This window comes from Ruegeria atlantica (assembly GCF_013033965.1).
Lineage (GTDB): Bacteria > Pseudomonadota > Alphaproteobacteria > Rhodobacterales > Rhodobacteraceae > Ruegeria > Ruegeria atlantica_D.
In genome coordinates this window covers 56,952-170,423 of sequence record NZ_WQFE01000010.1, presented here as the reverse complement: position 1 = coordinate 170,423, position 113,472 = coordinate 56,952, and the positions used below count along the sequence as shown (strand labels likewise).

General features: G+C 56.0%; 115 protein-coding genes and 1 pseudogene (2 of these 116 running past the window's edge). 56 read left to right on the top strand and 60 right to left on the bottom strand.

Annotation, left to right across the window (positions count from 1 at the left end):
• Positions 1-742, top strand: partial view of a ribonuclease R gene (gene rnr, locus GOW16_RS17365; protein WP_170417331.1) — the end only. It extends 1,517 nt beyond the left edge of the window; 742 of the gene's 2,259 nt are visible here — the last part of the coding sequence; the start codon falls outside the window, past its left edge; its stop codon occupies positions 740-742.
• Here rnr and GOW16_RS17360 read toward each other — a convergent pair.
• Together GOW16_RS17360 and GOW16_RS17355 are read right to left on the bottom strand one after the other, a co-directional pair.
• Positions 733-1,119: a DUF1801 domain-containing protein gene (locus GOW16_RS17360; RefSeq protein WP_170417329.1), complete on the bottom strand. Its 387-nt coding sequence runs from the start codon at positions 1,117-1,119 to the stop codon at positions 733-735. The two genes, rnr and GOW16_RS17360, sit on opposite strands and share 10 nt — an antisense overlap.
• The gene (locus GOW16_RS17355; protein WP_170417326.1) at positions 1,116-1,814 is read right to left on the bottom strand and encodes a glutathione S-transferase family protein; all 699 of its coding nucleotides are present in this window, start codon (positions 1,812-1,814) and stop codon (positions 1,116-1,118) included. Before GOW16_RS17355 ends, GOW16_RS17360 begins: the two co-directional genes overlap by 4 nt.
• An 83-nt stretch (positions 1,815-1,897) precedes the next feature.
• Between GOW16_RS17355 and GOW16_RS17350 the strand changes: the two genes are divergently transcribed.
• From GOW16_RS17350 to pyrE, 3 genes are all read left to right on the top strand, one after another.
• Complete coding sequence (locus GOW16_RS17350) at positions 1,898-2,611, top strand: helix-turn-helix transcriptional regulator (protein ID WP_170417323.1); 714 nt, start codon at positions 1,898-1,900, stop codon at positions 2,609-2,611.
• 63 nt (positions 2,612-2,674) lie between these two features.
• Positions 2,675-3,973 carry a lytic murein transglycosylase gene (locus tag GOW16_RS17345; RefSeq protein WP_254429829.1) on the top strand — a complete coding sequence of 433 codons (1,299 nt, stop codon included), beginning with the start codon at positions 2,675-2,677 and terminating at the stop codon, positions 3,971-3,973.
• A 125-nt stretch (positions 3,974-4,098) separates the two neighbouring features.
• A complete protein-coding gene (pyrE, locus tag GOW16_RS17340) occupies positions 4,099-4,635 on the top strand; it encodes an orotate phosphoribosyltransferase (RefSeq protein ID WP_170417321.1) in 537 nt (178 codons plus the stop codon).
• 128 nt (positions 4,636-4,763) lie between these two features.
• Here the strand turns inward: pyrE and GOW16_RS17335 are convergent, their stop codons facing one another.
• Both GOW16_RS17335 and GOW16_RS17330 read right to left on the bottom strand, forming a co-directional pair.
• A complete protein-coding gene (locus tag GOW16_RS17335; protein ID WP_170417318.1) occupies positions 4,764-6,161 on the bottom strand; it encodes an aspartate aminotransferase family protein in 1,398 nt (465 codons plus the stop codon).
• A gap of 75 nt (positions 6,162-6,236) precedes the next feature.
• Positions 6,237-6,920: a GntR family transcriptional regulator gene (locus tag GOW16_RS17330; RefSeq protein WP_170417315.1), complete on the bottom strand. Its 684-nt coding sequence runs from the start codon at positions 6,918-6,920 to the stop codon at positions 6,237-6,239.
• A gap of 140 nt (positions 6,921-7,060) precedes the next feature.
• Between GOW16_RS17330 and GOW16_RS17325 the strand changes: the two genes are divergently transcribed.
• The 5 genes from GOW16_RS17325 to GOW16_RS17305 all read left to right on the top strand — a co-directional run bounded on the left by GOW16_RS17325 (position 7,061) and on the right by GOW16_RS17305 (position 12,355).
• The gene (locus GOW16_RS17325; protein WP_170417311.1) at positions 7,061-8,146 is read left to right on the top strand and encodes a polyamine ABC transporter substrate-binding protein; all 1,086 of its coding nucleotides are present in this window, start codon (positions 7,061-7,063) and stop codon (positions 8,144-8,146) included.
• Between the two features lie 69 nt (positions 8,147-8,215).
• Positions 8,216-9,343, top strand: coding sequence for an ABC transporter ATP-binding protein (locus tag GOW16_RS17320; protein WP_170417309.1), 1,128 nt, complete (start codon positions 8,216-8,218; stop codon positions 9,341-9,343).
• Entirely contained in the window at positions 9,343-10,233 is an 891-nt protein-coding gene (locus tag GOW16_RS17315; protein ID WP_170417306.1) for an ABC transporter permease subunit, read from the top strand. Before GOW16_RS17320 ends, GOW16_RS17315 begins: the two co-directional genes overlap by 1 nt.
• Positions 10,230-11,048, top strand: a complete 819-nt coding sequence (locus GOW16_RS17310; protein WP_170417303.1) for an ABC transporter permease — start codon at positions 10,230-10,232, stop codon at positions 11,046-11,048. Before GOW16_RS17315 ends, GOW16_RS17310 begins: the two co-directional genes overlap by 4 nt.
• Positions 11,045-12,355 (top strand): NAD(P)/FAD-dependent oxidoreductase, encoded by a 1,311-nt coding sequence (locus tag GOW16_RS17305; protein WP_170417301.1) that lies wholly within the window; start codon positions 11,045-11,047, stop codon positions 12,353-12,355. The genes GOW16_RS17310 and GOW16_RS17305 overlap by 4 nt, the downstream gene beginning before the upstream one ends.
• Here the strand turns inward: GOW16_RS17305 and GOW16_RS17300 are convergent.
• From GOW16_RS17300 to fliK, 3 genes are all read right to left on the bottom strand, one after another.
• Positions 12,352-13,122, bottom strand: a complete 771-nt coding sequence (locus tag GOW16_RS17300) for a phosphotransferase family protein (RefSeq protein ID WP_170417298.1) — start codon at positions 13,120-13,122, stop codon at positions 12,352-12,354. The two genes, GOW16_RS17305 and GOW16_RS17300, sit on opposite strands and share 4 nt — an antisense overlap.
• A gap of 150 nt (positions 13,123-13,272) precedes the next feature.
• Complete coding sequence (locus tag GOW16_RS17295; protein WP_438826274.1) at positions 13,273-13,881, bottom strand: flagellar hook capping FlgD N-terminal domain-containing protein; 609 nt, start codon at positions 13,879-13,881, stop codon at positions 13,273-13,275.
• A 59-nt stretch (positions 13,882-13,940) separates the two neighbouring features.
• Entirely contained in the window at positions 13,941-15,152 is a 1,212-nt protein-coding gene (fliK, locus tag GOW16_RS17290) for a flagellar hook-length control protein FliK (protein ID WP_170417295.1), read from the bottom strand.
• Between the two features lie 112 nt (positions 15,153-15,264).
• Between fliK and GOW16_RS17285 the strand changes: the two genes are divergently transcribed.
• The 6 genes from GOW16_RS17285 to GOW16_RS17260 all read left to right on the top strand — a co-directional run bounded on the left by GOW16_RS17285 (position 15,265) and on the right by GOW16_RS17260 (position 18,953).
• Entirely contained in the window at positions 15,265-15,546 is a 282-nt protein-coding gene (locus tag GOW16_RS17285; RefSeq protein ID WP_170417292.1) for a rod-binding protein, read from the top strand.
• Positions 15,530-15,889, top strand: coding sequence for a flagellar biosynthesis protein FlgN (locus GOW16_RS17280; RefSeq protein ID WP_170417289.1), 360 nt, complete (start codon positions 15,530-15,532; stop codon positions 15,887-15,889). The genes GOW16_RS17285 and GOW16_RS17280 overlap by 17 nt, the downstream gene beginning before the upstream one ends.
• A 211-nt stretch (positions 15,890-16,100) precedes the next feature.
• Positions 16,101-17,312, top strand: a complete 1,212-nt coding sequence (locus GOW16_RS17275) for a flagellin (RefSeq protein ID WP_170417286.1) — start codon at positions 16,101-16,103, stop codon at positions 17,310-17,312.
• A gap of 77 nt (positions 17,313-17,389) precedes the next feature.
• Positions 17,390-17,764, top strand: a complete 375-nt coding sequence (flaF, locus tag GOW16_RS17270) for a flagellar biosynthesis regulator FlaF (protein ID WP_170417283.1) — start codon at positions 17,390-17,392, stop codon at positions 17,762-17,764.
• Positions 17,764-18,162, top strand: coding sequence for a flagellar biosynthesis repressor FlbT (flbT, locus tag GOW16_RS17265; protein WP_109310643.1), 399 nt, complete (start codon positions 17,764-17,766; stop codon positions 18,160-18,162). Before flaF ends, flbT begins: the two co-directional genes overlap by 1 nt.
• Positions 18,162-18,953 (top strand): DUF1217 domain-containing protein, encoded by a 792-nt coding sequence (locus GOW16_RS17260; protein WP_170417280.1) that lies wholly within the window; start codon positions 18,162-18,164, stop codon positions 18,951-18,953. Before flbT ends, GOW16_RS17260 begins: the two co-directional genes overlap by 1 nt.
• 87 nt (positions 18,954-19,040) lie before the next feature.
• Here the strand turns inward: GOW16_RS17260 and GOW16_RS17255 are convergent, their stop codons facing one another.
• From GOW16_RS17255 to GOW16_RS17245, 3 genes are all read right to left on the bottom strand, one after another.
• A complete protein-coding gene (locus tag GOW16_RS17255) occupies positions 19,041-20,612 on the bottom strand; it encodes a DUF427 domain-containing protein (RefSeq protein WP_170417277.1) in 1,572 nt (523 codons plus the stop codon).
• 106 nt (positions 20,613-20,718) lie between these two features.
• Complete coding sequence (locus tag GOW16_RS17250) at positions 20,719-21,420, bottom strand: winged helix-turn-helix domain-containing protein (RefSeq protein WP_170417274.1); 702 nt, start codon at positions 21,418-21,420, stop codon at positions 20,719-20,721.
• Positions 21,392-21,676: a hypothetical protein gene (locus GOW16_RS17245; RefSeq protein ID WP_170417271.1), complete on the bottom strand. Its 285-nt coding sequence runs from the start codon at positions 21,674-21,676 to the stop codon at positions 21,392-21,394. The genes GOW16_RS17250 and GOW16_RS17245 overlap by 29 nt, the downstream gene beginning before the upstream one ends.
• A gap of 177 nt (positions 21,677-21,853) precedes the next feature.
• Between GOW16_RS17245 and GOW16_RS17240 the strand changes: the two genes are divergently transcribed.
• The 4 genes from GOW16_RS17240 to GOW16_RS17225 all read left to right on the top strand — a co-directional run bounded on the left by GOW16_RS17240 (position 21,854) and on the right by GOW16_RS17225 (position 25,786).
• Positions 21,854-22,321, top strand: a complete 468-nt coding sequence (locus tag GOW16_RS17240) for a hypothetical protein (protein ID WP_170417268.1) — start codon at positions 21,854-21,856, stop codon at positions 22,319-22,321.
• Positions 22,322-22,432: 111 nt separating this feature from the next.
• Positions 22,433-23,050 (top strand): ribonuclease HII, encoded by a 618-nt coding sequence (locus GOW16_RS17235; protein ID WP_170417266.1) that lies wholly within the window; start codon positions 22,433-22,435, stop codon positions 23,048-23,050.
• A gap of 106 nt (positions 23,051-23,156) precedes the next feature.
• Positions 23,157-24,260, top strand: coding sequence for a site-specific DNA-methyltransferase (locus GOW16_RS17230; protein WP_170417263.1), 1,104 nt, complete (start codon positions 23,157-23,159; stop codon positions 24,258-24,260).
• A gap of 143 nt (positions 24,261-24,403) precedes the next feature.
• A complete protein-coding gene (locus GOW16_RS17225) occupies positions 24,404-25,786 on the top strand; it encodes an adenylate/guanylate cyclase domain-containing protein (RefSeq protein WP_170417260.1) in 1,383 nt (460 codons plus the stop codon).
• A gap of 84 nt (positions 25,787-25,870) precedes the next feature.
• Here GOW16_RS17225 and GOW16_RS17220 read toward each other — a convergent pair whose 3' ends face one another.
• Together GOW16_RS17220 and mutY are read right to left on the bottom strand one after the other, a co-directional pair.
• Positions 25,871-27,007: an alkane 1-monooxygenase gene (locus GOW16_RS17220; protein ID WP_170417257.1), complete on the bottom strand. Its 1,137-nt coding sequence runs from the start codon at positions 27,005-27,007 to the stop codon at positions 25,871-25,873.
• A 59-nt stretch (positions 27,008-27,066) separates the two neighbouring features.
• Positions 27,067-28,122: an A/G-specific adenine glycosylase gene (mutY, locus tag GOW16_RS17215; RefSeq protein ID WP_170417254.1), complete on the bottom strand. Its 1,056-nt coding sequence runs from the start codon at positions 28,120-28,122 to the stop codon at positions 27,067-27,069.
• 81 nt (positions 28,123-28,203) lie between these two features.
• On the opposite strand from mutY, the gene GOW16_RS17210 reads away from it, so the two are divergent.
• On the top strand, positions 28,204-28,710 hold the full coding sequence (locus tag GOW16_RS17210) for a DUF721 domain-containing protein (RefSeq protein ID WP_170417251.1): 507 nt from the start codon (positions 28,204-28,206) through the stop codon (positions 28,708-28,710).
• Positions 28,711-28,724: 14 nt separating this feature from the next.
• Positions 28,725-29,387, top strand: coding sequence for a DsbA family protein (locus tag GOW16_RS17205; RefSeq protein ID WP_170417248.1), 663 nt, complete (start codon positions 28,725-28,727; stop codon positions 29,385-29,387).
• Between the two features lie 34 nt (positions 29,388-29,421).
• On the opposite strand, the gene lpxK is transcribed toward GOW16_RS17205, so the two are convergent.
• The 5 genes from lpxK to GOW16_RS17180 all read right to left on the bottom strand — a co-directional run bounded on the left by lpxK (position 29,422) and on the right by GOW16_RS17180 (position 35,474).
• On the bottom strand, positions 29,422-30,423 hold the full coding sequence (gene lpxK / locus GOW16_RS17200) for a tetraacyldisaccharide 4'-kinase (RefSeq protein ID WP_170417245.1): 1,002 nt from the start codon (positions 30,421-30,423) through the stop codon (positions 29,422-29,424).
• A complete protein-coding gene (locus GOW16_RS17195; RefSeq protein WP_170417243.1) occupies positions 30,410-31,645 on the bottom strand; it encodes a 3-deoxy-D-manno-octulosonic acid transferase in 1,236 nt (411 codons plus the stop codon). Before GOW16_RS17195 ends, lpxK begins: the two co-directional genes overlap by 14 nt.
• Positions 31,642-32,442, bottom strand: coding sequence for a 3'(2'),5'-bisphosphate nucleotidase CysQ (locus GOW16_RS17190; RefSeq protein ID WP_170417241.1), 801 nt, complete (start codon positions 32,440-32,442; stop codon positions 31,642-31,644). The genes GOW16_RS17195 and GOW16_RS17190 overlap by 4 nt, the downstream gene beginning before the upstream one ends.
• Positions 32,429-33,775: a TldD/PmbA family protein gene (locus tag GOW16_RS17185; RefSeq protein WP_170417239.1), complete on the bottom strand. Its 1,347-nt coding sequence runs from the start codon at positions 33,773-33,775 to the stop codon at positions 32,429-32,431. Before GOW16_RS17185 ends, GOW16_RS17190 begins: the two co-directional genes overlap by 14 nt.
• 175 nt (positions 33,776-33,950) lie before the next feature.
• On the bottom strand, positions 33,951-35,474 hold the full coding sequence (locus GOW16_RS17180) for a DUF2125 domain-containing protein (RefSeq protein WP_170417237.1): 1,524 nt from the start codon (positions 35,472-35,474) through the stop codon (positions 33,951-33,953).
• 138 nt (positions 35,475-35,612) lie between these two features.
• On the opposite strand from GOW16_RS17180, the gene GOW16_RS17175 reads away from it, so the two are divergent.
• From GOW16_RS17175 to GOW16_RS17165, 3 genes are read left to right on the top strand one after another with little or no spacing between them, the layout of a single operon-like run.
• On the top strand, positions 35,613-36,356 hold the full coding sequence (locus GOW16_RS17175; RefSeq protein WP_170417235.1) for an SDR family oxidoreductase: 744 nt from the start codon (positions 35,613-35,615) through the stop codon (positions 36,354-36,356).
• Positions 36,353-36,961: an enoyl-CoA hydratase/isomerase family protein gene (locus GOW16_RS17170; protein WP_170417233.1), complete on the top strand. Its 609-nt coding sequence runs from the start codon at positions 36,353-36,355 to the stop codon at positions 36,959-36,961. The genes GOW16_RS17175 and GOW16_RS17170 overlap by 4 nt, the downstream gene beginning before the upstream one ends.
• Positions 36,958-37,695: a VOC family protein gene (locus GOW16_RS17165; protein ID WP_170417232.1), complete on the top strand. Its 738-nt coding sequence runs from the start codon at positions 36,958-36,960 to the stop codon at positions 37,693-37,695. Before GOW16_RS17170 ends, GOW16_RS17165 begins: the two co-directional genes overlap by 4 nt.
• Here the strand turns inward: GOW16_RS17165 and GOW16_RS17160 are convergent, their stop codons facing one another.
• A complete protein-coding gene (locus GOW16_RS17160) occupies positions 37,696-37,992 on the bottom strand; it encodes an HNH endonuclease (RefSeq protein WP_170417230.1) in 297 nt (98 codons plus the stop codon).
• 48 nt (positions 37,993-38,040) lie between these two features.
• On the opposite strand from GOW16_RS17160, the gene GOW16_RS17155 reads away from it, so the two are divergent.
• The gene (locus GOW16_RS17155; protein ID WP_170417228.1) at positions 38,041-39,225 is read left to right on the top strand and encodes a TIGR03862 family flavoprotein; all 1,185 of its coding nucleotides are present in this window, start codon (positions 38,041-38,043) and stop codon (positions 39,223-39,225) included.
• Here GOW16_RS17155 and holA read toward each other — a convergent pair.
• From holA to GOW16_RS17135, 4 genes are all read right to left on the bottom strand, one after another.
• Positions 39,222-40,250, bottom strand: a complete 1,029-nt coding sequence (holA, locus tag GOW16_RS17150; RefSeq protein WP_170417226.1) for a DNA polymerase III subunit delta — start codon at positions 40,248-40,250, stop codon at positions 39,222-39,224. The genes GOW16_RS17155 and holA overlap by 4 nt on opposite strands.
• The gene (gene lptE / locus GOW16_RS17145; RefSeq protein ID WP_170417223.1) at positions 40,247-40,738 is read right to left on the bottom strand and encodes an LPS assembly lipoprotein LptE; all 492 of its coding nucleotides are present in this window, start codon (positions 40,736-40,738) and stop codon (positions 40,247-40,249) included. The genes holA and lptE overlap by 4 nt, the downstream gene beginning before the upstream one ends.
• On the bottom strand, positions 40,725-43,259 hold the full coding sequence (leuS, locus tag GOW16_RS17140; RefSeq protein ID WP_170417221.1) for a leucine--tRNA ligase: 2,535 nt from the start codon (positions 43,257-43,259) through the stop codon (positions 40,725-40,727). The genes lptE and leuS overlap by 14 nt, the downstream gene beginning before the upstream one ends.
• 72 nt (positions 43,260-43,331) lie before the next feature.
• Positions 43,332-43,820, bottom strand: coding sequence for a DUF3576 domain-containing protein (locus GOW16_RS17135; protein WP_170417219.1), 489 nt, complete (start codon positions 43,818-43,820; stop codon positions 43,332-43,334).
• 283 nt (positions 43,821-44,103) lie between these two features.
• Between GOW16_RS17135 and GOW16_RS17130 the strand changes: the two genes are divergently transcribed.
• On the top strand, positions 44,104-45,066 hold the full coding sequence (locus GOW16_RS17130) for a porin (RefSeq protein WP_170417218.1): 963 nt from the start codon (positions 44,104-44,106) through the stop codon (positions 45,064-45,066).
• Positions 45,067-45,168: 102 nt separating this feature from the next.
• On the top strand, positions 45,169-45,828 hold the full coding sequence (locus tag GOW16_RS17125) for a YggS family pyridoxal phosphate-dependent enzyme (RefSeq protein WP_170417215.1): 660 nt from the start codon (positions 45,169-45,171) through the stop codon (positions 45,826-45,828).
• On the opposite strand, the gene GOW16_RS17120 is transcribed toward GOW16_RS17125, so the two are convergent.
• Positions 45,812-46,312, bottom strand: a complete 501-nt coding sequence (locus GOW16_RS17120; RefSeq protein ID WP_170417213.1) for a L,D-transpeptidase family protein — start codon at positions 46,310-46,312, stop codon at positions 45,812-45,814. The genes GOW16_RS17125 and GOW16_RS17120 overlap by 17 nt on opposite strands.
• The gene (gene ribA, locus GOW16_RS17115) at positions 46,309-47,403 is read right to left on the bottom strand and encodes a GTP cyclohydrolase II (RefSeq protein WP_170417211.1); all 1,095 of its coding nucleotides are present in this window, start codon (positions 47,401-47,403) and stop codon (positions 46,309-46,311) included. The genes GOW16_RS17120 and ribA overlap by 4 nt, the downstream gene beginning before the upstream one ends.
• Positions 47,404-47,564: 161 nt before the next feature.
• Here ribA and GOW16_RS17110 point away from each other — a divergent pair, with 161 nt between their 5' ends.
• A complete protein-coding gene (locus GOW16_RS17110; protein WP_058272567.1) occupies positions 47,565-48,251 on the top strand; it encodes a response regulator transcription factor in 687 nt (228 codons plus the stop codon).
• A gap of 466 nt (positions 48,252-48,717) precedes the next feature.
• Here the strand turns inward: GOW16_RS17110 and GOW16_RS17105 are convergent, their stop codons facing one another.
• The 7 genes from GOW16_RS17105 to GOW16_RS17075 all read right to left on the bottom strand — a co-directional run bounded on the left by GOW16_RS17105 (position 48,718) and on the right by GOW16_RS17075 (position 55,561).
• Complete coding sequence (locus GOW16_RS17105) at positions 48,718-49,116, bottom strand: RidA family protein (protein WP_170417209.1); 399 nt, start codon at positions 49,114-49,116, stop codon at positions 48,718-48,720.
• Positions 49,109-50,023: a sugar kinase gene (locus GOW16_RS17100; RefSeq protein ID WP_170417207.1), complete on the bottom strand. Its 915-nt coding sequence runs from the start codon at positions 50,021-50,023 to the stop codon at positions 49,109-49,111. Before GOW16_RS17100 ends, GOW16_RS17105 begins: the two co-directional genes overlap by 8 nt.
• A 55-nt stretch (positions 50,024-50,078) precedes the next feature.
• Positions 50,079-51,134, bottom strand: a complete 1,056-nt coding sequence (locus tag GOW16_RS17095; protein ID WP_170417205.1) for a D-TA family PLP-dependent enzyme — start codon at positions 51,132-51,134, stop codon at positions 50,079-50,081.
• The gene (locus tag GOW16_RS17090; RefSeq protein ID WP_170417203.1) at positions 51,131-52,597 is read right to left on the bottom strand and encodes a M81 family metallopeptidase; all 1,467 of its coding nucleotides are present in this window, start codon (positions 52,595-52,597) and stop codon (positions 51,131-51,133) included. Before GOW16_RS17090 ends, GOW16_RS17095 begins: the two co-directional genes overlap by 4 nt.
• Positions 52,598-52,685: 88 nt before the next feature.
• Positions 52,686-53,726, bottom strand: coding sequence for a TRAP transporter substrate-binding protein (locus GOW16_RS17085; protein WP_170417201.1), 1,041 nt, complete (start codon positions 53,724-53,726; stop codon positions 52,686-52,688).
• A gap of 36 nt (positions 53,727-53,762) precedes the next feature.
• Positions 53,763-55,046 (bottom strand): TRAP transporter large permease, encoded by a 1,284-nt coding sequence (locus tag GOW16_RS17080; protein ID WP_170417199.1) that lies wholly within the window; start codon positions 55,044-55,046, stop codon positions 53,763-53,765.
• Complete coding sequence (locus tag GOW16_RS17075; protein WP_170417197.1) at positions 55,043-55,561, bottom strand: TRAP transporter small permease; 519 nt, start codon at positions 55,559-55,561, stop codon at positions 55,043-55,045. Before GOW16_RS17075 ends, GOW16_RS17080 begins: the two co-directional genes overlap by 4 nt.
• 174 nt (positions 55,562-55,735) lie before the next feature.
• Here GOW16_RS17075 and GOW16_RS17070 point away from each other — a divergent pair, with 174 nt between their 5' ends.
• On the top strand, positions 55,736-56,698 hold the full coding sequence (locus GOW16_RS17070; protein WP_170417195.1) for a MurR/RpiR family transcriptional regulator: 963 nt from the start codon (positions 55,736-55,738) through the stop codon (positions 56,696-56,698).
• Between the two features lie 339 nt (positions 56,699-57,037).
• Here the strand turns inward: GOW16_RS17070 and GOW16_RS17065 are convergent, their stop codons facing one another.
• The 7 genes from GOW16_RS17065 to GOW16_RS17035 all read right to left on the bottom strand — a co-directional run bounded on the left by GOW16_RS17065 (position 57,038) and on the right by GOW16_RS17035 (position 64,542).
• A complete protein-coding gene (locus GOW16_RS17065) occupies positions 57,038-57,382 on the bottom strand; it encodes a RidA family protein (protein ID WP_170417488.1) in 345 nt (114 codons plus the stop codon).
• A gap of 47 nt (positions 57,383-57,429) precedes the next feature.
• On the bottom strand, positions 57,430-58,401 hold the full coding sequence (locus GOW16_RS17060) for a D-cysteine desulfhydrase family protein (protein WP_254429828.1): 972 nt from the start codon (positions 58,399-58,401) through the stop codon (positions 57,430-57,432).
• 61 nt (positions 58,402-58,462) lie between these two features.
• Positions 58,463-59,191, bottom strand: a complete 729-nt coding sequence (locus GOW16_RS17055) for a TSUP family transporter (RefSeq protein WP_170417191.1) — start codon at positions 59,189-59,191, stop codon at positions 58,463-58,465.
• Between the two features lie 37 nt (positions 59,192-59,228).
• On the bottom strand, positions 59,229-59,969 hold the full coding sequence (locus tag GOW16_RS17050; RefSeq protein WP_170417189.1) for an aspartate/glutamate racemase family protein: 741 nt from the start codon (positions 59,967-59,969) through the stop codon (positions 59,229-59,231).
• A gap of 28 nt (positions 59,970-59,997) precedes the next feature.
• Entirely contained in the window at positions 59,998-61,224 is a 1,227-nt protein-coding gene (locus GOW16_RS17045; protein ID WP_368039926.1) for an NAD(P)/FAD-dependent oxidoreductase, read from the bottom strand.
• A gap of 16 nt (positions 61,225-61,240) precedes the next feature.
• On the bottom strand, positions 61,241-63,454 hold the full coding sequence (locus tag GOW16_RS17040; RefSeq protein WP_170417185.1) for a TRAP transporter permease: 2,214 nt from the start codon (positions 63,452-63,454) through the stop codon (positions 61,241-61,243).
• A gap of 80 nt (positions 63,455-63,534) precedes the next feature.
• Positions 63,535-64,542 (bottom strand): TAXI family TRAP transporter solute-binding subunit, encoded by a 1,008-nt coding sequence (locus GOW16_RS17035; protein ID WP_170417183.1) that lies wholly within the window; start codon positions 64,540-64,542, stop codon positions 63,535-63,537.
• Between the two features lie 137 nt (positions 64,543-64,679).
• Here GOW16_RS17035 and GOW16_RS17030 point away from each other — a divergent pair, with 137 nt between their 5' ends.
• Entirely contained in the window at positions 64,680-65,639 is a 960-nt protein-coding gene (locus tag GOW16_RS17030; RefSeq protein ID WP_254429827.1) for a LysR family transcriptional regulator, read from the top strand.
• Between the two features lie 366 nt (positions 65,640-66,005).
• On the opposite strand, the gene GOW16_RS17025 is transcribed toward GOW16_RS17030, so the two are convergent.
• The gene (locus tag GOW16_RS17025; protein ID WP_170417181.1) at positions 66,006-67,025 is read right to left on the bottom strand and encodes an IS110 family transposase; all 1,020 of its coding nucleotides are present in this window, start codon (positions 67,023-67,025) and stop codon (positions 66,006-66,008) included.
• Between the two features lie 337 nt (positions 67,026-67,362).
• Between GOW16_RS17025 and GOW16_RS17020 the strand changes: the two genes are divergently transcribed.
• Complete coding sequence (locus GOW16_RS17020; RefSeq protein ID WP_170417179.1) at positions 67,363-67,872, top strand: hypothetical protein; 510 nt, start codon at positions 67,363-67,365, stop codon at positions 67,870-67,872.
• Positions 67,873-67,898: 26 nt separating this feature from the next.
• Here the strand turns inward: GOW16_RS17020 and GOW16_RS17015 are convergent, their stop codons facing one another.
• The 9 genes from GOW16_RS17015 to GOW16_RS16975 all read right to left on the bottom strand — a co-directional run bounded on the left by GOW16_RS17015 (position 67,899) and on the right by GOW16_RS16975 (position 77,421).
• Positions 67,899-68,843 carry a toll/interleukin-1 receptor domain-containing protein gene (locus GOW16_RS17015; protein WP_170417177.1) on the bottom strand — a complete coding sequence of 315 codons (945 nt, stop codon included), beginning with the start codon at positions 68,841-68,843 and terminating at the stop codon, positions 67,899-67,901.
• A gap of 315 nt (positions 68,844-69,158) precedes the next feature.
• A complete protein-coding gene (locus GOW16_RS17010; protein ID WP_170417481.1) occupies positions 69,159-69,692 on the bottom strand; it encodes a tyrosine-type recombinase/integrase in 534 nt (177 codons plus the stop codon).
• Positions 69,693-69,797: 105 nt separating this feature from the next.
• Complete coding sequence (locus GOW16_RS17005) at positions 69,798-70,208, bottom strand: universal stress protein (protein WP_170417176.1); 411 nt, start codon at positions 70,206-70,208, stop codon at positions 69,798-69,800.
• A 140-nt stretch (positions 70,209-70,348) separates the two neighbouring features.
• Complete coding sequence (locus tag GOW16_RS17000; protein WP_170417174.1) at positions 70,349-71,641, bottom strand: TRAP transporter large permease; 1,293 nt, start codon at positions 71,639-71,641, stop codon at positions 70,349-70,351.
• A complete protein-coding gene (locus GOW16_RS16995; RefSeq protein ID WP_254429826.1) occupies positions 71,638-72,252 on the bottom strand; it encodes a TRAP transporter small permease in 615 nt (204 codons plus the stop codon). The genes GOW16_RS17000 and GOW16_RS16995 overlap by 4 nt, the downstream gene beginning before the upstream one ends.
• Before the next feature lie 71 nt (positions 72,253-72,323).
• The gene (gene dctP / locus GOW16_RS16990) at positions 72,324-73,313 is read right to left on the bottom strand and encodes a TRAP transporter substrate-binding protein DctP (RefSeq protein ID WP_170417475.1); all 990 of its coding nucleotides are present in this window, start codon (positions 73,311-73,313) and stop codon (positions 72,324-72,326) included.
• A gap of 104 nt (positions 73,314-73,417) precedes the next feature.
• A complete protein-coding gene (ald, locus tag GOW16_RS16985) occupies positions 73,418-74,527 on the bottom strand; it encodes an alanine dehydrogenase (protein WP_170417172.1) in 1,110 nt (369 codons plus the stop codon).
• Between the two features lie 25 nt (positions 74,528-74,552).
• The gene (locus GOW16_RS16980) at positions 74,553-76,064 is read right to left on the bottom strand and encodes a CoA-acylating methylmalonate-semialdehyde dehydrogenase (RefSeq protein WP_217354657.1); all 1,512 of its coding nucleotides are present in this window, start codon (positions 76,062-76,064) and stop codon (positions 74,553-74,555) included.
• 34 nt (positions 76,065-76,098) lie between these two features.
• Positions 76,099-77,421 (bottom strand): aspartate aminotransferase family protein, encoded by a 1,323-nt coding sequence (locus GOW16_RS16975; RefSeq protein WP_170417170.1) that lies wholly within the window; start codon positions 77,419-77,421, stop codon positions 76,099-76,101.
• A 155-nt stretch (positions 77,422-77,576) separates the two neighbouring features.
• Here GOW16_RS16975 and GOW16_RS16970 point away from each other — a divergent pair, with 155 nt between their 5' ends.
• Together GOW16_RS16970 and GOW16_RS16965 are read left to right on the top strand one after the other, a co-directional pair.
• Complete coding sequence (locus GOW16_RS16970; RefSeq protein WP_170417168.1) at positions 77,577-78,131, top strand: cupin domain-containing protein; 555 nt, start codon at positions 77,577-77,579, stop codon at positions 78,129-78,131.
• A gap of 1,150 nt (positions 78,132-79,281) precedes the next feature.
• Positions 79,282-79,710, top strand: a complete 429-nt coding sequence (locus GOW16_RS16965; RefSeq protein WP_170417166.1) for a hypothetical protein — start codon at positions 79,282-79,284, stop codon at positions 79,708-79,710.
• A gap of 303 nt (positions 79,711-80,013) precedes the next feature.
• Here GOW16_RS16965 and GOW16_RS16960 read toward each other — a convergent pair whose 3' ends face one another.
• The gene (locus tag GOW16_RS16960) at positions 80,014-80,667 is read right to left on the bottom strand and encodes a GntR family transcriptional regulator (protein ID WP_170417164.1); all 654 of its coding nucleotides are present in this window, start codon (positions 80,665-80,667) and stop codon (positions 80,014-80,016) included.
• A gap of 207 nt (positions 80,668-80,874) precedes the next feature.
• Between GOW16_RS16960 and GOW16_RS16955 the strand changes: the two genes are divergently transcribed.
• The 12 genes from GOW16_RS16955 (at position 80,875) to GOW16_RS16900 (ending at position 94,955) form a co-directional block, all read left to right on the top strand.
• The gene (locus tag GOW16_RS16955) at positions 80,875-81,966 is read left to right on the top strand and encodes a Gfo/Idh/MocA family protein (protein ID WP_170417471.1); all 1,092 of its coding nucleotides are present in this window, start codon (positions 80,875-80,877) and stop codon (positions 81,964-81,966) included.
• A gap of 91 nt (positions 81,967-82,057) precedes the next feature.
• Positions 82,058-83,068, top strand: coding sequence for a TRAP transporter substrate-binding protein DctP (gene dctP, locus GOW16_RS16950; RefSeq protein WP_170417163.1), 1,011 nt, complete (start codon positions 82,058-82,060; stop codon positions 83,066-83,068).
• Positions 83,069-83,098: 30 nt separating this feature from the next.
• The gene (locus GOW16_RS16945; protein ID WP_170417161.1) at positions 83,099-83,674 is read left to right on the top strand and encodes a TRAP transporter small permease; all 576 of its coding nucleotides are present in this window, start codon (positions 83,099-83,101) and stop codon (positions 83,672-83,674) included.
• Positions 83,671-84,966: a TRAP transporter large permease gene (locus GOW16_RS16940; protein ID WP_058282995.1), complete on the top strand. Its 1,296-nt coding sequence runs from the start codon at positions 83,671-83,673 to the stop codon at positions 84,964-84,966. The genes GOW16_RS16945 and GOW16_RS16940 overlap by 4 nt, the downstream gene beginning before the upstream one ends.
• The gene (locus GOW16_RS16935; protein WP_170417159.1) at positions 84,966-86,858 is read left to right on the top strand and encodes a bifunctional sugar phosphate isomerase/epimerase/4-hydroxyphenylpyruvate dioxygenase family protein; all 1,893 of its coding nucleotides are present in this window, start codon (positions 84,966-84,968) and stop codon (positions 86,856-86,858) included. Before GOW16_RS16940 ends, GOW16_RS16935 begins: the two co-directional genes overlap by 1 nt.
• A complete protein-coding gene (locus tag GOW16_RS16930) occupies positions 86,855-87,691 on the top strand; it encodes a citryl-CoA lyase (protein WP_254429825.1) in 837 nt (278 codons plus the stop codon). Before GOW16_RS16935 ends, GOW16_RS16930 begins: the two co-directional genes overlap by 4 nt.
• The gene (locus GOW16_RS16925; RefSeq protein ID WP_254429824.1) at positions 87,681-88,868 is read left to right on the top strand and encodes a Gfo/Idh/MocA family protein; all 1,188 of its coding nucleotides are present in this window, start codon (positions 87,681-87,683) and stop codon (positions 88,866-88,868) included. Before GOW16_RS16930 ends, GOW16_RS16925 begins: the two co-directional genes overlap by 11 nt.
• Positions 88,858-89,532, top strand: coding sequence for a hypothetical protein (locus GOW16_RS16920; RefSeq protein ID WP_170417154.1), 675 nt, complete (start codon positions 88,858-88,860; stop codon positions 89,530-89,532). Before GOW16_RS16925 ends, GOW16_RS16920 begins: the two co-directional genes overlap by 11 nt.
• Positions 89,525-90,715 (top strand): Gfo/Idh/MocA family protein, encoded by a 1,191-nt coding sequence (locus GOW16_RS16915; protein ID WP_170417152.1) that lies wholly within the window; start codon positions 89,525-89,527, stop codon positions 90,713-90,715. The genes GOW16_RS16920 and GOW16_RS16915 overlap by 8 nt, the downstream gene beginning before the upstream one ends.
• Before the next feature lie 154 nt (positions 90,716-90,869).
• Positions 90,870-91,784, top strand: a complete 915-nt coding sequence (locus GOW16_RS16910; RefSeq protein WP_170417150.1) for a sugar phosphate isomerase/epimerase family protein — start codon at positions 90,870-90,872, stop codon at positions 91,782-91,784.
• A complete protein-coding gene (locus GOW16_RS16905; RefSeq protein WP_170417148.1) occupies positions 91,765-93,174 on the top strand; it encodes an aldehyde dehydrogenase family protein in 1,410 nt (469 codons plus the stop codon). The genes GOW16_RS16910 and GOW16_RS16905 overlap by 20 nt, the downstream gene beginning before the upstream one ends.
• On the top strand, positions 93,174-94,955 hold the full coding sequence (locus GOW16_RS16900) for a thiamine pyrophosphate-binding protein (protein ID WP_170417146.1): 1,782 nt from the start codon (positions 93,174-93,176) through the stop codon (positions 94,953-94,955). The genes GOW16_RS16905 and GOW16_RS16900 overlap by 1 nt, the downstream gene beginning before the upstream one ends.
• 304 nt (positions 94,956-95,259) lie before the next feature.
• Here the strand turns inward: GOW16_RS16900 and GOW16_RS16895 are convergent.
• The 3 genes and pseudogenes from GOW16_RS16895 to GOW16_RS16885 all read right to left on the bottom strand — a co-directional run bounded on the left by GOW16_RS16895 (position 95,260) and on the right by GOW16_RS16885 (position 97,773).
• A pseudogene (locus GOW16_RS16895) lies at positions 95,260-95,892 on the bottom strand (tyrosine-type recombinase/integrase).
• A gap of 503 nt (positions 95,893-96,395) precedes the next feature.
• The gene (locus tag GOW16_RS16890) at positions 96,396-97,019 is read right to left on the bottom strand and encodes a LysE family translocator (protein WP_170417144.1); all 624 of its coding nucleotides are present in this window, start codon (positions 97,017-97,019) and stop codon (positions 96,396-96,398) included.
• 106 nt (positions 97,020-97,125) lie between these two features.
• On the bottom strand, positions 97,126-97,773 hold the full coding sequence (locus GOW16_RS16885; RefSeq protein WP_170417142.1) for a TetR/AcrR family transcriptional regulator: 648 nt from the start codon (positions 97,771-97,773) through the stop codon (positions 97,126-97,128).
• Positions 97,774-98,076: 303 nt separating this feature from the next.
• Between GOW16_RS16885 and GOW16_RS16880 the strand changes: the two genes are divergently transcribed.
• Positions 98,077-98,409 carry a hypothetical protein gene (locus GOW16_RS16880; RefSeq protein ID WP_254429823.1) on the top strand — a complete coding sequence of 111 codons (333 nt, stop codon included), beginning with the start codon at positions 98,077-98,079 and terminating at the stop codon, positions 98,407-98,409.
• Between the two features lie 170 nt (positions 98,410-98,579).
• On the top strand, positions 98,580-99,374 hold the full coding sequence (locus GOW16_RS16875; RefSeq protein ID WP_170417140.1) for an SDR family oxidoreductase: 795 nt from the start codon (positions 98,580-98,582) through the stop codon (positions 99,372-99,374).
• Between the two features lie 215 nt (positions 99,375-99,589).
• Here GOW16_RS16875 and GOW16_RS16870 read toward each other — a convergent pair whose 3' ends face one another.
• Positions 99,590-100,204 (bottom strand): LysE family translocator, encoded by a 615-nt coding sequence (locus tag GOW16_RS16870; RefSeq protein WP_170417138.1) that lies wholly within the window; start codon positions 100,202-100,204, stop codon positions 99,590-99,592.
• Between the two features lie 302 nt (positions 100,205-100,506).
• Here GOW16_RS16870 and GOW16_RS16865 point away from each other — a divergent pair, with 302 nt between their 5' ends.
• The gene (locus GOW16_RS16865) at positions 100,507-101,286 is read left to right on the top strand and encodes a VOC family protein (protein WP_174864301.1); all 780 of its coding nucleotides are present in this window, start codon (positions 100,507-100,509) and stop codon (positions 101,284-101,286) included.
• Positions 101,287-102,180: 894 nt separating this feature from the next.
• On the opposite strand, the gene GOW16_RS16860 is transcribed toward GOW16_RS16865, so the two are convergent.
• From GOW16_RS16860 to GOW16_RS16850, 3 genes are read right to left on the bottom strand one after another with little or no spacing between them, the layout of a single operon-like run.
• On the bottom strand, positions 102,181-102,657 hold the full coding sequence (locus GOW16_RS16860; RefSeq protein WP_170417134.1) for a RidA family protein: 477 nt from the start codon (positions 102,655-102,657) through the stop codon (positions 102,181-102,183).
• Between the two features lie 23 nt (positions 102,658-102,680).
• Complete coding sequence (gene sigJ / locus GOW16_RS16855; RefSeq protein WP_170417132.1) at positions 102,681-103,583, bottom strand: RNA polymerase sigma factor SigJ; 903 nt, start codon at positions 103,581-103,583, stop codon at positions 102,681-102,683.
• Positions 103,567-103,998, bottom strand: a complete 432-nt coding sequence (locus tag GOW16_RS16850; protein WP_170417130.1) for a carboxymuconolactone decarboxylase family protein — start codon at positions 103,996-103,998, stop codon at positions 103,567-103,569. Before GOW16_RS16850 ends, sigJ begins: the two co-directional genes overlap by 17 nt.
• 274 nt (positions 103,999-104,272) lie before the next feature.
• Here GOW16_RS16850 and GOW16_RS16845 point away from each other — a divergent pair, with 274 nt between their 5' ends.
• The gene (locus tag GOW16_RS16845) at positions 104,273-105,025 is read left to right on the top strand and encodes an SDR family oxidoreductase (RefSeq protein WP_170417128.1); all 753 of its coding nucleotides are present in this window, start codon (positions 104,273-104,275) and stop codon (positions 105,023-105,025) included.
• 467 nt (positions 105,026-105,492) lie between these two features.
• Here GOW16_RS16845 and GOW16_RS16840 read toward each other — a convergent pair whose 3' ends face one another.
• On the bottom strand, positions 105,493-106,395 hold the full coding sequence (locus GOW16_RS16840; protein WP_170417125.1) for a LysR family transcriptional regulator: 903 nt from the start codon (positions 106,393-106,395) through the stop codon (positions 105,493-105,495).
• A 95-nt stretch (positions 106,396-106,490) separates the two neighbouring features.
• Here GOW16_RS16840 and GOW16_RS16835 point away from each other — a divergent pair, with 95 nt between their 5' ends.
• The 6 genes from GOW16_RS16835 (at position 106,491) to GOW16_RS16810 (ending at position 110,611) form a co-directional block, all read left to right on the top strand.
• Positions 106,491-107,096, top strand: coding sequence for a DsbA family protein (locus tag GOW16_RS16835; RefSeq protein WP_170417123.1), 606 nt, complete (start codon positions 106,491-106,493; stop codon positions 107,094-107,096).
• 17 nt (positions 107,097-107,113) lie between these two features.
• Positions 107,114-107,977 (top strand): MBL fold metallo-hydrolase, encoded by an 864-nt coding sequence (locus GOW16_RS16830; protein WP_170417121.1) that lies wholly within the window; start codon positions 107,114-107,116, stop codon positions 107,975-107,977.
• A 261-nt stretch (positions 107,978-108,238) separates the two neighbouring features.
• Positions 108,239-108,628 (top strand): nuclear transport factor 2 family protein, encoded by a 390-nt coding sequence (locus tag GOW16_RS16825; RefSeq protein WP_170417119.1) that lies wholly within the window; start codon positions 108,239-108,241, stop codon positions 108,626-108,628.
• Positions 108,629-108,719: 91 nt separating this feature from the next.
• A complete protein-coding gene (locus tag GOW16_RS16820; RefSeq protein WP_254429822.1) occupies positions 108,720-109,112 on the top strand; it encodes a DoxX family protein in 393 nt (130 codons plus the stop codon).
• A gap of 15 nt (positions 109,113-109,127) precedes the next feature.
• Positions 109,128-109,751 (top strand): protocatechuate 3,4-dioxygenase, encoded by a 624-nt coding sequence (locus GOW16_RS16815; RefSeq protein WP_170417114.1) that lies wholly within the window; start codon positions 109,128-109,130, stop codon positions 109,749-109,751.
• Positions 109,752-109,783: 32 nt separating this feature from the next.
• Entirely contained in the window at positions 109,784-110,611 is an 828-nt protein-coding gene (locus GOW16_RS16810) for an MBL fold metallo-hydrolase (RefSeq protein WP_170417112.1), read from the top strand.
• A gap of 465 nt (positions 110,612-111,076) precedes the next feature.
• Here the strand turns inward: GOW16_RS16810 and GOW16_RS16805 are convergent, their stop codons facing one another.
• Together GOW16_RS16805 and GOW16_RS16800 are read right to left on the bottom strand one after the other, a co-directional pair.
• On the bottom strand, positions 111,077-111,466 hold the full coding sequence (locus tag GOW16_RS16805) for a hypothetical protein (RefSeq protein WP_170417110.1): 390 nt from the start codon (positions 111,464-111,466) through the stop codon (positions 111,077-111,079).
• A 52-nt stretch (positions 111,467-111,518) separates the two neighbouring features.
• Complete coding sequence (locus GOW16_RS16800) at positions 111,519-112,280, bottom strand: DUF1013 domain-containing protein (RefSeq protein ID WP_170417108.1); 762 nt, start codon at positions 112,278-112,280, stop codon at positions 111,519-111,521.
• Between the two features lie 130 nt (positions 112,281-112,410).
• Here GOW16_RS16800 and GOW16_RS16795 point away from each other — a divergent pair, with 130 nt between their 5' ends.
• Positions 112,411-113,040: a ribonuclease T2 family protein gene (locus tag GOW16_RS16795; protein WP_170417106.1), complete on the top strand. Its 630-nt coding sequence runs from the start codon at positions 112,411-112,413 to the stop codon at positions 113,038-113,040.
• On the opposite strand, the gene GOW16_RS16790 is transcribed toward GOW16_RS16795, so the two are convergent.
• Positions 113,037-113,472 carry the 3' portion of a hypothetical protein gene (locus GOW16_RS16790; protein ID WP_170417104.1) on the bottom strand. The gene runs 53 nt beyond the window's last position, so 436 of the gene's 489 nt are visible here — the last part of the coding sequence; its start codon lies off the right edge, out of view — the gene reads right to left on this strand; it ends in the stop codon at positions 113,037-113,039. The genes GOW16_RS16795 and GOW16_RS16790 overlap by 4 nt on opposite strands.

Here is a 113,472-nt window from a genome sequence, read left to right as displayed (position 1 = left end):
TCAGACCCGACACCTGAATGCGCTATTGAACGCGGCTGCAGGAACCGAGGATGCAGAGCTGATCAATCTGACGACCCTGCGCTCGATGGCGCAGGCCTATTACAATCCGGAAAACTTTGGCCATTTCGGGCTGGCGTTGCGCAACTATGCGCATTTTACCTCTCCTATCCGACGCTATGCCGACCTGATCGTGCACCGGGCGCTGATCACGGCGCATGGCTGGGGTGACGACGGGTTGACCGAGGATGAAATCGCGCGCCTTGATGAAACGGCAACCCATATCTCGGACACCGAGCGTCGCTCGATGATGGCGGAACGGGATACAACGGATCGTTACCTCGCCGCTTATCTGAGCGAGCGTGTGGGCAACGAATTCTCTGGCCGCATCAGTGGTATCGCTCGGTTTGGCGCGTTTGTGAAGATGGACGAAACCGGTGCCGATGGCTTGGTGCCCGTCCGGTCGCTGGGGCGGGAATTTTTCCATTTTGACCGCGAAGCCGGAACGTTGATGGGCTCGGACACCGGGTTGATCATTGCGATAGGTCAGCGTGTCACCGTGCGCCTGACCGAGGCCACACCCGTCACCGGTGGGCTGGAACTGGAATTGCTGTCCATCGACGATCAGGCGCTGCCGCGCGGGCGCGGTCCTGCCAAGCGGGGTACACGGCGCAAGGCGGTCAGCACCAAGCGCAAGAAGGACAAGATCAAGCGCAAAGTCGAACGCAAACGCCGTCAAAGGTGATAGGTTAGCGCTCGAGCGATAAGCCAGCCGTGGCGGGCCTCGCCGATCTGATCCGGGTCATCAAACAAGATGGCCCGGTTGCCATCGATCCGATCTTCGCCTGGAAAGGCGGTGGTGAAATCACCCATCAATCGGCTCTGACAGTGAACGAAAAGTGCAAAAGACGCCGCTTTGTGTCCGCCCAGTCGGATCGTCGAGCCCTTTGGGGCCAGATAGGCGGGTTGACCCCACCGCAGCGCCTCATTCAATGGCTGTGCTTTGGGCAATGTCCCGGCTGTTGAAAACACCAACTCACGCAGGGCGAGCACGCCCGACCGGGTATCTTCGGGGTACGCATCAAAGGCGGCCTGCACGGCAGGGTCGTTAAAAGGTGTCATGGTAGCGGTATCGCCTGTTCCATTCGGTCGACATAGTCGCTCAGCAGCCTATCCTGTTTGATCCGCCGGGTCAGCGGTGTTTCCGCCGGTGTCGCGCGCATTGCGGCCAGCATGGGGCCAACGCTCATATCAGCAGAGGTCGGTTTGTCACCCAGAAGGAAGGGCGATTGCCACAGAAAAGCGGATATCGCTTCAAGGTCCCGCTCCAATCGATGCTGACGCTCAGCAAGTGAGAAACGACCGACACCTTGGAACACCAAGCCCCGAACAACCTTTTTCCGGATGGAGTTCGAAACAGGTGTGCGGATCAAAGCGGGAATGACCGAAAAGAAGGTGTCGCGCAGAATTGGCCAGACCTCGTCATTGGCCCATCTGTCCATCACGACCTGAAAATAGATATGTTCCTCTGCCATGCGGATCAGTGCCCGCGCCTGCGCCTTTTGTATGTCGCTGAGCCCATGGTCAAAGTCCGCGCCCTGCGCCTCAAGCCAATCGCGAATTAGGTCGCTGTCCGGGACAAGACGCTCTGGCGTACGCAGAACTGGAAGCTTTTGATGGGGCATTTTGCGGGGGTCCAGCATATCGGACCGCTGCCAGCGCTGGCCCGCGTGCTCCAGCATATATGCGGCTTTGACGCAGAAGGGGCTGGCGCTGAACAGGCCGAAGGCAGAAGGGTAGATCAAAAGGGTCAGCATCGGGGGCTCCAGTATCAGGGATGCCCGAGGGATACCTTTGCCTGATGACAGTTTCTGTCATCAGGTTTAGATTAACCTGCATTATGTCCCGAACCGCCCGTCTGTTCCAATTGATGCAAGCACTGCGCTCTGGCCCTTCGCCCAAGACGTCCCAACAACTGGCGCAGGATCTGGGCGTCTCGCCACGCACGGTTCATCGCGATATCGAGTCGTTGCGTGGGCTTGGAGCAGTGATTGATGGCGAGGCCGGTTTTGGCTTTACCCTGATCGAAGACGCAACACTGCCACCGCTTGGCTTCACTGATGATGAGCTTGAAGCGCTTGTTTTGGGGCTGCGAGAGGTTCAGGCCATTGGCGATCCCGGTTTGGCGGACGCGGCGGGCAATGCGTTGCGAAAATTGCAGGGGCGGTTGCCGCAGCGCCAATCGCATCGCCTGTCCCATGCAGTACTGACGGCCACGCGTTTTGACCGCCCGGCCAAGCCCACCATCACGGTAGCCGACTTGCGGCAGGCCACGTGGGACGAACGCACAATCGAGTTCGCTTACACTGATGCCAAAGGCGACGATACACGCCGCAAGGTGAACCCGCTGAGTATCGTCTACATGGATCGATCCAGCGTTCTGATTTCCTGGTGCCATCTGAGGCAAGATTTTCGTGTCTTCCGCCTGGACCGGATACGCGAAATGTCCGTGACAGGTGAAAGCTTTAGGCCAAACCGTATCCCTTTGCTGCGTGAGGCTCTTGCCCGGATTCGTGCACAGCACAAAGCAAAAGATCGCGAGGGGGCAAGCTGAACGCTTTGGAAAACGCCAATTCTGCGGTACTCTGAAGTCGAGCAGTAACCAGGAAAATTCGGAATGCGTAAATGCATAGGTGGCGTTATGACCGCCGCATTATGGGCATCCATTGTGCAGGCGGAATCTATCAATACACTGGGCGGATCGCAGGCCATTCAGTTGGCATCAGCAGGCGTGGCGATATCCATCCGGCCAGTATTACGACCCTCAGCTAAGGAGTACCGGGTGTCGACGGAAGGAAACGCGCGGTTTCAGGCATGGCTTGGAGCATTTCGAGAACGGGCTGTAGGGCAGGGCATATCAACCTCAACTCTGGATCGGTCGCTGGCGGGCGTGACCTACGACAAGGACGTAATCCGGCGCGACCGCAGTCAGGCGGAGTTTTCAAAACCCATTTGGGAGTATCTGGATTCTGCCGTCTCGGAGGCGCGCATCAGAAACGGCCGCGCCGGGTTAGGGCGTTACCGCGATGCGTTGTCCCGCATCGAAGCCAGGTATGGCGTTGAAAAAGAGGTCGTGACGGCGATCTGGGGCCTGGAAACTTCATTCGGGACGTTTCGGGGCAATGACCAGACCATCCGATCTTTGGCGACTTTGGCCTTTGACGCACGGCGCGCTCAGTTTTTCGAAGCCCAGCTGATCGCCGCATTGCAGATCATTCAGGCAGGCGATGTCAGCCCGCGCAACATGATGGGCAGTTGGGCCGGGGCGATGGGGCATACGCAGTTCATGCCGACTTCATATCTTGACCATGCGGTTGACTTCGACGGGGACGGACGGCGCGATATCTGGTCGGACGATCCGACCGACGCGCTGGCCTCAGCCGCCGCCTATCTGGAGCGGCATGGGTGGACCAAAGGGCAGCCTTGGGGTGTCGAAGTGACATTGCCCAAAGGGTTCGACTATTCCACGGCGAGGCGGGATCACACGCTGATGCCGTCGGAATGGGCCGCACGCGGTGTGGCATCGACGAATGGCACTCCAATCTCGGATCATGGCCAAGCCGCAATCCTGTTACCGGCCGGAGGGCAGGGCGTTGCCCTGATGATTTTCGACAATTTCAAAGTCATAGAGAAATACAACGGTGCCGACGCCTATGTAATCGGAATCGGCCACCTATCTGACCGTCTGGCCGGACGCGCGCCGTTTCAGGCCGAATGGCCGCGCAGTGATCGGGTGCTGAGCTTTACCGAGAAAAAGGAGTTGCAAACGCGGTTGACCGACGCTGGATTCGACACGCAAGGCATCGACGGGCGCACTGGGCCGAACACGGTCAATGCGGTTCGGGCGTATCAGTTGGCGCAGGGGTTGTTGCCGGATGGGTACGCGAGTTTGAAACTTTTGGAGCGGCTGCGTTAGCCAAGAGTGTCCGGTTGCGCCCGGGGGCTCACACATTGTGTCACGAGCGAATGTGCCAATTGATTGCTGACAAGAAGACGCCATTCCTTTACCACCCAAGCGTTTGATTTTCTTTGGAGTAGGCGATGACGAGTCCTGACATCCGATCACTTTCTTCTCTCGCTCGGCGCGTGGCCGAAGTCGCGATACTTGAGGGTGAGTTCTTGCTTCGGTCTGGGCAGACTGCAGACCGGTATTTCGACAAGTACCGATTTGAAAGTGATCCGCTTCTTTTGAAGCCGCTGGCATACGAGATGAGTGCTCTTTTGCCCTCCGAAACCGAAGTTATCGCCGGGCTGGAGCTGGGGGGAATTCCCCTGGTGACCGCGATTTCGCTTGAAACCGGTCTACCGGCAGCATTCGTTCGAAAGCAGGCGAAGGCCTATGGCACGTGCCGTGCTATCGAAGGACAAGAGATTACCGGAAAGAAGGTGACGTTTATCGAAGATGTAATCACCACCGGTGGGGCCGTGGCCGACGCTCACCGCCTCGCCACGGCTGAAGGGGCCGAAATTTTGGCGGTAGTGTGTGCCATCTGGCGAGGTGAAGGAAATCCGAAGATACAGAAGGTGCCAGGGCTACCCGTGAATCCCGTGTTTGAACGGGCAGATCTGGAGCGTTGAATAGGCAAAAAGTCAACAGGTCGGGGATTGGTCAATTAATATAGCCCAATTGATGCCAAGGCCACTCGTAAATAAAGTGGCAGCCACAACGGGCCGCCACGTTACTTTTTCGAGTTCTGTGTCTGCTCTTACGCGGCCGCCTTCATCAGCCCCTGTTCGATAATCTCGGCCTGCGCCTCGTCCAATGACTTGTAAATCCGCACGAACATCTCGTCGATCTCCGCCGGGGTCAGAACCAGCGGCGGTGAGATGATCATGCGGTCGCCCACATGGCGCATGATCAGGTTGTTGGCAAAGCAGCGGTCGCGGCAGATGTAGCCAATTGTTCCTGGCTCGGACGCAAATTTGGCGCGACTGTTCTTATCGGGCGTCAGGGCGATCGAGGCCATCATGCCAACGATCTTGGCCTCACCAACAAGCGGATGGTCGGCCAGAGCCTCCCATTTTTCTTTCAGATAGGGCGCCGCCACGTCGCGCACATGGTCGACGATCTTCTCTTCTTCGAGAATCCGCAGATTTTCCAGCGCGACCGCCGCAGCAACCGGGTGACCGGAGTAGGTGTAGCCGTGATTGAACTCGGTTCCGCCAATCACCTCGGCAATCTCATCGGTGACAATCGACCCGCCGATGGGCGCGTAGCCAGAGCTGAGGCCCTTGGCGATGGTCATGATATCGGGTTTGATCCCGACCGTTTCGGAGCCAAACCAGTTGCCGGTGCGGCCGAAACCGCAAATCACTTCATCAGCAATCAACAGAATTTCGTACTTGTCGCAAATACGCTGAATCTCGGGCCAATATGTATCCGGCGCGACGATCACGCCGCCCGCACCCTGCACAGGTTCGGCGATAAAGGCGGCGACGCGATCCTCGCCAAGTTCCTGAATAGCGTCTTCCAGTTCTCGTGCCCGGGCCAGACCGAATTCTTCGGGCGACATGCCGCCGCCTTCGGCCCACCAGTTCGGCTGGTTGATGTGATGAATGTTGGGGATCGGAATGCCGCCTTGCGCGTGCATGCCGGCCATACCGCCCAGTGACGCCGAGCCGACGGATGAGCCGTGATAGGCGTTATGGCGGCTGATAATGATGTTCTTGTCAGGCTGGCCTTTCTCGGCCCAGTAGGTGCGGACCAGACGGATGTTGGTGTCGTTCGCCTCGGACCCTCCGGCGGCAAAGAAGACGTGGTTCAGATCGCCCGGAGCCAGTTCGGCGATTTTTGCTGCCAGCGCGATCACCGGAACATGGGTCGTTTTGAAGAACGTATTGTAATAGGGCAGTTCGCGCATCTGGCGGGCTGCGACCTCGGCCAGTTCGTCGCGACCATAGCCGATATTGACGCACCAAAGACCGGCCATCGCGTCCAAGATCTCTTCGCCCTCACTATCGGTCAGGTACACACCTTTTGCCCGAGTAATGACCCGTGCGCCTTCCTGCGCCAGCGATCCGTTAGCGGAAAACGGGTGCATGTGATGCGCCGCGTCCAGCGCCTGCAATTCGGCGGTCGGCATATGATTGGTGATTGTCGACATCAGAGAATCTCCTGAAAGAGCGGTTGCCAATCACAATATGATCAAATTTTTTGCTGTCAATCGAATCGGCATGATTCAGGCTCGAATCAGAGCATCCGACATCAGTTCCATGCCTTGTTCGATGTCCTGCGCGGTCGCTTTTGCCACCTTTTCCGCATCTTGTGCCCTCAGGGCCGCAATGATGTCCTTGTGCCGGTCCGGCAGGCTGTGGGTTCCGAATCTACCGCACACGACACGTAGGGACGGACCGAAACGCAGCCACAGCCGCTCTGCCAGATCGTTGAGAATGGGAGCATGCGCATAGGCATAAAGCGTTTCGTGAAACTGATGGTTCAAACGCAGATATCCACTGACGTCGCCATCCGTTATCGTTTGATCCAATCGCTGATCGATACGCTCCAGCCGGTCAATATCTGCGGGTTTCATCGCAGAGGTGGCGCGGCGGGAAAGTTCTGATTCTATTGATATTCTGGCGAAGATCATCTGTTCTACGTCGGCGTTGGACAACAGCGGTACGCTGACACGGCGATTGCCCTGAAACACCAAAGCACCATCTGAAATCAGCCGCCTGATCGCCTCGCGCACCGGCGTCATTCCAACACCCAGCGAATCAGTCAATCCTTGGATCGTGACAGGTTGCCCCGGGACCAGCTCGCCGTACATGATTTGCGATCTGAGGGTCTGGTACACCTGTTCATGCGCCGGCTGTTTTCCTTCATCCACTTTGGTACCGGATGCTTTATTTTTGATCAAATCCAAGTGGTTTACCCTGTTTCCCGTAGTGTTGTCTTGCCAGAAACCTGACCTCGTGAAACCATACGATGGATCGGGGGAAAACGCAAAACTTGATCAAATCCAAAAAAACGGGAAAATACCCGTACACTTGCAGGGAGAGAAATATGTCAATCAAAACGCTGACGATGACAGCAATCGTCGCGCTGGGGACTTCGGCGGCCTTTGCCGAGGAAGTGCGCGTCTATAACTGGTCCGACTACATCGACGAGGATCTGCTGAAGAAATTTGAAGAAGAGACAGGCCTGACGCTGATCTACGACGTGTTCGACAGCAACGAGGTTCTGGAAACCAAGATGCTGGCCGGTGGCTCGGGCTATGACGTGGTTGTGCCGTCAGGCACGTTTCTACAGCGCCAGATTCAGGCCGGTGCATTTCAGGAACTGGACGCAGCAAAGCTTTCGAATTCAGGAAACCTATGGGATGTGATTCAGGAACGTACCGCCGGCTACGATCCGGACAACGCCTATTCAATTAACTACATGTGGGGAACGACCGGCATCGGTGTGAATGTGGCCAAGGTCAAAGAAGCGCTGGGCGACGATGTTGCGTTGAATAGCATGGATCTGGTGCTGAAACCTGAGAACATGGAAAAGCTGGCCTCGTGTGGGGTTCATTTCCTGGATGCGCCATCCGAGATCATTCCAATGGTACTTCAGTACATAGGTGAAGACCCGGACAGCCATGACAAGGATGTCATCGGCAAGACCGAAGAAGTTCTTCTAGGTGTTCGCCCGCATATCCAGAAATTCCACAGCTCGGAATACATCAATGCGCTGGCAAACGGGGATATCTGTGTGGCAGTTGGATGGTCTGGTGACATTTTGCAGGCGCGGGACCGTGCGGCAGAGGCCGACAATGGCGTGGAAATCGAATACCACCCCTTCGCGGAAGGGTCGCTGATGTGGTTCGACCAGATGGCGATACCGGCGGATGCTCCGAACCCCGAAGGTGCACATCAGTTCCTGAACTTCATTCTGGACGCCAACAACATGGCCGCCGCATCGAACTATGTGTACTACGCCAATGGCAATAAGGCTTCGCAGGAGTTCCTAGAGGAAGACGTGATTGGTGATCCGGCAATCTATCCGAATGATGCCACGATGCAGAATCTCTACATCACAACGCCCTATCCGGCAAAAACCCAGCGGACCGTGACCCGTCTGTGGACCAAGATCAAATCAGGCACCTGATCCGTAGTGTCTGGGTAAGGCGGACTGACCGCCTTACCCATCCAGTCAGCTTGTCGAACGGGGGCCGTTTTGAACACTACCGTCTTTGCGCCGTGGGAAGATCCACAGGCGAAACCACTGATCCAATTTCAGAATGTGACAAAGCGTTTCGGTGGGTTTACGGCCATCGACAACCTGTCGCTGGATATCTTTGAAAAAGAGTTCTTTGCGTTGCTGGGTCCATCGGGCTGCGGCAAAACCACGATGATGCGTATGCTTGCGGGGTTTGAGAAACCGTCCGATGGCCACATCATGCTGGGCGGGCAGGACATTGATCCGATTCCGCCAAACAAACGGGCGGTGAACATGATGTTCCAGTCCTATGCCCTGTTTCCTCATCTAAGCATCTGGGAAAACATCGCCTTCGGTCTGCGCCGGGACAACATGCCCAAGCGGGACCTTGAAGACCGCGTTGAAGAGATGTTGCGCCTGACACGGCTGGAACAATTCGCCCGCCGCAAACCGCATCAGATTTCAGGTGGACAACGGCAGCGTGTGGCATTGGCACGGTCACTGGCCAAGGCGCCAAAACTTCTGTTGCTGGATGAACCCCTGGGCGCGCTGGACAAAAAGCTTCGTCAGGACACCCAGTTCGAGCTGATGGACATTCAGGAAAAGACCGGCACCACATTTGTGATTGTGACCCACGACCAGGAAGAGGCAATGACTGTTGCCAGCCGTGTCGCCGTGATGGATCAGGGCAAGCTGATGCAGGTGGCGACCCCCGATCGGATTTATGAGAACCCGAACTCAGTCTACGTTGCGGATTTTATCGGTGACGTGAACATTATCGAAGGCCGTGCAACCGCGAATGGGGATGAAACCTATCAGGTCGACTGGGCCGAAGGGCAATCGCCGCTTACTGCGACCTCCTCGACAGGCTTTACGAATGGGCAAAGCTGCCATCTGGCGATCCGGCCCGAGAAGGTGACAATCTCGGCCGACCGCCCAGCAGACGCGATCAATGCGGTTCAGGGCAAGGTGCATGACATTGCCTACCTGGGCAATCTGTCCACCTATCACGTCGAACTGGCAAATGGCACGATCATCAAGGCGCAATCGGCCAACACGCGCCGAATCTCGCGCCGATCGTTCACATGGGAAGACCCGGTCTGGCTGTCATGGACGGCCACGGCTGCGGTTTTGCTGGCGAACTGATGCGCCGCGCCCTTCTGATAGCCATCCCTTATGTCTGGCTGCTGGCCCTGTTTCTGGTGCCGTTCTTCATAGTACTGAAGATTTCGCTGTCCGACGTCGAACTGGCCATCCCGCCGTATACTCCGACACTGGACCTGTCGCAGGGCTGGGCCGGGATAACCGACTTTTTCAGCCAACTGGATTTCGAAAACTTCGTCTGGCTGACCGAGGATGACCTTTACTGGAAAGCCTACCTGTCCAGCGTCAAGATCGCGTTGATTTCAACTGTTCTGACTTTGCTGGTGGGATACCCGATTGCTTACGGCATGGCCCGCGCGCCAACGGAATGGCGTCCGACGCTGATGATGCTGGTAATCCTGCCATTCTGGACCTCTTTCCTGATCCGCGTTTATGCGTGGATGGGTATCCTCAGTAACGAAGGCTATCTGAACCAGATTCTGCTGTGGCTGGGCATCATCTCGACCCCGCTGACCATTCTGAATACCAATACGGCGGTCTATATCGGGATCGTCTACACCTATTTGCCCTTCATGATCCTGCCGATCTATTCGTCGTTAGAGCGCATGGATGAATCGCTAATCGAAGCAGCCGAAGATTTGGGATGTTCGCGTCTAAAGGCCTTCTGGTTGGTGACCATACCATTGTCACGCCCCGGCATCATTGCGGGGTGTTTTCTGGTGATGATCCCGGTGATTGGTGAGTTCGTGATCCCATCGCTGCTGGGTGGATCCGGCACACTGATGATCGGCAAGGTGTTGTGGGAGGAGTTCTTCTCGAACCGCGATTGGCCGGTTGCCAGCGCTGTTGCGGTGGTGCTGTTGCTGATCCTCGTGATCCCGATTGTGTTGTTCCAGCGCAACCAGCAGAAACAGACGGAGGCCGGGCAATGAACAGGCTAAGCTGGTTCAACACGGTGTCTTTGACACTGGGATTTGCCTTCCTCTACATCCCGATGGTCATCTTGATCATCTACAGCTTCAACGAAAGCAAGCTTGTCACAGTTTGGGCCGGGTTCTCGACCAAATGGTATGGAGAACTTGCCCAGAACGAGGCCTTTTTGAATGCGGCCTGGGTGACGATCCGGGTGGCTGTGTTCTCATCCACTTTGGCGACGATCCTAGGCACGGCAGCGGCTTATGTACTGGTTCGTGGCGGGCGGTTTTTCGGCAGGACATTGTTTTCCGGAATGATATATGCGCCGCTGGTGATGCCCGAAGTGATCACGGGCCTGTCGTTGCTGCTGCTATTTATTGGCATTGGCCTGGACCGGGGCATTCTGACAATTGTTCTTGCCCACACGACCTTTTCGATGTGCTTTGTATCGGTCGTCGTCTCCTCGCGCCTTGTGACCTTTGATAAATCGCTGGAGGAGGCTGCACTGGATCTGGGATGTTCGCCCGCGCAGGCATTTCGCCTTGTGACACTGCCGATCATTGCCCCGGCGGTCATCTCGGGATGGCTGTTGGCCTTTACCCTGTCGCTGGACGACCTGGTCATTGCGTCCTTTACCTCGGGCCCGTCGGCCACAACGCTGCCGATCAAGATATTCTCAGCTGTGCGTCTGGGCGTCAGCCCCGAGATCAACGCCTTGTCCACCATCATGATTGCGGTCGTTACAGTTGGCGTCATAGCTGCCTCATTGGTGACGAAACGCGCAATGGTGCGGCAAAAGCAGGATGAGCTTGCCGCTGCACGTACCGAATGAAACGCCTGTTTCCGGACTATACCTATGGCCCAGGTCCGCGTCAGAATTGTTGGTGGGACGAGACGATTTCAGCCCCGGATTGGTCGAGCCTGCAAGGTGACCTGACTGTCGATGTCGCCATTGTCGGTGGCGGCTTCACAGGGCTTTCGGCAGCACTGCATCTGGCTGAGGCGGGTGCGACCGTCGCGGTGCTCGAAGCCGTAACTCCGGGGTGGGGGGCTTCGGGTCGCAACGGCGGGTTTTGCTGTCTCGGAGGATCCAAATTAAGCCACAACGCTCTGGTCCGGAAGTTTGGGGCCGAGGCCGCGCAGTCCTACGAACAGGCGGAACAAGACGCCGTTCAGCTTGTGGCAGATTTGCTGGAGCAGCATGGGATCGACGCCGACACCCATTCGAAGGGGGAAACCCAACTTGCGCATTCGGCACGGGCGATGGACAAACTGCGGCGTAAGGCAGAGGGATCAGGCACTCTGCACGAACCCCACGACTTGCGGGGTTTAGGTTTGGGCGGTGCTTTTTTTGGTGGCTATACAAATCCGGTTGGGTTCGGACTTAACCCACGAAAGTACTTGTTTGGCTTGGCCAGCGCAGCCCAAGAGCGCGGCGTTCGGTTATTCCAGAGATCGCCGGTTGAGAACATCAGGAAAACAAGGGCTGGGTTTGATGTTCAGGCTGGATCAGGTCATGTCAGTGCCACGAATGTGCTGATATGCACGAACGGGTACTCTAGTGAGGATATGCCGCCGTGGCTATCGGGGCGATACTTACCCACTCAATCGACGGTCTTGGTGACCCGCCCTTTGACCGATGCTGAGTTGCAGGCGCAGGGATGGACTTCGAAGCAGATTTGTTATGACACCCGAAACCTGCTGCACTATTTCCGCCTGATGCCTGATCGGCGGTTCCTGTTCGGGATGCGCGGCGGATTGCGATCGTCCCCCCGGGCCGAAACTAGCATTCGTCGGACAATGCACTGGGACTTTCAGAGCATGTTTCCGCAATGGAAAGATGTGGATGTGACTCATACGTGGTCCGGAATGGTGTGCCTGTCGCGTAGTCTGACGCCTTATGTCGGGCCGGTTCCAGACCAGCCAGGAATGTTTGCCGCCTTTGCCTATCACGGAAACGGCGTCGCCATGGGGACGTATTGTGGCCGTGCCCTTGGTAGCGTGGTTTTGGACCGACAGACCGAGCTGCCTGCACCGATTGCTCAGCCGCCGGGTCGGTTTCCCCTTGGTTTCTGGCGACGCGCTTTGATGCCGCCCGCCTACGCGGCAATGGCAATCGCGGATCGGTTGTCACTCTAAAGAGCAGCGATTTCCATTTCGAGCGTTTGGGCATAATCTGCAGCGCCGTTTTCAATGCGCCACAAACAGTATGCGGTCATGCGCCATGCATACCACGGGCGTAACTCACGGTATCGAGCGACTGTTTCGGTGTTATCGTACGCGGCCAGAAACTGCTCTTCTTCTTTCCTACTCAATGGTGCACCCCGGTAAAGCCGCTGCATGGCGGGGGACAGGAACATCGCGATGTCCTCACACGGGTCGCCCAGGGCCGGGCACTGCCAGTCGATCAGCGTTAACCCGGTCGGTGCGACAAGGATGTTTCCGGCCACGGTATCGCCGTGGATCAGGCATGTCTTTTTAGTCGCGGGCACATAGCCCGCCGGGCGAAGTTGCGCGAGCCGTGCACGTGTATCAGAGGTGCAGGCGCTGAGAATTCGTTCGGCATGTTCCGCCAGATCCCGGCTGCCGTTGCAGCCGTTCGGCGCCTGAACCGAAACATCAAGCCTGTGCAGGTCGCGCAGCAACCGAGCGACACCCTCAGGTCCCTCTTGCCACGGTGCTCCCGGAGCGTGATCATAAAACACCCAATGGCCGGTATCATGCGTTCCTGTCGCGCGCAGCCGAGGCACAAATCCGGTCGACTCAAGGGCGCGCAAGCATTGCGCTTCGAGTTCGGGATCGTTGCGAAACAGCGGATTGCGCGGTGTTGCGCGGTACAGCTTCAGCACTTTGTCGCCGCTGCCGCCCAGCACTTTCCAGACCTGATTTGTGCGTCCCCCATACAAAGTCTGAAACTCTGCGCCGGGCTGAACAAGGCCTCGGGCGCACAGATCGTCAACCAGATCAGAAGGAGGGCGGGTCAGGGCGGGCAGGAGCTTTACCAGTGCAGTTAGCGAGTCGAATCTGCCAAGGTTTGAACTGTCCTGCCAAACATATCAAGTTCCGGATCTGACCCCGGTCACCGTGGCAGCGGCAACAATATGCCCACCTTCGAGCGTAAGTAGGATCTGATTGTCCGCAACCTGAGCTTCGACGACCTGGCCATAGACCTCTGCCTGCTGTGTCGACAGCAACGTGTCGCCGTCATAGCTTTCCAGCGTGGCAGAGTAACTTCCCGCCGCGACCGGCTGTCCATCGCTTCCTTGACCAGCCCATTCTGTTTTCTGGTCGGTTGTAGACACTGTTATGCGATCGACAACAGCACCTTCATTGTCGCGGATGACCATGATCGCCTTATCAGCCTCTGGTGCGGGCGTTGCAAACAGTGTCACAGGCGCGCCCTCATACTGAAAAGCCGATGGTGCGCGCACGTCCATCCCGATCCACTTGCCAAGCTTGTCCAGATTTGCACCGCCCAGAGCCTGACCAAGTGTCGCCAAAAGATCATTCGTCTGAACCTGTTGTTCAACCATCGAAAACTGCGCCAGCTGTGAGGCGTACTCCGAAGCGTCCAAGGGTTTTAAGGGGTCCTGATTCTGGGCCTGCACGGTCAGCATTTTCAGAAATGTCTCGAAGTCTGACGCCAGGCCTGTATTCTTTGGCACATCTGCATTTTGTGTTGGGACAGATGGTTGGGCGTTTGGTTGGGTCGGGGTAATCAAAGTCACAACCTCATGTCGATGCGGCCAATGGGGCCGGTTTTGGGATTGGGTGACGCGTTTACAGCAGGTTCGGCGCGCTGCGTTGTCTCAGCTGGTGCCTCCTTCTGATGCTCGGAGTGGTTTTGCTCGGTGTTCGCGGAGGTCCCAAGGTCAAAAGAAAGATCCCCCAGACCAAAATTTCTGAATTCTTCCTCCAAAACCGCCAAATGACGCCGCATCATGTCCAGGGTTTCCGGACGTTCAGCGGAAATTGTCAGATGCAGCCCGTCGTCACGACCGTTCAACGTGATGGACACACGCCCCAGCTCTTCGGGACTCAACGCGATTTCAATAGCACCGGATTTCGGCTGAGCGGTGATGACGGTGGCCATTTGCCCGGCAATCGCGCGTGCCGTCTCGGCCCGCGCTGTCTGTGCCATGATTTGCGTAGAAGTTACCGGATCCCGGCCCGTCGAAACGGGCGAATCTGCCCTGAGGGGGTGAACGTCTTCCACCTCGTGAAATGCTGGCGCATCAGCCTGAGCACCGGTTTTTTCCGGCGAGAACAACTGCAATTGGGCGATGCTTGGCGCGCGATCCGGGTTGGTCGTTTGCTGAGGCGCAAGATAGCTTATCGGCGGATGTTGCGTTTCACGCTGGCGCCGCGCTGGATGAACGGTCCGGTCTGCGGTCTCTTTTCGGGATACGCCCACAGGTTGCAACGCAAAAGTCGCAAGGTCCGCCTTTACCCGCGCAGCTATTGGTTGTGACGCAGGGCTCAAATCCGCGCTGTGCCGGAAATCCGGGGTGACTTTGCGCGAATCATAGGCGCCTGCATCCAGTCTATCGACCGTGTTGGCCTGGCCGGTTTGCTCGGTTTCAGGCACTTTCGGACTGCGCGCGTCGGGTAACGCAGCTGACATGGGTGTTTCGGCGGGATCGCGTTTTATGCCCATTTCAAGACGCGTGTCCAGAAGTTGTGCCCGCTCACTCTGTTTGGGATCGGCGGGCACTTCTGAATCTTCAAGCAAGACAGCCTCATCCGTTTCAACGTCGATATCCGGTTCTGGTTCAGCACCTGTAAGAGCGGCTGCCTCTTCCTTGTTCTCACCTTTGTGTTGATTGAGCACGGCCTCAAACGTTGTGCCGCTTTCATCCCCCTGCTCGGGATTGATCCCATTGGGTTTGGCGGCTGCGGTCGGCGAGGATGTCATCACTGAAAGAGGGTTGGGCATTTTGCTCCGGCTCCGTTTGTGTGACCGGAAACCTGCCTGCAGGAAGTTACGTTTTTTTTAACTGCTTTCGCTTTTGATCGAAAAAGTTCGATGCAATTTTTTGGAGAAAGCAATGAAGGTTTCCCCGCCTCTCTCGCCATCTCACCCCCCCGCCTATTCCCAGAAATTGCGGGAGGCGGCGATAGAACTAGAGGCCGCGTTTCTGAGTGAGATGCTGAAATCGGCCGGGCTGGGCAAAGCGCGCCAATCCTTTGGTGGCGGTGCGGGCGAAGATCAGTTTGCCTCGTTTCTGGTTCAGCATCAGGCCCGTGCGCTGGCCAGATCCGGTGGCGTTGGCCTTTCTGAAATCCTGTTCCAATCCATGATGGAGAAAACCGATGCCAAAGACGCCTGAAACCGACCTTATAAAAACACTCGAAGACGTTCTTGAGCTTGAGCGAAACGCGCTGGTGCAGGGCGATCTGGATCGTCTGCATCATACGGCTCCGGAAAAGGAAAAGCTGATCGGAGCGATCAATGATCTTGGTGTTTTTGACAGTGATGAACTGATCCGCCTGCAGAAAAAGGTCGAGCGAAATCAAGAGTTGCTGAACAGCGCCGCCGAGGGGATTCGCGCTGTTGCCAACCGCATGGCCGAGTTGCGGCGCGTGCGGCAGGAATTCAGCACCTATGGTGCGGACGGGCAGCGCAGCGAATTCGCCGTCCGCCATCAGGCCAAGCTGGAAAAACGGGCATAGGTACAGGTTTGATTCAAATCCGAGGTTTCTGACCTTCGCGCTTTAGCACTCCGTTAGGGGATCGACGTCAAAGGTGTTCGGGCACCTGGACAAATCAGGTGGCGCGAACAGCCCGACGGCGGATCGCACCGATCAGAAAGACGTCAAAGCCCGCACCAGTGGCGGGGTGAGCATGGGCGCAAAGGGCCCGAACGGAAAAGGAAGAAAGCTAATGTCCAGCATTCTGACAAACAATGGCGCCATGGTTGCGCTGCAAACCCTCAAGTCGGTCAACAAGGATCTTGGGGCAACGCGGAACGCGATTTCGACCGGTAAAGACGTTGCGACTGCGAAAGACAACTCGGCCGTCTGGGCGATTTCCAAGGTCATGGAATCGGATGTCAAAGGCTTTAACGCGATCAAGGACAGCCTGGCCCTGGGTGAATCCACCGTAGCGGTTGCACGCAACGCGTCCGAAACGGTCACCGATTTGCTGTCTCAGATGAAAAGCAAGATCGTTGCAGCACAGGAAGACAACGTAGATCGCGACAAGATCAACGACGATGTGACCGCGTTAAAGGGCCAGATCAACTCGGTTGTGAACGCCGCACAATTCAACGGCCTCAACCTGGTTAACGGCTCGGCGGGGTCCGCTTCGATCCTGGCGTCTCTTGACCGGGACAACTCTGGCAACGTGACCGCGTCGTCTATCACTGTTGCTGGACAGGACCTTTCTACCGGCGGGTACACGGCGGCTCAGGTCTTTGACGGGTCGACCGGGTCTTCCACCGGCAACGACCGCGTTGGTGCGACGATTGACAACGGCACAACCTCGGCAACTGCGCTGGTAACGGATGAATCCAGTGGTGCGTTTGCTGCAGGTGACAAGGTTGTGCTGGCGATCGATGATCAGGTCGTATCCTACACGGTTTCCGCAACGGATGCTGCGGCCTCCACGACCGGTGATATCGTTGCAGTTGGGTTGAAGGCGAAAATTGATGAACTTGGTATCACGGGTCTGACTGTTGATTATGACTCGGGCACTGCGGGCACCTTGTCCGTTGCCAATGCCACCGGCACGGACATTTCGTTCTCGGCTCAGTATGTGAACGCGGGTTCAGGTGGTCTTGGCGCATTGACCGGCATTGATGTTTCAACCGGTGCAGGTGCTACGGCCGCGTTGGCCACAATCGAGACTCTGATCGACACATCGATCGATGCATCGGCGGCCTTTGGTTCTTCGCAAGGTCGGATCGAAACGCAGAAGGAGTTCATTTCGAACCTGGCGGACTCGTTCAAATCCGGTATCGGGTCGTTGGTCGATGCGGATATGGAAGAAACCTCGGCACGTCTGCAGGCGCTTCAGGTTCAGCAACAGCTGGCAACCCAGTCGCTGTCGATCGCAAATCAGGCACCGCAGTCGATTCTGTCACTGTTCCGCTAAGTTCAGGAACATGGTTGGGGCGCGGCAACGCGCCCCGATACTGACCGCCAAGTGGCAGATTACTGGAAGGATTTTACGTGACCCCGCAAGCCCTCGCACAACGAGCATATGCACAGACCGCCGCGCCAACGCGCACCCCGCGCGATACGGAGTACGAAGCGATTTCGAAAATCACGCGCAGGCTCAAGGCCGCCGCGGCCCGCCAAAAATCAGATTTTGGTGCGTTTGTGCAGGCTTTGCATGAAAACAGGCGACTGTGGACCGTTCTGGCCAGTGGCGTCACGGACTCTGACAATGCGCTGCCAAATGATTTGCGTGCGCGGATATTCTATCTGGCGGAATTCACCGAACAACACAGTAGCCAGGTATTGGGGAACAAAGCCTCGGTTGAGCCATTGTTGGAGATCAACATGGCGGTTCTGCGCGGTCTTCGCCAAATGGGGGCTTCCTGATGGCCGGGTTGGTTTTGAAATTGGCGCCGAAAGAACGGGTTTTGATCAACGGTGTAGTCGTAGAAAATGGAGACCGCCGTAGTCGGTTTTCGATCATGACACCTGAGGCGAATGTACTGCGCCTGCGGGATGCGATCCACCCGGACCAGGTGAACACTCCGGTTCGACGTGTCTGCTATGCTGCTCAGCTGGTGCTGTCTGGAGATATGGAACCCGATCAGGCACGCCAACAGTTGTTGCGGCGCGTCGAAGAGCTGAGTCAGGTCTTTACCGACGCCGACAGTCGTCGGGTTCTGTCCGAGGCAACGCAAGCGCTTCTGGATCAGCAGTTTTACAAATGCCTTAAAGCCTTGCGCGCGTTGCTGCCCCGCGAAGAGCGCCTGATGGCCTACCAGTAATGACGTTCCAGCCGGTCATACCTTCGGGCGGCATTGTCGGCTGGCGATTCGTCCAGCGTACATATGACGCGCAGATCGACAGTTTTTCATCTTCTTCTGTCAACAAAAGGGACAGTGACTATTTTTTAGAGAACATCAAAAAGGTCAAAACTGCAGAGGATCTGGTGTCCGACCGCCGACTTTTGCAAGTAGCGCTGGGCGCTTTTGGGTTGGAGGCCGACCTGGATAACCGTTATTTCATCCAGAAAATCCTGTCTGACGGGACCAAGGCCCAGGATGCTTTATCCAACCGTCTGTCCGACAAAAGATATCGTCAGTTTTCCGAGGCGTTTGGACTGGGGCCGGGTGAGGTGCGCAAAACCGGGCTGATCACCAATATGGAAGAGATCGCCCGCGATAACGTCGTGTCGCGTTTTGAGATCGCTGTGGGCGAATCCGATGAGACGATGCGTATCGCCTTGTACGCACAGCATGCGCTGGGTGATCTGGCGGAAAAACCGGGCAGCATAGATACCAAGTGGTTCGATTTGATGAGCCTGCCACCGTTGCGGCGCATGATGGAAACGGCTCTTGGCTTACCGTCCAGTTTTGGCCAGTTGAATATCGACAAACAATTGGAAGTGTTCAAAGACAGATTGTCAGGCGTGACCGGGTCCGATGACCTGGCCCAGTTCAAGGATGAGGCCGCAGTAGAACGGCTGACGGATCAGTTCCTTGCCCGCAGCCAGATCGCCCAGCTTGAAAGCGTGATTTCCCCGGCGCAGACCGCGCTGATCTTGCTTGGCGCATGAAGCGCAGATCGTCCTTGAACCGCGGCCAACATTCAATCGGAAACACCGATTGCGGGCGCGATGGATCATCCGCATTGATGGCTGAAATCAAGCGTTCAGAACGGCATCCGCAGCAGTTCTAAGAGCATATGACTCGACCGGTTTGGACACGTTGTGGAGTTTGACGTCGCCCAATGGCAAAGCGTTGGCGCAGGCCGGAACAATATCGGAGGACACGACGATCCTGTGGTTTCTGGTTTTTCCGTATTCACCCAGACGCGCGGCGATATTTGCGGCTTGTCCGATCACGGTAAAGTCCAGCCGCTCGCGCGAGCCGACATTGCCGTAGGTTACACGCCCATAGGCAACGCCGATGGAGCAATCGCAATGCGCATCAGAGCCTGATTGACGCAGTTCTCCCAGCTTTTCGACGATATTGATGGCGCTGCGCTGGGCATTTTCGCGGGCGGCTTTGGAATCCTCGCCTGCCGGAAACACGGCAAGAACAGCGTCGCCGATGAATTTCAGAACCTCGCCGCCGTTTTCATGTACGATGCCTGAAACGGTTTCGAAAAAGTCATTCAGAAGATTGATATAGGCGGTGCGACCCAGTTGCTCTTCCAGACTGGTCGAATTGCGCAGGTCGCAGAACATGATGGCCGCATCAATTTCATCCCCGTCACCACGCCGAATCTCACCGCCAAGTACGCGCGCGCCCGAGCGTTTGCCGACATAGGTTTCCAGCAGGACCTGAGCATTCTCACGCTGCATGAAAACTTCATAATAGCGTGCTATGACCAGCGAGCATTCGAACACCAGCCCAAGGTTTTCCGTCGTGAAACCATCCGGGTGATCGCAGGTCAGGGTCAGAACATTGGTGCGGCCATCCGAGAACGGCAACGGCATGGCGACATAGTCGGTCGCCCCTTTTTCCCGAAGGTCCTGCATGATCGGAAAGCTGTTTTCCGGGTTTTCCACGTTCAGCCGCTGACGCACACCGCCGAGACCGTTCGACACATGGCGCAGCGGGCTGTTGATATAGGCCGGATGGTCGTGGATCTCGTAAGTGGGAACATTGGTCGAGATTTCGGCCTCACCCTTTTCCCAGATATAGTGCTTGCCCGCGATCAGCGGATGCAGGGACCAGGTCAGGATGCTGAGGCGTTGAATCGCGATGCCGTGTTCCAGCATTTTCTCGGCTAACGCCTTGGTAAAGGCTTCGGGCGTTTCGTTTGCAGAGGCTCCGCGCATAAGCCAATCGATCAATGGACCGCTGATATTGCCGTCATCGGGTTCCCGCAGGTGGTTGTCACCCAAATCGATCCGGGAATAAGCACTGGGCAAAAATCCGATATGCCCCTGAATGGCCGCGCTTTCGGGAAGGGCTTCTTCATAGGCCCAAACTGAATTGGCGAGGCGTTCGCCGCCAAGGATGACGTCGTGATACGTCGCGGTGCCCTTGAAGGGGCAAAAGGTCTGCAACTCAGTCTCGTCGCTGAGATCAACCAACACATCTTCGCGCGGGATATAGATCGTCGGCGGCAGGCGCGTTTCGTACATGACTTTTGCGTTGCTGCTTTGGGCTAACAAAGTCTGGTCCCGATAGATCGCGATTTTGCCGTTCAACCGTTCGACCGAGATCCCATAGCCTTTTTGTCTTGCTGTGGCGTGGACGTTCATCATCATCCTCCCTGGCACGGGTCCTTATAGGATGGGCCTTGGACGACGATTTTCCAAGAGGGGGTCTCGGCATTTTTACCGCGCGATAGCTGTGGACCGGTCTTGTTTAGACCATCTGGATCACGTCTTTCTCGATCGACAGCATATAGCCTTTTTTGGCGATGTTCTTGACCAGCAACTCGCTGACCATCTGATTCCCCAATGCATCACGCAACCGTTTGATCCGCGTCGCACCGGCCGCCTCATCGCAATCGGCGGTGCTTTTGCCCGAGATCATCGCCTCGATCTGAACACCGGACAGAACCTCATCATCTAGTCGAGACTCAGCCAAGACGGACAATGTCTCCATCGCTGCGGGGGTCAGTTTGAAATCCATATTGTTCAAATAAACAGTGTTTTCCTCGCGACTGATCAGCAAGGATGTCACTTGAATACCAGTTCGTTCAATTTGCGCCATCCGGCGATTCAGCATCACCAGCATCACCAGAAACACCAGGGCCGTCACAAGCATGGCGCTGGCAAAGACAAGCAATACAAATATCACCATACGATAGCTGGACAGCGTATCGGCAAAGGCTGTGCCAGACTGGGCCAAAATCTCCAGCAGTCGGATTTCTGTCTGTGAGGTCAGGTCGCTTTCGACAAACAGTCGTTCAACACGCGCGTTAAAGGCGTTGGCGTCTGGCAGCGTCCAGAACAAAAAGACAGCGGCCGTGACAAGGATCAGCACGATCGCCGCGATGCCCGCACCGACCAGTCTTGTTCCTGACCGTCTGGCTTCAGTAACGGAGATAGAATTGTCCGGCATTGGCCTTCCTTTTATCCAATCCTTCAGGCCCAAAGACGGACATGACATTCAACAAGGTCCAGCCCGACGCACTGAGGCGTTGCGAGACTTCTTGTTGGGCCTGGCCCTTATCGCAGGCCGAAACCTGCATCACGCCATAATGCAGCCGCAGGGGGTTGTCCTGCTTGGCCTTGTAGTCCGCATAGCACTCTGCCGACGCGGCGGTACCAAGCGATATCAGGGCCGCAACGGCCAGAGAAGAGAGGATCGGTTTCATAGGCTGCATCCTGCGCATGGGTTTGCACGATATTCAATAACCTAAGGGGTTTGAGGGGCGTGATATCGGATAACAACCGCCCGTTATTGCTTGTCTGAAGGGGGCGGACCCAGTGTTGGGGCATCACGTTTGCGGTCTGTGCCGGATCGCCCCGAAACACCAAGAAGGACACGCATCATGCACCGGAAATTCATCGCTTTTATTGTCGCTACTGCCATTACCATCACCGGCGTTTCAGCCTCGCAGGCGCGGGCTGCGGATGCCAAAGACATCCTTGGCGGGCTTGCTGCCATCGCGATTATCGGCGCCGGGGTTCATTACTATAACAAGGAAAAGCGTAAGAACCGGTCCACGCGTCATCAGACCTACACGCCCCAGCCGTACGTCGCGCAGCCCAGCTACCCGGTGCGCCCGCTGCCGCAACATGTTGCGCGGTATGACCTGCCGCAGCAATGTTTGCGCACGTACAACGCCTATTCGAACAATCACCCGCTTCTGGCGCCAAAATGCCTCAAGAAGCACTACAAACATGCCAATAGCCTGCCGCAAGAGTGCAAGGTCGGTTTCTGGAATGGCAATAAGGTGAAGCGGGCATATGAACCCGCATGCCTGCGCCAGAAGGGATACCGCGTCGTTTACAAGTAACTACTTTCGAGCAGGAGCGGTGCCACAGAAGCACCGCGCAGGAGAGGGTGGCGCAGGCCACCCTCTCTTTTTTGTCTTGCGGCGAGGCGCGAAACGCGGTTTTCGGTTGTTATGACAACGCCAGATTATTCGATTGAACAGGCGGCAGTGGCGCAAGGATATGTACGCATTGCCGGTGTAGATGAGGTGGGCCGTGGACCGTTGGCCGGGCCTGTGGTGGCCGCCGCGGTCATCCTGAACCCCGAAGATATTCCCGAAGGGCTGAATGACTCAAAAAAGCTGACGGCCAAACGGCGCGTTGCAATGGACGCTGCCGTTCGCGACCGGGCCGAATTCGCCATAGCCGAGGCTTCGGTTGCCGAGATAGACGAACACAACATCTTGCGTGCCTCGCATCTGGCGATGGAACGCGCGGTTGCTGCCCTTGATCCTCCGCCGGACTATCTGTTGATTGACGGAAACATGATCCCTCGCGGTTTGACGATCCCGGCCCAAGCGGTTGTTAAAGGCGATGCGCATTCGGTGTCGATTGCGGCGGCTTCGATCATTGCCAAAAACTGGCGCGATCAACTGATGGTGGATTTGGCGCAACAGCATCCCGGTTATGGATGGGAGAAGAACGCAGGCTATCCGTCGAAACAACACAGAGAAGCACTGCAAAATCTCGGTGTGACCCCACATCATAGGCGTTCGTTCAAGCCGGTACACAATATCTTGTATCAAGAGTAAATCGTAAGCCGCTGATTCAAAAAAGAAATTGACGGCGAATCGTCTTTGACTCATCCTTGTCTCAACCAAATGAGCGCAAAAGCGCCGTGGAACTTGAGGCAGAGATATGACAACGACCAAGACAAAGGGCGCAACCGCGCTCCCTTTAAACACGATTCTATCCGGGGACTGCATCGATGTGATGAACAGTCTGCCTGCGGAATCGGTTGACCTGATTTTCGCGGATCCCCCGTACAATCTGCAACTCAAAGGCCAGTTGCATCGCCCCGATAACAGCCAGGTGGATGCGGTCGATGATCACTGGGACCAATTCTCAAGCTTTGGCGTTTATGACCAGTTTACCCGCGATTGGCTGAAGGCGGCGCATCGTCTGCTCAAACCGAATGGCGCGATTTGGGTGATTGGGTCTTACCACAACATCTTCCGTGTCGGCACCGCCCTGCAGGACGCGGGTTATTGGATCCTGAACGACGTCGTTTGGCGCAAATCGAACCCGATGCCGAATTTCCGCGGCAAGCGATTCACCAATGCGCATGAGACGATGATCTGGGCATCCAAACGCGAAGGTGCCAAATACACATTCAACTACGAAGCACTGAAGGCGCTGAACGAAGGCGTGCAGATGCGCAGCGACTGGGTGCTGCCGATCTGCACCGGGCATGAACGTCTGAAGGACGAAAACGGCGACAAGGCTCATCCGACGCAAAAACCGGAATCGTTGTTGCATCGCGTGCTGATTGGATCGACCAATCCGGGCGACGTCGTGCTGGATCCGTTTTTTGGCACAGGCACAACCGGTGCTGTCGCCAAGATGCTGGGCCGTGAATTCATCGGCATCGAACGTGAGGAAAGCTATCGCAAAGTCGCCGAAAAGCGCATCTCGAAGGTGCGCAAGTTCGACCGCGAAGCGCTGGAAGTCAGCGCCAGCAAACGTGCTGAACCGCGTGTGCCCTTTGGCCAGTTGGTGGAACGCGGCATGCTGCGCCCGGGTGAAGAGCTGTATTCCATGAACCAGCGCCACAAAGCCAAGGTGCGGGCAGATGGCACGCTTGTGGGTGATAATGTCAAAGGCTCGATCCATCAGGTCGGCGCGCATCTGGAAAACGCCCCTTCATGCAACGGCTGGACCTACTGGTGCTTCAAACGCGATGGCAAGACCGTGCCGATTGATATCCTGCGTCAGCAGATCCGGGCCGAGATGCACAACTGATTTAAGAACACCGCCGGTGCCTGTGGCCTGACACAAGGCACTAAGCCTTGCCCCGCCGATTTCGGCGGGGTCTTTTGTTTAATTCTCCATTCAGTTCCGGTATCAGATTCCGTGTCCTGCTGCGCACGGAAGGAGCCTCGGCCATGTCGGATACCACAGCCAGCGAATCCCGATTTGAGCGGTTCTTTGTGACCAGACCGGATGAATACGATCTGGACAACAAATACACCGAGGCCGCGCTGGAACGGCACAAGCGCGAAGGGCTGGAGTTGGCCGTGCGCGCGCGTTGGGTCGCGATGGGGCTGACCGGCATTTTGCTGATCTACCTGAACCCCAATTGGGACGTTCTTTGGTACCATTTCATCCTGTTGTTGATCTGCGCCAATGGCTGGCTGATCCGGCGCGCTGGTCGCGTGGGCCAGTCGAGGGTTGAGCTTCTTTTGATCTTTGTCGATTTGCTGATCATGACTTTGGGGATGATCGTGCCCAACCCGTTCAGCGATGATGTGCGGCCACTGGCCATGCAGTATCGGTTCGACAACTTCCAGTATTTCTTCATCATTCTGGCCGCAGGAACATTGGCCTATTCTTGGCGGACAGTCGTGGCCATCGGGTCGTGGACGGTGATGATGTGGACCGTGGGCTGGGTGATCGCATGGTGGGTAGCGACGCCGATCCCCGGTATCAGCGAGCGTGTCGCAGAGGCCTTGGCGGGCTACCCGGATATCGTCGAAATGTTGAACCCGAACAGCTTTATGCCCGAACTGCGTATTCAGCAGGTCATTGTTTTCATGATGGTTGCCGTCACGCTTGGTATTTCAATGCGTAGGCTCAATCGGTTGTTGATGACGAATGCCGGGCTCGAGAGGGAACGCGCAAACCTGTCGCGATACTTCTCGCCAAACGTCGTGGACGAACTCAGTCAAAATGATGAACCGCTAAAACAGGTTCGCAAGGAAAACATCGCCGTTTTGTTCATCGACATCGTGGGATTTACCAAATTCGCTGCCGGGCGCGACCCCTATGAAGTCATCGAAGTTCTGCGCGGCTTTCACGCCAGAATGGAAACCGAAGTGTTCCGCCATCATGGCACTTTGGACAAATATCTAGGGGACGGCCTGATGGCCACTTTCGGGACGCCAGTGACGACACCCTTGGATGCAAGCAACGCGGTAGCCTGCGCGCGTGATATGGTGGATGTGATCGATCGCTGGAACCTGGAGCGGCGGCGGGCAGGCGAGCCGGAAATCCGCGTGGGAATCGGTGTTCACTTTGGATCGGTGGTTTTGGGAGACATCGGAGCGAACCGACTGGAATTCGCGGTCATCGGGGATGCGGTGAATGTCTCTGCCAAGCTCGAGGCGCTGACACGCGATCTTGGTGTGCGTGTGGTTCTGAGTGATGCGGTCCGCGCGCAGGTGATACAGGAAGGTAACAATGTCACCGACCTGACCGCAGGTTTTGTGAAGCATGAAGATCAGCCGGTCCGTGGCATGCAGGGCACTATGGATATTTGGGTGAGGTAGGACAGGACGCTCCCGCCGATCTGCCGCGCATCAAAGATGCACGCCAATCCGTTGGGCCGGGCAGCGCGCGGGCGCGCGCTGCGGTCAGGATCGCGGCAATGGGTTGAGCGACTTGTTATAGGGAGCCCAGTCGGTGACTTCTGGATAGTACTGACGCCGCCATGCCCGAACGCGCGGGTTCATGACGCGACGCCAAAGTGGCGGCATCATCGCAGCAACCGTCATCACCGGATAGCCATAGGGAAGTTGCGGGGCCGCGTCTTCCGAGTGGTGCTGCAGCAAGGGAAATCGCCGGTTGGGCTTGTAGTGGTGGTCGGAATGGCGTTGCAGGTTGATCAGCAGCCAGTTCGACACTTTTTGCGAGGCATTCCAGGAATGGCGAGGCTGGACGTGTTCGTACTTGCCCTCGCCCAGATGTTTCCGGGTCAGGCCGTAATGTTCGACATAATTTACTAATTCCAGCTGCCATATGGCGACGCCAGCCTGTATCAGGAACAGGGCAACGCCTGACCATCCTCCCGCCCCGAAAGCCAATGCCAGCATGCCTGCCTGAAGCGCCCAGTAGCGCCAGAACGGGTTCGCCGGGTCGGTCCACGGGCGTTGCTTGCGGGCCAGTTTGTCCCGCTCCGCGCGGAATGCAGACATGAGGCACTGCCACAGAACGCGCGGGTAGAAGCGGTGAAATCCTTCATTGTACCGCGCTGTGACCGGATCGCGTGGCGTACCGACATAGCGGTGGTGAACCAGCAGGTGCTCTGACCGGAAGTGAGAATATAACACCATGGCCAGTAGAATATCACCCAGCCAACGTTCCAATCGCCCTTTCTGGTGCATCAGTTCATGGCTGTAGTTGATTCCGATGGTGCCCGAGATTACGCCCATGCCGAAGAACAGACCGACCTTGGTCAGCGAAGACAGGTGATCTGTGTGCGTGGCATACCAAATCAGTCCAAATAGCGTGAAAAACTGCACCGGGGCCCATGCCTTGGTCAGCAGGATATACCATTTCAAACCGCCGTCGGACGTGTCAGGGTCGGCGTTTTCAAGGTTCAGACCCGTTAATCGGTCCAGAACCGCAAAGGCCCACCAGGTCGACAGGGGCACCAGCAAAACCCACCAACCACCGGCAAAGGCAGTTAGCCAAATGACAGGGATCAGCAGGAAGGACACCCAGTACGGTAGGGCCGCTTGCCAGCGTGACAGACTGTCTGATGCGATCATCTTTACGCTCCGAACAACTGGGGGCAGATTAGACCCGGCACGCAGTGCCGCACAATGGGTTACGTAGAGCGCCAGAGGTCATACGCCTTGCGCATTACGGTAGGCAGGTCACTAGGGCGAAACTTGTGTTTTTCAATGACGATCAGATCGTCAAACGACTTGTCGGCAGGCAGGGTGGCCGTCCAGATGCGCAGGATCAAGTGGAAGTGGGTAAAGGTGTGGCGCACCTCACCAGATAAAAGCAGCCAGTCCGTTGCGAAGGGCGGGGCTTCAATCGGAGCGTCAGACCACTCGGACCCCGGCCAACCCAGCATCCCGCCCAGCAGTCCCCTGTCGGGGCGGCGTTCAAGCAGCAAAGCTCCGTCGCTGCCTTGGGCAATATAGACATGGCCGTATCGGGTGGGTTTGGGCTTTTTCGGGGTCTTGCGCGGCAACTCGGCCTGCGTTCCCTCCAGGCGTGCCGCGCAAGGTTCACGTACGGGGCAGATGCCACATGCCGGAGACTTCGGCGTACAGATCGTAGCCCCCAAATCCATGACCGCCTGAGCGTAGTCACCGGGCCGTGCGGCAGGTGTCAGCGCGGCGGCCTTGTTTTTCAACAGCGGCTTCGATCCCGGCAGCGGGTCGTGAATGTCGTAAAGGCGCGCCATCACCCGTTCGACATTGCCATCCAATACGGTCGCGGGGCGATCAAATGCAATGGCCGAGATCGCGGCGGCAGTATACGGGCCGATTCCCGGTAGTTTTAGCAACGTGTCATAGGTGTCGGGGAACTGACCGCCGTAATCGTCAGCCACGACCCGAGCACATTTCAGCAGGTTTCGGGCGCGCGCATAGTACCCCAGACCAGCCCACTCGCCCATCACCTGATCATCCGGGGCGGCGGCCAGGGCCTGAACCGTTGGCCAGCGGGTTGTGAACCGCATGAAATAGTCGCGCACGGCTGCAACTGTGGTCTGCTGCAGCATGACCTCTGACAGCCAGACGCGGTACGGTTCGGACAATACACCATCAGCCCTATCAGCAGGGCTCACCCTCCATGGCATCTCGCGGGCATGGTGGTCATACCAGTCCAGCAAGGCGCTGCTCACGTCGAATTCACCGGTGTCACGCAAGTTTTATCTATCTCCCTGTCGGGTTTCGCTGGCGCCCGTTGTCCTGCCCTTTACAATAGTAGCGCAGGAGTTGGAAACCAGATGCAGCGCAGACGTTCTTCGACCCGCGGGTTCAAACGCACCGCGACATTGCTGAACGACCAGATCAGGCGCGCCGGTGAGAGCCGGGGCTTTGCCGTATCACGTCTGTTGACCCATTGGTCCGAGATTGTGGGACAGGATATGGCCGCTATCGCGCGACCTGTAAATGTCGGTTACGGCAAGGGTGGGATCGGTGCCACGCTGACGGTTCTGACCACCGGACCGCAGGCCCCGATGCTGGAGATGCAGAAGGAACAACTGCGCGGCAAGGTGAACGCGGTTTATGGCTATAACGCTATCAGCCGGGTGCGCATCACCCAGACCGCTCCGACAGGATTTGCCGAGGGGCAGGCCAGTTTCGACCACAAGCCGAAACAAGCGAAACCCAAGATCGAACCGGAAATTGCAGCCGAGGCAGACCGTGCTGCGCAGGATGTTCACGATGGTGACTTGCGCGCAGCCCTTGAACGTCTGGGCCGTAACGTTTTATCCAAGCAAAAACGCTGAGAAAGGGCTGAGAAATGAGCCGTATTGCAACCGGAATTTGTGCGGCTGTCGCCGTGGCCGCTGGCGGTTATTGGCTGTCGCTGTCAAATTCCAACCCCGCCTATCCGCTGATCAGCAGCGCCGAGGCGCAAGAGGCCGATCTGGACACGTCCACCATCGTCGAGATGACACTGGGCGCCGAAGACGCACCGGTCGAGATCATTGAGTATGCATCCTACACCTGCCCGCATTGTGCGAATTTCCACACGGGGCCGTATAAGCAGCTCAAGAAGGATTTCATCGACACTGGCAAAGTGAAGTTCATCTATCGCGAGGTCTACTTCGACCGCTATGGGCTGTGGGCCTCGATGGTGGCCCGCTGTGGCGGACCCGAGAAGTTCTTTGGCATCTCCGATCTGATCTACGAAGGCCAGTCCGAATGGACCAAAGCCGGTGGCCCGGCAGAAATCGTGGATGAGCTGCGCAAGATCGGACGTTTGGCCGGTATCGACAATGATCAGCTAGAAGCCTGCCTTCAGGACGGCACCCGGGCGCAGACGTTGGTGGCCTGGTATCAGGAAAACGCCGAACGTGACGGCATACAGGCGACCCCGTCCTTCATCGTGAATGGCAAGCCGGTCGAAAATCAGTCCTACGAAGGCTTCAAGAAGCTGATCGAAGACGAATTGGGCAGCTAATTGCAGTTTGGGACCGGCTCGACGAGGGCCGGTCCTATTTCGGCGAAGGGGCGATTTGCAGCAACATCTGCTTCACCTTGTCCGCCTCATCTATTTTCAGACGAACCGGAAGAGTGATGACCTTGCTGCGAAACGCAGCAGGCAGGCGGACGGCGTCTTTTTCCGTGGTCACCATTTGCGCGCCCAGCAAGCGCGCTTCGTTTTCCAGACGGGTCATCAGAGCAGGTGTAAGCGGCTGATGATCGTCAAGCGCCTCGGCCCGCAGCAAGGTCGCGCCTTGTTGGCGCAGAGTGGCAAAGAACTTTTCAGGGTGGCCGATTCCCGCAAAGGCAAGAACTTGAGTATCGCTCCAATCCATGCCTGTTTGCAGCGGCTCAACCGCACCGGTCGCATGGGGTGTGGTCAGTTTCTGCCCCCATCGATCAGCGAATTCGGTTTGGGCATCAGCGTCGCCGAGGGACAATACCAGATCAGCACGATGTAACCCGATTTCCACCGGCTCCCGTAGGGGACCAGCCGGCAGGCACAGACCATTTCCGAACCCTCGCGCCGCGTCTACGACAATGACCGAGAAATCCTTGGCAACTGAGGGGTTCTGAAACCCGTCATCCAGAACGATGACCGTTGCCCCGGCGTCCGCAGCCGCCTTAGCGCCAGCGGCGCGGTCCTTGGCGACCCAGACATCGGCAAAGGCGGCCAGCAGCAGGGGCTCATCCCCCAACTGCGCTGAAGTATGCTTGCCGGGGTCTACACGCACAGGCCCTTCAAGCGAGCCACCATGGCCGCGAGTAACCACATGCGTCTCGTGCCATGCATCGCGCAATTGCTCGATCATCCAGATCACGGTTGGGGTCTTGCCGGTGCCGCCCGCGTTCAGATTTCCGATGCAAATAACTGGGATCCCCGGCTTCATACCAGAACCCGACGCAACCCGGCGGGCCGTGGCGCCGGCATAGATCCGACCAAGCGGTGCCAATAGCCGTGCGCGCAGATCCAGTTGATCTGGTGCGGTATTCCAGAAATCAGGTGCTCGCATCGTCTGCACTCCGCTGGTCCAGATAGTCCTGTATCAGATCGATCAGGTGATCCGCTTGCGGGGCACCCTCGGTTACGATTTCCCATCCGGCCAGCGCCATATTGGCGGCCTGATCCGGTGCCAGCAGCTCGACCACCGCGTCACCCAGCTCGGTGGCGGATCTGACGGTGCGTGCGGCCCCCGCGCGGTCGAGTTGATCGTATAGCTGCTGTTGGCTGTGCACAAATGGGCCGTGTATCACGGCAGAGCCCAGCGCCGTGGCGATAAGTGGATCCGTTCCTCCGGCACCACGCTCCAGAGAGCTGCCCATGAAGGTCACGGGCGATACCCGCTGCCAAAGACCCAGATCCTCGGGCACGGCGGACAAGATTACCTGAGTCATGTCCTCGACCGTCCCGCTTTCGTCCCAGTTGGTGCAGCGCAGGTCCATCGCCTCAAGCCGCCGATGCAACGGTCCGGCTTCGGTAATGTCGGCCACGTGCAGGACCAAAGCCAGACGCGGCAGCATGCGCATTGCCTGTCTATGGGCGCTAAGGACTGAAATGAACTCCTTGTCCTGAACCCATGCCGCCAACCAGACAGGGCGGCCAGACAGCGCATGATTCACTTCGATCAGTTCATCCTCGGGCCAGGGGCGCGGGTTTGGGCTGACGTGAAGGGGTGGAGCCTCTTTCACCTTGTTCGAAGAGATGCCAAGTCGCCGAATTTGACGAGCGATTTCAGGTGACGTGCACAAGATCGTCTGAAAACAGTCAATCGTGTATCGGGTGATGTCAGGCAGCCAACGGCCGCCCCGTGCGATTTTCACGTCCGCCTGCGCTTCGATCAGCATCAGGGGAATCCCGCGTTCTTCGGCGCGCGTGATCACGTTGGGCATCAGGCCGCCGCCAACCCAAATTCCGATGTCCGGCCGCCAATGGTCCAGAAACGCGCGGGCGGCACCGGTTTGTTCGGTGGGCAGGTTAACCAGAGGGTATCCGCTGCTGGCCCAGCGGGTCAGATCGGCATTGGGCGGCGCGGTCAGTACCACGGACAGGTTTGGCCGGGCTTGCTGCAGCCGCTGGCAAAAATCGACAATGGCGCGGTGTCGTTCCCACGCACTGATGTGCAGCCACAAAACCTCACCTTCGGGGCGCGCAACATCGCCGTTGCTGGCGGTATTCTGCATACCCCAGGACAGCACGCGATAGGCGGCAAGGCTTAATGAGCGGGGCTTGCTCATGGTGCGATTCCAGGGCTTTCCGGTTCGAGTTGTTCCGACAGTAGACCAAAAACACCTGAACCCGCAGCAATCACACCGTTCAAACGTGGATGTGCGTTGTTGAACCGCAGGGGCTGCCCAGCTCGGTCCGAACACATGCCACTGGCTTCGCGAATGATCAGATCACCGGCGGCGATGTCCCATTCCCAACTGGGCCTAAGCGTCATCATCCCGTCAAATCGTCCCTGCGCGACAAGGGCCATACGATAGGCCAGCGATGGCCTGTAATTCCGTTTGAACTCGGGCACCTGCCCCTGACGCCAGTGCCGAGGCTGCAGGTTTGGTTTCGCGGCCAGAACCTCGGCGCTGTCCAGCACGCCGCGTTCGCTGACTTGGATCGTTTCTCCGTTCAGTGTGGCACCTTGATCTATGGCCGCCGCATAGAGCAGGTCGCGCAACGGCAGGTAAATCACGGCCGCCTTGACCTCGCCCTGCTCGGCGATAGCAAGAGAATGCGCCCAAGTCCGCGATCCTTCGGCAAAGCTGCGGGTGCCGTCAATCGGATCAATGATGAAAACGTGGTCTTTCGACAGTCGGTCGGCTGAATCCTCGGTTTCCTCGCTAAGCCAGCCATACCCCGGACGCGCCGCAGGCAGCATTTGCTCGAGCATGGCGTTAACGGCCAGATCAGCTTCGGTCACGGGGCCGGCACCGTCGGGTTTGTCCCAGCGTTGCGCCGTGGTCCCCGAAAACCGTGTGGCGATCTTTCCGGCCTCTAATGCGGCGTCAATCAGCAGTTGCAGGTCAGTTGCCGGCAAGTGTCATTCCTTCGATCAGGATCGATGGCACCACACGGGACAAATACGTGCGTGCGTCATTTGCCGGTATAATCCGTTTCAGCATGTCACGCAGATTGCCTGCGATCGTGCATTCGTTGACCGGATAGGTGATCTCTCCGTTTTCGACCCAAAAGCCTGACGCTCCGCGTGAGTAGTCGCCCGTATTGGGGTTGATCGTCGAACCAATCATCGAAGTTACCAACAGGCCGGTTCCCATGTCACGAAGCAAGTCGTCCCGGCTGTGCGTGCCCGGGGTCAGGCTGAGGTTCCAGTTGCTTGGTGACGGAGGACCCGACACGCCGCGGGCCGCATTACCGGTTGAGTTCATGCCCAGTTTTCGCGCGCTGGACAAATCCAGCGTCCACCCGGTTAGAACCCCGTCTTCAATGATTGCCCTTTGTTGTGTCGGCAAACCTTCGGCGTCAAACGGGCGCGAACCCGAGATGCGCGGGCGATGAGGATCTTCGATCAGTGACAGGTGTTCGGGCAGCACCTGCTCACCCAGATTGTCCTTCAGCCATGACGCGCCACGCGCAATTGCTGCGCCGTTGCTGGCGGCCAGCAAATGACCGATCAGCGAAGATGAGATCCGCTCGTCAAACAGAACCGGGAATGTACCTGTCGCGGGCTTTTGTGCCCCAATCAGCGCAACGGCGCGTTCGCCTGCCGTGCAGCCAATCTCGGCAGGGCTGCGCAGGTCACTTTGGAACGTACGGCTGTCACCATCGTAATCCCGCTCCATCCCCGTGCCTTCACCCGAGATGGCCACGCAGGAGGTCGAGCGGCTGCTGCGGGAATATCCCCCGGAAAAGCCATTTGTGGCAGCCAGATGCACGCGATGGGTGCCATAAGCGGCGGCGGCATCCGAAACTTGCGATACGCCCTTCACCGCCAAAGCAGCGGCTTCGGCGGTCAGAGCATCCTGCATCAGCGCCTCGGCCGATGGCTCGGGCGTCGGGTCAAATTGTTCCAGCGCCGCGATATCCCAGTCTTTTGCAAGCTGGTCGGGCGTGGCCAGCCCGGTAAAGGGATCTTCCGGCGCTTCGCTTGCCATGGCCACTGCTCGCTCGGCCATCGCCTTCAGTGTTTCGGGTCGGCTGTCAGAACTTGAAACGATTGCCTGCCGCTTGCCCAGAAACACACGCAACCCCAGATCGGCACCTTCGGATCGTTCGGCGTTTTCCAACGCGCCATTGCGGACCTCAACGGATACCGAAGAGCCATCCAGAACGATTGCATCCGCCGCTTCGGCCCCGGCCTTGCGGGCCGCGTCCAGCAGGTCATGGCTGATTTCTTCGGGTGTTCGGGTCATGAGGCCTCCGGTCTGTGTGCATTCGACCTAGCCTTGGACTGCCGGTCTCGCAAGGCCTGCAGCTATTTTAGGTTGAGCAATCTGTGTTGAAAGGATGATCGGTTTGATCTGCCCGGTGCCGGAATTTGCAGCAAGCGCGGGTTTGGGAAGGCAGCTATGCCGCCTTCCCGAAAAGTCACTTGATACGTTGGCCGTTCGCCAGGATCTGGCCGTCCGAAGTAAACTCGATTTCCGAATTCAACGTGTCGGGCTCCTCACCAGGTACGGCCATCAGACCCATCATCATCCGCGCGCCCATCGCGTCGCTGTCTGAAACCAGACCCATCCCGATCAGCTTGTCGATCAGAGCGTTGGCACCCACCAGCTTCAGCTTGGCAACACCGGTCGGCGCGGGCATGCCGTCGAATTCCGAAGTATTGGAGTTGTCGAAGGTGAAATCGCCCTCACCGGTCAGCTTGGCCCCGACCAGAGACACAAGCAGCTCGTTGATTTTAAGCGAGTGCAGTTCGCCCGGCGCTAAGCCAGATGTATCCAGTTCCTCGACAGAGGTCGGGTCAAAGATGTTCATCAGCACCTTGGCGGTTCCGGTGGTGTCCAACGCAATCGTCGCCGGATCGCGTGGCAGGGCGCCGGCAGGGTCGAACATGCTCCACAGGATATCGGACATGGTGAAATCCGTCAGGTTCATCGCAAAGCCAAACGGTTGGATTTCCTCGGATTCCTGCACCGGGATCTCGAACTTGAACCCGGCATTTTCCATTGCGATTTCGATCGGGAAGGGCAGGTCAGCCGTCGTCACCGCCACTTTCGCGCTGTTCTGCTCAATGTCATAAGCCAGACGTTCGGCGTCGATGCTGGCACCAAATTTGCCACCCTTGGATTCGCTTCCGACCGAGAAATCCTCACCTTCGCTGGTGCCTGCCATGGCAGTCTGACCAGACCCATAGGTGAACAGTCCTGAGAATGAGAAGCCGGCCTTATAGAAAGCCTGCGGGTCCGAGATATCGAATTCAGACGGGATCACGTTTGTGCCTTCAAACGCCAGCTGACTCATCGAGCCATCAACTTTGGCCGTGTCGCCGCTATCGGGGTCCTGAAACGCCAGATCATAGGTCATATCGCCTGCGGTGAACGACTGATCGATGTCTCGGTTTTCGCCGATTTTCATCCGCGAACTACCAGCCAGATCCGTCAAGCCCACATCCACGGCCAACGCGTCAGCCGGCATCGTTTCGCCGTCTACAGTCACTCCGTCCAGCTTGATGCCAATCGCGTCAGCAGAATAGTCATAGGTCATGTCATCCTTAGAGCCCGAAACGACCATGGTCATCCCGCTCTGCGAATAATCGATGTTGACCGAAAACTTTTCACCATCACCCTCGCCGGAGACGGTCATCGGGAAACTCTCGGGGAAACCAATGCTGACCGTACCATCGCCATTTTCCGTCAGGGTCATTTCGGGAACAACCATCTGGAAGTTTACGTCTTCCTCGGGCAAGTCCATCGAAAAGGCCATGTTGGCAATTGTCGTGACAGCACCCGCGACAGTTTCATCACCCGAAACGGTGTAACCCATCTGACCCAGGTAGGTTTTCCAGTCATTCCAGACATCCTGTGAGGTCAGGTCGGCAAGCGCGCCTTGTGTGATAACGGTATAAGCCAAAATAGCGCCGCTGCTGCGGCGAAGGAAAACGGACATTTCAGTACCCTTCTAGATAATTTTGCCGGCATCGTCGTGCTTGTGACGCCGGGCGTCAAGGGGCAAGGTCTGGACCCTTTCCCCATTCGCGCGGTAAGCATTCACACAAATTCAAACCGTTGGAGGTATAGGAACCAAATGCAGGGAAAAACCGTACTGATAACTGGGGCCAGCCGTGGCATCGGAGCAGAGGCGGGGCGCGTTTTTGCCGCAGCGGGTGCGAACGTGGCGCTGGTTGCACGTAGCCGCGACCAGATCGCCGCATTGGCCTCTGCGTTGGGCGAGAATGCAATCGCGCTGGAATGTGACGTCAGCGATTTTGCGCAGGTCGAACAGGCCGTTGCAGATTGCGTCGACAGGTTTGGCGCGTTGGATGTTCTGATCGGGAATGCTGGCGTCATTGATCCGATCTTCCATCTCTCGAACGCGGATGTTGCGGCGTGGGACAAGGCGATCGATATCAACCTCAAGGGAGTGTTCTACGGAATGCGTGCGGTGTTGCCCATCATGCGAGCGGCGGGCGGTGGCACTGTGTTGACTGTATCATCTGGCGCGGCTTCGAACCCGGTTGAGGCCTGGAGCCATTATTGCGCATCCAAGGCCGGTGCAAAGATGCTGACGGAATGCCTACATCTTGAGGAATCGTTACATGGCATCCGCGCAATGGGCCTTTCACCGGGAACTGTGGCGACCGAAATGCAGCGGGTCATCAAGGCCAGCGGTATCAACGCCGTCAGCCAGTTGGACTGGAGTGATCATATTCCTGCCGACTGGCCGGCCAAGGCGCTGTTATGGATGTGCACGGCGGATGCGAATGAATTTTTGGGAACCGAGATTTCGCTGCGACGTGAGGATATTCGGCAAAGAGTTGGACTGACGTGATCGAACTAAACAAAGAAGACGGTTTGTGGATCGTCACCCTGAACAATCCGGGCAAGGCCAACGCGCTGACCGGGGCGATGCTTACCGAACTGGCCGAGATTGCCGAAGCCGCCTCCGAGGCGCGCGCCCTGATCCTGACCGGTGCAGGCAAGGTTTTCAGCGCCGGTGCCGATCTGGATGAGGCGCGTGCGGGTCTTGCAACGTCAGACGTGTGGGAGCGTTTGTCGGGCGCAATCGCGGCCTTGCCGTGTCTGACGGTCGCCGCGTTGAATGGTACTCTGGCCGGCGGGGCAAACGGTATGGTGCTGGCCTGTGACATCCGAATTGCAGTCCCGTCTGCCAAGTTTTTTTATCCTGTGATGAAACTGGGCTTTCTGCCGCAACCGTCCGATCCGGTGCGCATGTCGGCGCTGATCGGACCATCGCGCACAAAGATGATCCTGATGGCCGGGCAAAAGATCACGGCGGATGACGCTTATTCCTTTGGTCTGGTGGATCGGGTGGTGGCGCCGGATGACCTGATGCAAACGGCGCGAGATCTGGTCGCTGACAGCATCGCAGCCGATCCCAGCATCGCTGCAGGTATCGCTGGGTTGTGCGGATGAGGCTGTCTGGCTTGCGATTGCGCGTCGCTGATCCTGAGCAATTGGGCAGTTTTTATGCGGACGTTCTTGGGATGTCGGTGCAATCGCAAGGGGTGTGCCTGCGCATCGGCTATCAGGGGCAGGACGCCGATTTACTGCTGATGCCCGGCGGCGGTGGCTACACCCATGATACAGGGCAACGCTATTGGAAGATCGGCATCACCTTACCGGATGTCGATCTGGCCGCAGCCTTCCTGCGCAAAAAGGGTATTGAGGTATCAGATCCGAAACAGTTTCTGGACATAGGGTATATGTGCCACCTCAAGGATCCCGAAGGGTTCGTGATCGAGCTGCTTCAGCACGAATTTGAAGGCAACCGACCGCCCAACGCTGCAGACCCGAGCGATCCGTTTGCGAAGGCTTGCATCGGTCAGATCACTCTACGAACCGGGGACATAACAGCTGAGGATGCGTTCTGTCGCGCTCAGGGCATGCGCCTGCTGTCGATGCAGGACGTCGGACAATACGGCTTTGATCTGCATTTTTACGCGTTCACCGACGAGGTTCCGCCAAACCTGGACCTGTGGGCTGTGGAAAATCGCGAATGGCTTTGGAAACGCCCTTACACAACTTTGGAATTCCAACACGTCGAAGGCGCCCGATTTGCCAATGCGCCCGACTATCGCGGGTTGGAGTTTCAAGGGCTTGCCGCGCCGACACGGGATGCGTTTGGAGACCCGATAAACCCCGGCTAATCAGCGCCCACGCCGTTTTCCCGGGACTTTCGACCGAAACCCGGGTGGGCGTTTTCGGACCCAATGCAGGAACTTCTCTAACCGAGGATGCGCGCGCAAGGCTTCGACTGTATTGAATTCACGGGCCAACTCGGCCTCGGTCAGGGTTGCGTGTACCTCTTTGTGGCAGATCAGATGTAGCAGGACGGTGGGTCCGCCCTTGCCCCCTTTGAGTTTTGGGATCAGATGGTGCAGGCTGCCGCCCCCATCCGGGATCGGGCGGTCGCAGAGCGGGCAGATTGGATCGCTGTTCGTCATGGCGTAGGTAAGGTTGCGTCGGGTGGCGCGAAACGCAAGAGGGCAGGGATGGCACAGGCACTGGTGATCGGCGGAGGACCCGCAGGCCTGATGGCAGCCGAGGAACTGGCCAAGGCAGGGCATTCTGTAGTGGTGGCCGAGGCCAAGCCTTCGGTGGCGCGGAAGTTTCTTATGGCTGGGAAGTCCGGGCTGAACCTGACGAAGGACGAGCCATTTGAAACTCTGTTGTCGTCATATTCCGAGGCCGCGGATTGGCTGCGCCCGATGATTGCTGAATTCGACGCCTCGGATGTGCAGACATGGGCACGAGAGCTTGGGCAAGAGCTGTTCACTGGCTCGACCGGGCGCGTGTTTCCCAGTGTTATGAAAGCCTCTCCGCTTTTGCGGGCATGGCTGGAACGGTTGGACGTGGCGGGCGTCCGTATCAGGACTCGCTGGCGTTGGGTGGGTTGGCAAGATCATCAAGCTGTTTTCGAAACGCCCGATTGCAGGCAAGTCTTTAGCGCGGACGTGACCGTACTTGCGATGGGCGGGGCAAGCTGGTCGCGGTTGGGTTCTGACGGCGCATGGGCACAGTTGCTGCATGAACAGGGCGTGCCACTCGCACCATTCGCACCCTCGAACTCTGCCATATCGGTCGGTTGGAGTTCTTACATGCAGCCCCATTTCGGTGCGGCGTTGAAATCGGTGCGGTGGATGGCCGAAGAGTTGGACAGCCGCGGTGAGGCGGTGATTTCCGAAACCGGGTTAGAGGGTGGTGGACTATACTCTCTGACCCCGGCCCTGCGCGCAGGTGCGGACCTGTTTGTCGATCTTGTGCCGGATTTAACCGCATCGGACTTGCAGGCCCGATTGACGGCAAGGAATTCGAAAATGACCTTGTCACAATGGTTGAAAAAGTCACTGAAGCTGCCGCCGCAGAAGATCGCGCTGTTTCATGAGATGTCAAAGCTCTGTGCACTGCCTAAGGGGCTAGAGGCAACCAGGCTGAAACAATTGCCAATCTTTGGTGCTGGATTGCGTCCGATGGATGAGGCGATTTCTACGGCAGGTGGTGTGCCACAAGACGCGCTCGATGACGGCCTGATGTTGGCCGCATGTCCCGGCGTGTTCTGTGCGGGCGAGATGCTAGACTGGGAGGCCCCGACCGGCGGCTATCTACTAACGGCTTGTCTGGCGACGGGCCGTTGGGCTGGACGAAATGCTGCAGATTGGCTGAAACGGACCGCCTAGCGCGTGCGCGCCAGCATCGCCAGTCGGATCATCGCCCGTTCGACCAATGCCATGGCCGGTGCCGTTTGTCCGGCCGAGCGCAGCGACAGATCCGTATCCGTCAGAACCGTCAATGCGGTCTGCAGTTTTTGCGCACCCCATCCCTGGGCCTGACGCAGAATGCGATCGCGACGCTTACCATATACCGGGGGGCGCAGCTTTCCGATGCCTTGCGCCGCTCCGCCCGGGTCGGACGCGCAGGCGTACAAAGTACGGAAGTGCCGAGTCGCACCGATGCAAAGACTGACCGCATTGGTCCCCTGCGATTGCAAACGTCGGATCAGCGGGCCTATTTCACCCGCGCGGCCCTCGGCAACCACGTTCAGCACGTCGTCCAAGGCGGCCTCGGTCGAGCGGGGCGCGCAGGCTTCGATGTCTTCTATCGTCAGTTCGGAACCGTCACCGCTTTTGTAAAGCGACAGTTTTTCAATCGTTTGGGTAAAGTCACCGGGGCTGATACCGATGGCCAGCTCGGTGATCACCGACATTGAATCGCTGGGGATGTTCCGCAAACCGGCAGCCGTCAGAATGCGTTCAACTTCCGCGCGCGAAGGTGGGTCATCATAGATACCCACCGCATAAGCCGAGCGGTGTGTTTCGAACGCTTTGCGGATCTTGGAACTGGCCTTGAGCTGCCCGGCGGTGACGATGATCTGGGCGTCCCCGGGCGTCCAATCTTCCAGCGCCGCCAGGATTGCGGGGGCAGCCACGTCGGTTGTGTCTTCGACGAACACAGCGCGAGGCCCGGGAAAGAACCCGACCGCTTTGACCGCGTCCAGCAACAAGGCCGGATCGCCACGCAGATCGCTTCCAGGCAGGCGGGTCAGCCGCATCTCTTCTTCGGCATTAGCACCCAAAAGCGCCGCCAGAACCTGCTGACGCTTCAGTGCCACCCGCATTGCATCCGCGCCGTAGATCAACAGCCCGGTCTTGTCCGCGTCGGGTTTCGAGAAGTACCCCTCGGCCTCGCGCGGGTTTAGCTTCATGTGGACAGGCCCGGTGTGGCGTAAAGGCGACTGATGATCTGATCAGACAGAATCACCATCAGGCGTTGTGTGGCGTCCCGTTCATCGGCCAAAGTGGACACGGTGGAGCCGGCCGCCGAGTACCCCACAAAGTCCGTCACTGAACCCGAGGCAAGAACTTGTCCCGTTGTGTTCGATCTAAGCGAATAATTGGCGGTTCCGTTGATGGTAAGACGGTTGGTTTCGTTCGTCGTGGTGATCGCTGCCGCCACTGTCTGAGTCGCGACGGAAACATCCAGACTGTAATCACTGCCGGATGTCGCGCTGCGGCCAAGCTTTTGCTCAAGATCTTCGACCAGAAGAAAGCTGCCGACTGTGCTTGGCGCGGACACTTCCACGCGACCATAAAGGGCCGAGCCAGAACCGCCCGGAGCGTACACAGGTTCGAAACCGCAGGCGGCAAGCGCCAGCGGCATCAACAACAAGGTTCTGCGATTAAACGACGACATTCACAATCCGGCCTGGTACAACGATAACTTTCTTGGGTGCAGCGCCGTCCAGCGCCTTTTGCACAGCTTCGGTGCTGAGCGCGATTTTTTCAACCTCGTCCTTGGGCATATCCTTGCCAACGCTGATTTCCGCACGGCGCTTGCCGTTGATCTGGATCGGCAGGGTGACGGTGTCGTCAACCAGCATGGCTTCATCCGCAACCGGCCATGGTGCCGTGGCAACCAGTCCTTCACCGCCCAGCAATTGCCAGAGTTCCTCGGACAGGTGCGGGGTCATCGGCGACATCAGCTGTGCCAGCGTTTTGGCGGCCTCGCGCTTCGCAGCAGTGCCCGCCTTTGACTTCGCCAAGGTGTTCGTGAAAGCATAAAGCTTGGCGATCGAGGCGTTGAATCCAAAGGATTCAACACCGCCTGACACATCGTGGATAGCTTTGTGCATCTCGCGCAGCAGGGTCTCGTCTTCGGCGTTGGCCGGAGTATCCGATTCGGCGATCTCTGAGGCAATGCGGTGCACGCGGCTGAGATGTTTAAATGCGGCTTCTGCCCCCGAAGCAGTCCATTCCACGTCGCGTTCGGGCGGCGAATCGGACAGAACGAACCAGCGGGCCGTGTCAGCGCCGAAGGCAGAGATGATGCTGACCGGGTCGACGACGTTCTTTTTGGACTTCGACATCTTGGCTGAGGGAATGATCTCGACTTCGGTGCCGTCGGTCAGTTTGCCGTCGGTCACATCCTCGGGCAGGTGATAGACCGGACGACCTTTGGCATCGCGGGTCTGGTAAATCTCGTGCGTCACCATGCCCTGCGTGAACAACGCATTGAACGGCTCAACGGCTTTTTTCGGCAGGTGGCCAGTGATGTTCATCGCCCGGGCGAAGAAGCGAGAATAGAGCAGGTGCAGAATCGCGTGTTCGATGCCGCCGATATACTGATCGACATTCATCCAGTATTCGGCCTCGGCCAGATTGGTCGGCGTTTCGGCGTGTGGCGCGGTGAAACGGGCGAAATACCAAGACGAATCGACAAAGGTGTCCATCGTGTCGGTTTCACGCTTGGCAGGCGCGCCACAGGACGGGCAGGCGCAATCGCGCCAGGTCGGGTGGCGGTCCAGCGGATTGCCTGGCTTGTCGAAAGTGACATCATCGGGCAAGCGAACAGGCAGGTTTTCTTTTTTCTCGGGCACAACTCCGCAGCTGTCGCAGTGAACGACAGGAATCGGGCATCCCCAATAGCGCTGGCGAGACAGGCCCCAGTCGCGCAGTCGGTACTTGGTAACACCTTCACCCCAACCGGCCTTTTCAGCGAAATCGACAGTGGCGTTGATCGCCTCGTCACCTGTGGCCTCGGTTAGACCAGCAAAATGGTTCACCCAGCGGACTTTTTCAGTTTTGGGTGGGACAAAGGCGATCTTGTCGACCGGCGTGTCATCATCCAGAGCAAAGAAGGTATCGACCACCGGCAGTCCATACTTGCGGCAGAAATCGAGGTCACGCTGATCGTGCGCCGGGCAGGCAAAGATCGCGCCGGTGCCGTAATCCATAAGAATGAAGTTGGCGATCCAGACCGGCAGCTCCCAATTCGGGTCAAGCGGGTGTTTGACGCGAATGCCGGTGTCATAGCCCAGCTTTTCAGCCGTTTCGATGGCCTCTTCTGTAGTACCACCCTTGCGGCATTCAGCAACAAACTCAGCAACTTCGGGGTTTTTTGTCTCAAGCTGCTTGGCAATCGGGTGATCCGGCGAGATGCCGACAAAGGACGCGCCCAGCAGTGTATCCGGGCGAGTCGTATATACGCTGATCGGCTCGGCGCCATCAGTTCGTTCGAACCCGAACTGCAGGCCGCGCGACTTGCCGATCCAGTTTTCCTGCATCAGACGTACTTTGGCGGGCCAGTTCTCCAGCGTGTCCAGTGCGTCCAGCAACTCTTCGGAGTAATCGGAGATTTTGAAGAACCATTGCGTCAGCTCGCGGCGTTCGACCAGAGCGCCCGAGCGCCAGCCGCGCCCGTTTTCCACCTGTTCATTGGCCAGAACGGTCATGTCGACCGGATCCCAGTTTACGACCGCGTTTTTACGATAGACCAGCCCGGCTTCGAGCATATCAAGGAACAGTGCCTGCTGCTGGCCATAGTATTCTGGGTCACAGGTGGCGAATTCGCGTGACCAGTCGATCGACAAACCCAGTGGCTTCATCTGTCCGCGCATGTCAGCGATATTGCTGTATGTCCAGTCTTTGGGGTGCCCACCAATCGCCATGGCAGCATTTTCAGCAGGCATTCCAAAGGCATCCCAGCCCATCGGGTGCAGTACATTATGCCCGGTCGCCAGCTTATGACGCGCGATCACGTCACCCATCGTGTAGTTACGCACATGCCCCATATGGATTCGGCCCGAGGGATAGGGGAACATCTCAAGCACGTAATATTTCGGCTTGTCCGCCTTGTGGTCGGCAGTGAAGATCCCGGCCTTGTCCCAGGCCTCTTGCCATTTTGCTTCGATTTCTGTGGCCGAGTAGCGCGACATGGTGCGGTCCTTCGTAAATGAAAACGCCGGGCATGAACCCGGCGTGGTAATATTGTGATTTTCGGCGGGTGGCTAGAGCTTGTTGTCTGCAATGCGCAACTGGCGTGCCCGGTTTAGGATCGCGTCCTCGACCGCCCGCGCTGTTGCCGCGCTAACCGGAGCGCCCCCGCTGGATTGCAGCGAAACCGACAGCGACCGCGCAGCCAGCGCCGGGTCGCTTATATGTACAGTTGCGCGATAAGAGCGTCCGCCGCCGGGCGGAGTGCCGTAACCTGTTACAATCACGCCGGTAAATGGGTCGACTTCCTGGACCGGCAGGAAATTCAGCACATCCAGCGATGCTGCCCACAGATACCGATTCACATTAACGATCTGTTCGGCATTGCCGCGGTCGAACACATCCCAGATGGTTGTGCGATCCGGATCGTTCAGCTCTCGTTCATCTGTGCGGGTGCTGTCTGAACTCAGCAAAGCTGTATTCGGCGCAGCCCCCCGATTCTGTCCGCAGGCCGACACGGCAGCAGTCATTATGATCAAACCGAAAATCGTCTGCAGGCGCATTGTCGACTGGTCCTGTTTCACTTGGTCTACTTTGTTACGTGTTACTCCTAGACAAGGTCCAGTTCAGCAACAACCCTATTCTTATTACACATGTCAGTGTGGTGGGCATATTGGCCCCCAAATATCGACTGTGGCATCCTTGCACCAATTTGGGGCCAATGCGCGCTCCACATTTAAGGCAAGCTTGCGCTTTGGGGGCAATTCGAGCGAAACGGTTCCCGTGCTGAGACATGTGCTGAGGCATATGTCGAGTAGATAAATTTTTGAAACCGAGGGAAACAAGATGAAAAAAGTTCTCTTTGCAACCACGGCGCTGATCGCGACCGCAGGCGTTGCAGCAGCTGAAGTGAAATTCGGCGGTTACGGCCGTTTTGGTATTGGTTACCAGGAAGACCGTTCGACCAACGACAACGTAAGCGACACCATCCTGATTTCGCGCTTCCGTCTGAACATCGACGCAAACGTTGAAACCGACGGCGGCGTTGAGTTCTCGGCTCGTGTTCGTATGCAGGCTGACGAAAACGCATCCACAGGCGAAGCCGGTTCGGCTAACCTGAGCGGCGCACGTTTCTCGGTCATCTACGGTGGTCTGCGTGTTGACGCGGGCAACGTTTCGGGTGCCTTCGACAACCTGGCAAACTACTACGGTAACGAGCCTGGTCTGGAAAGCTTCATCGGTCAGTACTCCGGCGTTGACTATGACTTCCTGACATTCTCGTCGACCGGTGCAGGCGCAAACGCTGTGTTCTTCCAGTACGCAGTTGGCGACTTCGCATTTGGCGCATCGTATGATGAAAACACCACCAACAACGGCGGAACCGCTCTGGGCGGCACCGATCAGTGGGACATCAGCGCGACTTACAACTTCAACAACTTCACCGCAGCTCTGGCCTACGGTCAGACCACCGGTGGCGGCATTGAAAAGTCGACCCTGACCGTTCTGACCCTGGGTGCAGAATTCGGCAACTTCTCGGGCACCATCTTCGTCGCTGACGATGATGTGAACGTGGACGCTGAAAACGGCACCGCATACGGTCTGTCGGCAGCCTACAACCTGGGCGCTGCAACCACCCTGACCTTCGCTTACGGCGACGGTTCGGCTGACAACGACACTCGTCAGTACGGCATTGGCGCCATCTACGACCTGGGCGGCGGTGCATCGCTGCGCGGTGGTATCGGTGACACCAAAGTTGGTGACGCAGACAGCACAATCCGTGCAGACTTCGGTGCTCGCTTCGACTTCTAAGTCGATCAGACGCACAAAGTTTAAGGGCAGGTCTTCGGACCTGCCCTTTTCTTTTGCGCGGACTTGGTGTTTTTCTGCCCTCAAAGCAGAGAGAGGAAATCCATGTCGCTGCACGACATAACTGCCCGCATCGCCAAGGCCGAAACCAACGCTGGAAGACTCGCGGGATCGACAAAGCTGATCGCGGTATCAAAGGTTCAACCGAATGAACGTGTCGAGGCCGTGCTAAGCGAAGGCCACCGCTGTTTTGGGGAAAACCGCGTGCAGGAAGCAGCCGGCAAATGGCCGGGCTTCAAAGAGCAGTTTTCGGGAATCGACCTACATCTGATCGGGCCGTTGCAAACCAACAAGGCCCGGCAGGCAATGGAGCTTTTCAACACGATTCACTCGGTGGATCGGCCCAAACTGGCTAAAACGCTGGCGCGGCTGGCGCAAGACATTGGCCAGTGTCCGGATCTGTTCATCCAGGTCAATACCGGAGAGGAAAAGCAAAAAGCGGGAATCATGCCGGCAGATGCAGACGCCTTCATCGCCGAATGCCGGGAGTTGGATTTGCCGATTCAGGGGTTGATGGCGATTCCGCCGGTCGACGAAGAGCCCTCGTTGCATTTCGCGTTGCTGGCCAAGATCGCCGAGCGCAACGGGTTGCAGGGCTTGTCTATGGGGATGAGCAGTGATTTCGAGCAGGCAATCGCACTGGGCGCCACCCATGTGCGCGTAGGTTCCGCCATCTTTGGTGAGAGGATCAAACCCGCGGAATAATCAGGCGTGATCCGGGGGATAGTCTGCGCGCGAGCCAATGCAAGTGGTCGCGGCGAAACGCAACGCAGCCTTCGGTTGGATAGCCGGGGCGTCTCCATTGGTGAAGGAAAATGGCTGATCCGCGGCCCGGCACCGAATTCGGCCAGTTCCAGTCGGTGATCAGCACAAGATCGTACAGGGGGTCCGCGCGCCGCAGCTTTTCGTGGCTGGGCGCATAGGGCGCGCTGACCATCTGATTGTATTGGCTGTCCCCGCTGTCATCAGACCAAAGATCACCCGGGCCTATGGGAATCGCCCATGAAGCCGGAGCTGTGAGCCTGTCCGGCCGAAACAGCATTCCGACAATGTGGTGCACACCTACTGGTGTTGCCCCATCGCCTTCGCGCTTGTCATCCGTCAGGCCGCCTTTTCCGATTGAACATGGAAAGACCTGCCCGGCAAACCGGACGCCGCGAGGCGTAAGAACCAGATCGTCTGGCGTCACAGCAAATGGCCCGACTTTGCGGCCTTGGTTGCCAGATATCCTCGGTTATGGGCTGTTTCACCCACTTTCAACGGGACTCTCTCGGTTACGGCGATGCCTGTCTTTTCCATCATCGCGATTTTCGCCGGGTTGTTCGTCAGCAACCGAACCGAGGTAAAACCGAGCTCTTTCAGGATGTCCGAACCCAGTCGGAAATCGCGTTCGTCGTCCTCGAATCCCAACCGATGATTAGCCTCGACCGTGTCAAAACCCTGATCCTGCAGGAAATAGGCCCGCATCTTGTTGGCCAGCCCGATTCCGCGCCCTTCCTGGTTAAGGTATAGCAAAACGCCAGCGCCTTCGGACCCCATCTGGGCAAGCGCCCCACGCAGCTGCGGCCCGCAATCGCATTTCAAGCTGCCCATCAAATCGCCCGTGAAACAGGCCGAGTGTAATCTGGCCAATACCGGTTTGCTTCGGTCAGGACGCCCGATTTCCACGGCATAGTGCTCTTCTCCACCGTCTTCGGGACGGAACACGTGCAGGCGGCCGGCCTCGGACACCTCCATTGGCAAGCGCGCTGCTGCAATGGCGTGCAGGGCGCTGCGGTCCGCCAAATGCGGCGCGGCGCGGGTGTGGTCGATGCAAGTCAGGCCGTGTGACGCTGCAAAACTGCGACCGTCCTCGATGGGGACTACGACCGCGGCTGGCAACAGGCGCGCGGATTTCGTCAGGGCGATGGCAATACGGTGCAGGTTGGCATTGCCCTGACGCTCGGACATCAGGGGGCCTTTCATCGGAGTGTTCAGATCATCCGAGGGATCGGCGACGGCCTGAACCCATGCGATGTCGGTGTCCGGCGGGATGATGACCCGCGCAAGATCGCCATCATAGGCGCGTGCCTTCAACGTCTCTGCGCGTCTTACGGTGACCGCGACGACGGGCTGACCACTGATGCTCCGCAAATCGGCCAACCGCTGCGCGCTCAGGGTTTCAGATGCGATGGCTATGACGCTGAATCCGCTGTCATCAGTCAAAACGACCGGTACGCCCATACGCAGGTCTGCCCGGGCTCGTGCCAGCAATTCCGAAATATCGGGGATAAGACTCATCTGTGTTACCCTATAACGTGTTGGTCTTCGTCTAACCCGAACGGATGGAAAAGTGAAACAATTCCTCTGCGTCAGACACGAGGGCGTGAGAGTATTGCAGTAAATCTTGTTGATTGCGCTTTTCGCACGCAAATGGTGGAAAAGGCTTAGGAGGACCGGACATGGCTCAGCTCAAGAAAATCCTGCTGGTGGATGACGATGAAGACCTGCGCGAGGCGCTCAGCGAGCAACTTGTGATGACCGAGGATTTCGACGTGTTCGAGGCCGCAGACGGTCAATCCGCCATGGAGCGGGCACGCGAGGCGATCTATGACCTGGTCATTCTGGACGTCGGTTTGCCAGATACGGACGGTCGCGAGCTGTGCCGCCTGATGCGCAAACAGGGCGTCAAAAGCCCAATCCTGATGCTGACGGGCCATGATAGCGACGCAGATACCATCTTGGGTCTGGACGCGGGCGCCAACGATTATGTTTCCAAACCGTTCAAATTTCCGGTTCTTCTGGCCCGCATCCGCGCGCAGCTGCGCCAGCATGAACAATCCGAAGACGCGGTCTTTGTGCTGGGGCCGTACACCTTCAAACCAGCCATGAAGATGCTGATCACCGAGGAGGATCGCAAGATCCGCCTGACCGAGAAAGAAACCAACATCCTCAAGTTCCTGTATCGCTCGGCCGATGGCGTCGTTGCGCGCGATGTGCTGCTGCACGAGGTTTGGGGTTACAACGCCGGTGTCACCACCCATACGTTGGAAACCCACATTTATCGCCTGCGCCAAAAGATCGAACCCGATCCATCGAATGCGCGTCTTTTGGTCACAGAATCGGGCGGATATCGCTTGGTCTCGTAACTCCGGGTGGATTGACGTGGATCAAAGTGATACTCTGGATGTGTAATTAGATTACTCCCAACCCGCGCATGTCCGGGTTATGACATGCACCTCCCTGTTGGACTGCCGGGCCTTATGGCCCGGCTTTTTTTGTTGGTGAAGTGAACGAATGTCCGCTTTGAGCCCCAAGTGTGAATTTGTGCTTCACGCTTCGAACTTACGCAGCACTAAAATTGCTGCAAGCGCTCAAATGTCAACGCCGCAGAGCAGCGGGAATTCCGTCCATTGATGCGAAGCGCAGCGAAGATTGCGGAAGCAAGGATCTAGTCGCGTAACTTAACTGGCCAATACCTTCTAAACCATAGGCATTCGCAGTGCCCCAATAAGTCACAAAAGCGTCCGGTCAGAAGGCTGCTCAGTTCAGTTTAAAGTAAATAGGTTGGCGAAGAACGCCAGCTCTATTAATTTGGGTTGAAGACTGCGGGAATTAGCCAAGAGGTTTGTATACGACCGCATCAATCTCGACTTTGGCGTCCACCATGATTTGGGAACGAACTGTTGAGCGGGCCGGGCCTCCATTCGGGAAGTAGGTCGCGTAGACTCGGTTGAACGTCCAAAAATCGCGAGGATCATCCAGCCAGACGCCCACTTTCGCTATATCTTCCAAGGTGCAATCAGCCAACGCTAAAGCCGCAATCAGGTTTTCCATCGTTTTTCGGGTTTGTGCCTCAATGCCTCCCGCTTCGATTTCTCCATTTTCTTTCATTGCCACCTGCCCAGAGATGAACACAAAGTCACCAGCTCTTACGGCTGGTGCAAAGGGCAATGGTTGACCACCTGCACCTGTCCTGTCATCGCCCAGGCGCACGATTTTTTTCTCAGTCATTGAAGTGATTTCCTTCTGTTAGCTCATTTCCGTAAGGGATTGGGTCCACGGCACCAAACCCCGTGGTCGATATGGCCGCGCCGCGGTTCGCGAGTTCTGCGGACTTCAAGGCATCCTTGTTTTGCAGGTAAGCGGACAAGAAAATTCCGTTGAAACAGTCCCCTGCCCCGGTGGCGTCGACCGCCTGGACTGATACTGCGGGAATTGCATGAATGCCTTGCCCGTCGGATACTGATACACCGTCCGCACCAAGAGACAGCGCCACAATTTCAGCACCCAGATTGTGGTAGAAGCCAATGATGTCGTCGGGGCTGTGAAGGCTCGTCAATTGACGGGCATCATCAAGCCCTGGCAACGCAATGTTGCACATTTTCATTGCATCATGGGTAACCTGTCGCGCCTCGTCCAGCGGCCAAAGAGCTGTACGCAAGTTGGGATCGAAAGCAATTGAAGTGCCAGACTTACGCGCTGTATGGATTGCTTGCTGAGTTGTTGATTGTAACTCTGGGCTTACCCCAAGACTGATCCCGGAAGTGTAAAACATCCTGGCATTGGAGATTACATCGCCTGGAATTTGTTCCGGCAACATCCGGCTCGCAGCGGAGCCTTTCCGACGGTAAACGAAATGGTGCCCGTCTCCATCGTGAAAGACAAAATAGAGCCCCGTGTCTTCACTGGCGGCAGTTAGCACGTGTTCGTGGTTTACGCCTTCTCGGGACCACAAACCTCGAAGTTTCTCTCCAAATTGATCATCTCCGACGCGCGTGATCAAGGCGACGTCTATCCCCTGTCTGGCGGCAGCGACGGCGACGTTGGAGACATCTCCGCCAAATCCGCTCTTGAACAGGCCATCCGAGCATGCATTCAACTCGAACAGGGGTTCCCCTAAACATATGAGGTCAGCCATGTTGTACCTTATCGATGCCCAGCGCAGGTTGCATATCCGGGCTAAGTTATTGCTGTTACTGAACTTTGCCCCGCGCCGCGACTGGAATAGACCCCAGCGTATAGTCGCCACGAATGGCTTCAATCTGGTCCACCATATTGGTCACAACGCAGGCATGGTTGGGAATGATCCGGATACGTTCACCAACTTTCAGATTGATCTTGTCGGCCTTCAGAACGCCATGTTCCTCTGACAGGCCCTCAACTAGAATGTCCGGGCGACCTATCACGTACCCGTGGCCTTCCAGCCCCAGCAAATCTGACGTCAGCACCTTTGATCCCGCATCGATTACGGCCCGATTTTCGGTGGGGACCGAGATTACAGTGGCAAGAACGCTCAGAGCGCAATCTTCCCAGGTACAAATACCCCGCGCCTGCAATGAACGGTCATTGTAGATGTACGTGCCAATCCGATATTCCGTCGCAACCGGCACATCCTGCGCTTGCCACATGCCCGGTGAGCCGCCATGGGACACGACGCGCACCGGCAATCCGGTCTCTTCGATTTCGCGTTTGGCACGGGTGAGCCATTCCTGAACCGCGCCCTCTTGGCCCACAGGGGGATATGTCATGAGACCGAGGAACGAAACGCCCGGTTGGCTATCGATATAACGTGCCAAATCTCGCGCTTGTTCGGGGGTGGTTACGCCACAACGCGCCGCGCCGGTGTCACACTCCACAAGTACGCCCAGTGGTGTCGGCGTATCAGCAAAGAACTTCGACAAACCGTCAATGGTTTCGATGTTGTCCGCAACGACTGACAACTTCACCTTCTCTGAAAGGGCACGTAACCGTGCCAGCTTTGCGTCGCCGAGGATATTAAAGGTGACCAACACGTCATCGATGCCGCCGTCCGCAATCATTGCCTCGGCTTCACTCACTTTCTGGCAGGTTATGCCAATAGCGCCAGCCTCAAGCTGCCGTCGCGCCAACATTGGGAGCTTGTGGGTTTTGATATGCGGTCGGACGGCGAGCCCGTGTTTCATACAGTGGGCCTGAAAGCGGTCGATATTTGCTTCGGCGATATCCAGATCGACCAGAACGGCCGGTGTATCGATGTCAGGAAATCTCATTCCACAACCTCCTTGTGAGGGTTTTTTACGATGGGCCATATTGGACGTGCCAGGTTCTTGTAACGTGTTTTGGTAGGGTCATTCGGATAGGGGCCTTCGACGGCTGCATAGATTATCTCGGAAGCAACGTCTGAGAAGGCGCCATGGAAATGGTTGGTCGATTTGACGACCAGTATCTTTTTCTTGCTGATGTCGATACCGAGATTAGTGAACAGGTCCGGCGAGAATGCCTGGCTTCGGTTCGAGTTCAGGACAACTTCGATCCCTCCCAGTCGTATGACCGAACAGTCCCCCATGGGGACGACAGATGCACCAAAGCTTTGAACTGCATTGCGTTTATTGCGGACGACCGTGACCGTGGCGTCAATCGGGTTTCCGGCCAGAGCAGATGTTTTGCCACCAAAACGAAGATCAAAGACCGCGCCTTCTCCGGCTGCGTGGCAGAGGCGCACAGCCATGGGATCCCATATCGTGCCGAACGCTACGGATTTGAGCTTTTGGGCGATGGCCTCTTCAAGGATCAGCGTTGAATCGCCCGCGACACCTCCGCCTGGATTATCCCAAACATCCGCCACGACCACTGGCCCATGAACAGCGTTCTGAGCCTTTTTTAGTGCCTCAACAGGCGACAGGTAATCTGGCTTTGTCTGCCCGCGAAACGAAAACAGCTCATATCCAAGTTTGCGCGCTATATCATCCGCCTTGGTCTGATCATTGTCGGTCAGGACAATGATCTTAGCACCAAGGTCCGGAGAGTCCCCGGCCATAAAGCCATGAATGACCGAAGCGGATAGAACTTCGCCCGTTGTCTCCATCTGTTTCAGTTGATCGACAAATCCGCGCATGGGTTCTTGGCTGGTTGGCAGGACATCCAACATACGAACGTCAAAAACTGAGATAACGGGCCGAATGTCTCCTTTGATCGTGCGCAGAGTCAGATCGACACAGGCTTCTCCTGCTTCAACAAAATCAGTATGCGGAAATTCTTTGAACACAGTGATTACGTCCGCATTCGATACACGTTTCTGGCTGAGATGACTGTGCGGGTCGAAGCTGGCTCCGATAACCGTTTTAGGGCCGACAATAGCGCGAATGGCTTCGATCAAATCACCTTCGCAATCCACACACCCTTCGGCAATCATCGCCCCGTGCAGACCAAGAACAACGCCGTCCAGAGGCAAAGCAGAGGTCACCTGATCCAGGACCTCATGTTTCAGCCGCGCCCATGTTTCGCGGTTTAGTAACCCGCCCGGTTCCGCCCATGTGGCAGTGCCCTCGATCAACTCCAGCTCATTGACCTGCGCCCGTTTTCTCAGTGCCGGAAACACAGCGCTGCACAACGTGGGGGTAACAGGGTGTTCGCCGGGTGGTGCGTAAAAGCTCTGCTCGAAATCGGAAAAATCCGTGCGCAGGGGGGAAAACGTATTTGTTTCGGTTGCAATGGACGCACAGAAAACCCGCATGTCTAATCCAATTCGTTGGTTGGGTCGGAGACCAGAAACTGATCTCCGACAAGAGGTGCTGCCGGTTGGTTCCGGCAGTCAGGGAGGATCAGTCGAGGTAAGACGCGTTGTTGGCGTTCTCTACCGCAGCCTTGAAACTTGCCAAAAGCTCGGCCGCTTTCTCATCCAGGTTTTCCTGAACATGCGCTTCAAAAGCAGGCTGTGTTGCAGCCGCCATGGAATTGCGTTGCTCGTCAGTCAGGGCCGTCACTTCAATCTGATCCATGAGGCCCGCAAGACCTCTATCTGAGGATTCGATGATCCGTGACAGACCGCGGCTTGCAGTTACGCAGTTTTCAGCAGCCGTACGGATCGTGGCCTGCTCGGCCTCAGACAGGCCCTCAAAGAATGCGCGGTTGATCATGAAGGTGTAGGGCGAAAACAGATGGTTGGTCAGCGTCAGATACTGCTGAACTTCGGCAAAATTGGCGAACGAGATGATCGGAACCGGATTCATCTGACCGTCAATCACGCCGGTTTGAAGGCCGGAATACACCTCGCCCCACGAGAGGGGATAGGCTTCTGCGCCCAAGGCTTGCACGATCTTTTGATGTGAAGGCAAAGTCATCGTCCGGATGCGAATGCCATCAAAGTCTTTAAGGTCTGCAATGGGTCGCTGAGAGTTGGTGACCGCAAAGAACCCACCTGTATCCGGGAAGCCCAGGACCACAACGTCGCCCAGCTCGGTTTCGATATCTGCGGCCAGAGCTTCGCCGAACTCACCATCGAAAACCTCATAGGTCGAGGCGTTGCCGTTAAACGCAAATGGCAGATTGAGAACATCAATCCGAGGGTAGTAGCTTGCCAAGGCGCCGGTCGATGTCAGGGTTGCCTGAATGATGCCGTCCCGCACCTGCTGCACATGCTCGGCGGCGGAGCCCAGTTGGTTTGATCCAAACACTTCGACCGTGACGCTGCCATTGGTGCCGGAATTCACGAGGTTAGAGAACACGGCCGTACAGGCGTGCGCCGGATTCTCAAATGGATCTGTTTTGTTGTCGTGCCCGAATTTGATGACGCCACCTTCGGCCAACGCACTAGTTGCAAGCATGGTCGCGGTAAGCGCCGCACCTGTCAGAATAGTCTTCATTGTTCTTCTCCTGTTGGTTTGGTTTTCGTGGGGAATTTACTGAGCAAAGCCCAACATCCGGGGCAGCCAAAGGGCTGCGTCCTCCCAAAATGCAAAGGCAAATAGGATAGCGATTTCGGCGATCAGAAACGGAAACAGCTTGATTGAGATCCGTTCCAGCTTTTCTCCGGTCACGGAAGACAGAACAAACAGGCAGGCGCCCACCGGCGGGGTCATCAACGATATGTTAAGAGCCAGAACAAAGATGATCCCGGCGTGAATTGGTTCCAGCCCAACCTGCTGTGTGAGTGGAACCAACACCGGAGCAAGGATGATCAGGATGGCGGTGATATCCATCACCATACCAACAATCAGCAGCAATCCGATTATGATCGCGATGACGGCATACCGGTTATCTGAAAGACCAAGAACGGTTTCCGCGATTAATTGCGGAATTCGTTCAAAGCTCATCCACCAGCCGAGAATGCCGGCGAAGGCAATGATCACAAAGATAACACCAGTGATGCGTGCAGTACGGACAAGCATCGCGTAGAAGCCTTTGAACGTCAGCGACCGATAAACAAAAACCCCGATGAACATCGCGTAGGCCACAGCAATCGACGCAGCCTCTGTCGGGGTGACGATCCCACCCAGAATGCCCCCCAGGATAATCACAGGCATCGCCAACGCAGTCAGCGAGGAAACAAATGTATCCCAGACCTCGCGAGGGGTCGCACCGCGTAGTGCTTTTGGAAGGTTTTCTCGCTTACCGCCGATGGCTATGACCGCCATGCAAACGATACAAATCACTAGGCCTGGCAGAACGCCTGCGGCGAACAGGCCTGCAATGGAAACACCCATTAGCGACCCGTAGACAACCATTAGCCCCGAGGGCGGAATGGTCGGGCCGATGATGGATCCCGCTGCCGTGACCGCACAGGCATAATCACGTTTGTAGCCTTCTTTTACCATTGCAGGCACAAGTGTCCGACCAAAGGCCGCCGCGTCCGCAGTCGCCGAGCCTGTTAGTCCAGCGAAGAATACCGAAGCCAGCATGTTGGTATGGGCCAGTCCACCGCGAAACCGTCCAACCAGAACCTGAGCCAGTTTCACAAGGCGGCTGGTGATCCCGATGTCATTCATGATCTCACCGGCCAGAATGAAGAACGGCATGGCAAGAAAGGGAAAGATATTGAGACCGTTGAATATCTTGCTGGGACCAATCGCCAAGAACTGCGTTCCGCCCATGTCAATCAGACCGACGACGCCGGCAAGGCCAATGGCAAACCCAATCGGCATCCCGAACAGGATAAGGGCGACAAAAACGATTGCGACGATCACAGCGTTTCCTCCGCCTCAGTGGCAAAGGGTGGTTGGTCAATATGCGACCCCAAATCCCGAAACAGGACCAGCACCAGCTGTACAGATGACAGTGCCGCCGCGACGGGAATGGCTGCGTAGAACGGAGCAAGGCTGGCGCCAAAGATCATCGCCTGGCGGGGAGCCCCGCTTTCGGCGAAGCTGATCCCAAAAAATGCGACGTATAAGAACAAAGCCAGCGCCAAAACGTCCATCGCAACCAACAGAGTACGGCGCAAACCGACGGGAAGTACCACGATGAATGCAGTCAATCCGATGTGGTCCCTGCGCGCGATTCCGGAAGAAACTGCAAGCAATGCGGCCCAGATCATCAGGTAGCGGGCCAGCACCTCGGGCCACGGGAGTTGCCAGTGAAAATAGTAGCGGTCGACTACGCCAAGCCAGACATCCAGCACCAAGGACAACATCAACGCGGCGACGATACCCTCGACGACTGAATTTATCTTTGCGCTTGCAGTGGCAAACCAGTCTGACATTCGCACTCCTCCCCAGGATCCGAATCTGTAACTTGGTTACACCCTGCGCGATCATGTCCGGATTTTCAACGAAAAAATGTAATTTAGTTTCTTTTAGGCAGTTGAAAATGAGAAACTTCCGCGAATATCGGTGAATTTCTTGCTCGCTCGCAGCGAAATGTGTAACTAAGTTTCATGAGCAATCAGGAGAAAATCACGCACATGCCGAACCAACCGCGCCCTGTCTCAGATGAAAACGCGCCCCCGCATAAGGGCCGCATTGGCGCTGTGGATCTAATCCCGGCACTGCATAATTCGCAGACCAAACTGGCGGTTCAGGAGCAGAAAGTCGCTGACTACGTAAAGGACCACCTCAACGAAATCAGCTCGATGACCATCGGGGATCTCGCGGAACGTTGTTCGGTCAGTAAGCCAACGGTTGTGCGGTTCTGCCGTAGCCTCGGCTGTGAAGGCTTTCGGGACTTCAAGCTTCGCCTGGCCCAAAACGTCGCCGTAAGCGCCCAGTACCTATACAGAAATGCCGGTGATGAAAGCTCTGACGCGAACTCAGCGATCGACCAAGTCCTGGGGGCCTTGTTCGCGACCCTAGATGTCATGCGCGGTCAAATCGACACGGAGAGGCTTGAAGAAGCAAGGGATGCCTGCCTAGACCGGCGGCAAATCCTTTTCACGGGAATAGGAGGAGGATCCTCTCTTGTCGCTCAGGAAGCATCCAATCGCTTTTTCAGGCTCGGAATTCCATCATTCTTTGTGAATGACAGCTACGTCCTGCAAATGCGCGCGGCGGCGCTTGGACCCGAAGATGTTCTTTTTCTCGTTTCAGCAAGTGGTGAAGCTGACGCAATCGTCAGTGCCGCCGAAGTCGCCAATGGTTATGGCGCAACCACCATCAGTATTACAAAACCCAATACACGGTTGTCAGACATATCTAAGATAGCCCTTCTCACAGAGCTGCCGGAAGACAGCGATATCTATAAGCCTACGGCCTCGCGATATGCGCATCTTGCCATTGTCGACGCACTAGCCATGACTGTGGCGCAGGAGATGACGGACGAAACAAAAGAGAATCTTCGACGAATTCGAGCGTCATTGACAGCTTACCATGGAAGAACTGGGCCACAGCCGTTGGGCGACTGATCTACGGACGGTTAGACCCGTTTGCTTCGACGCGCCGTTGATTGGTACTAGCTGGTATCAACCCGGCAATCTTAGGTGAAATCGAAGCACTGAGTTGGAGCAATTTGCGACAACGGCAGCTTAGTGTGCTTTGGCGCAGGTGCGGCGAATATGCACTTTGTCTGCGTTTTGGAGACCTGACTAGGTTGGCGCGAAAGCGCGGACTCAGTTTGAGCGAAGCCCAATGTTTGATCGTTGGTATGTATAGCTCTGCCGCCAAGGAAGCAAAGACTTGGAGCTTATGGTTGCCACAATGCTCAAAGCATTTCACCGATCTTACCAACTAATTCAGAAAGCAGTTCAGCCATAGGCGGCTGTCACAGTCATTTCTACCTTCAGTACACTGCGGGCGAGCTTCGACTCTCCACAGGCGCGCGCCGGAGCGTGACCTTCGGGTACCCAGGCGTCCCAAACGGCATTCATTTCGGCAAAGTCGGCCATGTTGGCTAGCCAGAATTCGCATTTCAAGATGCGAGTCCTATCGCTGCCGACTTTGGCTAAAAGGTCTTCGACCTTGGCAAAAATGTCCTTTGTTTGTTCAGTTACCGTGGGTGCGTCCGATGTCTGGCCGCAAAGATAGGCAACGCCGTTGTGTTTGACGATCCGGCTCATGCGCTGACCGGTTTCGATCCGGGTAATGGTTATGTTTCGAGTGATTCCGGTTAGTGAAATCCATAGTGGTTTGGGTGGAGCTAAGATAGGTTATCTACCAACTCGTTTTGGTATCCAAAGAGCGCAGGCAACCCACCCGTGTGCACCATGACGACTTTCTGCCCGGGTTGGATTTCTCCTGCGCCTACCAAATGCAACAATCCAGCGAAGGTTTTTGCGGTATAGACGGGGTCAAGGAATATTCCTTCGGTGCGAGCCATCTTGTCCAATGCTGCCTGCGTCCCTCCACTGAGTTTCCCGTAGCCGGGAGGCAGCGCTTCATCCATGACCCTAACCCTGTCCTGCAAAGGCGCTGCGTCGATGTTTAACAGATCCGCCAGTTTCTGCAGAACGGTGTTCATTCGGACCATTTGCTTATCGCTATCCCGGCGTACGCAAACGCCAAACACAGAAGCAGCGTTTTCTTCTAATGCTACTCCAGTCAATAGACCTCCATGTGTTGCGCCGCTGCCTGAAGGTACGACAATCGCATCGATATCAGGCATCTGCTGACACAATTCTTGTCCAGCGACGACGTAGCCCAAAGCACCCAAAGGCGGATGGTTTAAGCCCAGGTGAATGACATAAGGATTGTGCCCTTGCGCCTTCAGTTCGTCTGCACGTGCGTGCAACGCAGCATCTGCTCCGGCTTCGTCCTCGCCCTCGGGGTAGGTCATGTGTTCGGCACCCAGAATTTGTGCCAAAAACACATTCCCAGAGCTGTAGTACGCCTCGCCCATATCCGACACACGCTCTTCCAGTTGCAGAACGGATTGCATGCCTAGTTTTGCTGCGGCGGCTGCAGCAGATCGAACAAAGTTTGACTGAACTGCGCCGGTGATCAGAATGGTATCCGCACCTTTCTGAAGGGCATCACCGAAATAGAACTCGAGCTGCCGCGTTTTGTTTCCGCCAAACCCAAGCCCGGTTAGATCATCGCGTTTAAGCCAAAGGTCGATGCCCAATTCCGAAGACAGCCTGTCCAGCCGCTCCAATGGAGTTGGGCCTGACATGAATTGGGCTCGAGGAAATCTGTCCAGTTTGTTGTCTTGTGTCATCGTCTGCCCTTCGAGTTTACGCGATCGCAAATGCGCGATGAAAGAGAACGCCGCAGGCTATCAGAGATACCACCCGGATAGCCGTTGTGACCAAGGTCTGAGGCAAACGGGGCCCCACTGCACGACCAAAAAAGCTGCCGATCAATGTCAGCGCCACGAAGCCCCATAGCTGCGGGCCATAGGCGAAGGCTTGCGTCTCGGACAGACTGTGCAACAGGAATGCGATGCCGTAAGCCACAAGCGCAATGGGTTGTACCAACTTGGCAACCTCTTTGGCTGGGCGGCCTTTCGCAATCAATCCGAAAACCATTAGGGGGCCGGGCGTTGCTGCCCAAACAGTCGCCAGCCCTGACAAGCCTGAAACGGTTGAAAACCCTGCTGCTCCAATTGAGCGATGCAAGGGCAGCAAGGTCGTTACAAGCCCAATCAGCAACAGGCTGGCTGTTAGGGCGAGGACAAACGCCTCGCTCAGCCAGGGGTAAACGACAAGGCCCACGACCACTCCGACGAGACATCCGATGATTGCCGTGCGAATGGTCTGTCGGTCGGTCTTCAGCACCTGTCGGTCCGTCGCGACCGCTGAAACAACGGTATTCAACAGCAGCAGCATTGGAACAGCCGTTGATGTACCAAGCAGGATCATCATCGGCGGTCCGGCAAGGATGCTAAACCCGATGCCGACGCCGACTTGCAGCATTGCGCCAAGGCCGATGGCAACCATTAGGATGGTTAGGTCAACGGACACCTAAATCCCCCAAGTCCCGCGCTATACTGCTGTTCCTTCAGGTCCAAGGCATGATGCCGACATAGGAATTGCGGGTCGCAACGGTATGCGCCATCTGCGCCAGTGTCGTCAAATCGAAGACGGGAAGCTGCAACTCGTCCTGAAGGCGCGTCGCATAAGGCGGCAGATCGGTACATTCCAACACCAGCGACCGTATGTCCGGCGCTTGCTGTTTAAGTCGCCGCGCCGCCTCAAGGACTTCAGCCTCAATGAGATCGGTGTCCATGCGGGTGCGCGTGTTTTGCAGGATTACTTCGGCGAATTCGCTGGTGTCCTCCAAGCCTTGTACCGCGACGGGAATACCCGCCGCGCCGACACCTTCGAAATGCTTCGGCGTCAGAGCTGACGCATCTGCAGTCAACACGCCCACCGGGGCATTCGCCCCGGTCATATGAAAGGCCAGAGGCACCTGTATCAAGCTGGATGCAAAGACGGGAACAGAAACAGCCGCAGCCAGTTCCTTTTGAAACAAAGCCAGAAATCCGCAGCTTCCCGTGATTGCCCGAACGCCCTCGGCCTCAAGCCGTTGCGCGCCCTTGATGAAGGGTGCCAGTAGCTCGGGCGTCGGGTTGTTTAGCAGGGTCGGGACGGTGATGCCGTCGATCATTTCGTAAAGAACGGGAAACGGAAGGCTGGACGGATTCTTGATGTGCCCGGGCGGTTTAGGGAAATAGCTTTCAAGGCACAAAACCCCGATCGAAGCCCCGCAAATATTTTGGCCGCCTTCATAGATTGGCATGGTGCTCAGGTCCTTTCGAATAAGGGATTTAGAAACGGGCCAGCGAGAACGGGTCCAGGTTGATATTCGGGCTGCGCCCCGAAACCAGATCAGCCACAAGCTCTCCGGTCTTTGGCGCCATCATCAGCCCGTAGTGAGAATGGCCGAAGGCGGCAAAAAGCCCGTCCTTTCCGTTCAGCGGCCCAATCGCTGGCAGGCTATCGGGAAAAGAGGGGCGCCGACCCATCCAGAACTTTGCCTCGCTAGTATTGAGGTCCGGCACCAAAGATTTTGCCTGATCGGTGAGTATCTTTTCTTTGCGCGGGTCGGCTGGCGCATCGACGCTGCCAAACTCGGCTGTACCGGCAACCCTCAGACCGCCCTGCATCGAACTTGCGACGACCTTTGCGTCCACATCCATGATCGAATTGTTCAGCACAGCTGAAGGGCTTGGAAACTCAACATGGTAGCCCCGCTCGGCAACGAGCGGCACAGATAAACCGAGAGGTCTTAGAAGATCAGCAGACCAAACGCCGGCTGCCAGAACAATCCGGCGCGCGTGCAATGTGTTTTGCAACGTGGCGAGCCGCCAGCCGCCTTCTTCGTTGCGTGCCAGTTTGGTGACTTCGGTCCGAACAAACTCGGCCCCTTGCGCACGTGCTTTTTCCGCCAATACAGCGCCCAAACGCCCGGGAGACATTGCGCGCGCCTGACCTTTGATCACAATCGCAGCCTTGAGGTCTTTCGACAGTGCTGGTTCCAGGCGCTGCAATTCAGCGCCGTCGACACGCTCCAATTCACCGCCTTTTTCCTGGCGGATCAGATAGCCAAGATCGTCCAGGTTGGCGTGCTCAGGGTTGCGGAACGCGTGGATATAGTAACTGTCCGTGATCAGTGCTTCGTGGTCCGTGCCCTGCAGGTGCCGACGGTACAGATCAATGGACGGACGACACAAAATCTCCATTGCATCTGATACTTCGCGAACCGTCTTTTCGCCAGACTTTCCCAGAAAACGCAGCCCCCACGGGATCATCTTCGGCCAGAAGGGGGCCCGGACCGAAAGCGCGCTTTTCGGGTCCAACAGCATCTGGGGCAGCTTTTTCCAAATGCCCGGAACGGCCTGCGGAATGATCGACCAGGGCGACACAACCCCCGCATTACCGAATGAGGTTTCCTGTCCCGGGTCGCTCCGGTCGATAAGACGGACCGGTATGCCCCGTTCTTGTAGCGACAGCGCGCAACAAATGCCGACGATCCCCGCGCCGATGATGGTCACTTGCTCTGTCATCGCATTAGGCCGGGGAATGGCTGCGATTGCGCGCGATCAGTTGGCTGACAATGACGGGCGAGGCGACGGCAAGCGCGATCAGGTCAGCCGTCAGGCTGGGCGCAACAAAAATCACCCCTGCGATGGCCAACAGGATGCGCGACGCGATGTTCAGCGGTTTCAGCCAGTATCCGACCACAGCTGCGGACAGAGCGATGACCCCGGCGATACAGCTGGTGGCGGTGTAGGTGAATTCCCACATGTTGAACCCGGTCGAGGACACGAACAATAGGACCGGCGCATAAACGAAGGCCATTGGCGCGATCACCTTGCCCAACCCAAGAGTAAAGGCAGAGAGACCGGTTCGGAACGGGTTGGAGTTCGCAATGGCCGCCGCCGCATAAGCCGAAGTGCAGACGGGCGGCGTGATCTCCGACACCACACCGTAGTAGAGTACGAACAGGTGGCTTGCGATCGGCGGAACACCCAGCTGCGCCAGCGCGGGCTGTGCGACCGAAACCAGCATAATGTAAAGCGCAGTGGTTGGGATGCCTGCGCCCATCAGGATGCAAACGATGGCAATGAAGACCAGCGAGATAAACAGTTGCAGGTCTTCCATCGCGAACAGCTGCCAGCTGCCGAACGAGATCATATTGTAGAGGTCTGAGGCCAGATTGCCTGCGCCTTGAGTGACCATGAACCCGATACGGAAGCCAATGCCGGTTGTGTTGATAACACCGACGACAATGCCGACGGCGGCAGCAGCGGCGCCGACGGCTAGCGAGTATTTCACTCCCAACTCAACCGCTTGCAGCATCTCGGGTACTTCGATGCGTTTCTGCGGGTTCAGCGTGGCGATCACCGACAAGGCACACAGGATCGCCGTCATCGTCAGATCGAAGCCGCCATCCGAGAATTTCCACAGCACGAAGGCCAGGAATGCCGTGGCATAGATCAGCGTGGGCGGCTGTTTAATGCGCGACATGCCTGCGATCACTGCCAGAGAAATGCCGCAGAAGGCGGACATGAACGGCGTATATCCTGTGAACAGCACGACCAGCAGACCGATCAGAGGCACGATGTTAGCCCAACCTTCGGCCCAGACGGCCTTAAGCTGCGGCAGTTGCTCTTTCGCCAAGCCTTGCAGGTTTAGCTTGCGTGCCATCAAATGCACCACCGCGAATACCCCGACATAGTGAAGGATCGCGGGGAAGATCGCGGCAATGACGATGGTGGTGTAGGGCACCTCAAGGAACTCGGCCATGATGAAGGCCGCCGCCCCCATGATCGGCGGTGTGATTTGCCCTCCGGCTGACGATGCGGCTTCGACGCCGCCTGCAAAATGGCCGGGGTATCCAAGGCGCTTCATGTTGGGAATGGTCAGCGCGCCGGTCGAAACGGTGTTGGCCACCGAAGAGCCCGAGATTGTGCCGAAGAACGCCGAGGATACCACCGATACTTTTGCCGGCCCGCCGGTATAGCGGCCCGCCAAAATGGTTGCGTTGTCGATGAAGAGTTGCCCCAATCCGGTGCGCTGCGCGATCACGCCGAACAGGACGAAATGGAACACGATGGTCGAGACAACCCAAAGGGTCACGCCATAGATGCCTTCCTGCGGGAAATACATCGACGACACGAAGGTTTTGAAGTTCACACCCGGATGCTGCAGCAAGCCGGGGAAATACGGGCCCAACAGGGCGTAAGAGATAAACACGCAGATGATCAATGGCAGCACCCAACCCAGCGTGCGGCGTGCGATGTCCAGAACCAGCAGGATGATGATGACGCCCAAAACCACGTCATAAGTGTTCGGATTGCCCATTCGGAACGTCTGTTCCTCGATCCCCAGAAACGGAATGCCGCGCCATGCGACTCCAACATACAGCGCTGCAACGATACCCAGCGCCATAAAGACCAAGTCGTACAGAGGGATGTTGCCGATACGGAACCGGCTGACTTTGAGCGCATAGAGGTTTTTTGAGCCGATAATCGGAATTGTCGCGTAGACCAGAATGAACAGCAGCGCCAGATAGATACCCATATGCCAATGGTCAGCAGGTAGGCCAAAACCGGCTGTGAAGAATTCGTAGAACGCAAGGATCAAGGCAACGACGCGCAGCACCTTGCCCGCGGTTGGCGTCACCTGCCGGACGGCGGCGCCTTCGTCGAATTGTTCTTCGATTGCGGCCAATTCCTCGGCCGTCAGTTCGTGGTCATCAAGTTTCTGGGTCTCGGACATGATGGCCCCCCGATTTCGCATAATTCCAGAGTGCGGTGCCCCGCGCAGGGGCACCGACGACAAGTGTCAGTAAGGTACAGTTACTGAAGCAGACCGGCTTCTTTATAGAATTTCTCGGCCCCCGGATGCAGCGGCACACCCAGCGCCTCAACACCATCCAGCGCCGTATCGGGAGTGATCTGCTTGCCCTTGGCGTGGCCATTGTCCAGCAGCTTGCGGGTATTGTCGTTCCACAGCGCCTTGGTCAGGCCATATACCAGTTCGTCGGACAATTCCGAAGACACCACCAGCATTGCGCTGACCGCCGGGGTCTTAGTCTCACCGTCAATGCCTTCATAGACACCCCCTGGAATGGTCGAGGGAATATAGGCCGGGATGATTTCGTTGATCTTCGCCATGTCTTCGTCGCTGAAGGAATGCAGATTCATGCCCTTGGTTGACGACAGCTGCACCATCGCGGCAACTGGCCAACCCGCAGCGTAAAAATAGGCGTCAAGCTGACCGTCAGCCAGACGCTCGGCGCTTTGACTGTTGTTCAGTTCGGCCTCATCCATATTGTCACGGTTGACGCCCCACGCGTCCAGCATCTGCAGCACGGCAACCTGTGTACCGGAACCGGCTTGCGCGATGCCGACGCGCTTGCCTTCCAGATCGCTCAGATCGTTAATGGTTTGACCGGCAGGCAGAACCAAGTGCAGATCTTCGGGGAACAGGTTGGCCACGATGCGAAGATTGGGGTGAGGTTTGCCCTCGAACTTACCCTCACCCAGATACATCGAGCGGGTGACGTCGGCTGCGGCCAGACCGGCCTCAAGCTCTCCGTTCTGAACGGCGGCGTTGTTGAACACCGACGCGGTGGTGGATTGAGCGATAGCAATCAGCCCCGGTACGCCGCACTGGCCGCCTTCTTCGCAGGGGCGCGAACCCGGAGGGGCGGAGATTCCGTTTGCGATGGTGCCGCCGATAGGGAAGTAGGTTCCGCCTGCGCCGCCTGTGCCGATGCGGAAAAAAGTTGGGTCCTGTGCCAACGCAGGGGCGGCAAGCGCGCCTGCCAGGGCCAGTCCCGTCAAACATTTCACAAATTTCATCATCATCTCCCTTGTTGGATCGTCGGATTCGGTTTGGCCGAATTTCGATCCTGCAAGCGTAGTAGCAATTTTCATAAATACAAATTTGTTATATTTCACAAAACTAAGGTTTAGCTTATATATTGACCATGAACCTAATGCAGTTGACCGTTTTTCGCGAGGTGATGGAGACCGGCTCTATCTCTCAGACCGCCAAGAAACTGAACCGCACCCAGCCTGCGATCAGTCTGGCCTTGAAGAACCTTGAAAAGACCCTTGGCCTGACGCTGTTCGAGCGTAGAGGACGGCGATTGGTCCCTGTTCCTGAAGCGCATTACCTTTTGGCCGAAACAACAGGTATTCTGGACCGGCTTGCGACAATTTCCAGTACAATGGAAGGGCTGATAAAAGGGCATTCCGGTAGTCTGAATATCGCAACAATGCCGGGCCCTTCGGCCTTCTTGTTCCCGCGATTTATTAGCCAATCGGTCGGTGAGAACCCCGAGATACGCATCACGTTGTCAACGCGCAGCTCGCCTCAGATCATGGAATTGGCCGGGACGCAGAATATTGATTTCGGCTTTGCCGACTTCCAACATTCATCCGGGAATGAGCCTCAGTATTCAACAGAACGGATCCAAGCAGATTGTTTTTGCGCCGTTGATCGTGACAGCCCGCTTGTTTCGCGCAGGAACGTATCCATTTCCGATCTCGACGGGGTCCCTATGGGGGGATTGCATGCCACGCATCCGTTCCAGCGCAAAATTCGGCAAGAGTTTAAGGATGTATCCGCTGACTATAACCCAACAGTGACCTGTCAGTACTTTCTACCTTTAATACCATTTGTGAGTTCAGGTCAGTGTTACTCAATCGTGGATCCGCTGACCGTAGCGACTGAACGAGAACTAAACCTGTCCAACGGAAAAGTATCGTTCTTGCCCTTCAAAAAACCACTAAGATACGAATACGCGCTTCTCGAGCCCGACCACCGACCACCGTCTCAATTGGCTTTAAAGATCAAAGCGGGCTGGAAAGACGAAGTTTTAAAGATGTTGGCAGGGGTTAAAGCCAACCCTCATGCAATTGGCATAGATGAAGCAGGAATCGAGCAAAGCTGAATAACATTGTTTTACCAACAAAAAACTGATGGGAGGGAATGTCCACTTGGATCGACCTACGACAAGTTGACAACGTCAGCTATGGGACCAGAACCTCCAGTTTCTTGGATCGGATCGAAGGTCGTGTGTGGATGGCTCCTGCATAGCAAGACATTTTTGAGCTGATTTCGTGCATTTGTCAGAAGCAGTCGTGTGTCCGGCCTGTTTGTGCGGCTTTGACCGCTGGCCCTGATGGGTTCCGTAAACCAAGTCCTTTACGGCTTAGCGGGCTATGATGCCCGGGACCTTCGACGGGTTGTCCTGGTTTTGGCGGCTGACTTTTGCACCATCAATTCGCTGGTCTTGCTAACTCGTTGTTCTTCCTCCTCAGGCCATATGTGGGTTGTAGGGTGTGTTACGAGTGAGAACGGCCCATACAATCCGAGCCGTCTTGTTGGCCATAGTAACTGTAGCCAGGCGGGCAGGTTTGCGTTCGAGTAGCAACGTCAGCCATTTGCTTGCGCGCTCTGGATGTGATCGGGTTTGCCTGACCAGCGATGTCATCCCGACGACAAGCAACGATCTTAAGTACTGATCGCCCATTTTGGTGATCCGTCCCAGCTTCTCTTTTCCACCGCTGGATTTATTCGCGGGCGTCAAGCCAAGCCACGCCGCAAATTCGCGGCCATTCCTGAACTGGTGCCCGTCTCCGATGCTGGCGATGATCGCTGAGGCGGTCACCGCTCCAACGCCCGGGATGGTTCGCAACAGTCTTACCCGCTCATCTTCCTTGGCAACCTGCTTCAAACGTTCTTCGTACCAGCGGACGCGCTTCTGCAACGCCATAAGCTGTTCGGACAGGTTGCGGATCACCTCATTGGCGATGTCTGGCAGATCGAGCACATCTCCGAGGGTGATGTCTTCAGCAAACCCAATGACGCGAGCCAACCCTCTGGGAATGTAGATGCCGAACTCAGCGACCAGCCCTCGCAGGCCGTTTATGAGCTGCGTACGTTGCCGCACCAAGAGATCGCGAGCACGATGAAGCGATAACAGGGCTTGTTGCTCAACCGTCTTGGTCGCGACGAAACGCATGGTCGGACGGGTAACAGCCTCGCAGATTGCCTCAGCATCAATCGCATCGGATTTGCCGCGCTTCACGTAAGGTTTGACATACATCGGCGGGATCAAACGCACGTCGTGGCCCAAGGCGGTCAGTTCACGAGCCCAATGGTGAGCCGTGCTGCAAGACTCCATACCAATCAGGCAGGGTTCTAACTTCGCGAAGAACGGCAAAACTTGTGCGCGGCGTAGCGGTTTGTTGAAGACGACACTGTCATCTCCTGCAATTCCGTGGACCTGAAAAACGTTCTTCGCCAGATCAACGCCGATTGTGGTAACGTGCATGGGGTGGCTCCTCTCATAAGCAGACTTCGACGCCTGCACTATGGCGCATCGCGACGCCGGTTGGAGCAGGAGCCATCCACCCCATCGGCTTTGTCCGCGCTCTGTGAATTTGTCCAACCACAGAATTTGCGGGCGCGGCGAATGACCGCAAAGCGGGTTGCAACCGCAGCATCAAGGCTGGGCACTCAAGGTCGGCTCTGGGCCGGAGATACTTGCCCAATAAATCTACGTTTCAGTAATTTGAATGTGGCTAGCATGACGCGAGCAGGCGTTTAGCATCAGCTTCGTGACAGGATGCAGATTTCTACAACAACATACAGCCAATTTAGGTGACTCAATGGAAGTTCTCTTTTCAACAACCCTCAAACCCATGGCTGACTTAGAAGTGGGAGAAATCGGTCTCTGCAACTTTGGCAGAGGGGCTGAACTGGCCATGCTTGTTGTCAAACTCAAGGAGGATCTTGGTTTTGCTACAATGCATGACCAGGGTAGTGATCTGTTCAGTATTCACTATGTGGAACACAGACCTGGCCTCTGCCTTTCTTATGGCCAGGACTGGAAACTAGTTATCGACCCAACTGGCGATATCCAAATGGGAGTTTACGCCTCCCCCGAAATTGGCGACATAGTTATGTGTAATGGTGCCTATGGCTTGTGCGCGTATCAGCCTCGAGGCCCCATGAAGAGCAAGATCAACTTTCCACTGACTGGCACCGTTTCTAATAGATCACCCGTTGAAGTAGTGTTTAAATCTTGGAAAATTGTCCTCAACGAGACTGATCCCGAGACTGGCTTAGCTCCCGTGATCTTCCGCCACAACCACTCTAGGCAGGTTTCGCAGTCTTGATTAGAATATTGCCAAAAGTAGGAATCCTACTGCAGTTCTTCGATCAGCATGTCCCAGTAAAGTGAAGCTCCACCTTCAAATGTCAGCTTAACACCTTCTTGGCGACCAACCCCCATTCCAAGACTTTTCAAAAACAAGGCCTGATCGTCAGCTTCTACCGAAAGCTGCTCGTTAAAGCCATTGGTGGCAGCATTTTCGCTCCCTGAGTAGGCAATTCCACCAAAATGTTCCGACCCCATGAAAATGGTGCACGCGCTGACTTTTTTGCCGCCGCGATAACAGACTGCCGTGAACCTGTTGGCATCGATACGCCTAAAGGTCCCTTCGATCTCTGGATTGCGAGATGCAAGTTCGGTCAACGAATTCTCAAAGTATTTGGCCATGTAGTCGAACGCTTCACGCAGAAAGACGTCACGATCACGGTCTGTGAACGACTTGGATACTCTGAGATTGCTTGATCTAATTCTGGGTTCGGTTATCAAAGGTGAAACCTGATGAATGGCTTTAGATAAAGCTTGGGATTGCGCTGAACCACCAGGTCGCTTTGCAGCTTTCTGAACAGCTTGAGCAACCTCCCGAAACGCTTGATCTCTATCAGGCCACTGCGTGACTGGTTTTCCGTCGGTTGGAACTCCGAGAATTTTGCCAAACGGAGTGTCGTGCCAAAGACAATCACGCAAGATAACTGGAATGACGATCGCTTCCTTACGTTCATGCCTCTCAACCGCCCGCAACATCTCCTTTTCGTAGCAATATTCAGATGCAAGAAAATCGGAACTGATCAAAAGAAGTATGATGTCATCGTTCTCAACGTGAGTGTTGATCTCGCCGCCAAACTCTTGGCCAGGATCAATCCGCCGGTCATGCCATGTTTCTATCAAACCTTGGCGTTTCAAGATTGCCAGTTGCTTTTCAAGCTGGTCGCGAAGCGCCTCGTCTGCATGGCTGTAAGAGAAGAAAACTGAGGACATCGCAATTCCAAACAATATTGTTCTGGGTGCTGTTTATCCGATTTTTCAGACGCCGACAGTGGAATAAGGGCTCTTCCCCCTTTTTGCCATGAAATTGGGGGGTGTCATTGCTGCGAAGAAGACCAATTTGGCAGAGTTGGCCGTACTGGACATTGGCTCATTTGCGGCGAAGGCTGACTTTGCCCGCTTCCGTTAGTTCACTTAGACTTTTGTTTTGCGCTCGCAGCGTAAGTTCGGCCCGACGGGTTGCAGCGTTGCGGTGACCTAACCGGATGAAGGCAGGTATGGGCCGCCAACGAAAGCGGCCCGTAGTAGTCAGATTTCCATGGCCTCTGCTATGGCAAGTGCATCCTCGAGCTCAACACCGAGATACCGAACGGTGCTGTCCATCTTAGTGTGCCCAAGCAAGAGTTGTACCGCACGCAGATTGCCTGTCTTCTTGTAAATTTGAGTGACCTTTGTTCGCCGCATTGAATGTGTGCCATATGCGCTGGCTTCCAAACCTATAGACGTGACCCAATCACGCACGATCCGCGCATACTGGCGCGTTGAAATGTGTAAACGCTCATGGAAACGCCCTGGCCAAAGGTATTCAGAGCCGACCATGAGCTCGTCTTCCATCCACCTCTCGACTGAGCTTCGAGTTCCTTCAGAAATCTCGAAACGGACCGGTTTCTGAGTTTTGCTTTGCAACACCGAAGCCCGCTCCTTGATCTGACCAGAGGCCATGATGTCTACGACTTTCATTTTCACCAAGTCACAGCCGCGCAACTTACTGTCGATGGCCATATTGAAGAGAGCGAGGTCGCGATGGTTCTCTGCGAGTCCTATCTCCCAAATGCCGCAAATGAAATTCTTGTAGGTGCGCCAAAAGCAGACCTTGGTCGCGGCGAGACGTGCTTATCACCGCAGACTTCACAGGGCAAAGTTACTGACATGCTGCGGGCGCTAGCGTCACAGACGGAGTACATGCACCGAACACTGCGCGTGCCGAACGACGAGTGCGGCTGTTGAACCCAAAAAGAACTCCTTCATCCCGGGTTTATGTGAAGCAAGGACGATACAGTCGATGCCATGTTTGTTGGCGTATTCGGTGATCGCCCGACCAGCCGATTGACTCTCAAGCAGAACAGAGGAGACCTCGGTTTCACCTTTCAGACGTTCGGCTAAGCGCGCCGCGGCTTTTTGGAGGGATTTTTCGGCAATCCCTTCATCCATATAGTACATTATCTGTCTATTTGGTGGTTCGTGAATATGTGCCGCTGTAATTCTTCCGCCTTCGGATACAAGGGCGTGTGCCGCCGAGAGCGCGTGATCACTGATGCCGTGTTCCAGAGACAGCGCGACTAGGATATTTTTGTACATTTCAAACCTCCGTATTCAGGTTTTCAGTTTTCTGCTGGTAACTGACCTCTCCCACTTCATCTTCGGGAGGGCGCTCAGGCACCCCAACCGCAAGATTGGGGTGCGTGCTGTTTCGTCCTGGGCTTTTGCGCTTCCCGTCGTTACCTGCTGAGCAGGAGGTCGGGCAGGAAAAGGGCCAACTCTGGCACGAATGTTGTCAGCATCAGCGTGGGAAGCCAGGCAAAGACAATGAAGATCAATGTCGGCCACAGCATGCGCGAAACCGGCTCATCACAAACCTGAGCACCTAGATAGAGCAGTGGCGCGGTTGGTGGGGTGATGTTTGCCATTCCCAGGTTCACGCCAATCACAGCCGCAAAATGAATCGGGTCCATACCAGTGCTCTGCGCGATGGGCAGCAAGATCGGAGTCGCCAGAAGCAGACCGGAGATATCATCCATCAGCATTCCGATCAGGATCATCACGACATTAATCATTAGAAGGATGACGACCGGATTGTCCGAAACGGAATAAACCAGATTCTTGGCCAACTGAGGTGCACCTTGCGAGATCAGGTTGTCCGATACGATCAGAACCATGAAGATCATGACCATGACCACACCAATCGTAACACCGGAATTCTGGATGGTCTGAGACAGTGTTTTCCAGGTCAGGCCGTGATAGAAGTAGATCGCGATCGGGATCGAGTAGACTACTGCAATACCTGCAGCCTCGGTCGGCGTCATGATGCCACCATAGATTCCGCCCAGAATGATCAGCGGCATCATAAGCGCAGGTCCGGCCAGGCGCGCCTGTACTCCGAATGTCGGCAGAAACGGTTTAGGACGTTCCGTCAGGTTAATGTCGTCATACTTCCGCAGCATGAACTGATTTACGACGATCAAAAGCGTGATCAGGATGATCGCCGGAATGACCGTGGACAAGAAGCACTTCAGTACGTGCTGCTGTGCAACCCAGCCATAGAGGATATGAGACGAACTCGGTGGGATCAACAGACCCAACGGGCTGGCCGCCACGATCAGAGCCGCCGATTGCCCACCCGGATAGTTGGCCTTTTTCAGATGGGGCATCATGATGCCACCGATACAGGTCAGCGTTGCGTTGGCACTACCGGAAATGGAGCCGAACACACCGCAGGCCAACACCCCAGCCGCGCTCAGTCCTCCTTTGATATGGCCAATGAACATTTCAGCCAACGAGACAAGAGGCGCTGCGATTTTACCTTTTTCCATTATTCCACCGGCGATCATGAAGAGTGGGATCGCCAGAAGCACCAGTGAGCGGATACCTGTAGAACCGGTGGGCAAGTAGCCAGTGATGGATTGATCTCCGACGAGCGCGATGAAAATCAAAACCGATCCGAATGCCACATAAACGCTGACGCCTAACAGCAGCATAAAGCAGACGATAAGGAGACTTCCTCCGATGATCATTGGGTTTCTCCTTTTTGCATTTCTGATCTCAGGGGTAGACCGAGCCCTTTGCGGATATGCACGTACAAATATGCCGCCGTGAACGTCGCCATGAGGCCAAAGGCAATCATGATCGCAATCCGCCAGGTCACAAACGGAATGCGCAGCACCGGGGTTGCGCGCAGCCGCGGGAATGAGAAGTCATCAAGCAGCGAGACATAGCAGGCGTACATGAGGAACAGGATCACCAGCACCTCGACTGTCAGGACGACAAAGCCGCGCCACCAAATCAACCGAGGGTTTTGGATCACAATGCCAAGAATGTCCGCGTTGATGTGCAGGTTGCGGGCAGAGGCCAGAACAGCACCTGCAAAAAAGCCGATGATGCTAATGCCCAAAAGCCACTCTTCGTAGGCAAACAGATCACCGCCAAATCCATACCGGATGACAACAACTGCACCAAATGTGAAAGCCATCAGGAAACCGGCAAACATAACGATCTGCCTCATGACAAAAGCCACTGCTTTCAGCGGATACCCAATAATGACTGGCAACTCGTCAGTGATTTTTTGCGAGCTCTTCTTTTCTGCACTTTCGACGACCAACGGACGCTCAGCTTCAGTGCTAGACATCTTTCTCCCTCCCTTTGTTGAGCCAGAGACGAAAAAAGGGCCAACTGATTAGCTGACCCTTTTCTCAGTGATTATTGCTGTTCTTTTGCAGCCAGCAGGCGGTCGATGATGTCCTGACCGACGTTTTGTGCCATCGCTGGCCAGACCGTTTCCTGGACATGAGCGGCCATCGCAGCTTGTTCTTCGTCACTCAGGCGCAGGATGGTGTAGCCTTTGTCGAGCAATTTCTGGCCGAACACTTCGTCGTTCTCACGATTGTAGGCAAAGAAGTCTTCGGACGCCTTGGTCATCGCGGCCTGCAGCGCGGCGCGCTGATCGTCGTTCAGCTTGTCGAGTGTCCGCTGCGACGCATAGAAGGTTGTCAGTTCTGAGATCGAATTGTACTCGACAAAATGGGTGCCAACATCCGACTTGGCGAAGATCGAGTAAGTCGCGGTCTTCGTGCAGCAGATTGCTCCGTCGACAATGCCGGCCTGAAGTGCGGGGAAGATGTCGCCCCATGCCATGGTGGTCGCCTGGTAACCCAGTTCTTCGACCATCGACTTCACAACGCTGGACGACCAGACGCGAATGTTCATGCCCTTGTCGTCAAAAGTATTCCAGTTCTGGGGCTCTTGCGACGAAACGATGCCGATGAATCCTTCCGGATTCTGCGCCATGACGCGCACGCCATATTCGTCGGTGATCTCTTGCAGGATGGTGTTGAACTCGGAATCCATGTTCAGAAGCGTGCTTTCCATGTCATCCCAGCCGCCCAGCAGGAACGGCATGGACAGGAATTCCAGGCGTGGATCGGTATCGGCATAGATGAACGCCGATGCCAGGTCGATATTGCCGCGTGCAACATCTTCGAACAGCGCCTCACCCGAACCCAGTTGGTTTGCCGGGAATACTTCGATCTTCAGGCCGACGTCTGCTGCAGCGACATCCGCTGCGACCTGCTCCATCATTTTCGTGCCCTGATGGTCGATCGGGAACACACCGGCAAAGCGCAGTGTCATGTCTTCTGCTGCGGCTGCCGTTGAGAGTGCGGTTACAGCGATCAAAGCGGCACCACCCATCGCGCCAAGGGCGCGGCGGTTTATCTTCGTAATCATTAAGGTTTCCTCCTCAGTATTGGGTGTCCCACCGCATCTCGTACGGAGGGACGTTTCTTTGCCTCAAATCAGCAAAGTTCCGGGGCGATGAACTCGTATCCAAGGTCATCGGCCACAGCCTTGTACGTCACCTTCCCGTGGGCCACGTTCAGGCCGTTCATCAGGTGACGATTGTCTGCAAGCGCCTGTTTCCAGCCATTGTTGGCAATAGCCAGAGCGTGCGGCAGCGTGACGTTGTTCAGTGCATAGGTCGACGTTCGGGCGACTGCGCCCGGCATGTTGGCGACACAGTAATGAACAACATCGTCGACAACATATGTGGGCTCTGCGTGAGTGGTGGCTTTGGACGTTTCAAAGCAGCCGCCCTGGTCGATCGCCACGTCCACGACGACCGCACCGGGTTTCATTTTCGAAATCAACTCACGTGTGACCAGCTTGGGTGCAGCAGCACCCGGAATCAGAACAGCACCGACAACCAGATCGGCATTGGTGACTTCTTCCTCCAATGCGGCTTTGGTCGAATAGACAACTTTGGCGGACGCCTCGAAATGGTTCTCCAGCTTCTCAAGAACTGCCGGATTGCGGTCCAAAATGGTCACATCCGCGTGCAAACCGACGGCCATTTGAGCAGCGTTGAACCCAACAACACCGCCGCCGATAACCACAACTTTGCCGGGCTTCACGCCGGGCACGCCGCCCAGCAATACGCCCAGACCGCCCTTTGCTTTCTCCAAAGCGTTGGCACCGGCCTGGATTGACATGCGACCGGCAACCTGGCTCATCGGTTTCAGCAAGGGCAGACCGCTATTATCGTCGGTGACTGTCTCGTAGGCGATGCAGACAGCGCCCGAGTCGACCAAGTCTTTGGTCTGTTCCGGATCGGGGGCCAGATGCAGGTAGGTGTAAAGGATTTGACCTTCGCGCAGCATGGCGCGTTCAACGGCCTGAGGTTCCTTCACCTTCACGATCATCTCTGCATTGGCAAAAATATCGGCTGCTGTTTTGGCAATTTCAGCACCAGCGGCACGATAGGCGTCATCATCAGCCCCAATGCCGACCCCGGCATTGGTCTCCACGATGACGTTGTGACCATGAGAGACCAGTTCCGCGACACTTTCGGGGGTCAGGCCAACGCGGTATTCATGGTTCTTGATTTCCTTGGGAACACCAATGAACATGTTCTTCACTCCTTGGATCGGATGATCATTTTGCGGTTGGCATGACGAACTCGGCACCTTCCGAGATGCTCTCGGGCCAGCGCTGCATGATGGATTTCTGCTTGGTGTAGAAACGAACACCCTCTTCGCCATAGGCGTGCATGTCGCCGAACAGGCTCTTCTTCCAGCCGCCAAACCCATGCCAGGCCATCGGAACCGGGATCGGAACGTTGACGCCGACCATGCCGACCTGAACCTGCTTGCCGAATTCACGCGCTACGTTGCCGTCACGGGTGAACAGTGACACGCCGTTGCCGAATTCGTGGTCGTTGATCAGCTGCAGGCCTTCGGCAAAGTTCGAGACGCGGACACAGGACAGAACCGGGCCAAAGATCTCTTCCTTGTAGATCTTCATGTCCTTCGTGACATTGTCGAACAGAGTGCCGCCCAGGAAGAAGCCTTCCTCATGCCCTTCGACTGTGTAGTCGCGGCCATCGACCAGCAGGTCAGCACCTTCTGCAACGCCAGAGTCGATGTAACCCTTGATCCGGTCACGCGCAGCGGCCGTAACGATCGGGCCCATCTCGGCATCCAGCTCAAGGCCATTCTTGACCTTCAGGGTTTCGGCGCGCTCTTTCAGAACCGGGATAAGCTTGTCGGCAGCATCGCCAACCAGCAGAGCAACCGAGATCGCCATGCAGCGTTCGCCCGCCGACCCGAAGGCCGCGCCAATCAGGGCGTCGGCAGCCTTGTTCATGTCCGCATCGGGCATCACCAGCATGTGGTTCTTTGCGCCACCCAGGGCCTGAACGCGTTTGCCGTGCCGCGCGCCAACTTCGTAGATGTAGTTCGCAATCGGTGTCGAGCCGACGAAGGACACGGCCTTGACGTCGTCGTTCTCCAGCAACGCGTCCACGGCAACCTTGTCACCCTGCACGACGTTGAACACACCATCGGGGAAACCGGCCTTCTGCATCAGATCTGCGTACAGTAGCGCTGCGGACGGATCGGTCGGCGATGGCTTCAGGATAAAGGTATTGCCTGCGGCGATGGCGATCGGGAACATCCACATCGGCACCATGACCGGGAAGTTGAAGGGAGTGATCCCGGCGACAACGCCCAACGCCTGACGCGTGGTCCAGTTGTCCATGCCAGTGGAGACCTGCTCCGTGTAATCGCCCTTGAGGAGTTGCGGAATGCCGCAGGCAAACTCGATGATGTCAATACCGCGCTCAACCTCGCCTTGGGCGTCGGTGAACACCTTGCCATGCTCGAGCGTGATGGCGCGGGCCAGATCGTCCTTATGCTCGCGCACCAGGGCCAGAAAGTTGTTCATAAGACGGGCGCGGCGGATCGGCGGTGTGTTTGACCACTTTGGGAATGCTTCTTTGGCGGCGGCCACTGCGTTGTCGACTGTCTGAACAGTCGCCAGCGACACCGCGCCGGTTTGTGCCCCGGTTGCGGGGTTGAATACCGGCTGGGTCTTTTCGCCAGACGAAACTGTGATTTGGCCATTAATGTAGTGGCCGATCAAAGTGATCGGGGATGCATCTTTCATGATGTCAGTCCTTTTTGGGGTTAGCGGTCAGGGGTTATGGCAGGTCTGCCAATACCTCTCCAAGTGTTTGACAGAGTGTCGTTATTTCGGGTTCCGAGATGATCAGCGGTGGCGACAGGGCGATGATGTCACCGGTCACGCGGATCATTATTCCAGCGTCCCAGGCTCGTTTCATGGCATCATAGCCCCGTGCCCCCGGAGCGCCTTCTCGTGGTGCAAGCTCGACCGCGCCCACCAATCCCAGATTGCGGATATCGATGACGTTGGGCAGACCTTTGAGGCTGTGAAGCTGATCCTCCCAGGGCTGCGACAGCAATGCTGCGCGTCGGAATAGATCATTCTGCTTGTAACTCTCCAGCGTTGCCAGCGCCGCGGCGCAGGATACAGGGTTGGCGGAATAGGTATAACCGTGGAACAGCTCAATCGGCGCATCGGCGTTTTCCATAGCCGATGCATAGATCTTATCGGATACAATGACCGCACCCATCGGGATGACACCGTTGGTCAGGCCTTTGGCGGTCGTGATGATGTCTGGCTTTACATCAAAATACTCTGATGCCGTCGCTGCCCCCAATCGACCGAATGCAGTGATAACTTCGTCGAAGATCAGCAGAATGCCATGGCGGTCGCAGATCTCACGCAGTCGCTTTAGGTATCCTTTCGGCGGCAGGAGAACACCGGTCGAACCGGCCATTGGTTCGACAATCACCGCCGCAATTGTCGAGGCGTCATGTAAAGCAACCAAACGCTCCAGATCGTCAGCCAGCTCTGCCCCGTGTTGTGGGCAACCGCGGGAGAATGCGTTTTTGTCCAGATCATGCGTGTGTCGCAGGTGATCAACGCCGGTCAGAAGCGTGCCGAAATCCATGCGGTTCTTGACGATGCCGCCAACCGAGATGCCACCAAACCCTGTGCCGTGGTAACCACGCTCACGTCCGATCAAGCGGGTGCGAGCTCCGTCACCACGCATCCGGTGGTAATGCAGCGCGATCTTGAGCGCAGTATCGACGGACTCTGAGCCAGAGTTGGTGAAGAAGGCGTGGTTCATTCCCTCAGGCATCATCGCTGTCAGCTTCGCCGACAACTCAAACGCCTGAGGGTGGGAGAACTGGAAGTTCGGCGCATAGTCCAACTCGTGCACCTGTTTCTGCACGGCTTCAACGATCAACGGATCACGGTGACCCGCATTGACGCACCATAGCCCAGCAGTCCCATCCATGACCTTCCGACCATCGGAACTGGTGTAATACATCCCCTCGGCCGCTTGGATCATTCGGGGCTCGCGAAGGAAATCACGATTGGCCGAAAACGGCATCCAAAAAGATGACATTGTGTTGGGTTGATCGAGCACGTCCATTCCTCGCGAAGCAGATTTTCATTTGATGACAAATCCTTGCAGAGTTCAGGCCTTCCGCACACCCGGCTTTATTTTAATCTGTAAGTTATTGAAAAAAATCGTTGTGCCCCTAGAATGCTTTCGATCCAAAGCAAGAAATCACTAGAGTAACGGTTTTGTCATCAGATCTCGAAACAGCACGTCGTCTAAAGTTGATTCGGACGACCAAAGGCCTCAGTCAACGCGAAATGGCCAAACGCGCGGGAGTGGGTAGCGGAACGATTTCTCAAATCGAAAGCGGTTCCACCCAACCTTCCGTGGCGTTGCTAAAGAAGATCCTTGCCTCAGTAGACGTCAATTTGGGCTTTTTTTTCAGTTTTGAATTGCAAAACGAGGAGTCGTTTTTTTACCCGCACGAAAGAATGCGCGACCTTGGTTCCCCCGGTGTTTCTTATTTGCTTGTTGCAGGAGAGCGCCGAGACAGAAAACTTCAGATGCTAATAGAAGAGTACGATGTCGGTGCTGACTCGGGCCGATCAGAACTGTCGCACGAAGGAGAGGAATGTGCGGTTGTGATAGAGGGCCGTCTTGAAGTCACGGTAGATGGGCAGTCCAGGGTTCTGGGCCCCGGGGACGCGTACTACTTCTCAAGCATATTGCCACACAGGTTTCGGAATGCCGGTGATACGCCATGCAAAGTGATCAGCGCATGCACTCCTTCGTCGTTTTGACTGAATCACAAGAGCTCTTTTGTGAGCGTTTTCAATGTTTCGCGGGATGGTGAAATTCGACAACCAACTCAGAATGTAGAGTTGAAATCGACATTCACAACCAGGAGCTAATTGTCGACTTTCTTACGCGATCCCGAACGGCGAACTCTTATCGGATTTCGCGCTTGCAGCGAATGACTGGAATGCGGACTGTGGCTGCAGCATAGATGCCCCGAACTGAGTGGCAGGCTTGGGCCGCCTACATGAACGCTACTACTTTCCCAACCACTCAGTGTTTGTGCTTGTGGTTCACACGGAGCTATCTACAAAGACAATGCAGGCCAAAAGCCTGAAATTAATGCTGCGCCTTTTTTGGGATGAGGCAGCAAGTGTAAACGAACTATCGACTGTCGAGGTTTTTCAATAGGGATGCGTTTTGTTTGAGATCGTTGACGATGAGAGCGCTAGATTTTGGCTATCACAACAAGATCGACAAACTAGGGTTCGGTTCGTTGCGCGTATGACTCTAAGGTCATTTCCCGCAGCGATTGGAAAAGCGCCGTTTGATCAGGAAAACACCCTACGGTTGTTGCACCACCTGCTCATTGCTGCCGTCGCTAGCAACGATTTGGACGTTGCGAGGAAAGCCGCATACTTCGCTTTTGGCAGCGTGAACTACGCAGGTTCGGTCCAACAGATTTACAATGATCAGTTGTTTTTTTTAATCAACGCATCCAAATCAAAAACAAGTTTTGTACGGAGATGAACAACCACCGCCAGGTTCTCTCAGAAGGGGAGTTGCTGAGAATGCAATTGGTAATGCTCTAGCTTGGGCAGTCGGCTTCAGAGACCCAGACTTTTCCGTGGAACGTGGAGGAGGCTTCTGGGAGTTGGCTTGGTTGGCTGGAGATGACAATGCGGCCAAACTAGCCAAATCTGACGCAACAGCCGTCGGAGAGTGGCCTCCGCTATGGGATGTTGATGGGTGTCCAAGTAGTGTGTTGGGTGATTACTCGAACCTTGATGACTTTTTTATTCTGACAAAGGCGTATGGGGTTTTTGGCTAAGGTGGTTCAGGGCAATTCACGATGGCAAGCCAATGCCATGGGATCTAAGCGGTTTGATAACGTCTACGCTATCTGATCAAGATTGGAAATCGGGTCCCACACACGTGGCTCGAGAGATTGAGAAAATCGAAGCTCTATTTTCAGTAAGGCAGTCATTATCTGAGCTAGAGAAAGACCGGTCAGCAGTATTCGCCAACAGCCGTCTAGGGATTGGCGGCAACAACCCACCCGAAAAAGTAGAGTTACCCTCTTCTGTACAAGACAACTACGCAATTATTTGGGCGGTGGCCGACGAAGTCGCCGAACAAGCCGAGGCCGAGGAGCCGAACAAATCACTGTTACTGTCTGCGTTGAAGAAGCTTACAGAGGCTTTGAAATTCTGTCTGAGTTGGGTGGGACAGAAGGCTGACTTGGCTGTTGACACACTCATCAAGTGGAGCATTCCTGCTACTGGTGGGTACTTTGTTCTTAACCCAAGCAAGTTTCAGGCGTTGATTGAAGCAGTAAAGAACCGGAGCGCAATATTGCCATGATTTGAGGGGCAATAGCGAGATTTGGCACCTTGAATTTTAGCATCCCGCAATGAAGCCTTCTAAGCTCTGAGCGACACCATAACCCCGCTGGTTCAGACATAGATATTAGTTCACTTACACCATCGCTTTGATTGTGCGTGTGCAGCGAATGTCTCCTGTGGCGGGTAGCTTCGCAGCGACGTTGCCCTCCGAACAACGGCAGCTGAGGGCCGTTCACAAACTTCTCGATTTAGATGTAGAATTTTGAGATATTCCCCGCCAAATCGACCTGAAGACGTCGAAGCACGCAATCAGCATACCGCCTTACATAGCCTCCAACGTATGTGAGAGACCGTTTCGGATGTGATCTTCCAACAGCTTCTTTGCTGTGCCTGCGTCTCTGGCGAGCGCGGCATCGAACATGCCCTTGTGCTCCTTGACGGCCTCTTCGCCGCGATAGGTCAGCACGAGCATCTGATACCGCAGATACTTGTCGTAGATGATCGAGTGTAGAGACAGAAGGTTCTTGGAGTTGCAGGCCGCGATCATCGCTTGATGAAACTCCCAATCATATCGTTTCCAGGTTTCTTTCTCGGACTCGTCGCCCTTGAGAAGCTGCTGCTCCATCAGGTGCAGTTTGTGGTGTGCGGCAACGAGGTTGCCTTCCCAGTCCGTGTCGCCGTTCGCAATGGACAATTCCAACGCGTGGCATTCCAACAGGACGCGCAGCTCTGATATCTCGGTCAGGTCTTCTCGTGAAACCGGCGTGACCAGGAAACCCCGTTGCTCGGGAGCTTCGACAAATCCGTCGCTGGCGAGCCTGTTCAACGTTTCACGAAGTGTCGAAAGGCTTGCCGAGTAGCGTTCCTTCAAGGCGTCCAGCTTCAGTTTGGAGCCGGGCTGCAATTCCCCGAAGATGATGTCCCTCTTGATGCGCTGATAAGTGCTTGCACCTATCGTAGACGGCTGTTTCGCCATGCGTTTCACCCGATATTATCAGTTTCTTCGTTCAATTAGCATTTTTCGGAGGTATCAGCAATCCAATCAGGTGTATGGTAAAAATAAAAATATCATACATTATTGCGGAATCGCGAAAACCCCAATACGGTCGTGGCCAAGTTGGGCAATGCAGCCCGTTCGCAAACATAGGGTTTGGGACTTCCAGGCCCTCCGGAAGGAAGCAAAGTGTCTCGAAACTTTCGCATTGCCATTGTCGGCATTGGCCTTGTTGGACGCCGCCACGCAGACGCTATCCGAGCGTTGCGCCATGTTGATCTTGTCGCGGTGGTCGACCCCAGCGATGAAGGTCGTGCTTACGCCGTTGAGCACGGGGTCGCATGTTACGAGACCCTTGAGGAAATGTTTGCAAATCAGACGCCGAACGGAGCTGTTCTTGCGACCCCGACCACGCTTCATGTTGAACAAGGCCTCACGTGTATTCGACATGGTTGTCCCGTTCTCGTCGAAAAGCCGATCGCCGTGGAAGCCACCGCTGCACTTGAGCTTGTTCAAGCAGCGGAGAAGGCCAATGTGCCACTGATGGTCGGACATCATCGTCGGCACAATCCTCTGATCCGGTCGGCTAAGGAAGCCGTTGTCGATGGGAAGATTGGAGATGTGCGCGCTGTCCATGCGAATTGCTGGTTCTATAAGCCAGACGAGTATTTTGATGCTGCGCCCTGGAGAAAGAAACCCGGTGCAGGGCCTATCTCGGTCAATCTTGTCCACGATGTGGATTTGCTGCGGTACCTGGCCGGAGAAGTCGTGACCGTTCAGGCTCAGTCGGCTTCATCGCAGCGGGGTTACGACAACGAAGATGTCGCCGGCGCGCTGTTGACGTTTGAAAGTGGGGCGATCGGGACCATAAGTGTGTCCGATAGCATCGTTGCTCCATGGAGCTGGGAGATGACGTCTCAGGAATATCCAATCTATCCGTCGACCACTGAGAGTAGCTACATGATAGGTGGCTCTCATGGTTCGTTGTCCGTTCCCGATCTTCGATTGTGGAGTTACCAGAGTGAGCAAAGGGACTGGTGGACACCTATTTCATCGACCGCGCTGAAGAAGGGTGCGTCTGACCCTCTGGTCAATCAGCTCAGGCACTTTGTTGAAGTAGCTCGGCACGAAGCAGTGCCGATTGTGTCTGGGTGGGAAGGGTTCAGAACGCTTCAAGTTATTGAAGCTATACAGAATTCTTGCAGAACTGGCGAGACTGTTAGGATAAGAAACCTTCAGGAAACGCAGCAACAGAGATTGCAGGTAATGAAAAATATCTGATATTTTGTAAAACATCTTGCAAAATGTCCAAAATAGGTCAAAACTCTGAATCGCAAAAAAGAAGCATCATGATGTCTCAGGGAGGAGCAAAGTGATTACCAAACTTACCCGCCGGGCTGCTGTATCAGCCCTGGTCGCAACCGGTGTTCTGTTTAGCGCAACAAGTGGTGCGCTGGCGGAAGACAAAGTTCAACTTCGCCTCGCAACATCAGGATCGGAGACCGACCAGCGTTCGGTCGCTATGGCCGAGGTTTTCGCGCCCATGGTCGCTGATTTCGCAAGCTACGAGCCCAGCTATAATGGAACCATCTTCGCCCAAGGCACCGAGTTGGACGCCATCAGCCGGGGTAACCTGGAAATGTCGATTACCTCGGCGCAGGAGCTGGCACAGTTCTTCCCCGAGTTTTCGATCTTTACAGCAGGCTATGTCCACCAGGACGCCGCGCATCAGGTGGCTGTCTTCAACGATCCCTTGATGGATGCCTTTAAGCAAAAGGCCGAAGAAGAACTGGGCGTCAAACTGCTGTCGGTCATGTATCTGGGCCGTCGTCAGGTGAACCTGCGCCAACCCAAGGATGAACTGACCGTCAGCACTCCGGCTGATCTGGAGGGTGTGAACCTGCGGATGCCGGGCACAGATGCGTGGCAGTTCCTTGGCAAAGCGCTGGGTGCCGCCCCGACACCAATGGCGTTCTCAGAGGTTTACACAGCTCTGTCGACCGGTGCCGTTGACGGTCAGGACAACCCGTTGCCGACTGTGGTTGATGCCAAATTCTACGAAGTGACCAATCAGATCATCCTGACATCGCACCTGGTCGACTTGAACTATATCGCCATCGGCAAAGAGGTTTGGGACGGGCTGACACCGGAACAGCAAGCCAAGGTTCAGGAAGCTGCGGATGCTGCGGCTGAATCCGGCCGCCAGAAGCAGCTTCAGAAAGAAGAGGACCTTGTCAGCTTCCTAAAAGAACAGGGCATGGAGGTCTACGAGCCCGACCTGGCGGCGTTCCGCGATCAGGTACAGTCGATGTACCTTGAAAGTGAATTCGCCGGATCATGGCCGGACGGTGTGCTTGAGCAGATCAACGCTCTGGGCAACTAAGGTCGTCTGAAGAAGGGAGGGAGAACCACGATGAAAGCCTTTATGAAGGGGTTCTCCCGACTGACCGAAGCGATTGCCGGCGGGATGCTGGCGGCAATCTTCCTAATCTTCCTTCTGCAAATTCTGTTGCGGTATTTCTTCACCCCCGCCGGATGGACGCTTGAACTGATCGGCATCCTCTGGGTCTGGGTGATCTTTTTTAGCTGCGCCTTCATCGTGCGCGAGAGGGATCACGTGAAGTTCGACATCATCTACCTTTCGGTGCCGATGCGCGTGCGTCAGGTCTTTGCGATGCTGGCGGCCGCGGCGATTGTGGTCGGGATGCTCTACAGTTTCCTGCCGACGTGGGACTACATCGATTGGATGAAAATCCGTAAGACCGCGACGGTTCGAAATCCCTTCTCGGGCGAGAAGATACCGCTGCGCACCGTGTTTTCGATCTATGCCGTGTTCATGCTGGTCGTTGCCGCGCGGTATGCGTGGTTGTTCTTTGACATCATGCGCAACGGCCCGCCAAAAACCGAACTCGAAATGGTCGTGGGCTACAACGTGGTCGACGAACATCCCCGCGTTGATGTGGAAGACGACGAGGACGCAAGCAAATGAGTTTCGAACTTCTTTCCTGCCTGCTCACACTCTTTGTTCTGGCAGGTATCGGGACCCCTATCGGCTATTCCATCCTTTTGGCGTCACTGATGTATCTGGGTGTCGCTGGTCTGGACGTCGCACTGGCGGGTGAAAAAATTCTGCAAGGCTTCTACAAAAGCACGATCCTGCTTGCCGTGCCTTTGTTCATCGTCGCCGCGAATATCATGAACGCTGGGTCGATCACCGACCGCCTGCTGAACTTCTGCGTCGCTGCTGTCGGGCGTTTCAAGGGCGGCCTTGGGCACGTCAATGTTGTGGCATCCCTGATCTTTTCGGGCATGTCCGGCTCGGCTGTCGCGGATGCCGCGGGAATCGGCAAGATCATCATTGAGATGATGACCAAGGATGGCCGCTACAGCCGAGGTTACGCAGCCGCAATCACAGCGGCGTCGGCGACGATTGGTCCGATCATTCCGCCCTCGATCCCGATGGTTTTGTACGCGCTCGTTTCCAAGGCCTCTATCGGGTCGCTGTTCCTGGCCGGTATTCTTCCGGGCCTGATCATGGGTATCGTCCTGATGGCGATGAACTACTATCTGGCCGGAAAGCGGAACTTTGCATTGGAAGAACCTGTTCCGCTGCGCGAATTGCCGGCTAAAACCGCCAACGCGTTTCCGGCACTGCTGATGCCCGCAATCCTGCTGTACGGCATATACGGCGGTGTCACCACTCCGACCGAGGCTGCAGCCGTGGCTGCGTTCTACGCCCTGCTACTTGCAGCGTTGTTCTACCGCGCGCTGACCTTCCGTGGCCTTTATCAAGTGTTCGTCGACAGCGCGCGCTCTTCCGCAGCGGTCGGGGTGGTCATTGGTGGCGCGTTCATTCTGAACTTCATCGTCATTCAGGAGCAAATACCGCAGTCTATCTCGGCACTGCTGGAGGGTTCTGATGTCAGCCCGATCGTCTTCCTGATCCTCGTAAACCTGCTGATCCTCGCGCTGGGATGCGTGTTAGACGCCACAACGATCATCCTGGTGATTGTGCCCCTGTTCATCCCGACCTGCGAAGCGCTCGGGATTGATCTGGTACATTTCGGGGTGTTGGTCGTCGTGAACTCGATGATCGGTCTGATCACGCCGCCCTATGGCATTCTACTCTTTGTGATCAACGCCGTGACGGACATTCCGCTGCGCGAAATCATCTCGGAGATCTGGGCCTTCCTTGCGGTTCTCATCTTCGCCTTGGTGATCATGATGCTGATGCCGGATCTGGTCCTTTGGTTGCCGCGTATGTTTGGATATCAGGGATAATGTGCCTCTCGGTTTCGACAACTTCGATCCCCGGTGATCTGTCCGAAAAACTGAGTGCTATCGCCGACACGGGGTTCGGAGGTGTCGAATTACACGAACCGGATTTGACCGCTTTTGATGGGCCGCCATCGCAAATTCGGAACATTGCATCAGATCTCGGCCTGAAGATTTGCCTGCTGCAACCCTTCCATAACCTTGAAAGCCAGGCCGACGTCGGACGGGAGCGCGCCTTTGATCGGCTGAAGCGCAAACTCGACCTGATGAACGAGTTGGGAACGGAATTGCTGCTTATCGGGTCTGCCTTCGAGGTCGATGTCGCCGCGACCGAAGAACAGGTAATCGCAGATCTTGGCGAGGCGGCCCAGATCGCGAAAGAGATGGGGTTGCGTCTGGCCTATATGGGCTTGCCATGGTCGGATCTTATTCACTCGGATGAACAGGCGTTAGGCGTCGTTGAAGCTGTCGACAGCCCTCATCTGGGGTTGGCTTTGAATTCCTTCTTCTCGCTTGCCGATGGGTCCAAACCAGCCCGCCTTCGGGACATTCCCGGAGAGCAGTTGTTCCATGTGCAACTGTCCGACGCGCCCCGGCTCGAGATGGATATACGTCGGCTCAAACGGCATTTTGGGCTTCTGCCGGGGCTTGGGTCGCTGAACCTTGCGGGCTTCGTGCGTGTGTTGTCCCGCGCCGGGTACAAGGGGCCCTGGTCCATTGCGCGCGTCAACGAAGCAGCGCCTCAACCCGGTGGCCGGACACTGGCCCGAGACAGCTACAGGTCGCTGGTGAACCTGTTAGATGAGGTATCCCGGACTGAGCCTGGAACCGATTTCGGCATCCCGGACCTGCCGGAACGCGTCTATGCGTCAGGCTTTGAGTTCGTCGAATTTACAGCTGATGAAACAAGCGGCGCGCAACTGGCAGATATGCTGTCAGCAATGTGTTTTCGAATGGAGCGAAAGCATGTGAGCAAGTCCGTCGAGCTGTGGCGGCAGGGCGCGATAAACATTGTCGTGAATACCGAAAAGGAAGGATTTGCCCACTCTGCGTTCCTGGGTCACGGCCCCTCCGTTTGTGATATGGGGTTGCGTGTCAAAGATGCGGATCAGACGGTTCAGCGGGCGACTGCGCTGGGCGCGCCGAATTTTTCACAGCCGGTGGGGACCGGGGAACTGGATATCCCGGCCATTCGGGGCGTTGGTGGCAACGTCGTTCATTTCATCGACGAGAAATCCGATCTGCATCGGGTTTGGGACATCGAGTTCGAGCCGGTCGCGAAAACTAAAGCGACCCAGCCTGCCGGTTTGCGCCGTATCGACCATCTGGCACAGACGATGCGCCATGATGAGATGCAAAGCTGGCTTCTCTACTACATTTCGACTTTTGAGATGGCAAAATCCACTATCGTGAACGTCGCCGACCCGTCCGGTGTTGTGCAAAGCCAAGCTATCGAAAGTCCCGAAGGCGAAGTGCGCTTAAACCTGAATGGGGCAGTTGGGCGCCGAACACTGGCGGCGTCATTCCTTGAAGATGGCTTTGGGGCCGGTGTTCAGCACATTGCCTTCCAGTCGGATGATATTTTTGAAACCTCAGCCCAGTTGCTCAAGTCCGGCTTTCCCAGCCTGTCCATCCCTGAAAACTACTACGCTGATCTGCAAGCGACTTTCGGATTGGATGACGACATGATCGCCCAAATGCGCCGGGGCAACATCCTTTACGACCGGGCAGCGGGTACCGAGTATTTTCAGGTCTACAGCCGCCCTATCTTTAACGGCTTCTTCTTTGAAATTGTTGAACGCCGCATGGGCTATGCCGGTTACGGTGCGCGTAACGCGCCCATTCGCCTCGCCGCGCAAAGCAAAACCCAGACGCTCAAAGAGGTGCAGACTCAATGACCGTGCTGGATGAAAACATGACAATGGATGAGCGGGCCGTTCGCCAATGGTGGCGTACCTCCATCATCGACATGAAGCCCGGCCAGATCGCTTTTCGCGGCAACGCCATAGAGGACCTGATCGGGAACGTATCTTTCCCGCAAATGATCTGGCTGATGGTGCGGGGTGATCTGCCCAGCGGCGCGCAAGCGCGCCTGTTCGAGGCCGCTTTGGTCGCAGGCGTGGATCACGGCCCGCAGGCCCCCTCGATTGCGGCCGCGCGTATGGCCGCCACCTGCGGGGTAGGTCTCAATAATGCGATGGCGACTGCGGTGAACATGCTGGGCGATGTGCATGGCGGGGCAGGAGAGCAATGCGCAGAGCTGTACTATGATATCGCGGTCCGCATGGATGCGGGAGCTTCGCTGAATGACGCTGTTCGGGACGGCTTGGACAGCTGGCGCGAGACCTACGGCAAGATCGTCTCGGGCTTTGGTCACAGGTTTCACAAACCCGTCGATCCACGTGCGCCTCGATTGATGCAACTGGTTCGCGACGCCGCGAGTGCTGGCACCGTTTCTGGTCGCTTTGCCGATATTGGCGAAGAGGTTCAGGCCGAACTTGGTCGCCAACGCGGCGGTCGGCCCATCGCCATGAATATCGACGGCGCGACAGCTGTGATCTTCTGCGAGCTTGGCTTTCCTGCGCCCTTGTCGCGGGGGCTGTTCTGCCTGTCCCGCTCGGTCGGAATACTCGCCCACGCCTGGGAGCAGATGGGGCAGGGCGGTCGGAACAAAGGGCCGATGCCCCCGAATTACTTACCCCTCTACAAAGACAGGAATGATGACACGTGAGACATCGAAATCCTTCCGGGTCGGCCTTATCGGCTGTGGTCGTATCAGCGATATCTATCTAAAAACACTATCAAAATTTTCGAACATCGAGGTTGTGACTTGTGCAAGCCTTGATCCTTCGGAAAGCCGCGCCAAGGCGGATCAATATGGCATCGCCAAGGTCTGCACGCCAGATGAAGTGATTGACGATCCGACAATTGACTGCGTTCTGAACCTGACAATTCCGGCGGCGCATGCCGAAATAAGTCTGCGTTCGTTAAAGGCGGGTAAGCACGTCTATTCGGAAAAACCACTGGTCATGAACCGAGCGGATGGCAAGGCGATTTTGCACACGGCCTCTGAAAAGGGGTTGCTGGTCGGATGCGCGCCCGACACGTTTCTGGGCGGTCGTTGGCAGACCGTTCGGCGTTTGATCGATGAAGGCGCTATCGGGAAGCCAACAGGGGTTTTTGCCCATGTCGGCACCCACGGCACGGAACGCCATCACCCCAACCCGGATTTCTACTACAAGGCGGGTGGTGGGCCATTGCTGGACCTTGGGCCATATTATCTGACCGCCATGATCTGCTGTCTTGGGCCTGTTGACCGTGTCGCCGGAATGGCTCGGCGCACGTTCGACAAAAGGATGATCGAAAACGGCCCTCGCAACGGCGAATGGATGGATGTCGAGGTCGACACGCACTCCCTAAGCCTGCTGCAGTTCTCCTCCGGAGCTATAGGGTCGATGACCATGAGCTTCGACGTCTGGGACAGCGAAACTCCGCGGTTCGAGATCTATGGTGAAAACGGCACCATCAGCATCCCTGACCCTGACCCGGTTCATGGCGCCAATATCTTTCAGGGGGATGTCTGGTTGAAAACGCGGGACACCTCACGTTGGTCTCATCAGCCTCGTCCAGCCGGTCGCGAAGACTGGCAGGTGGTCGAAAACAAACACGGGTTCAATGAAGACAGTCGCGGTCTCGGTCTGTTGGATCTGGCCCTTGCGGCGCAAGAAGGACGCCAACCCCGTGCAAGTGGAGCGCTTGCCTACCACGTTTTCGAGGTCATGGACGCAATTGAACGGGCACCGAAATTCGGAGCGTATCAGACGATAGAAAGCCGTTGCGAGGTACCCGAGCCTTTGCCGGTCGATTTCCTGAACGATGAGAGGAAGGAGTTGGCGAATGCCGATTGAGACACTCGACTTTGCTCAGCCATTTTTTCGCGTCCAGCACATCACTGATGAAGACAGAATAACTGTCGAGGGTCGCGCCATTGTTCTGAATCTCGGGGAGAGGGGCCTCTCTGTCGAGGATCAAACCGTTGCACCTCTTTCCTCCGTGATCGTGCAAGACAGCACGCTTAACGGCGTGGAACGTGCAGTCATTGTCCGCGGTTTCGACGCCCATGCCGATGACACCGAACTGTTCGCACGGGTGAAAGCTACGTGGCCGTCGGCCTTTGATGTTCGCCAAGAGGAGCGTCTGCGCGGTGTCAGCCACTATATGTCGCCAAAGGTCTTCGTCGGCAATGTTGGCCTGACCATGTACCACTCGGGTTCGGTTCCACTGAATGTCGGATTGCACAAGGATCATCCATTCTGCCCTGTACCGGGGTTCCGAGAAGTGCATACGCAAATCGTAGGCTTTGGCAAAATGCAGCAATGCCGCGAACGGGACGTTGAAACCCTTTACCTCGAAGAATTCATGGCCCCCGGCACGACTCACAAGCCGATGTATGACGCTGAGGGCAACTATCCCTGGCATCAATACGAGACGATTACCCCCAGCATCTTCATGGCGGTCGAATTCCTGCCCGAGGGCGTACGGGTCCCGGAAATGGAGGTTCAGAATGGCTGAGAGGCTTTTACCCGAAAACCTGAACTTTGATGGTCCTTTCCCCCGCTTATCTCGTCGTTTGAGGCTGGGCGTTGTTGGTGGTGGACGTATCTCTGTCACGCAAGCAACGGCCGCGCGAATGACCGACCGGTGGGAGGTCACTGCAGGCGCGCTCAGTTCAGATGCCGAGCGCAGTAGAGCGCGCGGGGCTGATTGGTACTTGCCAGCAGACAGGTGCTATGCGTCGTTCGACGATATGGCGCAGGCCGAGGCGGCGCATCCGGATGGCGTAGATGCCGTCATGATCACGACCCCGAACCACGTTCATTTCGATGCGGCCAAAGCGTTTCTGGAGGCTGGCATTGATGTACTGTGCGACAAACCCCTGACCAACGAAATCGCCAAGGCCGAAGGGCTTGAAAAGGCCACAGCGAGCACGGGTCAGGTCTTTGCTGTCGGTTATGCAATGTCGTGTTTTCCGGTCATCCGGCAGGCCAAGCAGATCGTGGCGGAAGGTGGCATCGGTAAAATCAACCAAATCCACGTCGAGTTCATGCAAGACTGGATGACACCCGATGATGTGGCTGATGCGCCCCATGTCAAATGGCGGCTGGACCCAAAGATTTCTGGCCCGACCAGTTGTGTCGGCGATATCGGCACCCATGCCGCGCATCTCGCCAGTTTTGTCTCGGGCCTGCCCTTGACCGACCTACGGGCCGAGTTTCATGTCTGCGGCGCGCCCAAGCCTTTGGAAGACACGGTGTTCATGCTCACTCGTTACCAAAATGAAGTCCCCGGAACCCTGATGGCGACACGCCTTGCCCCCGGAAATCGAGGCGGGTTGCGGTTGCGCATATTCGGGAGCGAAGGAGGCCTCGAGTGGGATTTGGAGAATTCGGAGCAACTGAAGTTCAATCGGTTTGGTGAGCCGGATCGTATCATCAGCCGAGGTCACGGGCATGGTATCGGACCCAGAGCGGAACGTCTGACCCGTACCGCGCGCGGCTTCCCCGAAGGGATTATCGAAGCCTGGGCTAACCTCTATACGGAATTTGCCATGGCCGTAGCCGCGCGCCGGGATGGCGTCACCGTTCGGGCCGATTGGCTTACTTTTCCCGGTGTCGAACAAGGCGCAGACGGCGTCCGTTTCATAGATGCCTCTGTGCGGTCACACCAATCCAGCGGTGATTGGGTCAGTATCTAAGTCACAAAAATCGAGCAGTTGGAAAACGCCCGGCACACCGTCCGGGCGTTTCTATTTCGCGCTCGTCATTAAAAGTTGATATTTTAAAAAATATCAGATATTTTTATTTACGTGTGATGAATTTGAGATTCGCAGACACGTGGAGCTGTCGTTCATGGCGAAACCCGAAGAGGCTGGCGCAAGCCCCTCTCTCTATTCCTTGGCGCATCTGACGCTGATCGGTTGTACGCCGCCCGAGCTGGTCTATATCGCCGCGCGGGCCGGTTACGATGCCGTAAGCCCCCGGTTCATTCCGATGCATGTGCCCGGTGAGTTCAGGCAGTCTCCGATCGACAAGACTCAGGTGCAGGCAACCAAAACGGCGCTTGCGACCACTGGCCTAAAGGTTCTGGATATCGAGATTGCGCGTATCACCGAAGATGTCGATCCGCGTAGTTTTGAACGCTCGCTGGAGATCGGCGGAGAACTGGGCGCCAAACGCATGATCATGAGCGCTTGGACCAATACCCGCGATGATCGTGATTTTCTGATCGACGTCTATTCCGAGACCTGCGAGCTGGCGGCGCCCTATGGGCTAACAGTGGACTTGGAGTTCCCAAGCTTCTCCCGCTTGCGCACTTTGGACGAAGCGCTGGATATTGTCCGCGCTTCCGATCAACCGAACGGCGGTATTCTGGTCGACACGCTTTATCTGCACCTCAGCCGCGTGGATTTGGGAGAGTTGCTACACGTCCCCTCGGACCTGTTTCACTTCCTGCATATCTCTGATTGCCTGCCCGGCATCGCCGATACGCGCGAGGGCATGATCCAACTGGCCCGCGATGCGCGGCTATATCCCGGTGAAGGATGGATCGATTTCACCGGCATCATCGAACGGATGCCGCCCGTCGACTACTCCATTGAATTACCCAACCAAAGCCGTGTTGCCGAGTTGGGATATGAAGAACACGCGCGCCGCTGTCTCAGCCACGCCAAACGAACATTCGGCAAGGCGCGGTCACAGCGCCGTATGCCTGATGCAGCCATTCTAAAACACCAAGAGGATCATCATGGGCAAAGAGCTCACTGAAAACGACCGCAATATGGCGGCCGACATGTTGGCACGCGCCCGCGCTGCCATGGCCGAGATCGAGGATTGGGACCAGGACCGGCTGGACCGGCTATCTCAGGCTATCGCGTGGTATGCGGGGAACGAGAAAACCTTCACGCGTCTGGCCCAGCAAGGCGTGGACGAAAGCGGTATCGGAGATCGCGAAGGGCGTCCAGCGAAGAGATTTAAGATTCACATGGTACTGCGTGATGTCCTGCGCACTCCATCGACAGGTATCGTCGAAGTGGATGAGGAAAAAGGGCTTGTTAAATATGCCAAACCTGCCGGTGTGATCGCGTCTCTGATCCCTATGACCAACCCGGCGATGACACCACCGGTGACCGGTGTCTCCGCCGCGAACGCCCGGAATGCGGTCATCTTCAGCCCGCACCCGCGAACCGCCCATACTACCTTTGAAATGGTCGAGGTCATGCGTGCAGCTTGTCGTGCTGCCGGTGCCCCCGAGGATTTGTTTCAATCCATTCGCAAGCCCTCGATCCCATTGACGCAACATCTGATGGAGATTTGTGACCTGACGCTGGCGACGGGTGGCAAGCCGATGGTCAAAGCGGCCTACAGTTCTGGGCGCCCGGCCTATGGCGTCGGCGCGGGCAACTCGTCCATCGTCATCGATGAAACCGCCGATCTGGACATCGCCGCGCGGAACACTCGCATTTCAAAGACCTCCGACTTTGGGTCGGGCTGCTCGGCCGACGGCAACATCATCATCCAGCGCTCAGTTTACGACGATATGGTCAAGGCGCTTCAAGCCGAGGGCGGCTACCTGTGTTCGGATGAAGAGAAGGCCATGCTCGAAGCGGCCATGTGGGACGAAAAGGGAAACCGTACGTTTCCGACCATCGCCTGTCCGCCGCAGCAAACGGCCAAGGTCGCCGGTTTTAGCGTCCCCGAAGATCGCAAGTTTCTGATGGTTGAAAATCAGGGGCAAATCGGCCCGCGGCACAAGTTCTCCAAGGAAAAACTGACCACGTTGATGGCGCTATATCACTTCGACACATTCGATGACGCGCTGGAAACGGTCAGCCAGATCTACAACACCGGGGGCAAGGGCCATTCCTGCGGCATCTACAGCCACAATGACGATCACATCGACCGGTTGGCGCGTCTGGCTCCGGTCAGCCGCATGATGGTTCGACAGCCTCAGTCCAAGGCCAATGCGGGTGCCTGGACCAATGGCATGCCTATGACCAGTAGCCTGGGCTGCGGCATCTGGGGCGGCAACATCACCAACGAAAACGTCACCATGAAACACATGATGAACTACACTTGGGTCAGCCGTCCCATCCCAGAGGATCGCCCCTCGGAGCCGGACTTGTTCGGTGAGTTCTACGGACAGGAGGTCGCGTGATGGACGGAGCGAAACTGGAAGGTAAAACCGTCGCCGAACATATCGTCGACTTTCTCGAGCGTCGCGAGGTCGAACATGTGTTCGGCCTGTGCGGCCACACGAACATCGCGGTACTGGCTGCGCTTGCCGAAAGTCCCATCGATTTCGTTACAGTGCGACACGAACAAATCGCCAGCCACGCAGCGGACGCTTACGCCCGCGTGACGGGCAAGGCCTCGGTGGTGTTGTCCCATCTCTCCCCAGGTTTGACAAATTGTGCCACCGGGGTCGCCAACGCGGCCTTGGACTGTATACCTATGGTCGTGATCGCGGGCGATATTCCTACGCACTACTATGGTAAACACCCGCATCAGGAGGTGAACCTGCACGCAGACGCTGCCCAATGGGAGATTTATCGCCCCTTTGTCAAACGTGCATGGCGCGTAGATCGGGCAGACCTGATGGCCGAGATTCTTGAAAAGGCGTTTCATCTCGCTGAAAGCGGCCAGCCCGGGCCGGTGCTGGTCAATGTCCCCATGGACATCTTTTCAGAGGTGATCCCCTCGGACAGTTTCGACCGTATCCGCGACAACACGCGCGCGCTCAAGAAACCGTCGATTGACGACGAGACAGCGCGAGAGATTGTCGAGGCACTGGCAAAAGCCGAAAACCCAGTCGCTTATGTCGGAGGTGGTATTCTTCTGGCACAGGCCAGCAAGGAGTTGCGAGAATTCGTTGAACATATGGGCCTGCCAGTCGCGCATTCCCTGATGGGTAAAGGCGCGTTGCGGGACGATCATCCGCTTGTGCTGGGAATGACTGGGTTTTGGGGCACCGAATTAGTCAACCAGTCCTGCTTGAGTGCGGACTACATCTTTGCCGTGGGCACTCGGTTCAAAGAGGCTGATTGTTCAAGTTGGTACCCTGGCTACACGTTCAACATTCCCGGATCGAAGGTCATTCATATCGACATTGAGCCGCAGGAGATCGGTCGGAACTATCCCACCGAGATCGGAGTTGTTGCTGACGCCAAGGCCGCATTGCGCGTCCTCAACCGGGTCGCCCGCGAGAAATATCCGGACGGCTTCAAGCGCCCCACGCTGGAGCAGAAGATCGCTGATTTCCGGACGGACTTCAAAGCGCGTAACGTGGACATGGCGACCTCGTCAGCCTTTCCAATGATGCCCGAGCGTATTCTGGCAGATACCCGCAAGGCACTGCCCGAGGATGCCATCATCACCACGGACGTTGGGTGGAACAAGAACGGAGTCGGGCAACAGTTTGATATCCTGACGCCGGGTTCGATCCTGACCCCCGGCGGGTTCGCGACGATGGGTTTTGGCCCTCCGGGTGCGATCGGCGCGAAACTGGCAGCACCTGATCGTGTGGTGATCAGCCTGGTTGGCGATGGTGGATTCGGTCAAAATCCGTCGATGCTGGCAACAGCGGTCGAACTTGATCTGGGCATCATCTGGCTGGTTATGAACAACAATGCCTTCGGAACTATCGCCGGCCTTCAAAAAGCGCATTACGGTCTGACCTACGGCACCACTTTCCCCGGATCAGCCGCCGCACCCGCAAACGGACCGGGCTATGCCGACATAGCGCGAGCCTACGGCGCGGAAGGGCACAGACTCAGCGCTGCCGACGAACTGTTGCCCGCATTGGAAGCGGCAATCGCCAGTGGCAAGCCAACCGTGCTCGATGTGCCAATGATCAACAACCCGACACCAACAACCGGGCATTGGAACATCTTGGACATATACTCGCCGGACAAAGAGGTATCTCACGTCGCGACTTGACGAAACTGGGCGCGTTCAGACGCGCCCAGTTTCTTGTGTCAATGCTCATCCGTGTTCGAGCAAATATCAACAGCTTCGTAGCGGCGCAGTCTTCGTTGTTGTGTGTCTGACTTTTTTGTTGGTAAGTTACTTTCACCGAAGCACGTGAGATAATATCATATTGCGATAAACTGAAGTATGTGCGTTCTTAGCGTTCAAGTTTTCGCTCCCTCAGCGAATGGTAGGTTCGACGGGATGCTTCGCAGTATCACTAACAGGCAGCCAGTGGCAGCTTAGGGCCGCCCATGTAGACGGCCCAGAAAAGTTAGATTTCAATGGCTTCGGCGATGGCTAGGGCATCCTCAAGTTCAACACCAAGATATCTAACCGTACTGTCCATCTTTGTGTGTCCCAACAGAAGCTGAACAGCGCGAAGGTTGCCAGTCTTCTTGTAAATCTGGGTAACTTTCGTGCGGCGCATCGAATGTGTGCCGTATGCACCGGCTTCCAGTCCGATCGACGTGACCCAGTCCCGAACAATCCGTGCATACTAGCGCGTCGATATATGAAGGCGCTCATGAAAACGGCCTGGCCAAAGATACTCTGACCCGACCATCAGTTCCTCTTCCATCCATTTCTCGACGGATGCGCGGGTGCCTTCCGATATCGCGAACCGGACTGGCTTCTGCGTCTTGCTCTGCAGCACTGAGGCGCGTTCCTTGATCTGGCCAGACGCCATAACATCCACAACTTTCATCTTCACAAGGTCGCACCCGCGAAGCTTGCTATCGATCGCCATATTGAACAAAGCTAGATCACGATGGTTCACTGCCAATTCAAGCCGCACGCGGATTGCCCAGACGTGCTTTGGCTTCAGCGGTCGTTTCTGGCCAACGATGCGTCCTTTGTTCCAGGCTGGGCGAAGCGCGCGAATGGCCGGTAAGTTTGGTGTTTCCATGACTGATCCTCCGATCCGCCATGCCCTCCCAAAGCGACAACCCGACGTTGACACGGACGTCATACCACAGGATGCCGCGTCGCCTCCGGTGTCAGCAGTGAGCTCGAAGCGAACCCTACACATATTCGCAGAAAGCAGACATGGCGTATCTGCTGAGCATTCGGCTTCAAGGGCATTGAGAACGGCTATTGTCGTATCTCGAAAACCATGAGCTGAACCCAGGGCGATCCACCATTGCCATGCTACATTACGATCAGGGGAGCTTTGACAAGTATGGGTGCAGCATTCCGCGCTGCCATGAACGCGTAAGGTCCGACCTTCTGCGGTGCCATTTTTGCATCGCAGGGATAGAACATTACAACCGGAATCGGGCCAGCCCCAACTGAATCCGGGACCAAATACTGGCGCATGCCCAATTACGACTTCATAGAAATACCCAAGTGATCGTGCGACCGCGCCTGACGGTTTGGCAACCGCGTCTCTAACAACCCAAAGACTTATGGCTACTTTGACGCCGATGCGAGCGCCGCTCCGATTCCCACAAACGCGCCACCGGTGATTCTGTTGAACCATCGTCCGCTTCGGGCAAGCCAGGGCGCAATGCGTTGCGCAAATCCTGCGAGCAACAGCTCGTAAACAACCTCAACGAGTACGAACGTCCCGCCAAATACGGCGAGCTGAAGCAGGAAAGGCGATCCCGTGACCATGAACTGTGGAAGGAACGCAGCAAAGAACAAGAGGCCCTTTGGGTTTGAAACGGCGACAAGAAATCCTTGCTGGAACATCTTGTAGGTCCCAAGATCATTCGTTCTTGTCAAACTGGTCGCCGCACCAAAATCGGGGGGTGTGGAGCGCCAGACCCGAATACCAAGATAGACGAGATATGCGGCACCGATCCATTTCGCGACGAGAAAAGCCCGCTCCGATGCAGCGAGCAAGGTGCCAAAGCCAGCCAGAGAAATCGCGATCAGAAGGAAGAACCCAAGCGCTCCGCCCAAAACGGTGGAAACAGTAGGGCGGAAGCCGTAGCAGGCCCCATGTGTCAGGGACAACAACCCATTCGGACCAGGGGTAAGGGACAATCCAACCGCAGCAGCCAAATAAACCAGCCATAGTTCGTACGTCATTTCATGCCTCCAAATCCGCCAAAGTGACCTTTTTCTAGCCATTCAACGCGCGCAACCGGTGTCCTCGGCATTTGATTTACCAACACACGCTGGTATGTGCCTGAATTCAATTTTCGTCCTCTCGCTTAAGCAAGCCCCGCAAAAAAATTCCTGCATGGTCTCGCTTGAATTTTTCCACATCCATGGGATCAATTCCGCTGAAGATCAGGCTCCAGATACCTGCAAATATTGCTGGCGCAATAATGGTCCGCGGATCCAAACCTGAAGCCTGTTGGCTGAGCTCGCCACTCTCCACTCCGGCGCTGATCAGGCGGCGCAAGGTCGCGTTACCCTTTGAAAAAATCTCACGATGGTAGAAGGCAACAATTTCTGAGTGATCGTGTCCTTCGGCCACCATGACCTTGAAAATGTAGCGCGCGTCACCCGCCACAAGCTGATCGTATAACCGGTCGATGACTTTCTCAAAGAGTTCCTCATAGGGCCCTTCAAACTCCACGATGGCCTGAGCCGCTTCGTCAAGTGCGCGTTCCATAGTGTCGCGCGCCACTGCCTCAAAGATGTCCATCTTGGAATTGAAGTATAGATACACCGTTGTCCGGGAAATCCCGGCACGACGTGCAATTCCCTGAAAAGTGCTCCCCGCAAGACCCTTTTCACGAAGCTCTTCCAGTGCAGCCTGGCGTATCTCACCGGGTCGGTGCTTTTTGCGACGACGGCGCTTGGTTTTTGCTGTGTGTTCCGAAATCTCAATCACCTCCTATTGCCAACTACAACTTACTGACGTAAGTGTCACTAAAATCTGAACAGCGTGTCTGGTCGGCAGTTTGTGCTAGCTAGAACCTCTGGAATGCCCGGAGTTACAGTCCGCAATGAGCCTCTGCACTACGAAAGGCGCACAATGTACAGGCTCTGATTAGGGGAGTACACAATCAGTGCAGCAGGTCATGGCGAGGTCTTTGGCTTTGTCATCGCTCTAGCTAGGAAACGAATTAAGTCGGCTCTCAACATTCAACGCATGCTTGCGAGTGTATTTCTAGGACTGGGTGGTTGGGCATTGATGTTCCCAGGTACTGTCGAGCAACTTGTTTTTAAACCAAATTACTTCGTGGGCAACGAAACGAGCCGACTATTGTTGGCGTGCTTTGGCGCACAAGCTGTTCTGACAGGCACCATTATGGCCCTTGCGCGGTTTACGCCTACCACCTTCCTGGTATTTGGATTGGTGGGCTCGATCCCGTTCTTCATCTTCAACTATTATTTTGTCTTTGTAGTTGAGATGTTCACCCATTGGATGCTGCTCGACTTTGTTGGGAACGTGTCGATTTTTGCCTTGTGTATGTATGGATACTGGAAGTCGCTACAGGAGATGCGTCGGTCCCACTCACACTGATCAAACCTTATGCTGTCGGGGATTTCGACGAGCCGCTTAGAAGACCAAATACCTATCGAGATGTGCAGAAAGCGTGAGGGCAATCAAGCGCAGCATTACGATGAGCCTGGAAGACTGGTAGTCTGGAGCAGGCGCGCCTAACCGGCCTGAGTACAAATGATCGGAAAAACATGCCCAGATTGCACAGTAAGACAGCCCTTGTGACAGGTGGTGCGCGCGGCATTGGAGCCACAATTGCACGCGCTTTTTGTGACCAGGGAGCGAAGGTCATCCTGACTGACAAAGACGTCGATCTTGGTCGAAAGACAGCCAAAGAAATAGGCGCGGAGTTTGCAAAACTGGACGTGTCTTCCGAGATGGGCTGGGAGGCTATCGAAGCACAATTCCCAGTACTTGATGTGCTTGTGAACAACGCGGGCATCACCGGATTTGAAGGATCCATAGACGGACAACCTCCTGCACATGATCCCGAGAACGCAACACTTTCAGACTGGCGAGCGGTTCACGCGACCAACAGTGACGGGACATTTCTCGGATGCCGCTACGCTATTCGTGCCATGCGCCCAGCGAAAGCCGGATCTATCATCAATATCTCTTCACGCTCTGGCATCATAGGTGTGCCTATGGCGGCAGCATATGCCGCTTCAAAGGCTGCTATCCGAAATCACACGAAATCGGTCGCACTGTATTGTGCAAGTCAGGGTCTTGATATTCGCTGTAACTCAATCCATCCGGCGGCAATTATGACGCCGATGTGGGAGCCACTATTAGGCGAAGGTGCAGACCGCGCAAAACGAGAGGCGGAAATCGTTGCTGATACTCCGATGCGGCGATTTGGAGAAGCGTCAGAGGTGGCTGCACTGGCTGTTATGCTTGCATCCGACGAAGCCACCTACATGACCGGAGCTGAGCTTAACATTGATGGAGGAATCCTTGCAGGGTCTGTGGCCCTTCCTGACGAGTGAAGGCGCGAAGGAGTTAGCGCAACCGAGCGGTCGTCTGGACTTTTATAGCACGGAGGCGCAGGTGGGCTTTGGTATTGCTGCGACGGATAGGCATGCTGCAGTGTCCGGTTCGGATCACCAACAACCGCTGACCAGCGAAGCAGATAAGGACACCTGTGAACCCATGCTGAACTCTAGACCAGGCACAGCAACTGACTTCTGTTCTAGAGATTTGTTTACCGATCAACACGGGCCAAAGCGAGACCGATACCCGACCCAACAAAAAGAACACCAGTTAGCCTGTGACGCCATCGTCCGAGCCTGACTATTGCGGGTCGCGACATCTGCGCAGAAGCGGCCCACACAAGATCACCGAGCATGACTACGGCAAGGAAGATCACAGCGGTAAAAAGCAAGGCAGAAAACCCCGATCCGATAGCCACAAACTGAGGCAGGAATGCCGTGTTGAATATCAATGTCTTCGGATTGATTGTCGCGATTAGCAGGCCCTGCCAGAAGAGTACTGTCAGCGGCTCACCGCTGGCGCTTTGTTTTTCGATGTCCACGACGCCCTTACGCCATGTGGTCACGCCGAGATAGATCAGATAGGCCACTCCGATCCATTTAAGCCAAAGAAAAGCGTAGGCTGCAAATTCGAGGAGTGCAGCCAGACCTAGGACAACGACGACAAGTTGCAAAGCCACGCCAATAGTGGTGCCAAACACTGTCATCGCGCCGAAGCGAAATCCGTAAGCCAGCGTGTTTGCAACAATCAATGCTACGTTCGGCCCAGGAATGGCAACAAGGAGAACGGTAGCTCCAACTAGTGCGAATATCAGACTCGGTTCCATCGAACACTCCTTTTTGAGAACAGCATTAGCAGTCATTGTCCAGGAGCCAGCTTCATCCCGAACAGCCTGAGCCAAAAAAGCCAAGACTTTAAGGTCTGGATTGAGTCGCGAGCAACAAGAGAAGCAGAAAACTGCGAAGGTCTGTAGAGGGTCCAATCCGAAAGAAAGTCAGGCCGCAGTTAATGGCGGCTTTTTCATTGGTAGCATGGGTTTCAGAAAACGCGATCATGGTTGTTGACCTGGGTCAAATCGACCGCAGGCCAGTATTGTATGAATTGCGGGGATCATAGGAGCTCACCACCATGACATGTAACAAGGTCGGCCGATTCGTTTGGCATGATCTCTTCACGGGCGACCGATCACGCTCAATGGACTTCTATCGAGACCTTGCCTCCTGGAGCTTTTTGACAGAGCACGCGATGGATTTTGCCTGGGGCGGCGGTGAGAAGGACTTTGTGCTCGCCTTGGCACAAGAAGAGGTTGGTGCAGGCTTTGCAGAGACACCGCAACACTATGACGACGGATGGATCGCATATGTGGAGGTCGAAGATGTAGATCAATCCGCGTCGGCAGTTGAGAGACTCGGTGGAACCGTTGTGAGACCGCCATTCGAGGTGCCGGGCGTTGGTCGCAACTGTCTTTTGAGGGACCCTTTGGGAGCATTGGTCGGTATCTGCCTGTCCCGACACTCCTATCCGGTGCAGCAGCGGCAATTTGGAGTAGACGGGTATCTATCGAGTTCAGCAGATTTCCCTGGTGAATTTTATTCGGAATTGTTCGGATGGATTCCCGGGCGCGACAGCGAACTGCTACGAAATACTATCATTTCACTACCGTCCGGCTATGAAATTGCCGAGCAGTTGCGTGTGTTGCCTCAGGAACAAGAAGATGCCCACTGGATTCCGAGCATCAAAGTTGAAGATGTCAACGCCGCCTGTCGTGACGTGCGACGATTGGGTGGAAAACTAGTCAAGATCGACACGACTGATCCAGATCGCACACGCCGCCCGGTCTTTTACGATCCGAATGGTGCGCTATTCTTTCTTGTTTGCGCGTCGCTCCGGACACAGAACGATTGTTAAGAGCAAGGGCAGCTTAATGCCCTTGCTTGGTCGGTTCCCTAAAAGGGGAACCGATAATGCGAAGGAGGTGGGTGTACAACCTCCGGCGGAAGGCCGACGTCCTTCCTCAGATGAGCCGGCAACTCGGTTCTTCTGCGCAAAACAGGCCGTTCCACGCTTAATCGCCGGGCGAAGATAGCCGCTAGCCGCAGTAAGAGGCCACGCGATCGGTTGATTGGAATGTAAAGTGATAAGCTTGGCATTGCTCTCTCCATGAAATGATGGAAAGCCGCCACATGAGTAAAACACAAAAAAGGCCGCTCACGAGGCGGCCTTCAGATTGGAAACCTGTCAGACCGCTTTAACGGGCTACTGCGCCTACCGCGCGAAGCATTGAAGTCTGACAATTCAGCATATCTGATCTCTCCTGTATCAGGGTTTCCGGTTCGTCTAGTTACCAGACGAGTGATCTCAATTCAACAACCCACACATGCATTGGTCGAATTCAGCCGGATATGCGGGCAGCAAGCGCAGCATTTTGCGGCCTCAGTAAATGTTCGTTCAGGGCCGTGAGTAAAGGTCAGTTCATATCCGGAGTCTGTCCGTTTCACCAATTCGCAGAACTGGCCGATTAGCTCCACAGCAATTGCGTAAACAGTTCATTGTCCGCAAAAGATTGCAACAGAACCTTGCGGCATCTATGGCCCCCATAGCAACTGTGGAAACCAGTCCCAGCACCGTGGGGATCGCCAGTTTCAGGATTTCGCGCATCTCAGAGCGCACCCTACCTTCGTCACAAACGTGCCCTGGGCGGCCGGAGTGAATCCTTGCCGTCATTGTCAATCTTTCTTGTCTGTTTGATGAGGGAAACATCTGAGCCGGTGCCTCCCTAGGGTTTAATTGCGTCTGTTCACGTCAGCGCTGCACATTGCCAAAATCCAGAACGGCAATGGCGTCGACCTCGAAGAGCATTCCATCGAGGGCCAGCCTTGGCACGGGCACAAGCGCCTGCGTTGGCAAGTGAGTGCCGAAGACGGCCTTGAGTTGACGCGTTAGAACGGCCAGTTTCGCCTGATCGTGATCAACGACATACGTGGTGAGCTTCACCACTTGGTTGGCGCGCGCGCCTGCAGCTTCGAGCGCAATAGCGAGGTTCCGGTAGGCTTGCGCGACCTGCGACTCGAAATCTGGCGCGAGGTCGCCTTGCGAGTTCTCCCCGCCTTGTCCGGCGATCATGACGAGATCGTCCGCAACCATCGCATGACTGTATCCATTTGGCGCTGGATCGTAGAGGGCAGGCGGATTGACGGATCTTATTCCTTCGGCCAAGCCGGGGTTGGCAGTAAAGGTGAGCATAACGGTGGCTCCAATGGTGTGGATGATGTTCTTCATGGTTTGAGCCCCGGGTGCGGGTGTCAGTTGATGTGAACCGCGTCGAGATGGGTAAGCTTGTCGGGGTTTCGGACGATATAGATGTCCTGGACCTTTCCGTTGTGGTCGAAGGCAAAGGAGAGGGCCGCCGTGGTCGTTTCCTCGAATTTGATCAAGGCGCCATGCATACCATTCAGGTTTACCAGCACCCATTCGTGATCCGCCCAATACCGGCGCAGTTTGGAAGAAACGAAACTGCAGAGCGGTATGGCACCTTCGATCGCTTCAAGAATTGCGGGAACCTTGCCGCCGCCATCCGCACTCAGGCGAGCATCGGCCGCCAACATACGAGACAGTTCGTCGATCTGCCCATTAGTCACTGCCGTTTTGAATGCTGACAGGAACGCCATTTGCCGATCCGGAGAGGCGTTGTGACGCACAACCGAACGCCCCACATTGCCACGCGCTCGGGACACCAGCTTGCGGCTGCTGGCTTCAGAGGTATCGAGTGTTTCCGCAACGGCAGCATGAGACAGCTCGAAAACATCGTGCAGCAGGAATGCTGCACGCTCCTTCGGCGTCAGCCGCTCGAGCATCATCAGAAACGCCATCGAAAGGCTGGATGTCAGCTCGACGTCCTTCTCGGCGTCACTATCGACGGAAATCTGTACCGGTTCCGGTAACCAGGCTCCCACGTAGTCCATGCGCGCCCGGTCGCCCGAGCGCCGCATGTCGAGGCAGCGACGCGTGCAAACGGTGACAAGCCAGCCGCTTGGATTCTCAATCGTTGAGCGATCTGTGTCCGCCCATTTGAGAAAAGTGTCCTGCACCGCATCTTCAGCATCGCTCAGTGAGCCGAGAACCCTGTAGGCGAGGCCGGATAATCTCGGTCGCATACTTTGGAAAGCATTGAGTTCTGACGGTGTGAGTTCAGTGCTTCGATACATTGATCCGGTTCCACAGATTGATCATTGCAACTTCGGCGGTAAGAGCGCCGATCTCTTCATCAGAGAAATGCCCACTCAACCGAGCGCGAATGGCTCCAAGATCAGATTTCAAGTGCAAACTGGTCAGAGCTTCGGTCCATTCGAGTGCGGCTTTCTCCGCATCGGTGAAGTCGTTCACCTGATCCCAGGCGATCACCCGGTCGAGGCGTTCGCTGGTCTCCCCGTTCTGCCGCGCCTCTTTCGTGTGCATCTTGATGCAAAAACCGCAGCGATTGATTTGAGAGGCACGAAGCTGAACCAGATGGCGGATCTTCAGATCAAGCCCATGGGTGTCGAGCACTTGGTGCACGCCCGCCATCGTCTGGAGGACGTCGGGGATCGTTTGTTCGTATTTGGCTGCTGTTGAAGCGCTCATCGTCACTTTCCTTAGTTTGTTTATCTTATGCCCTAGTGACGATTGTCGGATGGGTTTTGTGACATGCCGGCCCGCAAATCCAATTAAGATATTGTTTTATTGTTTTTATTTGTCTGAAATTCCGCGTGGTGATTGAGTGTTTGGCTTACCATCAATGCACCGACCCGGATCATGCGCTTTCCTATTTGGGCGTCGGGCATGCGCATGCAGCGGGTCGCAATCCCGTTCCCCGCTACCTTAGTGGAGTGCCATGTAACAAACGAAAGGCATGGCAATGAAACTCAACAACAAGACGATCATTATCACCGGAGCGAGCAGCGGGATCGGTGCGACAGCGGCATTTTTGTTCGCGAGCAGCGGGGCAAACGTCGTTCTGGGCGCGCGCCGCGAAAAACAACTGGAGCAAATCGTGGGACAGATCACGCAAAGTAACGGTAACGCCATTTCGCTTGCAGGTGATGTGGCCGATGAGGCTTACGCTCGCGCGCTTGTCGAACTGGCCGAGAAGCGCTTTGGTGGGCTCGATGGCGCTTTTAACAATGCAGGCACAACGGGCGACATGAGTTCATTGCCAGACATGGATAGTGACAACTGGCACAAGGTTGTTTCCGTCAACCTGAACAGCGGCTTTTATGCAGCGAAATTTCAGATTCCGGCATTGCGCAAACGAGGTGGTGGTTCGATCGTGTTTACCTCATCCTTTGTCGGACACACGGTTGGTCTCCCGGGAATGGGAGCCTACGCTGCGGCAAAGGCGGGCTTGATCGGTATGACACAGGTCCTGGCTGCTGAACATGGATCAGAGAACATCCGGGTGAATGCACTTTTGCCCGGTGGAACAATGACCCCGATGGCAGGCGAAGACGCCAAGTTCCATGAGGTTGTCAGAGGTCTTCATGCGCTCAAACGCATGGCTGAGCCCACCGAAATTGCTAACGCAGCACAATTCCTTCTATCGGAAGACGCTTCGTTTGTAACCGGAAGTGCGATGCTTGCAGATGGGGGTAACTCCATTAACAAGTTCTAATGACATATAGAGCAGACATTGGTACAGGTTGGATCAATGTCTGTTCAGTCCGCTTACAAGACACTGTCTTTTGCACCGAATTCAGGATCTGCTTGGGCGGCTGCACGATCAGAAGATACTCTACCGACCTAAGTCGGGAGTGTATGTCGGTGGTTGACTAGTGGACCAAACAGATCTGACGGGCTAACGCGAGCTGGGCATCCAAAGGGTACGGAACACGCCCGCACAGATGGGCATCGACCTGACAACATTCGCTGTGAGCCCCTACCTGCCGTCGATTAGGCTTCCGTTCTTTGCATACGCGACCCGTCGCGACCCCCGCAAACCAGACATTCCCAAGCGCTTTACAGTTGGCAGGGGTGCGGACAAAGCCGACTTTCTCAGTAACTGGGCTAAGTTCTGCTTAGCATGCAAGCGTTTCAATGTTAGACGAACGCGAATATTAATTGATGCGCGCCACCCTTTTCTTACGCCAAACTGTTTCGAAGTCTCTCCGCAAATAGCTCCGTAAACTGTTTTGTCGCTGCCGATCGAAACTGAGTGGGAGGGTAAACGGCAAAGATTCCTCCAGTTGGAAGCGCCCAGTTCGGAACAAGCCGTATCAATGTGCCGTTTTCAATTTCCCTCATGGCGAAAAAATCTGGCAGAATGGAGATCCCAGCCCCTTCGATTACCATTGCCTTGATCGCGGGTGTTACGTCTGCTCGCAGCGCGGGGTTCATTTGAACGTCAGAAATTTCACCGGTAGCTTTTTTAAATTGCCAGTTCAGCGGGTTCGGCAGGGCTCCGTGTTCGACGAACGGAAATGCTGCTAATTCTTCTGGATGTTCTGGTTGCCGAAATTGCTCGACCAGTTTTGGCGACGCCACAACGATTTGTTGAAATCCGGCCAACTTGCGCGCAACGTTGGCGGAATCGGCAAGCCAGCCGACCCGATATGCAATGTCAAATCGTGCCTCAACCGGATCGAACCGCGTATCGCTTAGCTTGAGATCAATCGTTACAGCCGGATACGCGATGCGAAACTCGGCCACGACCGGCGAAACGTATGTAACGCCCATATCGAGAGGGGCAGTGATGCGCAGGTTTCCGGTCGGCTCTGTGCGCCCTTGTCTTACCGCTTCAAAGGCTTCTTCGGCCTGTGCCACTGATGCACGTGCGGCTTCATAGAAGGACTGTCCGACTTCTGTAAGATTCAGGTGGCGCGAGTTACGTACAACAAGAGTCGCACCAAGCTCTTCCTCCAGTAGCTGAAGCTGCTTGCTGACAACAGCCTTGCTAATACGCATTCGCTCGGCGGCTGCGGTGATCGTTCCTTCTTCAACGATGGCGACAAAGTACTCTAGGCGGTTCAGATTTGATTTCTTCATATTTGTCATCTTTTAGCTGACATTGCATCTATAATACTTGCCTTTGGTTTACAATGAGAGCGCATTATTTGTGGTTCACCGGAACGGAGACTACAATGACGCGCTTCACCTACATTTATGACACCTATTGCGGCTGGTGCTATGGTGCCGCCCCAGTGATTGATGCGCTGATTGAGAGTGGTACTGATGTTACCGTTATGCATCGCCATTTGTTCCAGGGCGCAAATGCATACCGAATGGGCGATGGCTTCGCGCGAATGGCTTTGCAATATGACCGACGCATTGAGCAGCTGACCGGGCAAACGTTCAGTGACGCTTATGTTCAAGACATTCTGGGAAACCCAGATGAAGTGCTGGATTCCAGCCTGACCGCATACGCCGCAGCTTTCGTTCATGATCAGGGCGCCAGGGCAGAGATGAAGCTGGCACATGTTTTGCAACGGGCACGTTATATCGACGGCGTTTCTGCGGGTAACAGCGAAGCGGTCCGTAATGCACTGATTGAGTTCGGTATGAACCATCCGTTGGACGAAGGCAGAAACCACGCCCTGCAGATCAGTGCGGAAGCAGCAAATATGCAAACACAATTCGGGACGCCGGGTGTTCCAACCCTGTTGATGCAAACCAATGGCGGAACAACCCAAGTCGATATCTCAGCTTATTACACCCTTCCCGAAGAGATCGCGGCACTGGCCGCATAAATGCAAGGAGCATCCCTATGAAGACGATCCTCACCTCCACGGCAGCCGTGCTTTTCTCAACCACAGCCTTTGCGGCTGATCTCACCATCACTTCCTTTAGCCCGAATGAAGGTAGCCTGTTCCCGGTCTCATCGAACCTGATCGAAGGCCCAAACGAGGTGATCCTGGTGGACGCCCAGTTTGAAAAGGACGATGCCCAGCAACTGGTTGATATGATCAAGGCAACAGGAAAAACCCTGACGACCGTCTTTATCAGCCACAAGGATCCTGACTTCTATTTCGGGCTGGATACGATCCGTGCTGCCTACCCGGATGCAAAAATTGTCGCGACACCAGAGACCGTCAAAGGCATCGAGAAAACTATCCAGCTTAAATATGATTTCTGGGGTCCGATCCTGGAAGGGAATGCCCCAACAGAACTGATTGTTCCTGAAGTTCTGGAAGGCGATAGCCTGACGGTCGATGGTGAAACCGTTCAGGTGATCGGCCTCGATGGACACGATCCGGTTCACACCTTTCTGTGGATACCTTCGGAAGAAACCGTGCTGGGCGGTGTTGTCCTTTATGAAAACGTGCATGTCTGGATGGCCGACAACCAAACTCTGGAAAGCCGCGACAGCTGGCGTGCCACATTGGACCAGATTCTGGAATTGAATCCCGAGCGGATTGTTCCGGGCCACGTCATTGGCGACAGTGCAGAGGACGCAAGCATCGTTGAATTTACTAAAGAATACGTCGCCGCCTTCGAGGCCGCCGCGGACAAGGCAGAAGGTTCAGCAGAATTGATTGCCGCGATGCAGGCAGCCTATCCCAACTTTGAGAACGTGAGCGACCTGGAGCTAAGCGCCCAGGTTATCGAGGGCGAGCGTTCCTGGCCTTAAGCGTAACCCGGCATCAGAAGCCGTCCAATTCGGTTTCCGTATTTCAAATTGGGCGCTGGCCCATCAAATCCGGCGCTCAATCACCAACAGTGCAAAACTCAGTTTGCCGTGAACCACACTGCATTCGCCGCGAGGAAGAGAAGCAATTTCATGTCTTGCAAGTTCGCGAATACCAAGATCACGCAATGCAGCACCATTGGTGCTGTCCTGTTTGCATTCGTTTCGGCGACAACATTTGCCGTCAACGCTCAGGAGCAAAACATGACTCCATTGGAAATTGTCAAAAGCACCTATGAAGGCGAAACCTCCGAAGAAAACGGTCGCAGCCTTCAGGCGCATCTGGCTCCTGACGCCAAATGGACCGAGGCAGCGGGTTTTCCCTATGCGGGAACCTATACCGGTTTTGACGAGATCGCGAAGAACGTGTTTGCGCGGTTGGCTTCAGAATGGACCGGCTATCGGTTTGTCCCTGAAAATTATGTAGCCGATGACCACCGCGTCGTCGCCTACGGCACCTACTACGGAACGTATAATGCAACCGGTAAGGCATTTTCGGCGCGCGTTGCACATGTCTGGCAGGTCGAAGACGGCAAGATCGTAAAATTCGAACAGTTCGTCGACAGCGCGCCTGTAAAGGAAGCGATGGAATAGTTCATTCCATCTCATCTGAATACCGATTTCACTCAACATCAGTCGGCGGGCTCAAAAACGCGCCGCCGATCAAATCTCGGGAATGAACCAAATGATAGCAGCTCTGAACAATCAATCCCCGCGGGTTCTCAGCATACTGCGGGTCATGACGGGTCTTTTGTTTATGGCTCATGGAACCCAGAAAATACTGAACTTCCCTACGCCGCCAGAGTGGGAGGTCGCAACATTCTCGATGCCATGGTTTGCTGGCATGATGGAACTGTTCGGCGGTGCCTTGATTGTTCTGGGCCTTTTTACGCGCCCGGTCGCGTTCCTTCTGTCCGGTTTGATGGCCAGTGCTTACTTCATAGCCCACGCCCCGCTGAACTTTTATCCGATCCTGAATGCCGGTGATGCCGCAATTTTGTACTGCTTCATCTTCCTGTACTTTGTATTTTCCGGCCCAGGTCGCTGGAGCCTTGATGCCAAGATGGGCCGCGAATAGCTGAGGAGGAATTGGATGACTCATTCAAAATCGCGCCGAAAGATTCTCGCAGGAATTACTTCTGCTACAGGAAGCCTACTCCTGTCCCGGACCGCATTTGCTGCGGAGTTGACACCGCGCGCTGCAGAAGGGCCATTTTATCCGACCAGATCTATGCGCATGAGCGATATCGACAGTGACTTGGTCAAGATCGCAGGGCTTGTTCGCGAGGCAGGCGGGGAAATCATTATGCTCAAAGGCCAGGTCACGGATCGCGATGGCATCCCGATAACGGGTGCACGGATCGAAATTTGGCAATGTGATGTGAATGGAAAGTACCTGCATCCCGGCGATGATCGTCCGGTTCCATACGATCAGGGTTTTCAGGGCTTTGGTCACGATATCACGGATGAGGCTGGCAATTATGCGTTCCGCACGATCAAGCCAACCAAGTATCCGGGGCGCACACCGCACATCCATGTGAAAGTCTTTGATGGGCGCCGAGAGGTGCTGACCACGCAATTCTATATTGATGGTGATCCGGACAATGCGAAAGACGGGCTCTATCGCAGGATGTCGAAGACGGAAGCCCGGGCAGTATCCATGGCATTCACTGAAGGGCCGAAAGGCGCAGAAACTACCGTAAACATTGTTGTCTGACGGCTTCGGTCGGATCAAGAAAGGAACAGATTGTGAAAAAAGCATTGATCGCCGCAGCCATGGCAATCCTGACACCAGCCATTGCCACAGCACAATCCGCAGATGCCTTCACCCATGTCGCAGGCAACGTCTATTTCTTCCAGAACGGCAGCTACAATTCGCTGGTTGTCGTCACCGACGAAGGGACCCTTGTTGTCGATCCAAACGGCCGCACGGCACAGAAACTGCAGGACAATCTTCCCGCACTTACGGATCACCCAGTGACGCACCTGATATTCTCGCATTCGCATGGCGATCACGCCTCGGGTGGTGACGTCTATGGCGACGATGTTCAGGCCATCGCGCATTCGAACGCTCCGGTAACACTGGGAGGCGTTAGTCTCGATCTCCAGTTCGACCAGGAGCATAGCTTGCAGCTGGGCGAGAACACGATCGAACTGACCTATCTAGGGCCCGGAGACGAAGAGGACATGATCGCAACGGTCGTGCGCCCTGAAAATGTGATCTTTCTTGTCGATGTCGCTGCACCCGAACGCATGTTCTACACCAGCTTGGGTGGTGACAATGTTGAGGGTTGGTATCAGCAGATACTCACCGCCGAAGCGCTCGATTTCGATATCTTCGTGCCGGGCCACGGTCGTGTAGGCAATCATGACGACCTAACAAACGTTCGGCTCTATATGGAAGAACTGCGCGCAGATGTTTTGAAAGGGCTGCAAGCCGGCAAATCGACGAACCAACTGGTCGAAGAACTTACCTACACCGGACGAAGCCATTGGCAGCAATACGAATCCTGGCGGCCGAGTAATGTGCGCGGCATGGCTCAGCATTTGATCAACAGCGGAGCAGTTGAGAAATGAATACCTGCCTACTTTGAGTTTGTAACACGGAGGTTTGCAGCCGACTGTGAAAAGCCGGATAGCGATACCCAGTCATCATAAAGTTGCCACAGCGGACGTTGTTTTGGCACCCGTTCAACGGCGCTGTGCCGCTTGCGAACTTCTGCACGTGCGATACTCAGCAGTGAATGGCAACTCTGCGGCGGTGTGAGTTCAGCTTGACCTCAATCTCGCGCATGCCGCGAACGGCAGCAAAGGGCCGATCCCCTCAAGGCCAAGCTGAGTCCAATTCTGTTGAATTTTGCACGACCACGAGCTGAAGCTAAAAAAACACCATTTCGGATTGATTGGCAGGCCGATCTTTCATCGACTTTGAAGTCGAATTTCAAGTATTAACTAATGCCCTGCTAAAAGTATTTCGGCAGGGCATGATAGGAGACCTCATATCGGACGGAATGTGTCAGTTCTTGCCGGGGCGGATTTTCTTTAACCGGTTTCGCAATAGCGGGGCAGTTTGAACCGATACCGGGCCTCACCACTGTCCACATACACGCGTTTTTCTATGCAGGCCGTGGTGCCAACAGTTTGGGAGATCGGCGCGTCGGTCGACGTGACCGAGGTCGCGGACCCGTCGGGTAATCGAACCGAAGCGATAACTCCGTTCTTGAGGTCCCCGTTGATGGGTGTCGCCGACAGGACGTTCACGGTCATGAATGCCTCATGCTCATGTTCGCCGCTGTCGTTGAAGACCAGCAATCCGGCGGCGACGGCGATAAGACCCACGCCACCTGCCACAGGTAAACCCCAGGTTTTCATGAAGGCATAAATCGAAACGGCGCGGTGCGGTCCAAACAGCCTGGAAAGAACGTTCAGCATGGTCTTCTCGTTAAAAAAGCCCCGGTCCGTTCAGGCCGGGGCTGTCTGTGCGTTAGGGGCGCAGATCGTCTTCGTCTTCGTCGTCAGCACCGCCTTTGGGCAGGTTGAAGAAGCTGTCCGCATCGATGATCGGTTCGTCTTCTTTCTCTTCCGCAGGTTCATCAGACAGCGAGAAGGTCTCCAGACCTTCAATGGCGGTCGGAATCTTCGGCGCGGCGTCCATTTCCAGCGACTGCTCGGTCGAAACCAGTTTGCGACGCTCGTCATCGCTCATGACGCCGCCTTCTGCTGCTTTCTTGGCCGCGGCTTTCTGCACGATCGCATCCAGCTCGGACTGTTTGCACAGGCCCAGGGCAACGGGATCGATCGGCTGCATGTTCGAGATGTTCCAGTGCGTGCGCTCGCGGATCGACTGGATTGTCGGCTTGGTGGTGCCCACCAGCTTGGCAATCTGACCGTCGCTGAGTTCTGGATGGAACTTCACCAGCCACAGGATCGAGTTCGGACGGTCCTGACGCTTGGACAAAGGCGTGTAGCGCGGACCGCGACGCTTTTCTTCGCCTGCCGCCGAAGGATTGAACTTTAGCTTCAGCTTATGCAGCGGGTTGTTCTGCGCCGCGTCGATCTCGTCCTGGGTCAGCTGGTTGTTTGCGATGGGGTCGAACCCTTTCACGCCTGCTGCGACGTCGCCGTCTGCGATGCCCTGCACCTCAAGCTCGTGCATGCCCACGAAATCCGCGATCTGCTTGAAGCTGATCGTGGTGTTGTCCACCAGCCATACGGCTGTTGCCTTGGCCATAAGCGGTTTTGCCATCAGCCCGTCTCCTATAAATACATCTGTCCCGTCGCCGGAATTCGGCGGCCCCTTGGTCTTGGGGCAGGTTTCCGTTGTCGGGGAACTTGGGGTCTATATAGTCGCGCAAAGGCAAGAAGGGAAGAGGCGAATGCGCTGGGTGATGTTGTGGATTCTGAGTGCCGTTGCAGCGTTTGCGGACGGCGAAAAGGCAGGCGAGTTCGACTACTACGTTCTGTCACTCAGCTGGTCGCCCAACTGGTGCGCCCGCGAAGGTGACGCGCGCGGGTCGGACCAATGCGATGCGCGCCATGATCACGGGTGGATTTTGCATGGTCTGTGGCCTCAGTACCATCAGGGCTGGCCTGCGTTTTGCCGAACATCTGAGGCACCACCAACACGTCGTTTGACACGCCAAATGACCGATATTCAGGGCAGTTCCGGTCTGGCATGGCACCAATGGAAAAAGCACGGGACCTGCTCGGGCCTCAGTGCGCCTGATTATTATGCGCTGTCTCGGCAGGCGTATGAGGGGGTCGAGCGCCCTCAGGTGTTCCGCAGGCTGGACGCCACGGTCAAATTGCCGGCCTCGGTCGTCGAAGAAGCCTTTCTGAAAGCCAACCCCGGCCTTGAGCGCGACATGATCACTGTCACGTGCAAGCAGGGCTATATCGAGGAAGTGCGCCTGTGCCTGTCGCGCGACCTTGAACCCGTGCCTTGTGGGCGAGACGTGATCCGCGATTGTACGGCCAAAGATGCGCAGTTTGATCCGATTCGTTAGAGTTTCTTGTTCTGGCAGTCGCGCGCATATTCCAGCGCTTTGGCCGTGCCTTTCAGATCGATTGCCATCACCGTCTCACCCGCGGGGTTATAGACCGTCATGGTCTTGTTCTGCGCAATCGCGTTGACGAAGCTGCGGTCGGTAAAGAACACCGTCGCCCCCGGCACGTCACGCTGATTGAAGCCGATGGCTGTGGCGTCATAGCTTTTGCCGTCCAGGTCGAACCGGATCGGATAACTCTCACCCTGTTTAATGTCGCCCCACGCCTTGTTGTAGACGGCGAAATACCCGCGATTGTCCAGCGCGTCATAGCCAATGCGCACCACCGAGAGATCCTGATACACCGTCTGAATCAGACACCCATTCCCAAGCGCCGGGTCCATCATGATGTTCCAGCCGTCAACAAAGCCCCTGTCGATGAGTTCCTGCGAC

Bases quoted from the DNA above. Each gene is read 5' to 3' on its own strand.
- GOW16_RS17360 (WP_170417329.1), bottom strand. From the start codon at position 1,119: ATGACACCTTTTAACGACCCTGCCGTGCAGGCCGCCTTTGATGCGTAC.
- GOW16_RS17355 (WP_170417326.1), bottom strand. From the start codon at position 1,814: ATGCTGACCCTTTTGATCTACCCTTCTGCCTTCGGCCTGTTCAGCGCC.
- GOW16_RS17350 (WP_170417323.1), top strand. From the start codon at position 1,898: ATGTCCCGAACCGCCCGTCTGTTCCAATTGATGCAAGCACTGCGCTCT.
- GOW16_RS17345 (WP_254429829.1), top strand. From the start codon at position 2,675: ATGCGTAAATGCATAGGTGGCGTTATGACCGCCGCATTATGGGCATCC.
- pyrE (WP_170417321.1), top strand. From the start codon at position 4,099: ATGACGAGTCCTGACATCCGATCACTTTCTTCTCTCGCTCGGCGCGTG.
- GOW16_RS17335 (WP_170417318.1), bottom strand. From the start codon at position 6,161: ATGTCGACAATCACCAATCATATGCCGACCGCCGAATTGCAGGCGCTG.
- GOW16_RS17325 (WP_170417311.1), top strand. From the start codon at position 7,061: ATGTCAATCAAAACGCTGACGATGACAGCAATCGTCGCGCTGGGGACT.
- GOW16_RS17315 (WP_170417306.1), top strand. From the start codon at position 9,343: ATGCGCCGCGCCCTTCTGATAGCCATCCCTTATGTCTGGCTGCTGGCC.
- GOW16_RS17310 (WP_170417303.1), top strand. From the start codon at position 10,230: ATGAACAGGCTAAGCTGGTTCAACACGGTGTCTTTGACACTGGGATTT.
- GOW16_RS17305 (WP_170417301.1), top strand. From the start codon at position 11,045: ATGAAACGCCTGTTTCCGGACTATACCTATGGCCCAGGTCCGCGTCAG.
- fliK (WP_170417295.1), bottom strand. From the start codon at position 15,152: ATGCCCAACCCTCTTTCAGTGATGACATCCTCGCCGACCGCAGCCGCC.
- GOW16_RS17285 (WP_170417292.1), top strand. From the start codon at position 15,265: ATGAAGGTTTCCCCGCCTCTCTCGCCATCTCACCCCCCCGCCTATTCC.
- GOW16_RS17280 (WP_170417289.1), top strand. From the start codon at position 15,530: ATGCCAAAGACGCCTGAAACCGACCTTATAAAAACACTCGAAGACGTT.
- GOW16_RS17275 (WP_170417286.1), top strand. From the start codon at position 16,101: ATGTCCAGCATTCTGACAAACAATGGCGCCATGGTTGCGCTGCAAACC.
- flbT (WP_109310643.1), top strand. From the start codon at position 17,764: ATGGCCGGGTTGGTTTTGAAATTGGCGCCGAAAGAACGGGTTTTGATC.
- GOW16_RS17260 (WP_170417280.1), top strand. From the start codon at position 18,162: ATGACGTTCCAGCCGGTCATACCTTCGGGCGGCATTGTCGGCTGGCGA.
- GOW16_RS17255 (WP_170417277.1), bottom strand. From the start codon at position 20,612: ATGAACGTCCACGCCACAGCAAGACAAAAAGGCTATGGGATCTCGGTC.
- GOW16_RS17250 (WP_170417274.1), bottom strand. From the start codon at position 21,420: ATGCCGGACAATTCTATCTCCGTTACTGAAGCCAGACGGTCAGGAACA.
- GOW16_RS17245 (WP_170417271.1), bottom strand. From the start codon at position 21,676: ATGAAACCGATCCTCTCTTCTCTGGCCGTTGCGGCCCTGATATCGCTT.
- GOW16_RS17240 (WP_170417268.1), top strand. From the start codon at position 21,854: ATGCACCGGAAATTCATCGCTTTTATTGTCGCTACTGCCATTACCATC.
- GOW16_RS17235 (WP_170417266.1), top strand. From the start codon at position 22,433: ATGACAACGCCAGATTATTCGATTGAACAGGCGGCAGTGGCGCAAGGA.
- GOW16_RS17230 (WP_170417263.1), top strand. From the start codon at position 23,157: ATGACAACGACCAAGACAAAGGGCGCAACCGCGCTCCCTTTAAACACG.
- GOW16_RS17225 (WP_170417260.1), top strand. From the start codon at position 24,404: ATGTCGGATACCACAGCCAGCGAATCCCGATTTGAGCGGTTCTTTGTG.
- GOW16_RS17220 (WP_170417257.1), bottom strand. From the start codon at position 27,007: ATGATCGCATCAGACAGTCTGTCACGCTGGCAAGCGGCCCTACCGTAC.
- GOW16_RS17210 (WP_170417251.1), top strand. From the start codon at position 28,204: ATGCAGCGCAGACGTTCTTCGACCCGCGGGTTCAAACGCACCGCGACA.
- GOW16_RS17205 (WP_170417248.1), top strand. From the start codon at position 28,725: ATGAGCCGTATTGCAACCGGAATTTGTGCGGCTGTCGCCGTGGCCGCT.
- lpxK (WP_170417245.1), bottom strand. From the start codon at position 30,423: ATGCGAGCACCTGATTTCTGGAATACCGCACCAGATCAACTGGATCTG.
- GOW16_RS17195 (WP_170417243.1), bottom strand. From the start codon at position 31,645: ATGAGCAAGCCCCGCTCATTAAGCCTTGCCGCCTATCGCGTGCTGTCC.
- GOW16_RS17185 (WP_170417239.1), bottom strand. From the start codon at position 33,775: ATGACCCGAACACCCGAAGAAATCAGCCATGACCTGCTGGACGCGGCC.
- GOW16_RS17180 (WP_170417237.1), bottom strand. From the start codon at position 35,474: ATGTCCGTTTTCCTTCGCCGCAGCAGCGGCGCTATTTTGGCTTATACC.
- GOW16_RS17175 (WP_170417235.1), top strand. From the start codon at position 35,613: ATGCAGGGAAAAACCGTACTGATAACTGGGGCCAGCCGTGGCATCGGA.
- GOW16_RS17165 (WP_170417232.1), top strand. From the start codon at position 36,958: ATGAGGCTGTCTGGCTTGCGATTGCGCGTCGCTGATCCTGAGCAATTG.
- GOW16_RS17160 (WP_170417230.1), bottom strand. From the start codon at position 37,992: ATGACGAACAGCGATCCAATCTGCCCGCTCTGCGACCGCCCGATCCCG.
- GOW16_RS17155 (WP_170417228.1), top strand. From the start codon at position 38,041: ATGGCACAGGCACTGGTGATCGGCGGAGGACCCGCAGGCCTGATGGCA.
- holA (WP_170417226.1), bottom strand. From the start codon at position 40,250: ATGAAGCTAAACCCGCGCGAGGCCGAGGGGTACTTCTCGAAACCCGAC.
- lptE (WP_170417223.1), bottom strand. From the start codon at position 40,738: ATGTCGTCGTTTAATCGCAGAACCTTGTTGTTGATGCCGCTGGCGCTT.
- leuS (WP_170417221.1), bottom strand. From the start codon at position 43,259: ATGTCGCGCTACTCGGCCACAGAAATCGAAGCAAAATGGCAAGAGGCC.
- GOW16_RS17135 (WP_170417219.1), bottom strand. From the start codon at position 43,820: ATGCGCCTGCAGACGATTTTCGGTTTGATCATAATGACTGCTGCCGTG.
- GOW16_RS17130 (WP_170417218.1), top strand. From the start codon at position 44,104: ATGAAAAAAGTTCTCTTTGCAACCACGGCGCTGATCGCGACCGCAGGC.
- GOW16_RS17125 (WP_170417215.1), top strand. From the start codon at position 45,169: ATGTCGCTGCACGACATAACTGCCCGCATCGCCAAGGCCGAAACCAAC.
- ribA (WP_170417211.1), bottom strand. From the start codon at position 47,403: ATGAGTCTTATCCCCGATATTTCGGAATTGCTGGCACGAGCCCGGGCA.
- GOW16_RS17110 (WP_058272567.1), top strand. From the start codon at position 47,565: ATGGCTCAGCTCAAGAAAATCCTGCTGGTGGATGACGATGAAGACCTG.
- GOW16_RS17105 (WP_170417209.1), bottom strand. From the start codon at position 49,116: ATGACTGAGAAAAAAATCGTGCGCCTGGGCGATGACAGGACAGGTGCA.
- GOW16_RS17100 (WP_170417207.1), bottom strand. From the start codon at position 50,023: ATGGCTGACCTCATATGTTTAGGGGAACCCCTGTTCGAGTTGAATGCA.
- GOW16_RS17095 (WP_170417205.1), bottom strand. From the start codon at position 51,134: ATGAGATTTCCTGACATCGATACACCGGCCGTTCTGGTCGATCTGGAT.
- GOW16_RS17090 (WP_170417203.1), bottom strand. From the start codon at position 52,597: ATGCGGGTTTTCTGTGCGTCCATTGCAACCGAAACAAATACGTTTTCC.
- GOW16_RS17085 (WP_170417201.1), bottom strand. From the start codon at position 53,726: ATGAAGACTATTCTGACAGGTGCGGCGCTTACCGCGACCATGCTTGCA.
- GOW16_RS17075 (WP_170417197.1), bottom strand. From the start codon at position 55,561: ATGTCAGACTGGTTTGCCACTGCAAGCGCAAAGATAAATTCAGTCGTC.
- GOW16_RS17070 (WP_170417195.1), top strand. From the start codon at position 55,736: ATGAGCAATCAGGAGAAAATCACGCACATGCCGAACCAACCGCGCCCT.
- GOW16_RS17060 (WP_254429828.1), bottom strand. From the start codon at position 58,401: ATGTCAGGCCCAACTCCATTGGAGCGGCTGGACAGGCTGTCTTCGGAA.
- GOW16_RS17050 (WP_170417189.1), bottom strand. From the start codon at position 59,969: ATGCCAATCTATGAAGGCGGCCAAAATATTTGCGGGGCTTCGATCGGG.
- GOW16_RS17040 (WP_170417185.1), bottom strand. From the start codon at position 63,454: ATGTCCGAGACCCAGAAACTTGATGACCACGAACTGACGGCCGAGGAA.
- GOW16_RS17035 (WP_170417183.1), bottom strand. From the start codon at position 64,542: ATGAAATTTGTGAAATGTTTGACGGGACTGGCCCTGGCAGGCGCGCTT.
- GOW16_RS17030 (WP_254429827.1), top strand. From the start codon at position 64,680: ATGCAGTTGACCGTTTTTCGCGAGGTGATGGAGACCGGCTCTATCTCT.
- GOW16_RS17025 (WP_170417181.1), bottom strand. From the start codon at position 67,025: ATGCACGTTACCACAATCGGCGTTGATCTGGCGAAGAACGTTTTTCAG.
- GOW16_RS17020 (WP_170417179.1), top strand. From the start codon at position 67,363: ATGGAAGTTCTCTTTTCAACAACCCTCAAACCCATGGCTGACTTAGAA.
- GOW16_RS17015 (WP_170417177.1), bottom strand. From the start codon at position 68,843: ATGTCCTCAGTTTTCTTCTCTTACAGCCATGCAGACGAGGCGCTTCGC.
- GOW16_RS17005 (WP_170417176.1), bottom strand. From the start codon at position 70,208: ATGTACAAAAATATCCTAGTCGCGCTGTCTCTGGAACACGGCATCAGT.
- GOW16_RS17000 (WP_170417174.1), bottom strand. From the start codon at position 71,641: ATGATCATCGGAGGAAGTCTCCTTATCGTCTGCTTTATGCTGCTGTTA.
- GOW16_RS16995 (WP_254429826.1), bottom strand. From the start codon at position 72,252: ATGTCTAGCACTGAAGCTGAGCGTCCGTTGGTCGTCGAAAGTGCAGAA.
- dctP (WP_170417475.1), bottom strand. From the start codon at position 73,313: ATGGGTGGTGCCGCTTTGATCGCTGTAACCGCACTCTCAACGGCAGCC.
- ald (WP_170417172.1), bottom strand. From the start codon at position 74,527: ATGTTCATTGGTGTTCCCAAGGAAATCAAGAACCATGAATACCGCGTT.
- GOW16_RS16980 (WP_217354657.1), bottom strand. From the start codon at position 76,064: ATGAAAGATGCATCCCCGATCACTTTGATCGGCCACTACATTAATGGC.
- GOW16_RS16975 (WP_170417170.1), bottom strand. From the start codon at position 77,421: ATGGACGTGCTCGATCAACCCAACACAATGTCATCTTTTTGGATGCCG.
- GOW16_RS16960 (WP_170417164.1), bottom strand. From the start codon at position 80,667: ATGGCGAAACAGCCGTCTACGATAGGTGCAAGCACTTATCAGCGCATC.
- GOW16_RS16945 (WP_170417161.1), top strand. From the start codon at position 83,099: ATGAAAGCCTTTATGAAGGGGTTCTCCCGACTGACCGAAGCGATTGCC.
- GOW16_RS16940 (WP_058282995.1), top strand. From the start codon at position 83,671: ATGAGTTTCGAACTTCTTTCCTGCCTGCTCACACTCTTTGTTCTGGCA.
- GOW16_RS16935 (WP_170417159.1), top strand. From the start codon at position 84,966: ATGTGCCTCTCGGTTTCGACAACTTCGATCCCCGGTGATCTGTCCGAA.
- GOW16_RS16930 (WP_254429825.1), top strand. From the start codon at position 86,855: ATGACCGTGCTGGATGAAAACATGACAATGGATGAGCGGGCCGTTCGC.
- GOW16_RS16925 (WP_254429824.1), top strand. From the start codon at position 87,681: ATGACACGTGAGACATCGAAATCCTTCCGGGTCGGCCTTATCGGCTGT.
- GOW16_RS16920 (WP_170417154.1), top strand. From the start codon at position 88,858: ATGCCGATTGAGACACTCGACTTTGCTCAGCCATTTTTTCGCGTCCAG.
- GOW16_RS16915 (WP_170417152.1), top strand. From the start codon at position 89,525: ATGGCTGAGAGGCTTTTACCCGAAAACCTGAACTTTGATGGTCCTTTC.
- GOW16_RS16910 (WP_170417150.1), top strand. From the start codon at position 90,870: ATGGCGAAACCCGAAGAGGCTGGCGCAAGCCCCTCTCTCTATTCCTTG.
- GOW16_RS16905 (WP_170417148.1), top strand. From the start codon at position 91,765: ATGGGCAAAGAGCTCACTGAAAACGACCGCAATATGGCGGCCGACATG.
- GOW16_RS16900 (WP_170417146.1), top strand. From the start codon at position 93,174: ATGGACGGAGCGAAACTGGAAGGTAAAACCGTCGCCGAACATATCGTC.
- GOW16_RS16890 (WP_170417144.1), bottom strand. From the start codon at position 97,019: ATGACGTACGAACTATGGCTGGTTTATTTGGCTGCTGCGGTTGGATTG.
- GOW16_RS16880 (WP_254429823.1), top strand. From the start codon at position 98,077: ATGTTCCCAGGTACTGTCGAGCAACTTGTTTTTAAACCAAATTACTTC.
- GOW16_RS16875 (WP_170417140.1), top strand. From the start codon at position 98,580: ATGCCCAGATTGCACAGTAAGACAGCCCTTGTGACAGGTGGTGCGCGC.
- GOW16_RS16870 (WP_170417138.1), bottom strand. From the start codon at position 100,204: ATGGAACCGAGTCTGATATTCGCACTAGTTGGAGCTACCGTTCTCCTT.
- GOW16_RS16865 (WP_174864301.1), top strand. From the start codon at position 100,507: ATGACATGTAACAAGGTCGGCCGATTCGTTTGGCATGATCTCTTCACG.
- GOW16_RS16860 (WP_170417134.1), bottom strand. From the start codon at position 102,657: ATGAAGAACATCATCCACACCATTGGAGCCACCGTTATGCTCACCTTT.
- sigJ (WP_170417132.1), bottom strand. From the start codon at position 103,583: ATGTATCGAAGCACTGAACTCACACCGTCAGAACTCAATGCTTTCCAA.
- GOW16_RS16850 (WP_170417130.1), bottom strand. From the start codon at position 103,998: ATGAGCGCTTCAACAGCAGCCAAATACGAACAAACGATCCCCGACGTC.
- GOW16_RS16845 (WP_170417128.1), top strand. From the start codon at position 104,273: ATGAAACTCAACAACAAGACGATCATTATCACCGGAGCGAGCAGCGGG.
- GOW16_RS16840 (WP_170417125.1), bottom strand. From the start codon at position 106,395: ATGAAGAAATCAAATCTGAACCGCCTAGAGTACTTTGTCGCCATCGTT.
- GOW16_RS16835 (WP_170417123.1), top strand. From the start codon at position 106,491: ATGACGCGCTTCACCTACATTTATGACACCTATTGCGGCTGGTGCTAT.
- GOW16_RS16830 (WP_170417121.1), top strand. From the start codon at position 107,114: ATGAAGACGATCCTCACCTCCACGGCAGCCGTGCTTTTCTCAACCACA.
- GOW16_RS16825 (WP_170417119.1), top strand. From the start codon at position 108,239: ATGACTCCATTGGAAATTGTCAAAAGCACCTATGAAGGCGAAACCTCC.
- GOW16_RS16820 (WP_254429822.1), top strand. From the start codon at position 108,720: ATGATAGCAGCTCTGAACAATCAATCCCCGCGGGTTCTCAGCATACTG.
- GOW16_RS16815 (WP_170417114.1), top strand. From the start codon at position 109,128: ATGACTCATTCAAAATCGCGCCGAAAGATTCTCGCAGGAATTACTTCT.
- GOW16_RS16805 (WP_170417110.1), bottom strand. From the start codon at position 111,466: ATGCTGAACGTTCTTTCCAGGCTGTTTGGACCGCACCGCGCCGTTTCG.
- GOW16_RS16800 (WP_170417108.1), bottom strand. From the start codon at position 112,280: ATGGCAAAACCGCTTATGGCCAAGGCAACAGCCGTATGGCTGGTGGAC.
- GOW16_RS16795 (WP_170417106.1), top strand. From the start codon at position 112,411: ATGCGCTGGGTGATGTTGTGGATTCTGAGTGCCGTTGCAGCGTTTGCG.